Below are 95,626 nucleotides of genomic sequence, written 5' to 3'. Positions count from 1 at the left end.
ATCTGCTGGGGGATGTCGGGACGGGTGGTCGGGGGGACGGCGGGCCACATCTCGGCGGACGAGCCGGGGCGGCGGACGCCGGAGGCGAGGCCGCGCTTGCCCGAGCCGGCCGGGGCCGGGGGGACCTCCAGCTGGGGGGTGGCCGGGGGGCGTTCGAACTCGTCGGGGCGCCGTTCGAGTTGGACGTCGTCCTCGTGGGAGATGTCGCGGACGGTGCGGCGCCACGGTTTCGGCGCGGGGGCCTCGGGGACCGGGGCCGGGACGTCGTACTGCGCGGCGTAGTCGGCCAGGGAGACGGGCGCCTCCGCGACGGCGGGGCCGGGGAGCATGGCCGCGGGGACGGCGGCGGCGGGGGCGGGTTCGGCGGCGGCCTTGCGGGCGCGGCGGCGGGACTTGACCGCGGCGCGTTCGGGCGCGGCGACCGGGGCGGGGGCCTCGGCGCGGCGCCAGACGCGGGCGACGACGACGACCTCGCGGGGCTCGCGGATCGGGGTGAGGCGGCACCAGGTGCGGGGCTCGGCGAGGTAGCGGCTCTGGGAGAGCAGCAGTTCGGTGAGCCGCTTGCCCTCGATGACGGGACGGGTCGCCAGCCAGGTCAGTACGCCCGGCGGGACGACGTACAGCACGTGCCAGGGGGACTTGAACGGGATTCCGGCGAACCGCAGCAGCAGGATCCACGGCACGAACACGCCGAGGAACACACCGATCTGGACCAGCGGCAACGGCATCGGAAGCCGCAGGTCGTACAGCTTGTACAGCCGCTTCTCGATGCGCCATATGTTCGTGTACGTGGGTAGATCCACGCCCCTACTCCCCTAACTGCGCGAGCACAGTGCCGCCTGCCGACCTCCGCGTGGGTCAGGTGATGTCCACTCCGAGGGCCTTGGCGATCGCCTTGGCCGTCGTCTCGATGATGTTCGGCACGTAGAAGACCACTCCGATTCCGATCGCCAGCACGATGAACTGCACGAAGCGCGTGATCTCACGGGTGAACAGGAAGAAGATCGCGACAATGGAGACGATGACGAGGAAGAGCGGGCCGAAGATGTTGCGCAGCCAGTCGGCGAGCTGGTCGGTCCGCAGTTCGTCGTTCTGCTGCGGCGCCGCCCAGACCTCGTGCGGAATCGACGCCATGATGTGGTTCAGCATCGACTGATCACCCTCTCTGGGACGGCGGTTGTCATGGGGATGGAGGTCATGATGCGTTCGGCTCCGTGGTGCCACGGATGTCTCTGACGTACCAGTTCGTCCCCTTCTTCACCACGGTGAGCCGGTAGGACTGGTCGAGCTCGCCGCCCCCGCCGGCGCCCGCCCCGCCGGGCATCTGCCAGCCGACGGTCGCAGTGACGGTGCGCTCGTCGGCGGCTCCCTTGGCCGCGACGACCTCCTTGACCTGCACGAAGCTGACGGAGCCGGCCAGGCCCGCGATCGGCGTCCCGTCCGAGAAGTGCGAGAGCGTGGCCTGGTCACCGGACCCGTACGCCTGGAAGAACGTACCGAGGACGCCCTGGAGGGTGTTCTCCAGGGCGGTGTCGCGGTCCTGGACGCCGCCTTGCGGGAGCGCGGCCTTGGTGGGCGGCGGGAGCAGCGCGGGGCGGCCGGAGATGACGAGGGCGCCGCCGTCGGCGGCGTAGACCGGGACCGACAGCCGGAGCCATTTGTCGACGCTGCGGGCGAGCACCGTGACGGTGCCGTCGTGCGCGTCGCGGGCGTCGACTCCGGCGACCTGGACGGACTGGACCTGCAATGTGCCGACGCCGTTCCAGCCGAATTGGGCGTCGGCGCCCTCGGGCAGGAAGGTGCGCAATTGGGCCTCGCGCGCGGCGGCGTTCTTCTGGTCGTAGTTGAGGTAGACGTTGGCGAACTGCAGCGCGAACGCGCCGGCGGCGCTGGCCGGGAAACCCGTGCCCTTTCCGGGTTTGGCGGGTGCGCCGTTGTCGGCGGAGCCGCCGTCCTTGGCGGTGAACCGCTCGAACGGCGCGCGGATCCCGTTGACGAGGATGACGAGGATGAGGGCCCAGAGCACGGCGCGCCCGACCCACACCCACCAGCGGCCGCCGGAGCCGCCCCAGCGGCCGCCGCCGCGCGGGCCGCCGCCGGATCCGCCGGAGCGGCCGGAGCGGCCGCGGCGCCGTTCGGGCGCGGGCGCGTCCCACGGGTCGGCGGACGCGGCGAGCGCCGCGGGCGCCGCCGTCTCCTCGACCACGGCCGTGTCACGGCCGCGTCCTACGGCCGACCTGCGAGCCATCCTGCCTCCGCTCGCGCCTCGCCCCCGGTCGGCGCGGTCTGTTGCCTGGGTCCTGTGCGGGTGGCCCTTTCTGAACCCCACCCCGGGCCCAGCGTAACCACGAGCGTCAATTGTTCCAGCGCATCGCGGCGAAGCACACCCCCGGCGCGCGGTTGCGGATAATGCAATCCAGCTCAACAGGAACGGGGAAGATTGCCAAACGGTGACGATCCCGTATCCAAGGCTCCGAACGGTGCGCCTGACCAGGTTTCCGGCAAGCGGCGCGACTCGGCGGTTGCTTGGTTACCGGGTGACCGTTCCGACCGCAATCTGTTCCCGAGGGAATCCGGCACAGTGTCGCCTTCGGGACATATCGCCACAGAACACCCGAGGTGTCCGGGGCGTGGCACCACATGCAACACCTGTATCGCAAATCACACAAGCCCCACGACGCGCGGCAGGCCCCACCGGACGGGCGGGGCCTGCGCGCCGGGCCGGGACGCGGCGGCGGCTCAGACGTTGAAGCGGAACTCGACCACGTCGCCGTCCTGCATGACGTAGTCCTTGCCCTCCATCCGGACCTTGCCGGCGGTGCGGGCGGCGGCCATCGAGCCGGCCTCGGTGAGGTCGTCGTAGGAGACGATCTCGGCCTTGATGAAGCCGCGCTGGAAGTCGGTGTGGATGACGCCGGCGGCCTCGGGCGCGGTCGCGCCCTTGCGGATCGTCCAGGCCCGCGACTCCTTGGGGCCGGCCGTCAGGTAGGTCTGCAGGCCGAGGGTCGCGAACCCGATCCGGACGAGCTGCGACAGGCCCGACTCCTCCTGGCCCATGCCCTGCAACAGCTCGAGGGCCTCGTCGTCGGGCAGCTCGATCAGCTCCGCCTCGATCTTGGCGTCCAGGAAGATCGCCTCGGCGGGCGCGACCAGGTCGCGCAGCCGGCCGCGCAGCGCCTCGTCGGTGAGCTCGCCCTCGTCGAGGTTGAACACGTACAGGAACGGCTTGGCGGTGAGCAGGTGCAGCTCGCGCAGCAGCGCCAGGTCGATGCCGGCCTTCTCGGCACCCGCGAACAGCGTGATGCCGTCGTCCAGCAGCTTCTGCGCGGCGTTGACGGCGTCGACGACCGCGAGCTTGTCCTTGTCCTTCCTGGTCCGCGCCTCCTTGTCGAGCCGCGGCAGCGCCTTCTCGATCGTCTGCAGGTCGGCCAGGATCAGCTCGGTGTTGATCGTCTCGATGTCGCGGGACGGCGCGACGTCGCCGTCCACGTGCGTGACGTCGGGGTCCTCGAACGCGCGGATGACCTGGCAGATCGCGTTGGTCTCGCGGATGTTGGCGAGGAACTTGTTGCCGAGGCCCTGCCCCTCGGAAGCGCCCTTGACGATGCCGGCGATGTCGACGAACTCCATCGTCGCCGGGACGACCTTCTGCGAGGCGAACATCCCGGCCAGCACGCCGAGCCGCGGGTCGGGCACCCCGACGACGCCGACGTTGGGCTCGATCGTCGCGAACGGGTAGTTGGCGGCGAGCGCGTCGTTCTTGGTCAGCGCGTTGAAGAGGGTGGACTTGCCGACGTTGGGCAGCCCGACGATTCCGATGGAGAGGCTCACGGCCGTCAAGTTTACGGACCCCGCGGACCCCGCGGGGCGGCCCGGCCGGACCGCCCGTCCCGGTGCCGTTGGGGAGCAGTGGGTCGATTGTCCGTTCCGGCGGGCATTCCGGCGCGTCGCGGTCGCGCTTCGCGAGTCCGCTGTCACGATGAAGTAATGGACCTCGCGCTGTTCGCCGGACTGCTCGTCGGCGCCGTCTTCGGCGCCGTCGCCGGGTACGCCCTGGCGACGGGCCGGCAGGGGTCGCTGATCGCGCGGGCCAAGGCCGCCGAGGAGAAGCTCGCCTACGCCGAGGAGCGGATGGCCGAGCACTTCGAGAACCTGTCGGCGAAGGCGCTGGACGCCAGCAACCAGCGGTTCCTGGAGCTGGCGGACGCCCGGCTGAAGGCGGCGGGCGTCGAGGCGGCGGGCGAGCTGCAGCGCCGCGAGCAGGCCGTCGAGCATCTGGTCGCGCCGCTGAAGGAGACCCTCGCGAAGGTGGAGGAGCAGCTCCGCGAGGTGGAGACGGGCCGCCGCGAGTCGCACGCGATGCTCGCCAAGCAGGTCGACTTCGTCCGGCAGAGCTCCGACCAGCTGCGCCGGGAGACGCAGGGCCTCGTGCGGGCGCTGCAGCGGCCCGAGGCGCGCGGCCGGTGGGGCGAGCTGCAGCTGCGGCGCGTCGTGGAGCTGGCGGGCATGACGCACCACTGCGACTTCGACGAGCAGGCCAGCGCGGCCACCGTGAACGGAACGGTCCGGCCCGACATGGTGGTGCGGCTGGCCGGCGGCAAGAACATCGTCGTCGACTCGAAGGTGTCGCTGGCCGCGTACCTGCAGGCCGCCGAGACCGGCGATCCCGTCCGGCTGGACGCGCACGCCCGCCACCTGCGCGACCACGTCGACCGGCTCGGCGCCAAGTCGTACTGGCAGGCCTTCAGCCCGGCGCCGGAGTTCGTCGTGCTGTTCATCCCCGGCGAGGCGTTCCTCGCGCCCGCGCTGGACCGCGACCCCGGCCTGCTGGAGTACGCGATGCGGCGCCGGGTGCACATCGCCACGCCCACCACGTTGATCACCATGCTGCGGACGGCGTCCTACGCGTGGCAGCAGGCCGCCCTGTCGCGCAACGCCCGCGCCGTGTTCGAGCTCGGCAAGGAGCTGTACGAGCGGCTCGGCACGATGGGCCGGCACGTGGACGACCTGGGCCGCGCGCTCACCGGCGCCATCAAGTCCTACAACCGGACGGTCGGCTCCCTGGAGACGCGCGTGCTGGTCAGCGCGCGGAAGCTGAACGAGCTGGGCGTCGTCGACGCCCCCCTCGACGGTCCGCAGCCGGTGGAGGAGAGCCCGCGTCCCCCGTCCGCCGCCGAACTCACCGCCCACGAGGACCGTCCCACCGAGGGGGACGTCTCCGGTCGCGGTGCTCTGGGCGGCGGCGAACCTCAGCGTGGTCCGGCCTCGGAACCGGTAGGTTTCGGCGGACGGGCCGTCCCCGACCAGAGTGATCGTCGAGAGAGGTGGCCATGAGCTCATCGACGGCACGCGACGCGCCGGGCGGCGCCTCGCCGGCACCAGGGGGTCCAGTGGGACGTCAGCGCGGCGGTTCCGCGCCGCGGTCGCACTCGGCCGCCGGGGCGGGGCCGGTCACCCTCACCGGGCGCGGCGGCGTCGTGGTGATGTTCGGCGCAGGCCTGGTCTGCGGGCTGCTGTCGCGGTGGCTCGGCGTGCCGCTGCTGGCCGGCGCGGGCTTCGCGATCGGCTGCGCGCTCGCCGCGTTCGCCACCCGCCCGGCCGACCTGCTGACGGTCGCGGTGAGCCCGCCGCTGGTGTTCTTCCTCGCGACGGTCATCGCCGAGACCGCGACGACGCTCGGCCACGGCTCGCTGCTGCGCGGCCTCACGGTCGGGCTGCTGACGTCGCTGGCGTCGACGGCGCCGTGGCTGTTCTTCGGCACGCTGCTGGTGCTGGTGATCACGATGGTCCGCGGGCTGCCGGCGAACGTCCGGGAGCTGCGCGGCAAGCTGGTCGGGGTCCGGTTGTTCGAGAAGGAGGACAACGAGAACCCCGTCCGCTGGGACGAGTCGCCCACCACGACCGCCGAGCGCCGCCTGCACCACGGCGACGTCGACTAGCGGTCGGTCGCTCTCGCCGGGCCCCGCGACGGCTAGACGGGCGTGATGCGCAGGTCCTTGCGGAGCTCCTTGGGCAGGGAGAAGCGCATCTTCTCCTGGACGGACTCGATCTCCTCCGCCTCGCCGAAGCCACGCTCGGCCAGCCACGCCAGCACGCCCTGGACCAGCTCGTCCGGGACGGAGGCGCCGCTGGTGACGCCGACGACGTCGACCCCCTCCAGCCAGGCCGGGTCGATCTGCTCGGCGTAGTCGACCAGGTAGGCGTCGTCGGCGCCGTGCTCCTTGGCGACCTCGACCAGCCGGACGGAGTTGGAGGAGTTCGTGGAGCCGACCACGATGACGAGCTGGGACTGCGCGGCCATCTCCTTGACGGCGGTCTGCCGGTTCTGGGTGGCGTAGCAGATGTCGTCGGACGGCGGGTCCATCAGCTTGGGGAACCGCTCGCGGAGCTTCTCGACGGTGGCGATCGTCTCGTCCACCGACAGGGTCGTCTGCGACAGCCAGGCGACCTTCTCGGGGTCGCGGACGGTGATGTTGCCGACGTCGTCGGGGCCGTCGACGAGGTGGATGTGGTCGGGCGCCTCGCCGGTGGTGCCGATGACCTCCTCGTGCCCCTCGTGCCCGATGAGCAGGATGTCGTAGTCCTGCGCGGCGAACCGGACGGCCTCCTTGTGGACCTTGGTCACCAGCGGGCACGTGGCGTCGATGGTGCGCAGGTCCAGGCCCCGGGCCTCCTCGTGCACGACGGGGGCGACGCCGTGCGCGGAGAACACCACGATGGCGCCCTCGGGGACCTCATCGGTCTCGTCCACGAAGATCGCGCCGCGCTCCTCCAGCGTCCGGACGACGTGGACGTTGTGCACGATCTGCTTGCGGACGTAGATCGGCGCCCCGTACTTCTCCAGGGCGATCTCGACCGTCTGGACGGCGCGGTCGACGCCCGCGCAGTAACCACGCGGCTTGGCGAGCAGGACACGGCGCTGGCTGTTGGCGGTCATGCCCCCATCGTACGAGCCGTGCCGCCCGTGCCGTGCAGCACCGGACGCCGCGCGGCGGACTGGCGCGGCCCTTTGCGGGAAGGGGACGAAGCTCTGGTGAAGCCCGCTGTGTGACCCACTGCACGCGGCTTTTGGACAGAAATCCATTAACCCGGGGTGACCGTGCTCGCACCCATGGGGCAGAGTGAGACACGAGCAGACGATTGCCGCATGACCCTGATCAGGACGGCAGGAAGAGGAATGACCATGACGAGATCGCCGCGCCGCCTCAAGCAGCAGGTCCAGGACGCGGTGGGCGAGCAGGTCCGCGACCTCCCGCTGCACGCCGTCCGGCTGGCCATGTTCGGTGTCGGCCGGGCGCTGCTGCTCGGCGACCGGGTGAGCCGCGACTACAAGGAGATCACCGAGGGCGACGGCGTCGGCCCGGTGATCGGGCGGCTGCGCCACGACGTCAGGCACACCGCCGGGAAGGTCGTCGGGAAGGTCGTGGAGACGGTCCGCGGCGGCGAGGACGAGCCCGAGCCGGAGGCCAGGCCCCGGACGCGCACCCGGCCGGCCAGGCCGGCGGCCGAGCGCGGGACGGTCCGGGCGGCGCAGCGGCGGGCCGCCGACGGGGAGATCTCCGTCGGCAAGCCGGCCGCGAAGCCCGCTCCGAAGCCCGTCCGGGACGACGCCCCGGTGGCCAAGCCGGCGCCGGAGCCGAAGCCCGCCGAGCCGCGTCCGGAGCCGGAGGCGCAGGCGAAGCCGGCTCCGAACCCCGTCCCGGAGGCCGACCCGACGCCCGCGCCGAAGCCGGACAAGCCCGCGGCGAAGCCGGACAAGCCCGCGGCGCAGGAGGGCCCGTTCGAGCCGAAGCCCGAGCTCAGGCCCGCCGCGCCGGCCGAGGCCCGGCGGGCCGCGGAGGGCCTGCCGGTGCCGAACTACGACGAGGCCACGCTGCCGCAGCTGCGCGCCCGGCTGCGCGGCCTGTCGGCGGACCAGGTGAAGCTGCTGCGCGAGTACGAGCGCAAGCACGCCGCCCGCCCCGAAGTGATCAAGATGTACGAGAACCGCATCGCGAAACTGAACGGCCTGAACTGACCCGGAGCTTCTCCGGGTCACCGGCCATGCCCCCTTCGGAGGGCACTCGGGCGGCGGGCGGTCGACGCGAACCACGCGCCGACCGCCCGCCGTCCGACGTCCGCTAGACCACCTCACCCGCCGACCACGGCCCCGGTGACGGCCTGCGTCTCCCGCCCGGCGACGGAGAGCGGGTGGTCAGCCGGCGGCCGGGCTGAAGCGGACCGGGAGGGCCGCCAGGCGGCGCACCCAGAACGACGGGAGCCACAGGAGCTCGTCCGGCTTGACCGCGAGCTCGATGTCGGGCAGCCGGTCCAGCAGCACCTCGACCGCCGTCCTGGCGATGATCTCGGCGAGCTCCGGGGCGGGGAAGGGGCAGCCGTGGTCGCCGTGCCCGAACGACAGGTGGGCCCGGTTCCCGGCGCCGGCGCCGTGCGCGGGCGGCTGCACCTGCGGGTCGGCGTTCGCCGCGGCCCATCCGAGGATCAGCATGTCGCCGGGGCGGATCCTGCGCCCGGCCAGCTCGCAGGAGTGCACGGCGAAGCGGCCGATGTTGTTCTGCGACGGCGTGTCCTCCCACAGCACCTGGTTGAGGGCCTGGGAGACGCTGCCGCGGCCGCCCTGGAGCGTCACGGCGAACCGCTCGTCGACCAGCATCAGCCGCAGCGTGTTGCCGATCCAGTGGCCGGTGGGCAGGTGGCCGGCGCTCATCATCGGGATGAGGTCGCTGACCAGCTCGTCGACGGTGAGGCCCGCCGGATGCTGAAGCATGCGGGACGTGACGTCCGGGCCGGGACGCGCCCGGCGCGCCTCGGCCAGCCTGCGCATGGTCTCCTGGAGTCGCTGGTAGGCCGGGACGGCGTCCTCGTCGGAACCCGCCACGGCCATGACGTCCCGGATCATGTCGGGCGCCTCGGCCGCGGGCACCCCGAAGAGCCCGGCGACCACCAGCGGCGGGAGCCGGTCGGCGAACCGGCTGATCAGGTCCACCTCGCCGTCCCCGGCGAACTCGTCGATCAGCCGGTCGGCGATCCGCTCGCAGTCGCCGGCCAGCTCGGTGCGGTCGACGGCGTCCAGCGCGTCGCTGATCGCCGTGCTGCGCCGGTGGTGCTCCTCCCCCTCGGCGAGCATCACCGAGGGGTTCCAGCCGACGAACGGCAGCAGCGACCAGTTCTCCGGCACGGCGTCCCAGGCGTTCCAGCGGCGGGTGTCGCGCGCGAACAGCCCGGGGTTGCCGGTGACGTGGTTGACCTCCCGGTACCCGATCACGTACCAGGCGGGGACGTCGCCTTCGAGTAGGACGGGCACGACCGGGCCGTGCTCGCGGCGCATCCGCTCGAAGAAGTCCGCCGGCCGCTGGTCGAACTCCTCCCCGTACAGGCGGACGGCGCCGTCGGCGTGCGGCGCGGCGGTCTCGCCGGTCTCGCCGGTCTCGTCGGTCACTGCGCGGCCTCCTGGAGTGCGGCGGGGTCGTGGAGTGCGGTGAGGTGCCGGACGAGCGTGATCAGCACGTTCTTGGTGGAGTCGCGGAGCCGGGCGTCGCAGTCGACCAGCGGGACGCCCCCGGGGAGCGACAGCGCGTCGCGCACCCGCTCCAGGGACGGCCGCGGGCCGGGCGCGTCGAACCGATTGACCGCCACCACGAACGGCATCCGGTGGTGCTCGAGCCGGTCGAGCGGGTAGAAGGAGTCCTCCAAGCGGCGGGTGTCCACCAGCACCACCGCGCCCAGGCTGCCGGAGAACAGCTGGTCCCAGACGAACCAGAACCGCTTCTGGCCGGGGGCGCCGAACAGGTAGAGCACGCGGTGGGCGTCCAGGGAGATCCGGCCGAAGTCGAACGCGACCGTGGTGGTGCGCTTGGCGGCGACGCGGCTGGGGTCGTCGATGCCGACGCCGGCCTCCGTCATGACCTCCTCGGTGCTGAGCGGGCGTATCTCCGAGACCGAGCCGACCATGGTGGTCTTCCCGACCCCGAACCCGCCCACGATCACGATCTTCAGTGCGTCCCGCGCGGTGCGGAGCAGCGGCACGTCGCCCGCGGCCCCGGCCGGCGCGCCGCCGGCTCCGGGGTCCGCAGGCCGGTCAGAGGTCTTGGAGTCCAACGAGCACCTGCTTCAGCGTTTCCAGGTCGGCCGGCCGGTTCGTCGCGGCGGCCGAGGTCGGATGGCGGACGGTGATGTGGCCGGTGTCGCGCAGGTCGAGCAGCAGGATCTTCACCACGCTCACCGGCAGCCTCAGATGGGAGGACAGCTCGACCACCGCCATCGGCTCGCGGCGGCACAGCCGCAGGATCGCGACGTGCTCGGACTGCATGCCGGGCACCGGGTCGTTCTCGGCGCTGACCAGCGTGACGAGGTCGAGGGCGTCGTCGCCCGCGCGGCTGCGGCCCCCGGTGACGGTGTAGAGCCGGTCGGGGTCGCCGAGGTCGAGGGGCTGGGGGGTCATCTCGGCGCGGGGGTGCGCGGTGCCGCGGTCAGGTAGCCGCCGATCTGCTCCACCAGCTCGTTCATGCTGTGCCCGACGAGGCCGACGTCGGCGTCCTCGCGGGCCACGACGGCCAGGTGCGCCCCGGCGCCCGCCGGGATGATCAGCAGCAGCCCGCCGGCGAACTCCATCATCGACTGGCCGGCGCCGACGCCGGTGCCGAACTCGTGGGAGGCGGTCAGGGACAGGCTCTGGATGCCCGAGGCGATGGCCGCCAGCTGGTCGGCCCTGTCCTCGTCCAGTCCGGGGGTGTGGCAGATCTTCAGACCGTCCCGGGACAGCACCAGCACGTGCTGGATGCCCGGGGTCCGGTCCGCAAGGGACGTCAGAAGCCAATCGAGTCGACGCTCATCGCTGCTCATCAAGATCACGGAACGGACGACGCCGCGGCGCCCGCGGCGGATCGCGTCCCTGCCTCCTATCTGTGGATCCTGCGGTCCGGACGAGGGTGCCGGGACCGGCCGTCCCGGTGGCCCGTCCGCCGAACGGGCCGCGGGCCATGAGCCCTACTGATCGGGTTCCCGGGCGGGTGCGGTGCCGTCGTGCCCGGTGTCGTCGTGCCCGGTGTCATCGTGCCCGGTGTCATCGTGCGCTGTGCCTTCGTGCGCGGTGCCGTCCGCGGGCTCGGACGTGCTGCGGGTCGTGGCGTCGTCGGCAGTCCGGTGCCGTCCCGAGGCGGACTCGCGGAAGGCGGCGAACCGCGCCCCCGGGTCGCGGGGCCTGGGCGGCGGGGCCGCGGGCTGCTCGACGGTCCCGGTGAGCGTGGCGCCGCGGCGGCGTTTGGGCAGGTACTCCCCGTCGGCGGCGCCGGCGTCGGGTGCCTCGGCCAAGGCCACGGCCGTCGCGGCGGCGGGTTCGCGGGCCGGTGCGGAGGCGCCTCTGCGCACGGTCCGCACGGGATCGGCGGCGAAGGCCGCGCCGGACGCGCCGGCGGGGTGGCTGATGAGCCGGCGCGGGATCAGCACGATCACGCCGATGCCGCCGCGGGAGGACGGCCGGAAGCTGATCCGCAGCCCGTGCTTGCCCGCCAGCCGCCCGACCACCGCCAGCCCCAGCCGGGTCCCGGGCAGCGAGGTCAGGTCGGCGGTCTCCGACACCAGCCGCTCGGCGCGCTCCCGCTCGCGCTGGCGCATGCCCAGGCCGCTGTCCTCGATGGTGACGACGACGCCGGCGTCCTCCTCCTCGGCGTAGACGTGCACGGCGGTGCCGTGCGGGGAGAAGTTGGCGGCGTTGTCCATCAGCTCGGCCAGCGCGTGCATGACGCCCTCGGCGGCGAACCCGGCGACGGCGGCGGTGGTGGTCGAGTGGTACTGGACGCGCTGGTAGGAGGCGATCCGGCCCATCGCGCCGCGGATGATGCTCTCCAGGACGATGGGCTTGGTCCAGCGCCGTCCCGAGCGGCCGCCGCTGAGCAGCGCGATGCTGTCGGCCAGGCGTCCCATCTGGGAGACGTGGTGGTCGAGGTCGAGGAGCTCGCCGAAGACCTCGTCCTCGTTGTACCGGTCCTCCAGCTCGCGCAGCTGGGCGAGCATGCGGGTGGTCTGCGCCTGGATCCGCGCCGCGGCGCTCGCGCAGGACGCCATGGCGGCCGCCCGGGTGCGCTCGCCCGCGGCGAGGGTCTCGGCGACGTCGTTCAGGAGCCGGTCCAGTGCGGCGTGGGAGGGCGCCGGGAGCTCGGCGAGCACGGACGCCGCCGAGGCGCGGTCGCCGCGGATCCGGTCGATCAGCGCGGGCAGCGTCGCGTCGGCCACCTGCCCGACCTCGTGCTCCAGGGCGGCCAGTTCGGCCCTGGCCTGGACCGCGCCGCGCTCGCTCGCGGCGACGCCTTCCGCCACCACGCGCACCAGCCGTCCGAGCAGGTGGTTCGGGACGGCCCGCAGCTCGGCCAGGATCTCCTCCGGCGCCGCACCGGCGTGCAGGCGCCCGATCAGCGCGGGCAGGGGCCCGTCGACCAGCTCCTGGAGCCTGCGCTCCAGCAGGCCGCTCTCGCTCTCCACCTGCGCCAGCCGGTCACGGACCTTCCGCGCGTACGCGGCGTAATAGGCCGCGGCTCCGCAGGCGACGCTGAGGGCGAGCGCGGCGGCGCCGCCGCCCGCCGCGACCAGCGTGCGGGCTCCCTGGTCAACGGCCAGCAGCGCCCCCAGCCAGGCGGCGCCGGCGACGACCGCGACGACCAGCCCGACCCAGACCGCGCGTTCCAGCGCCGCGCGCTCGATGCGTGCTCGACCGGCTTGAGATGCCATCCATCGTGTCCTTGTGAGCGTTGGTGACTGGCGCGCAGGAATCCTCGGCCCGTCGCACGGGCGGCCATAACGGAATAAGGCGCGATAAGGATGCACCATAACGCTCGCGTGCGCAGGTATTTACCAGAACTGCTAGATATCGGACGCGGCGGCCGGCGCACCCGAGACGGGGCGCGCCGGCCGTGCATGCCGGTCGTCCGGCCCGGCGGACGAACCGCGCGGGCCGCGGTGACGGGTCAGGACCGGACGGCGCCCAAGGTGACCGGCAGCGAGAGCGGGCCGACCGTGAAGAACGACGGGGAATAGGGGATGTCGCCCGGATCGACGGCCAGCGTGAGCTCCGGCAGGCGCCGGTACAGCGTCGCGAGCACCAGCCGGCCCTCCAGCCGGGCCAGGGACGCGCCGATGCAGTACCGCGGCCCGTGGCCGAAGGTGAGGCGCCCGTTCTGCTCCCGGGTGATGTCGAACCGGTCCGCGTCCTCGCCGTACTCCTCCGGATCGAGGCCGCTCGCCTGGTAGACGACGCCGACCGCCCGGCCCTTGGGAATGGGCACCCCGGCGACGGTCACGTCCTCCGCGGTGAAACGGAAGCTCGTCATCATCACCGAGTGGCGGTAGCGCAGGGTTTCCTCCACCACGTCGGCCCAGCGGTCGCCCGCCTTGGCGAGTTCGAGCTGGCCGGGGTTCTGGGCCAGCGCCACGATCGCGTGGCCGAGCATGTGGACGGTGGTCTCGTGGCCGGCCACGAGCATCAGCCAGAGCACGCCGACCAGCTCGTCGGTGGTGAGCCTGTCGCCCTCGTCGCGGGCCTGGACCAGGCTGGAGGTGAGGTCGTCGCCGGGCGCCTCCCGCCTGCGCTCCACCAGCCCGTGCAGGTAGGACTGGAGGGCCCGCTGCGTCGCGAACGCCTCGTCCGGCGGGGTCGTGTGCGCCAGCAGCGCGGCGGTCCAGTTGCGCATCCGGGGCCGGTCCTCGGGCGGGACGCCGAACAGCTCGCAGATCACCCACATCGGCAGCGCCTCGGTGAAGGCGGGGACCAGGTCCACGCCGTCGCCCGCGGCGATGACGTCGTCGAGCAGGCCGTCCACGATCCGCTGGACGCGCGGCTCCAGCGCCTGCACCCGCGCGGGCGTGAACGCCTTGCCGACCAGGCCGCGCAGGCGGCGGTGGTCGGCGCCGTCCTTGGTGGACAGGTGGCCGCCCTCGACGATGGCGCGCAGCGGCCAGTCCTCGGGGATCGACCCGTCGTGCAGGGCGGGCCAGTGCCGCGGCTCCCGCAGGAAGGTCCTGTTGTCGCCGGCGAGGATCTGCCGCACGGCGTCGTGGGTCAGCGCGAGGTAGGCGGGGACGCCGCCGGGGAACTCCACTTCGACCACGGGAGCGATATCCCGCAGCCTCATACAGGTGTCGAGCGGCGCTTCGTCCGCGGCGGGGAAGGACGGCAGGCTGATTGTCATCGGTCCCATTGAGAGGTGAGGAAGGCGGTGCGTACGGACGGGTACATCACTATCTCCTTGGATCACCCGTGACAAGTTATTCGGGAAAAACAAGGAAATATGACCATTGCCTCGCATTCGCCACCCAGCTCGACGACCTGCGCGAACTCGGCGCACTGCCCCACGACGCCGGCCGGGCCCCCTTCGGCCCGGCCGTTGTCGGCGGATTCGCCGCTCCTGCCGTATCGCAGGAAGAACGACGGAAATGGCAGTGGAAATGTTCGCCGCCCTGAACGGCGCCCTCTCTTTCCGGACCGTCCGCCCCCGCGGAGCGGCCGGGCCGGAGCCGAGGGACGCCGAGAGGGTCCCTATGCCTTGGCCGCGACCGGAGCGTCCTGGAAGGCGTGGTCGATGTCGACCCGCTCCAGCGGCGCCATGTGGCGGCGGCGCGTCACCAGGACGCCGATCGCGACGGCGCAGCAGGCCGCGCCGACGACGTACGGCAGATGCGGGTCGACCTCCTCGGCCAGCTTGGTGGCGAAGTAGGGCGCGAGGGCCCCGCCCATCCAGCGGACGAAGTTGTACCCGGCGGACGCGACGGGCCGCGGGTTGTCCGAGACCTCCATCGCGGCCTCGGTGAACGCGGTGTTGTTCAGCCCGATCGGGATGCCGGACAGGATCGTGCAGACGATGATCCCGTCGTGCTCGAGGAAGGCCAGGCCGAGCTGGAACAGCACCAGCAGGGCCAGCCCGAGGTACATGACCCGGACCGTTCCAATGCGGCGCTGCAGCGCGGGCGCGCCGAACACCGAGGCCAGCGCGACCATCACGCCCCAGCCGAAGAACACCAGGCCGATGCCGTGCGCGCTCATCCCGAGCACGAACGGGGTGTAGGCGAGGACGGTGAAGAACGCGTAGTTGTAGAACAGCGCGGTGAACGCGGTGGTGGACAGCCCGCCGTGCCCGAGCGCGCGGATCGGCGCGCTCAGCCGGGTCTTCTGCGCGGGCTTCGGCGGCGCCTTGAGCAGCGTGGCGATCAGCAGGAAGCCGACGGCCATCAGGATCGCGGTGCCGAAGAACGGGAACCGCCAGTTCATGTCGCCCAGTAGCGCGCCGACGAGCGGGCCGAGCGAGATGCCGAGGCCGAGCGCGGCCTCGTAGAGCACGATGGCCTTCTCGGCGCCGCCGGACGCCGCGCCGACGATGACCGCGAGCGCGGTGGCGACGAACAGCGCGTTGCCGAGGCCCCAGCCGGCCCGGAAGCCGACGAGCTGCCCGACGGTGTCGGACGTCCCGGCGAGCCCGGCGAACACCACGACGAGGGTGAGCCCGATCATCAGCGTCCTCTTGCCGCCGATCCGGCTGGACACCCAGCCGGTGACCAGCATGGCCACCGCGGTGATCAGGAAGTAGCTGGTGAACAGCAGCGACACCTGGCTCGGCGTCGCCGACAGGTTCTTGGCGATCGCGGGCAGGATGGGGTCGACGAGCCCGATGCCCATGAAGGCGACGACGGCGGCGAAGGCGGTGGCCCACACCGACATCGGCTGCCTGAGGATGCCGCCGCCCTTCGTGCTCGACGAGGGCCGATCGGTGCCTGACGAGGGCCGATCCGTGCTCGACGAGGGCCGATTCGTTATCGGCGAGGACCGATTCGTTATCGGCGAGGGCCGAGCGTGCATGGAGACCTCCCTTGGGGACCGTACGTGTCGAGGGGCCCCGCGCCTCCCGGCCCGGCCTCGCCGGGATCAGGACGCGGCGAAGAGCTTGTCCAGGGCGGGCAGCGCCGCGGCGACCGCCGCGCGCTCCTCGTCCGTCAGCGCCGCGAACCGTTCGGCCAGGAAGCCGATCCGCTGCGCGCGCCCGGCGGCCAGCCGCTCGCGTCCCGCCGCGGTGAGGGCCGCGGTGACGACGCGGGCGTCCGAGCCGTCCCGGCCGCGCTCCACCAGGCCGTCGCGCTCCAGCCGGTTGATCTGCGCGGTCATGGTCGGCAGCCGGACGCCGTGCTCGGCGGCCAGCTCGGTCATCCGGCGCGGCCCGTGCTCGAGCGAGCCGAGCACCGACAGCTGCTGGCTGGTGATCGCCTGGTCGGCGGTGGCGCGGCGCAGCATCAGCACGATGTGCCGCAGGCTGCGGTTGAGCTGCTCGGCCAGCGCGCGCTCGGGAACGGTCACGGTTGCTCTCCTCGAAATTACTTAGTCAGTCTAAGTTAGTTGGGCTAAGCACTGAAGCCGTCCGGCCTGTCGTCTCCGTCACACGCCGCGGGGATCGCGGCGCCCGTAGAGTGCGGGCATGGCGATGGAGACCACGGCCGAGTCCCCCGTGCCGGTGCGGACCGTCCTGCAGGCGGTGGGCGGCTGGATCGGCCGCCTCGGCCGGATCTGGGTCGAGGGCCAGATCACCGACCTCAACGCCCGCGGCGGGACGGTCTACCTGACGCTGCGCGACCCCGTCGCGAACATGTCGGTCCGGGTCGTCGGGCCGCGCGGGGTGGTCGAGGCCGCCGGGCCCGCCGTCACCGACGGCGCCCGCGTCGTGGTGCACGCCAAGCCCGACTTCTGGATCAACCGCGGGACGTTCTCGCTCAGCGCCCTGGAGATCCGCCCGGTCGGCGTCGGCGAGCTGCTGGCCCGGCTGGAGCGGCTCAAGCAGGTCCTCGCGTCCGAGGGGCTGTTCCGTCCCGAGCGCAAGCGGCCGCTGCCGTTCCTGCCCGGCAAGGTCGGCCTGATCTGCGGCCGCGACTCCGACGCCGAGCACGACGTCCTGCAGAACGCGCGGCGCCGCTGGCCCGCCGTGGCGTTCCGGGTGGAGAACACCGCCGTCCAGGGCTCCTACGCCGTCGGCGAGGTCATGGAGGCGCTGCGCAAGCTCGACGCCGATCCCGAGATCGAGGTCATCGTCATCGCGCGCGGCGGCGGCGCCATGGAGGACCTGCTGCCGTTCTCCGACGAGGCGCTGGTCCGCGCGGTCGCCGCCGCCCGCACCCCGGTCGTCAGCGCGATCGGGCACGAGCAGGACAGCCCGATCCTCGACCTCGTCGCCGACGTCCGCGCCTCCACCCCGACCGACGCGGCGAAGAAGGCCGTCCCGGACGTGCGCGAGCAGCTCCAGCTCGTCCGGCAGCTGCGCGACCGGGGCCGGCGCTGCCTGGGGGGCGCGGTGGAGCGCGAGCTGCACTGGCTGAAGTCGGTCCGCTCGCGGCCCGCGCTCGCCGACCCCGTGCGGGAGATCGAACGGCAGTCCGAGCAGGTGCTGGCCCTGCGCGACCGGACCCGCCGGTGCCTGTCGGCGGCGCTGGACCGGGCCGGCGACGAGCTGTCGCACACCCGCGCCCGGCTGCTGGCCCTCTCCCCCGCCGCCACCCTCGACCGCGGCTACGCGATCGTCCAGCGCGAGGACGGGTCGGTCGTGCGCGAGCCGTCGGACGTCGGGGACGGCGAGCGCATTCACCTCCGCCTGTCCGGCGGCCGCCTCACCGCCGCCGTCTCCGCCCGCGAAGAGCCCTAGAGTTGGGCGAGTGGCAGAAGAGAACGCGACCGAGCGCAAGCCGTCGTACGAGCAGGCCCGGGACGAGCTGGCCGACGTCGTCAAGCGGCTGGAGGCCGGCGGGCTGACGCTGGAGGAGTCCCTCGCCCTGTGGGAGCGCGGCGAGAAGCTCGCCGAGGTCTGCGAGGAGTGGCTGGAGGGCGCGCGCGCGAGGCTCGCCGCCGCCATGCAGGGACCGGAGGACGGCGACGCCCCGGCCCCGTTCTGACCGTAAGGGAACACTCACCTGGGGGTGAGCCCGCGGGCCCGGTCAGGACCCCGGGGTGGCCGGCGCCGACGGCGCCGGGCCCCCGCCCTGTCTGGGCTGCGGCTTCAGCGACGCGGCCAGCACCGCCAGCTCCTCGTAGGACGCGGTGCCGGTCACCACGATGCTCATGCCCCCGGGGCCGGGCCGCTCCAGCGAGTTCGCCTTCTTGTCGTTGCGGTGGTACTTCGCCCACGACTCGCCGCCGACCTGCATCGTGCCGATCGGCTTGCTGCTGTTGGTCATCCGCGGGACGTAGGCGGCGGCCTTCTCGTTGCTCTGCTCCAGCGCCGCGTACTCGCCCTTCGGCGTGACGAACCCGAGGTGCCACGCGACCGGCTGCTTGCCGCCGGTGTCCAGGCCGTGCAGCCGCGAGCTGGTCGGACGCCAGCGCGCCGGCAGCCCCTCCGGCGCGTACACGGTGAACGGCGCGTCGCTGCGCAGCGCCCACAGCTGCGAGGAGTAGTCGACGGTCGGCAGCACTTCCTTGTTGTCGCGCGGCGTGATCACGAAGATCGCCAGCACGAGCAGCAGGCACGCGCCCATCGCCAGCGTGAACCCGCCGAGCCCGGTGGTCAGCCGCTTGTACACCGCCGGGCTGACCTTGACCACACCGCGCTCGCCGGCGTCCGCCGCGGCGCCCTCGCCGTCCTGCACGCGCGACGCGGCGGCCTCCTCGGCGCGTGCGGCGCCGTCGCGCGGCGGCTCCGGCGCGGCGGACGGCCGCCGCTCGGCGGGCTGCTCACCGGGCTGCCCCATGGGCTGCTCGGCGGCGGGCTGCTCGGGCCCGGAGGCGGTGTCGGCGGCCTCCGGAGCGGGTGCGGGGCTCTTGTCGGTCACCCCTCCAGGATCCCGCACGGTCAGCGCTGCTCGGTACCGGGGTTCCTGATCGTGCCGACGATGTTCATGATCTTGCTCGCCAGGGTGCGGGCGGCGCCCTCGTCGTCCATCAGCGAGATCTCCGACACCGCGCCCGCCATCGCGCCCGTCAGCACCACGACCAGCGCCTCGTCCACGCCCCCGTCGGCGGTGTGGAAGAGCGCGGCGTTGCGGCGCGCCCACTTGTTCAGGCGCTGGCGCATCACCCGGTCGAACCCGGGCGGGCCGTCGCCGGAGATGAACAGCCGCGCGACGTCCCGCTCCCGCAGGCAGCCGTCCAGGTAGGCGCCCGCGCCCGCGACGAACTGCCGCATCGGGTCGCCCTCGCCCGCGTCCCGCACCGCGTTGATCGCCTTGCGGGTGCGCTCCTGCTGGCGGCCCTGGAACTCCTCGAACAGCGTCAGGTACAGGTCGGCCTTGCCGTTGAAGTGGTGGTACAGGCTGCCGACGCTGGCGCCCGCCTTGGCGACGATGTCGGTCACCGCGGCCTGCGCGAAGCCCGCCTCGCAGAAGACGTCCCGGGCGGCCGACAGCAGGGCGCTGCGCGTGGCGGCCCCCCGGTCGGAGGTCCGCGCGGGCGCCGGCGCGGCCCCGGCGGCCCCGTCCTGGGCCGTCCCGTCGGACGAGACGTCGATGTCGCTGCTCATGAGCCCAGAGATTACGCCCTCTTCCCACGGGGAAACGATCCCTTGCCCGCGCGACGGTCAAATCGGCCCGCGCGCGGGCCGGGACTCCCCGGCGGCGCCGGGCTGGTCTGGTCCAATTTGTGGCCCGCCGTCCGGTCCCCGGAGAATCCGAGTCACCACCGAACGAAGGGGCCGCCCCGCCATGTCCGAAGAGACCACCGTTTCCTCCCCGCTGACCACCGAGCCGTCCGCGCCGGACCGCAACCTGGCGATGGAGCTGGTCCGGGTCACCGAGGCCGCCGCCATGGCCGCGGCGCGCTGGGTCGGCCGCGGGGACAAGAACGGCGCCGACGGGGCCGCCGTCAACGCGATGCGCCAGCTGATCAACACGGTGTCGATGCGCGGCGTGGTCGTGATCGGCGAGGGCGAGAAGGACAACGCCCCGATGCTCTACAACGGCGAGGAGGTCGGCGACGGCTCCGGCGCCGAGTGCGACGTCGCCGTCGACCCGGTGGACGGCACCCGGCTGACCGCCCTCGGCATGAGCAACGCGATCGCCGTGCTGTCGGTGGCGCCGCGCGGCTCGATGTTCGACCCGTCGGCGGTCTTCTACATGGAGAAGCTCGTCACCGGTCCCGAGGCCGCCGACGTCGTCGACATCGAACGCCCCATCGCCGACAACATCCGCGCCATCGCCCGCGCCAAGGGCTCCTCCACCAACGATGTCACCGTCTGCATCCTCGACCGCCCCCGGCACGAGGGCATCGTCAAGGAGGTCCGCGAGACGGGCGCCCGCATCAAGTTCATCCTGGACGGCGACGTCGCCGGCGCGATCATGGCGTCCCGTCCCGGCACCGGCGTCGACCTGCTGCTCGGCATCGGCGGCACCCCCGAGGGCATCATCGCGGCCTGCGCGATCAAGGCGCTCGGCGGCGTCATCCAGGGCCGCCTGTGGCCGCAGGACGACGCCGAGCGGCAGAAGGCGATCGACGCCGGCCACGACCTCGGCCGCGTCCTCACCACCGACGACCTGGTCACCTCCGACGACGTCTTCTTCGCCGCGACCGGCATCACCGACGGCGAGCTCGTCGACGGCGTCCGCTACAGCAAGGGCACCGCGGTCACCCACTCCCTGGTCATGCGCTCGCGCAGCGGCACGATCCGCACCATCTCCAGCGAGCACCAGCTCAGCAAGCTCCGCGCCTACAGCGCCATCAACTTCGACAGCGCGGTGTGAGTCGGTAGATCGCTTCCGGGGTCCGCCTCCGGCGCGGTCAGCGGCGGAGGCGGCCCTTGACGCGCTGGCGCAGCGTGCGCCTGGGGGCTCTGGCCCTCACCGAGCCGAGGACGAGGGTGCCGGCGATCTCGATGGTCGGGCCCTCGGCGGCAGGGCGGGTGCGCAGTTCGCGGATGCTGAGGATGGTGCGGCCCGTCACGTCGACGCGGACGCCCTCGGGGACGAGGAGGCGGACCCGGCCGGCGAGGACCATCGCGTCCAGGACGATGTGGCGGCGTTGCAGGACGGCCTCGCGCAGGTCGAGCTCGACGGTGCCGAAGAGGGCGAGCAGCGGCAGCTTGACCGGGACGACCCAGCGGCCGTCGCGGCGGACGCGGCCGAAGAGGACCGAGACCGGCCGGTCGTCCACGAGGATGGGCTGGGCCTCCTCGGGGCTGAGGTCGACGGTGAGTCCGGTGAGCTCGCCGAGGGTGCGGGCGGCGAAGACGCGGGCGGTGCGGTCGGCGTGCTCCTGCATGGTCAGCCGGCCGTCCGCGAGGGCCTCGCCGAGCACCGCCGCGACGCGGTCCCGGTCGGCGTCGGAGGCGCGCAGGTCGCGCACGCGGGCGGCCTGTCCGGAGCGGCGGGGGATGTCCACCTACACGAGGGTAGCGGGCGCCCGGCGGGCGGCCGGGGGAAAAATCGGTGGGGTTCTGTCGGCCCCGGTACCTAGGGTGACGGCATGACGGTGCAACGTGCGCGGCCCGTGGCCGGGGAGGGGGAGGCCGGGGCGGCGGCGATCAGCATGCGGGGGGTGGTCAAGCGCTTCGGGGCCTTCACCGCCGTCGACGGGCTGGACCTGGACGTCCCCGCCGGGAGCTGCCTCGGCCTGCTCGGCCCGAACGGGGCCGGCAAGTCGACGACGATGCGGATGCTGACCGCGCAGGCGATCCCGGACGAGGGGAGCATCCGGGTGCTGGGGTTCGAGGTGCCCGCGCAATCCAAGCGGGCGCGGGCGGCGATGGGGGTCGTCCCGCAGCAGGACAACCTCGACGAGGAGCTGACGGCGCGCGAGAACCTGGAGGTGTTCGCGCACCTGTACCGGGTGCCGCGGCGCGAGCGGGCGAGGGCGGTCGACGAGGCGCTGGCGATCGCGCACCTGACCGGGCGGCAGGGCACGAAGGTGGACGACCTGTCGGGCGGGATGCGGCGGCGGCTGCTGATCGCGCGGGGGCTGGTGCACCGTCCGGCGCTGGTGCTGCTGGACGAGCCGACGGTGGGCCTCGACCCGCAGGTGCGGGCGGAGCTGTGGGGGCTGATCGACGGGCTGCGCTCGCGCGGGACGACGGTGCTGATGTCGACGCACTACATCGAGGAGGCCGAGCGGCTGGCCGACGCGTGCGCGCTGATGTCGCACGGCAGGGTGATCGCGCGCGGGGCGCCGGCGGAGCTCGTCGCCGAGTACGCGGGCGAGCTGGTGGTGGAGCACCACGGGCCGCCGGACCGGCTGACCGAGGTGGAGCGGGCCGCGCGGGGCGCGGGCCTCCCGACCCGCCGGACGGGCCCGTCGGTGTCGGTGCTGAAGGCCGAGACGATCCCGCCGTCGCTGGAGGACGAGCTGGGCCCGGACGGGGTGCGGCGGGCGTCGAGCCTGGAGGACGTGTTCGTGGTGCTGACCGGGGAGCGGGTGGAATGACCGTCCAGGCGGGACGCGTGCCGCGGCTGCGGCGGTTCGAGGCCGCGCCGCTGAAGGGGATCTGGCGGCACGAGCTGGCGCTGTACAAGCGGTACTGGATGACGCAGTCGTTCGCCTCGATGGTGGAGCCGACGTTCTACCTGCTGGCGTTCGGCTACGGGTTCGGGTCGATGGTCGCGATGGTGGGGCACTACCGCTACCTGGACTTCGTGGCCACCGGCGTGGTGGGGACGGCGGCGCTGTTCACGTCGGTGTTCCCGGGGATGTTCAACTCCTACATCCGGCGGGCTTTCCAGCACACCTACGACGCGATCCTGGCGGCGCCGGTGGACGTGCACGAGCTGGTGACGGCGGAGGCGCTGTGGATCGCGGCGAAGTCGTCGGTGTACTCGTGCACGCCGATCGTGGTGGCGCTGTTCTTCGGGCTGGACCCGTCGTTCGGGATGCTGCTGGTGCCGTTCATGGTGTTCTTCCTGGCGCTCGGGTTCGGGCTGTTCGGGATGTGGACGTCGTCGGTGGTGCCGTCGATCAACTCGTTCGACTACGTGATCACCGGCGTGGTGACGCCGCTGTTCCTGGTGGCCGGTACGTTCTTCCCGATCGACGCGCTGCCGGGCTGGGCGCGGTACGCGGCGCGGCTCAACCCGCTGTACCACTGCGTGCAGCTGGTGCGGGACGCGGTGTTCGGGCTGCGGCCGCTCGCCGACCTCGGGCATCTGGGGGCGCTGGTGCTGTTCGCGGGGCTGATGTGGATACTGGCCGTCCGGGGCATGCGCAGGCGGCTGATCGACTGAACCCGGCGGCCGGCAGGTCATTGACCTGGCGCGTCCCCTGTCTCTACGCTGACGCGAATCTTCTTCACGTTCGCCGCCAGAGAGGTCGGGCCGCATGAGCGAGCGCATCACCGAGCGGGACCGCCGCGCGCGGATCTCCGCCTATGCCGCTTTCGCCGTCCAGGGACTGTGCTTCGCCTCGCTGGTGACGCAGGTCCCGAAGATGCAGAAGACCCACCACCTCAGCGACGGGACGCTCTCCCTGGTCCTGCTGATGGTGCCGCTGATCGCCGGCGTCGGCAGCGTCGTGTCGGGCGCGCTGTTCAAGCGGTTCGGCAGCGGCCCCGTCCTGCGGGTCGCGCAGCCCGCCGTCGCCGTCACCATCGTGCTGATCGGCGCCACCGGCGACAACGACATCGCCCTGTACGGGGCCGTCGCGCTGTTCGGCCTGTTCGTCGGCGCCGTGGACGCCTCGATGAACGCGCAGGCCATCGCGGTCGAGCGCCGGTACGGGATGAGCCTGATCACCGGCTTCTACGCGGTGTGGAGCGTCGCCGGCATCCTCGGCGGCCTGTGGGCGTCGGCGAGCAACAAGCTGGACCTCTCGCTCCTCACCGGCTTCGGCATCGCCGCCGCCGTCGGCATCGCGGGCTCCCTCGCCACCGGGCCGCGGCTGTACCGGCGCGACGAGGAGGGCGACGGGCCGACCGCCGAGGAGCTGAAGGCCGCCGGGCGCAGCGTCCCGTGGCGGCCGATCCTGGTCGTCGGCGCCGCGATGGCCGTCGCCTACCTGGCCGACTCGGCGATCTCCAGCTACGGCGCCAAGTACCTGGACGACGAGCTTTCGGCGAGCGACTGGGTCGCGCCGCTCGGCTACGTCGCCTACCAGATCACCATGGTGGCCAGCCGCGCGGTCGCCGACCTCGCCGTCCGCCGCTCCGGCGCCGTCCAGGTGGTGCGGATCGGCGGGCTGGTCGGCATCGTCGGCATGGCGGGCGTGGTGGCGGCGCCGAACGCGGCCGTCGCGATCGCGGCGTTCGCGCTCGCCGGGCTCGGCCTCAGCGTGATCGCGCCGGTGTCGTTCTCCGCCGCCGGACGCGTCGACCCGACCGGCCTCGGCGTCGCCGTGGCCCGGGTGAACATCTTCAACTACGTCGGCTTCGTGCTCGGCGCCGCCGTCGTCGGCGCGATCGCGCCGGTCAGCCACACCCACGGCCTGCGCCTGGCGTTCATCGTCCCGACCGTGCTGATCCTGGTCGTCTTCGTCACCGCCAAGGGCTTCGCCCCTCAGCCGGTCGAAGGCGCCGACCCCAACGCCCCCGCCATGGAACGCCCGATGGCTTGATCTTCCCCGGGGGGCGACCCCCTGGAACCCCCGTCACGACGGTGGAGGCGTTTCGCGCTCCGCTGGCGCTCCGCGCGAAACGCCTCCACCGTCGGCGGGCACGCCCGCTGCGCTCGCTGGCGCTCGCTCCGCGTGCCTGCCCGTGGCGGTGACCGAGGTCCACGCCTCGGGGCATGGCTCGAACCGGGACCGTCGGGTGTTTGCCCGCGTGCGGTCGAGGCTCAGGTCGTCGGGGGCGGGGTTATACGGGTTCTTCCAGGGCCGTTACGGCGCGTTCGCCTTCGGCTTGGGCCTCTTCCGGTGTCATGTCCTTGAGCGCCTGGCTCAACGCCACCTCGGCGGCGTCGGCGGCGGCGCGCAGGGTGACGGCGTGCTCCTGGGCGCGCTCAATGTTGCCCAGGCCCACGCAGTCGAAGGCCACCTGCGCGTCGTGACCGGCCATCTTCAGCTGCCGCGCGGCCTCTTCCAGACTCATCCATACCTCCTACACCGGGGATGTTGGTCCTACCCTTCCGTCCCCTCGGTAACCGCTTTGCCGAGCAGCTCCGCCGCCTTGACCAGGTGATTTTCGGCAAGGCGGGCATATCCCAGGACGAGGGCGGGGGGCGCGTCGGCGGCCCGGCCCGGCGACCACATCTCGCGGGCGCCGGCGGCCGACACCCCGGACGCCGCCGCGCGGGCCAGCACGGCGTCCTCGTCGCATCCGGACGGAAGTTCCACGTAGAGGTGGATGCCCGCTGAGACGCCGCGAACCGCGGCGCGGGGAAGAAATGCGGCCAGCGCCTCGGCGAGGGCGTCGCGGCGGGCCCGGTAACGGCGGCGCATGGTGCGCAGATGCCGGTCGTAACCGCCGCTCCGGAGGAATTCGGCGAGCGCGTACTGCTCGATGACGGGCGCGCCGAGGTCGGTGTGCCCGCGGTGCTCGCGCAGCCGCGTCGCGAGGGCCGGCGGCGCGACGGCCCAGCCGAGGCGCAGCGCGGGCGCGAGGGACTTGCTGACCGAGCCGAGCAGCACCACGCGGTCGGGGTCGACGCCCTGGAGGCAGCCGACGGGCTCGCGGTCGTAGCGGAACTCGGCGTCGTAGTCGTCCTCGAGGATCAGGCCGTCGACGTCCCGCGCCCAGGCGATCAGTTCGGCGCGGCGGGCCGGGGAGAGCACGACGCCGGTCGGGTACTGGTGCGCGGGCGTGACGAGGACGGCGCGGGCACCGGTGCGGGCGAGCGCGGCCACGTCCAGGCCGTCGCGGTCCACCGGGACGGGGGCCAGCCGGATGCCGGCCGCCTCCAGCATCGGCACCTGCCGGACGCTGGTGGGGTCCTCGACGGCGAGGACGCGGTGGCCGTCGGCGAGCAGCAGCCGGACCAGCGCGGACAGCCCGTGCGCCACCCCGTTCATGATCACGACGCGGCCGGGTTCGGCGACGGCGGCGCGGACCCGGCCGAGGTAGCCGGCGAGCTCGGTGCGCAGCGGCCGGACGCCGCCGGGGTCGGGGTAGGTCAGCTCCTCGCTGGGCAGGGTGCGCAGCGCGGCGCGGGTGGCGGCGATCCACCGCTCCCGGGGGAAGGCGGACAGGTCGGGCTGGGACGGCCACAGGTCGTAGGGCACGCCCGGGTCGGGCGGGATGTCGCACGACGGCAGCGCGGCGGGGGCCGGGTCGGCGGCCGGGGGTTCGGGCGCGGTGTCGTCGGGACGGGCGAGCGGGGCGATCCGGGTGCCGTCGCCGCGCCGGGCGATGAAAAAGCCCTCGGCGGTCAGCTGCTCGTAGGCGGCCACGACGACGCCGCGGGAGACCTGGAGGTCGCGGGCGAGGTCGCGGCTGGACGGGAGCCGGGTGCCGGCGGTCAGCCGGCCGCTCCGCACCGCCGCGCGGAAGCCCGCCGCGATCTGCGCGGCGAGCCGGCCCGCGCCGCGGTCCAGTGGGAGATGGAGGTCGGTCACATGACTCTCAGCGTCAACCGGGCGTTCATCCGTCACTTGCCAATGAATGGACCAAGATCCAGCGAGGCCATTGGCTCTGTTTCGCGGTCCAGGGGGCTTCTAGCGTTCCGGACATGAACCTTCCCTCGCTTCCGCCCGGCGCCGGCGGGCGCGGCACCGCCGCCGCCGGCGCCGCGATGTTCCTCGTCGGCACGCTGACCGCGGTGTCGGCGACGATCTCGCACTACCCGGTCTTCGGCGGCCAGGCCGTCCGGTACGCGGTGGCCGCGCTGATCCTGCTGGGCGTCGCGCGGCTCCGGGGCGGCCCGGCGCGGCGTCCGACGGCGCGGGAGTGGGCGCTGCTGGCGGCGCTCGCGGGAACGGGGCTGGTCGCGTTCAACGTCTGCATCGTCGCGGCGACCCGCGACACCAGCCCCGCCACGATCGGGACGGTGATCGGCGCCGTGCCGGTCGCGCTGGCGATCGCCGGGCCGCTGATGGAGGGCCGCCGTCCGGCGCCGGCGCTGATCGCGTCGGCGTGCGTCGTGGCGGCGGGCGCCGCGCTGGCCAGCGGGTTCGGCGGCGGCAGCCTGCGGGGGCTGCTGCTGTCGCTGGGCGCGCTCGGCGGGGAGATGTGCTTCTCGCTGCTGGCCGTCCCGCTGCTGCCCGCGCTCGGCCCGGTGCGGGTGTCGGCGTACTCCGCCGTGCTGGCCGCGCCGATGCTGCTGGTGATCGGCCTGGTCACCGAGGGGTCGTCGGTGCTGCGGGCGCCGACCCGCGCCGAGTTCGCCGGGCTGGCGTACCTGTCGGTGGTCGTCACCGTGGTCGCGTTCCTGCTCTGGTACGGGGCGCTCGGCCGGCTCGGCGCCGACCGGGCGGGGCTGTTCGCCGGGATGATCCCGGTCAGCGCGGTGGTCACGACGGTGGTGCTCGGGCTCGGCCGGCCGGGCCCGGCCGACATCGCCGGGGCGGTGCTGGTGGCGGCGGGGGTCGTCCTCGGGCTGCGGCGCCGGGTCGTACCCTGTGAGGCGGCCCCCATCGGAATCGCGCGAGGATCTGCCTGAGATGCCTGAGTTCTCCTACACCGACCTGCTGCCCCTCGGCCCGGACGAGACCGACTACCGCCTCCTGACCTCCGACGGGGTCTCCACTTTCGAGGCGAACGGGCGCACGTTCCTGCAGGTCGAGCCGGAGGCACTCCGGCTGCTCACCGAGACCGCGATGCGCGACGTCGCGCACCTGCTGCGGCCCGCGCACCTGGCGCAGCTGCGCCGGATCCTCGACGACCCGGAGGCCTCCCCCAACGACCGGTTCGTGGCGCTGGACCTGCTGAAGAACGCGGGCATCGCGTCCGGGGGCGTGCTGCCGATGTGCCAGGACACCGGCACCGCGATCGTCATGGGCAAGCGGGGCCAGCACGTCCTGACCGACGGCCGGGACGAGGAGCACATCTCGCGCGGCGTGTACGACGCGTACACGAAGCTGAACCTGCGCTACTCGCAGATGGCGCCGCTGTCGATGTGGGACGAGAAGAACACCGGCAGCAACCTGCCCGCGCAGGTCGAGCTGTACGCGGCGCCGGGCGACGCCTACAAGTTCCTGTTCATGGCCAAGGGCGGCGGCAGCGCGAACAAGTCGTTCCTGTACCAGGAGACCAAGGCCGTCCTGAACCCCAAGCGGATGATGTCCTTCCTGGAGGAGAAGATCCGCTCGCTGGGCACCGCCGCGTGCCCGCCGTACCACCTGGCGATCGTCGTGGGCGGGACGTCCGCGGAGTACGCGCTGAAGACCGCCAAGTACGCCTCGGCGCACTACCTGGACACGATGCCGACGGAGGGCTCGCCGCTCGGCAACGGCTTCCGCGACCTGGAGCTGGAGCTGCAGGTGTTCGAGCTGACGCAGAAGCTCGGCATCGGCGCGCAGTTCGGCGGCAAGTACTTCTGCCACGACGTGCGGGTGATCCGGCTGCCGCGGCACGGCGCCTCCTGCCCGGTGGCGATCGCGGTGTCGTGCAGCGCGGACCGGCAGGCCCTCGCCAAGATCACCGCGGAGGGCGTGTTCCTGGAGCGGCTGGAGACCGACCCGGCGCAGTACCTGCCCGACACCACCGACGAGCACCTCGACGACACGGTCGTGAAGATCGACCTCAACCGCCCGATGGACGAGATCCGCGCCGAGCTGACCAAGTACCCGGTCAAGACCCGGCTGTCGCTGACCGGCCCGCTGGTCGTGGCGCGCGACATCGCGCACGCCAAGATCAAGGAGCGGCTGGACGCGGGCGAGCCGATGCCGCGGTACCTGCGCGACCACGCCGTCTACTACGCGGGCCCGGCCAAGACGCCCGAGGGCTACGCGTCCGGGTCGTTCGGCCCGACGACGGCCGGCCGCATGGACTCCTACGTCGAGCAGTTCCAGGCGGCGGGCGGCTCCCTGGTGATGCTGGCCAAGGGCAACCGGTCCAAGCAGGTCACCGACGCCTGCAAGGAGCACGGCGGGTTCTACCTCGGCTCGATCGGCGGCCCGGCGGCGCGGCTCGCCCAGGACTGCATCAAGAAGGTCGAGGTCCTGGAGTACCCGGAGCTCGGCATGGAGGCCGTCTGGAAGATCGAGGTCGAGGACTTCCCGGCCTTCATCGTGGTGGACGACAAGGGCGGCGACTTCTTCGCCGACACCACCGGCCCGGTCCTCACCATCGGCCGCCGCTAGGGCGCGGCCGGGGGTCCCACGACGGCGCGCGGCGCCCCGGAATCGGTGTCTCCGCGGCCCGTTCCGGGGGCGCTTCTGGGCGACAGGTCACATATTGGCCCTAAATCCAACTCGGTGCCGACGTCTCCCCGGTGACCGCGCGGCCACTCCGGTATCTTTTCCGCCATGTCTCAGTCAGAGCGCCTCGTGCTAGCGACGCGCTACCGGCTGGTCTCGGAAATAGGTCAGGGCGCCAACGGCACCGTCTGGCGGGGCCATGACGAGCTCCTCGATCGCGCGGTGGCGATCAAGGAGCTGCGGCTCCCCGAGGACCTTTCCCAGGACGACCGGGTGGTCTTCTTCCGCCGTACCCTGCGCGAGGCGCGCGCGCCCGCGCAGCTGCGCACCCACTCGATCGTCGAGGTCTACGACGTCGTCACCGAGCAGGGGCGGCCGTGGATCGTGATGGAGCTGATCGAGGCGCCCAACCTCGAGCAGCTCATCGAGCGCGACGGCCCGCTGCCGCCCGAGCGCGTCGCGCACATCGGGCGGCGGCTGCTGGACGCCCTCAACACCGCGCACAAGGCCGGCATCGTGCACCGCGACCTCAAGCCGAGCAACGTGCTGCTGGACGGCGACCGGGTCGTGCTCACCGACTTCGGGCTGGCGTTCTCGTCCGGGTCGGCGAGCCTGACCAAGACCGGGCACTTCATGGGCTCCCCCGCCTACGTCGCGCCCGAGGTCGCCGCCGGCGAGAAGGCCACCCCGCGCTCGGACCTGTGGTCGCTCGGCGCGACGCTGTACGCCGCGCTGGAGGGGCACCCGCCGTTCGAGCGCGAGAACGTGATGGCGACGCTGTCGGCGCTGGCGAACGAGTCGACGCCGGCGCCGCAAAACGCCGGCGCGCTCGCCCCGGTGATCACCGGGCTGCTGGAGAAGAACCCGACCCGCCGGCTCAGCCACGCCCGCGCGGTCGACCGGCTGGAGCGGGCCATGGCCGGCCCGCGGGCCGGCCGCCGCCAGGCGACGCCCCGCTACCGGCTGATGGCGGTGATCGCGCTGATCGGCGCGACCGTGGCGTCCTGCGGGATCGGCGCGACCGCGCTGATCGTCGGGATGATGCGGGAGAGCCCGGGGCCGTCCCCCACCGCTCACGCGTCGACCTCTCCCGGCGGGCAGGTGCAGGCGTCACCGCCGCCGGGCGTCGGCCACAGCACGCTGGTCGTGCGGGCCCGCACCGGCTCCTGCAGGATCTTCGTGTCGGTGCCCGGCACCGCGATGAAGGTGCTCACCGACGGCGTGCTCCCCCAGGGCGAGGCGCGCCAGTACGGCGAGTCCCGCATCAACGCGGTGATCTACGACGCGTCCGCCTGCGAGGTGTGGGTGAACGGCCGGCAGAAGCCGCTCGGCAAGCCCGGCGAGCGCGTCAGCTACACGCTGACGAAGGGCGCCGGAGGCTGATCGCGGGGCCCTCCCGTGCGGGAATTCACGGCCCTCCCGTGCCGCTGCCATAAAGGACGGCGGTGACGATTGCGCGGGGAGTCCCTGGGGACGTCCCCGTCGGGAGGTGTCTTCATGACCGAGCAGGAATTCCGGGTCGAGCACGACTCCATGGGCGAGGTCCGGGTGCCGGCGTCGGCGAAGTGGCGGGCGCAGACGCAGCGGGCGGTCGAGAACTTCCCGATCTCGGGACGGGGCCTGGAGCCGGCCCACATCGCCGCCCTCGGCCAGATCAAGGCCGCCGCCGCCGCGGTCAACGCCGAGCTGGGCGTGCTCGACAAGGAATTGGCGGAGGCGATCGCCGAGGCCGCCCGCGAGGTCGCGGACGGCAGGTGGAACGACCAGTTCCCGATCGACGTGTTCCAGACGGGGTCCGGGACGTCGTCGAACATGAACGCCAACGAGGTCGTCGCGACGCTGGCGCAGGAGCGGCTCGGCAAGCCCGTCCACCCCAACGACCATGTGAACGCCTCCCAGTCGTCCAACGACGTGTTCCCGTCGTCCATCCACATCGCGGCGACCGGCGCGGTCGTGCACGAGCTGATCCCCGCGCTGCGCCACCTGCACGGCGCGCTGGCCCGCAAGGCCGGCGAGTTCGCCACCGTGGTGAAGTCGGGCCGCACGCACCTGATGGACGCGACGCCGGTCACGCTCGGGCAGGAGTTCGGCGGGTACGCCGCGCAGGTCGGGCACGGCGTGGAGCGGCTGGAGGCCGTGCTGCCGCGGCTGGCGGAGCTGCCGCTCGGCGGCACTGCGGTCGGCACCGGGATCAACACGCCGGAGGGGTTCGCCGCGCGCGTCATCGCGGAGATAGCGCGGGCCACCGGGCTGCCGCTGACCGAGGCGCGCGACCACTTCGAGGCGCAGGGCGCGCGGGACGGCCTCGTCGAGGCCAGCGGCGCGCTGCGCACGGTCGCGGTGAGCCTCAACAAGATCGCCAACGATCTGCGCTGGATGGGCTCGGGGCCGCGCGCCGGCCTGGCCGAGATCCGGCTGCCGGACCTGCAGCCCGGCTCGTCGATCATGCCGGGGAAGGTGAACCCGGTGATCCCCGAGGCGGTGACGCAGGTGGCGGCGCAGGTCATCGGGAACGACGCGGCGATCGCGTTCGGCGGCGCGGCGGGCAGCTTCGAGCTGAACGTGATGCTGCCGATGCTGGCCCGCAACGTGCTGGAGTCGATCACCCTGCTGGCGAACGCGTCCCGGCTGCTCGCCGACCGCTGCGTGGACGGCATCGAGGCCGACGTCGACCGGCTGCGCGAGTACGCCGAGTCGTCGCCGTCCATCGTGACGCCGCTGAACCGCTACATCGGCTACGAGGAGGCCGCGAAGGTCGCCAAGCAGGCCCTTGCGGAGCGCAAGACGATCCGGGAGGTCGTGATCGAGCGCGGCCATGTCGCCGATGGGAAGCTCACCGAGGAGCAGCTGGACGCGGCGCTGGACGTCCTCGGCATGACCAACGCGTCCCGCACCTGAGCGTTCAGCGCCCTCTGGAGCGCCTCCCTCGGTCCGCGCGCAACGGGGCCGGGGTTCGGCGCGCAGAGGCCGCTGTGGCGGCGCTCAGGGCGCTCGAACGGAAAAGAAAGGGGCGGACCTGGCGGTCCGCCCCTCTTTCATGCCGTCTGCTTAGTACCAGCCACTGGACTCCGAGTGGGCCCACGCGCCGCAGGGGGTGCTGTAGCGGTCCTTGATGTAGCCGAGGCCCCACTTGATCTGGGTCGTGGCGTTGTTCTGCCAGTCGGGCCCGGCGCTCGCCATCTTGGAACCGGGCAGCGCTTGCGGGATCCCGTACGCGCCCGAGGGGTTGGCCGCGTGGGTGTTCCAGTGGCTTTCCTTGTTCCACAGGTTCACCAGGCAGCCGAACTGGCCGGAGCCGCCCATCCCGTAGCTCGGCAGGAGCCGCTTGGCGATCGCCTGCGCCTCGCCCGCGGGCACCGGGTCGCCGGAGGGGGCGCCGCTCCCGCTGCCGGAGCCGGAGTCCTTGGACTTCGTCGGGGTCGGCTTGGGGATCGGGTGGCCCTTGGCGCGCAGCTTCAGTCCGTTGGCCGGGTCCTCGCGGGTCGCGCGGGAGGCGCGCTCGTAGGCCTCCTTGCGGCGCATCTGCTCCATGACCATCGGGTCGACCTTGGGCGCGGCGGCGGCGTCGGCCAGCTTCGGCTGGACGGTCTTCGCGCCGTCGTCGCCGGACCCGCCGGACATCGCGAACGCGGCGCCACCGCCGCCGACCACGACCAGCGCGCCCGCGACCACCGCGGCGATCTTCAGGCCGTTGCGGCCGCCGCCGGGCTTCGGGCCGGAGGAGCGGCGCGAGGAGCGGGAACCGCCGAGCCGGCGGGGGCCGGCGGAGCGGCGGCCGGGCTCGGAGCCGGCGCCGAAGGCGACCTCGTCGCGGTGCTCGCCCGGCGCGTCCAGGACCTCGGTGCCGAGGCCGGGGGCGCCCATGCCCAGGGAGGCCATGGCGCCGGTGCCGGTCGCGGACTCGCCCGGGACGGGCTGGAGGCCGAGGGTGTCGCCGGCGGGGACCGCGGCGGCCGCGTGCTGCGCTCCGGCGACCTTGACGTCGTCACCGGACGGGGCGGCCTGGCCGGGCACGCCGGGGAAGGGCTCGCTGGAGAAGGGCTCGCCGGGGAAGGGCTCGGCCGGCGGGAAGGGCTCGGCGTGCCGGAGGGTCTCGGCGGCGGGGGCCGCGTACGACCACGGCTCCTCGGAGGCAAAGCTCTGTCGTTCGTCTCGCCTAGGGGACCCGGGACGGTCTCCGGACAAGGCGGTCCTTCCGACGGTCGCACGCGCATGGGCACGCGGGCGAACTGTTTCCACCCCGGCCCGGCGGCCCGTCCTGACTGCGGAGGGCTCCGGGCCCCGAGCGGTCCGCGCCCGCGCGCTTTACAGGGGGATGCGCGGCGGACGGCACCGTTCTGGGGGTGCTTACGAGGAGACACAATGCCCGAGCCCGCGCCCTGCTCCGCAACCGAAACGAGACAAATGCTGCTCGTGGTGCGGTTGTCAACTCCCCGTCCGCGCCCCGGAAAACACCCGGGACCTGCGGATCCGCGGCACCGCCGAGGTTGGTGTGACCTTCATCACAACTCCACCGTACGGCGTTTAGTGATCACTATCCGTAGAGCAATCCACAGGGTTGTCCACAGCCCAACGCCCCGCCGGCTCCCGTCCACGCGGAGGGGCCGGCGGGGCGCCGGGCAGGTTTCCGTTCCGGGCCGTCAGACCCCGACGTCGCCGAGCATGTCGGTCACCAGCGCCGCGATCGGCGACCGCTCCGACCGCGTCAGCGTCACGTGCGCGAACAGCGGGTGGCCCTTCAGCTTCTCCACCACGGCCGCGACCCCGTCGTGCCGGCCGACCCGCAGGTTGTCGCGCTGCGCCACGTCGTGCGTCAGCACCACCCGCGAGCCCGCGCCGATCCGCGACAGCACGGTCAGCAGCACGCCGCGCTCCAGCGACTGCGCCTCGTCCACGATCACGAACGAGTCGTGCAGGGAGCGGCCCCGGATGTGGGTGAGCGGCAGGACCTCCAACATGTCACGGTCCACCACCTCCTCGATGACCTCCGGGGTGGTCACCGCCGACAGCGTGTCGTAGACGGCCTGCGCCCACGGCGACATCTTGTCGTTCTCCGAGCCGGGCAGGTAGCCGAGCTCCTGCCCGCCGACCGCGTACAGCGGGCGGAAGACCACGACCTTGCGGTGCCGCCGCCGCTCCATCACAGCCTCCAGGCCCGCGCACAGCGCCAGCGCCGACTTGCCCGTGCCGGCCCGGCCGCCGAGCGAGACGATCCCGACGTCCTCGTCCATCAGCAGGTCGAGGGCGATGCGCTGCTCGGCGGACCGGCCGCGCAGCCCGAACGCCTCCCGGTCGCCGCGCACCAGCTTCACCGACTTGTCGGGCAGCGTCCGGCCGAGCGCCGAGCCGCGCTCCGACAGCAGCCGCAGGCCCGTGTGGCAGGGCAGGTCCCGCGCCTCCTCCAGGTCGGCGCCGCCCGACTCGTACAGCTCCTCCAGGGCGGCGGACGGCACCTCCAGCTCGCGCATCCCGGTCCAGCCGGACTCCACGACGGCGAGCTCCGCCCGGTACTCCTCGGCGGTGAGCCCGACCGCGGACGCCTTCACCCGCATCGGCAGGTCCTTGGAGACCAGCACCACGTCGCGTCCCTCGCGGGACAGCCACGCGGCCACCGACAGGATGCGGGTGTCGTTGTCGCCGAGCCGGAAGCCGTCCGGCAGCACGCTGGCGTCGGAGTGGTTCAGCTCGACGCGCAGCGTCCCGCCCTGGTCCCCGTTCGGGCCCTGCACCGAGACGGCCTCGTCCAGCCGGCCGTGCTCCAGCCGCAGGTCGTCCAGGGTGCGCAGCGCCTGCCGGGCGAAGTAGCCGAGCTCCGGGTGGTGACGCTTGGCCTCGAGCTCGGAGATGACGACGATGGGGAGCACGACCTCGTGCTCGGCGAACCGGGTCATCGCCCCCGGGTCGGCGAGCAGGACACTGGTGTCGAGGACGTACGTGCGCCGGACCGGAACGGGCGTTCCGGCGGGGATCCCGGAGTCGGGACGGCGCGGGGAGGTTGTGGCCACTCGATCTCCCTGTTCATGGGGGATGTACCGGTGGCGCGACAGTCCGCCCCCGTACGGCCGGCGACCCCGGTGGGGGGACGGCCTGGGGCGGTGGTCCCTGCGATGGAGGCGGCAGGAGGACCGTCAGGTACCGTAGCGCCGGTGCCGCGCGGCGTAGGAACGCATCGCCCGCAGGAAGTCGACCTTGCGGAAGTCCGGCCAGTGGACCTCGCAGAAGTAGAATTCCGAGTGGGCGCTCTGCCAGAGCATGAAGCCGGACAGGCGCTGCTCCCCCGAGGTGCGGATGACCAGGTCCGGGTCCGGCTGGCCGCGCGTGTAGAGATGCTCGGCGATGTGCTCCACCTCGAGGACCTCGGCGAGTTCCTCGATGCTGGTGCCACGGCTCGCCTGCTCGACGAGCAGTGAGCGCACCGCATCAGCGATCTCACGCCTACCTCCATACCCAACGGCGACGTTCACAATCAGCCCGGGAGCGCCGGATGTCGCCTCACCCGCGTCTTTCAGGACACGGGCGGTCTTGTCGGGCAGGAGGTCGAGGGCGCCGACGGGCTTGACGTGCCAGCCCTCGTCGGCGAGGTTCCGGACGGTGTTCTCGATGATCTCCAGCAGCGGCTCGAGCTCGTTCGCGGGACGGTTCAGGTTGTCGGTGGACAGCAGCCAGAGCGTGACGTGCTCGACCCCGGCCTCGGTGCTCCACTGCAGCAGCTCGGAGATCTTGTCGGCGCCGCGCTGGTGCCCGTGGTTGACGTCGGCCAGCCCCATCGACCTGGCCCAGCGCCGGTTCCCGTCGAGGATGACGCCGACGTGGCGGGGGGTGACGTCGGTCGGCAGGGACGCCTCGACGCGGTGCTCGTACATGCGGTAGACGGCGTCGCGGACGGCCGCGTACGGCCCGCTGCGGCGGATCGCGGAGGTCAGCCGGCTCCCGGCGGAGGGGCCGCGGCGCGCACCGCCGCCCCGGGCCGCGCCGCCCTCGGCGTCGCCCTTCGCGGCCTCGTCGCGCCGTGACATCCCAGTACGCCGAACCCCCATGTGGGCATCCCTTCGAGCGATCCTCCCTGATGGGAACGGACGCTCAATTATGGCCCGACGGCGACACTTTTCCCGCCGTTCCGGTGATGTCAGGCTAGCGCGCAGGTCGGAGGGCCCGGCCCCGCCGCGCCCCCGGTGCCCCGGCGCGGTCGGCGCGGTCGGCGTCGGCGAGCACGGCGGCCAGGAACCGGGCGAGGTCGGCCGAGGTGAGCACGGCGCGCACGCCCCGCCCGCCGGCGCCCCACGCCTCGATGACGGCCCGGCGCGCGACCCGCCACCGTCCGGCGGCGGACTGCTGGCGGCCGACCCAGATGGAGGAGGTGCGCAGCGTGCAGCGCAGCTCGCCGGTGCTGATCACGTCGCCGCGGTCGCGGTAGCGGAAGGCGAACAGCTCGGGTTCGCGGGCGCCGCCGCCCGCGGGCGGGTCGGGGAAGCGGTCGTCGGGGTCGGGCCAGCGGGCGGCCTGCGGCGAGCCGTCGGCGCGGGCGGCGGCGACCCGGCGGGCGAGGTCGGCCAGGAAGTAGCCGCACCGCTCGCCCACGGCGCCGAAGGCGGCGCCGTCGCGGCGCAGCTCCAGGGTCACCTCGAACGGGGTGCCGCCGCGGTCCAGCGAGGGGACGGGCACGACGTCCAGGAACGAGCCGTCCAGGCAGCGCAGCGTCCGCACCCCCGTGCCTCCCCCCGGCGTCGCGGCGCGGCCGATCCGCGCTTTCCCCGCACATTAGGCCAGGTCGGCACCATGATCACACCCAGCGGACGTCGCGATCGCGTAATGATCGTCCGAGGGTCAGGGCTGCGGGCCGGCGGCGCGGGCGCGCTCCACGTGCTCGAGGGCGCTGCGCAGTTCGCCGAGCCACTCGTCGGTGTTCTTGCCGACGAGCCGGACGCACCAGGCGAGCGCGTCGCTGCGGCTGCGGGCGACGCCGGCCTCGACGAGGGTGTCCAGGACGCGGCGCTCGGGCTGGCGGAGCCGGGTCATGACCGGCACCGACAGGGTCGTGAACATCTCCCGGTGGCCGCCGCACTCGGCGCCCCAGGAGACCTTGCGGCCGAAGGCGTGCTCGGCCTCGCGCGCGATGGCGATGCGCTGGTCGCGGGTGTCCGCGCGGAACCGCTGGACGTGCCCGGCGAGCAGCGCGTCGCGCTCGGCGTCGGCGACGTCGCGCGCGGCCTCCGGCTCGGGCAGCCGGCCGACCACGCTGACCTCCTCGCGGTCGACGACGACCTCGGGCGCGCCCTCGAACCAGCCGTCGGGCAGCCGCCCGGCGAACCAGCCGCGCAGCCGGTCCGCCGCTTCACTCGTATTCATGTAATCAAAATTACAGCGCCACTCCTCGCATCACCAGGCCCCAGCTCGATTGACATGGACCATCTTTTGGGAGTTACTCTCATTTCATATCGACTTGTATTTGGAGGTGGCGGTCATGAGAGTGGGGCACGAACGGCGGTGGTGGGGGCTCGGCGCCCTCGCGCTGTGCATGCTGGCGCTCGGCTTCGACATGACGATCCTGAACGTGGCGCTGACCACGATCTCGGAGAAGCTGCACGCGAGCACCAGCGAGCTCCAGTGGATCGTCGACTCCTACCTGCTGGTCTTCGCCGCGCTGCTGCTCCCCGCCGGGCTGCTCGGCGACCGCCTCGGCCGCAAGCGGACGCTGCTGGCCGGGCTCGCGATCTTCGGCGCCGCCTCGCTCGGCGGCGCCCTGGCCGGCGGCACCGGCGGGGTCATCGCGGCCCGCGCCTTCATGGGCCTCGGCGCCGCGATCGTCACGCCGCTGTCGATGTCGATGCTCCCGGCGGTCTTCCCGGCGCACGAGCGCACCCGGGCCGTCGCGATCTGGTCGTCGGCGACCGCGCTCGGGCTCCCGCTCGGCCCGCTGCTCGGCGGCTGGCTGCTGGAGCACTTCTGGTGGGGCTCGATCTTCCTGCTCAACGTGCCGATCGTGGTGGTCGGCTGCGTCGCGCTCGCGTTCACCATGCCCGAGACCCGGGACCCGGCGGCGCCCCGCGCGGACGGCCCCGGCTCGCTGCTGTCGATGGGCGGCCTCGCCGCCCTGGTCTACGGGATCATCGAGGCCCCCGTGCGCGGCTGGGGCGACCCGTCCGTGGTCGCCGTGCTCGCCCTCGCGGCGGTCCTGCTGACCGCGTTCGTGCTGTGGGAGCGGCGCGCCGCCCACCCGATGATGGACGTGCGGCTGTTCCGCGACGGCCGCTTCTCCTGGGCGATGGTCGCCGCCATCGCCGCGAACCTGCTCATGGGCGGGCTGCTGTTCGTGTTCCCGCAGTACCTGCAGGCCGTCCTCGGCAACGACGCCTTCGGCACCGGGCTGCGGCTCATCCCCATGCTGCTCGGGCTGATGGCCGGCGGGCTCACCACCGACCGGATCGTCCCGCGCACCGGCCACAAGCCGGTCATCGTCACCGGGCTCGCCGTGCTCGCGGCGGGCCTCGGCTGGGGCGCGTTCACCGACGCCGGCGACTCCTACGGCTCCATAGTGCCGTGGCTGCTGCTGATCGGGCTCGGCTGCGGCCTGTCGCTCATCCCCGCGATGGACTCGCTGATGTCCGCGCTCCCCGCCGACCAGGCCGGGCGCGGGTCCGGGCTCGTCCAGACCCTCCGCCAGACCGGCGGCACCCTCGGTGTCGCGGGGCTCGGCAGCCTGCTGTCGGCCGTCTACCGCGACCGCGTCGCGACCGGAGGGCTGCCCGGCGAGGCGGCGGACGCGGCGCACGACTCGGTCGGCGGCGCCGTCGCGGTCGCCGGAAGGCTCCACGACGCCGGGCTGCTGGCCTCCGCCCGCGACGCCTACGTGCACGGGATGGACGCGGTGCTCGCCTCCTGCTCCGCCGGGGCACTGGCCGTCGCCGTCCTCCTCCTGCTCTTCCAACCGGGGCGCAAGAGTGCGGACGCCACCGCCGATGAACCAGAATCGACGCATGAGCACGTCGCACCCTGAGCACGCCCTCGACCGCCTGGAGGACCGGCTCGCCCGGCTGCCGCTCAGGGAGCGCAAGAAGCTGAGGACCCGCAGGGCGATCCAGGACCACGCCCTGCGGCTCTTCACCGAGCAGGGCTACGACGCGACCACCGTGGAGCAGATCGCCGCGGCCGCGGAGATCTCACCGAGCACGTTCTTCCGCTACTTCCCCACCAAGGAGGACGTGGTCGTCACCGACGAGTACGACCCGATCATGGCGGAGATCTTCCGCGACCAGCCGGCGGAGTCGTCGCTCATCGAGGCACTGCGCGCCACGCTCCGCGAGATCCTGCCGCAGATGTACGCCACCGACCTGGACGTCATCAGGACCCGGATGCGGCTGACCGCCGAGGTCCCGGCGCTGCGCAGCCGCACCTTCGAGTCGATGCGCGAGGGCACCTCCGCGATGCTGAGCGAGGCCGTCGGCGCCCGCGTGGGCCGCCCGCCCGCCGACCGGGAGGTGCAGGCGTTCACCTGGGCGGTCATCGGCGTGATGCAGGCCGCGCTCTACCAGTGGATGGACGGCCGCGCCACCCTCGAAGACCTCCCCGCCCTGATCGACCAGAACCTGGACTTCCTGGCCCGCGGCTGCCCGCTGTGATTCCCAGGTGGGCGACCCCCTGGGTTAGCCGGCCAGACGGGCGGCGAGTTTGGGGCTTACTCGGACGGCGCCCTTGAGGTTGCGGGTGTAGACGTTCTGGATCATGACGTCGAGGCCGGTGCGGGGCGCGACGACCATCTTGCCGTCGCCGATGTACAGGGCGATGTGCGAGATGTAGCCGGGCGCGGTCGGGTCGTTGGCCCAGATCAGCATGTCGCCGGGGACGGCCTTGCTGTAGGGGATGACCCAGCCGACGCGGGCCTGGTCGGCGGCGACGCGCGGCAGGCGGATGCCGGCCCGCGCGAACGCGAACTGCATCAGCCCGGAGCAGTCGTAGCCGCCCTCGGCCTCCGACTCGCCGCCCCACACGTACGGCCAGCCGATCCGCGTGTAGGCGGCCTTGATCACCGTCTGCACCTGGGTTGCGGTCATCACCTGGCCGTGCGAGGTCGGCGCGTTGCCGGACCCGGCCTTCGGGAAGTCGAGCTGCGGGTTCACCGCGACGGCCCTGGCGTGCTTGGGCAGCACCTTCTTCAGCTTCTTGACGAAGGCGGCCGGCTTGGTCTTCGGGACGCTGATCAGCATCGCGTTGCCGGTCGGCATGCCGAGGGCCTGCGCGGTGGCGTGCGAGACGACCGCGTCGACGTCGCTGACGCCCATCGTCGCGTACGCGCCGACGCGCAGGTTCGACTGGTGCTGCTTGCCGCCGACCGGCACCTGGCTGCCGAGCTTGACGCCGCCGTCGCTGCCCATCGTGAAGGAGATGGCGACGTCGCCGGAGGCCACGTTGCGCCACAGGGCGTCGGACTGGGCGGTCGGCTTCGGGGTGTAGTTGCGGAACGTGGACGGGTCGACGCCCATCAGGCCGACGCGCTTGCCGGCGACCATGCCCTGCACCGCGTCGACGACCTCGACGCCCTTCACGCCCTTGGCGTGGCGGATCTTCTCCACCGTCGCGGCGGGCAGCGCGGACGGCGCGGCGACCAGCACGTGCGGGGTGAGGCGCTTGCCGAGCGGGGCGACCACGCCGGGCGACAGGCTGGTGCTGCCGGACGCGGCGACGTAGCGCGCGTCCTTCTCCTGAGGGGACGGCGCGGGATCGCCGTCGTGGCCGCGGGCGATGAGCACCGCGGTATTGGCGGCGAGTGTGGTCAGGACCGAAACGCCGATGATCGTCGGTAGGATCCGGCGGTTCGGCTTCCGCACTGCCACGCTCCTTTTAGGTCGGCCTGCCCGGCTCCCATGACTATGACCCAGCGGAGCGGCAACCGTCCAGATACCCGGCGCACCGGCGGGCACCCCGGCCCGCCGTGCCCCATCGGGTCGGCCCCGTCTCCGCTACCCATTGGTAACACCAGGGCGGAACGAGAGCAAGGTCACGTTGCCACAAAATGGACGGCTAATCCAATTGCCCACGTAGTTCGCGGGTCAGCTCGGCCGGCGTCGTCACCGGCAGGCGGCAGGCGAACATCCGGCAGACGTAGGCGGCGGGCGCGCCGTCAACCGGCTCGCGGCCCTCCAGCAGCGGGACGCCCTCCGCGCCGGGCTCGCCGACGCTCACCACCGCGCCCGGCGCGGGCGACATCAGCGCGGTCTGGTGCAGCGCCCTGGTCCGCTCGTCGTCGCGCCCGCCGATGATCGCGATCTCCACCGGCCCGGCCGCGTGCGCCTCGGCGACCGCGAGCCCCCACCCGGCGAACCGGGCGTGCTCGGCCGCGAGCGGGGCGACCGGGCCGAGCGCCGCCCCGGCCGCCTGCCGGTGCCAGTCCGAGCCGGTCAGCGCCGCGAACGACAGCAGCGCGCCCGCCGCCGCGAACTGCCCGGACGGGGTCGCGTTGTCGGTCGGGTCCTGCGGGCGCCGGAACAGCCGCTCGGCGTCGTCGGCGGTGTCGTAGAAGCCGCCCGCCCCGTCCGCGAACCGTTCGAGGACGGTGTTCAGCAGCTCGCCCGCCAGCCGCATGTGCGCGGGGTCGCCGGTCACGGCGTGCAGCGCGAGCAGGCCCTCCGCCACGTCCGCGTAGTCCTCCAGGACGCCGGCGTTCGCGCCCGCGGCGCCGTCCCGCGAGGTGCGGGCGAGCCGCCCGCCGCTCTCGTGCACGTCGATGATCAGCCGCGCGACGTCCTCGGCGGCGGTGACCAGGTCGGGGCGGTCGAACAGCGCCCCGCACTCGGCCAGCGCCGCGACGGCCAGCCCGTTCCAGGCCGCGACGACCTTGTCGTCGCGCGCCGGCGGCACCCGGTGGGAGCGGGCCTCCAGCAGCAGCGTCCGGATACGCTCGTACCGCTCGGGATCGTCCGGATCGGCGAGCAGCTGCAGCACCGACGTGCCGTGCTCGAACGTGCCCGTGACCTCGAACAGCCGCTCGGCGTACGCGCCGTCGTCCTCGCCGAGCACCTCCCGCAGCTGCTCGGGCGTCCAGACGTAGTACTTGCCCTCGACGCCCTCGCTTTCGGCGTCCAGCGCCGACGCCAGGCCGCCCTCGGCGGTCCGCAGGTCGCGCAGCATCCAGTCGCACGTCTCCAGCGCGACGCGCCGCGCGAACGGCGAACCGGTCAACCGCCACCAGTGCGCGTACACCCGCGCCAGCAGCGCGTTGTCGTACAGCATCTTCTCGAAGTGCGGGACGACCCACTGCGCGTCCACCGAGTAGCGCGCGAACCCGCCGCCCAGCTGGTCGTACATCCCGCCCCGGGCCATCGCCTCCAGCGTGTGGCCCGCCATCGCGAGGGCCTCCGCGTCGCCCGTGCGCGCGTGGTGCCGCAGCAGGAACTCCAGCGCCATCGACGGCGGGAACTTCGGTGCCCCGCCGAACCCGCCGCGCGCCGCGTCGTAGGACTGCGCCAGCACCTTCACCGCGTGCGCGAGCAGCTCCTCGCCCGGCACCTCGGAACCGGCGAGCCCGCCGCCCCGCGACGTCAGCGCCGCGACGACCTGCTGCCCCTGCGCGGCCACCTCGTCGCGCTGCTCCGTCCACGCCTTGTGGACGGCCTGCAGGAGCGCCTGGAACTGGGGGCGGGGGAAGTACGTTCCGCAGTAGAAGGGGTGCCCGTCCGGCGTCATGAACACGGTCATCGGCCACCCGCCCTGACCGGTCATCGCCTGCGTGGCCTCCATGTAGACCGCGTCGATGTCGGGGCGTTCCTCCCGGTCCACCTTGACGCTCACGAACATCTCGTTCATGAGCCGCGCGGTCTCCCCGTCCTCGAAGGACTGGTGGGCCATCACATGGCACCAGTGGCAAGCGGCGTATCCGACGGAAAGGAGTACCGGGACGTCCCGCCTGCGCGCCTCGGCGAAGGCCTCGTCGCTCCACTCCCACCAGTCGACCGGGTTCGCGGCGTGCTGCAGCAGGTACGGGCTGGTCGCGTCCTTGAGCCGGTTCATGCCCCGATCCTGCCCGATCCGGCGGCCGGTTCACGGACCCGGACGGCCCCGTTTCGGCGAGTTGCCCACCGGCGGGCCGCCCCTATGATGACGGCCGTTGACCGGTCCGTTCCCCCCGCGGACCCTGACCGCGCCGATCCGCACACCTCGCGCCCCCGCTCCCCGCGCACGATGATGTTGGAGCATCACACATGATCGAATCCCGGCCCTCGCTCCCCGCTTCCCTCGACGACGTCGACGGCTGGTTCCCCAAGGTCGACCAGCGGCTGTTCACCTGGTTCCTGGAGCGCCAGGAACGCCTCGAACAGGCAGGCGACCTGGTGGAACTCGGTTCCTACCTGGGCAAGAGCGCCATCCTCGTCGGCCGCCACCTGCGCGACGGCGAGACGTTCACCGTGTGCGACCTGTTCGACTCGCAGGCGCCCGACGACTCCAACCAGGCCGAGATGGAGGGGTCCTACGCCACGCTGACCCGGACCGCGTTCGAGGCCAACTACCGCGCCTTCCACGAGGACCTCCCGCGGATCGTCCAGGCCCCCACCTCGGTGATCCTCGACCACGTCCAGCCGGAGAGCTGCCGGTTCGTGCACGTGGACGCCTCCCACCTGTACGAGCACGTGCGCGGCGACATCCAGGCCGCGCACGTCATGCTGCCCGTCGAGGGCGTCCTCGTCTGCGACGACTACCGCTCCGAGCACACCCCGGGCGTCTCCGCCGCCGTCTGGGAGGCGGTGGCCGCCGACGGCCTGCGCGCGGTCTGCGTCACCCCGCAGAAGTTCTACGGGACGTGGGGCGACCCGAAGCCCGTCCAGGACGACCTGCTGGAGTGGCTCGGCGAGCAGGACGACCTGTGGCACGAGACGCAGGAGGTCGCCGGGCGGCGGCTCGTGCGCGTCAAGGCCAAGCCCGCCCCGAAGCCGAAGAAGAACCAGGTGCGCGAGCTCAAGGAGCGCCTGGCCCGCATCGAGGACCAGCGGGCCCGCGCGGAGCGCGAGCTCGACTCGGTCCGCAACTCGGTCAGCTTCAAGGTCGGCCGGGCCGCCACCGCGCTGCCCCGGGCGATGCGCCGCAAGCGCCCCTCCGGGCGCTAGCCTTCCGGCGCCAGTCGTCGAGCGCGGCCGTCCGGCGCTAGCCGTCGAGCGCGGCGAGGGCGGACTCGATCGTGCGGTGGAAGGTCGGATAGGCGTAGATCATCTCGCGGAGGGCGGCGGTGGGGGCCTCGGTGTGCACGGCGACGGCGAGCGCGCCGAGGATCTCCCCTCCGGCCGGGCCCACCGCGGTGGCGCCGACCAGGATCCCCCACTCGGTGCTCTCCACCAGCTTGACGAACCCGTCGTTGCCCGTCTTGTGGATCCAGCCGCGCGTCGACTCGGGGATCTGGGCGGTCCCGGTGCGGACCGGCAGGTTCTGGTCGCGGGCCTGCGCCTCGGTGAGGCCCACCGCGGCGATCTCCGGGTCGGTGAACGTCACGCGCGGGACGGCCCGGTAGGCGGCCTGCGGGCCCTCCTCGCCGAGGATGTCGCGGACGGCGACGGACGCCTGGTACATCGACACGTGCGTGAACGCGCCCTTGCCGGTGATGTCGCCGATCGCCCAGACGCCGTCGGCGGCGCGCATGCGGCCGTCCACGTCGAGGTGCCGCGCGTCCTCGTCCAGGCCGACGGCGTCCAGGCCGAGGCCCTTGAGGTTGGGGCGGCGGCCGGCCGCGACGAGCAGCCGGTCGGCGGTCAGGGTCTCCTCGCCGAGGTGGAGGTGGAACTCGCCGCCGGCATAGGACGCGCCGGTGACCTTCGCGCCCGTCCGCACGCCGATGCCCTCGCGCTCGAAGACCGTGCGCAGCAGCTCGCTCGCCTCCGGCTCCTCGTTCAGCAGCAGCCGGTCGGACGCCTCCACGACCGTCACCCGGCTGTCGAAGCGGGAGAAGACCTGCGCCATCTCCACGCCGACGACGCCGCCGCCCAGCACCAGCAACGATTCCGGCACCTCGGTGGCCTGCACGGCCTCCCGGTTCGTCCAGAACGGGACGTCGGCGAGGCCGTCGATCGGCGGGGCGGTTGGCGAGGTGCCGGTGTTGATCAGGATGCCGCGGCGGGCCTGGAACACCCGGTCCCCGACGGTCACCTCGCGCGGCGCGGTGATACGTCCCTCGCCGCGCACGAGCTGCGCGCCCCTTCCGGTGAGCCGGTCGGCGGCGGCCGCGTCGTTCCACGAGTCGGTCGCCTCGTCGCAGATCCGGGCGGCGACCGGGGCCCAGTCCGGCCGGATGATCGAGTCGCCGGCCATCCCGGGTATGCGGGTGCCGTCGGCGAGCAGGCCCGCGGCGCGCACCATCATCTTCGTCGGGACGCACGCGTAGTACGGGCACTCCCCGCCCACCAGCCGGGATTCCACGGCCGCCACGGACAGGCCCGCCTCGGCCAGCCTGCCCGCCGCGTCCTCCCCGCCGGGCCCGAGACCGATCACGACGACATCGACTTCTTCAGCCATGTCCGGTGTTCTGCCCCGTTGCGGCGCCGTGTCACTGTGGCGGACGAGGTTTCGCGGACCGCCGGGACGGCAGCGGGATCCGGTCCAGATCGTGGACCAGCGAGACCCCGCCGCCGAACACCGCGGCGGCCTCGTCGCGGAAGCGGTGCTCGTCCTCGACGCGGTACCGCTCGGAGAAGTGCGTCAGGACCAGGTGCCGCACGCCGCCCTCCTTCGCGACCCGGCCCGCCTGCCCCGCCGTGAGGTGCCCGTACTCGGCGGCCAGCGCGGCGTCCTGGTCCAGGAACGTCGACTCGATGACCAGCATGTCGACGCCGTCCGCCAGTTCCCCGACGCCGTCGCAGAGCCGGGTGTCCATCACGAACGCGACCTTCTGCCCCGGACGCGGCATGCTGCACTCCTCCAGCGTCACCGTGCGGCCGCCGGGCGCCGTCACGCGGCCGCGCTCCTGCAGTTCGCGCACCAGCGGGCCGCGCACGCCCCGCTCGGCGAGACGGTCGGGCAGCATCGTCACCCCGTCCGGCTCCTCCAGCCGGTACCCGTACGCCTCCACCGGATGCGACAACCGCCGCGCGACCAGCGAGAACGGCGCCTCGCCGGTGTCGAGGGCCGCCCGCTCCCCCGCCACCGGGCGTTCGCGGATGACCTCGGTGTCCCGGAACGCCGACGCGTGCCGCAGCCGCTCCCAGTACGGCAGGCCGCTGGCCGGGAACACCGCGTCGACCGGGTGCTCCACCCCGTCGCGCGCGATCCGCTGCACGATCCCGGGGACGCCGAGGCAGTGGTCGCCGTGGAAGTGCGTCACGCAGATCCACGTCACGTCGTTCGCGGAGACCCCGGCGCGCGCCATCTGCCGCTGCGTCCCCTCACCGGGGTCGAACAGCAGCCCGTGGCCGTCCCAGCGCAGCAGATAGCCGTTGTGGTTGCGGGCCTTGGTGGGCACCGCGCTGGCGGAGCCGAGGACGATCAGATCGCGGACCGACATCCCTCCATGGTGCCGGGTGAAGAGCGTTGCAAGCGCTTGGTTATTCTGGCCGCGTCCTGGACCGATGCGAGCAGAGGAGAGCCGCGTGGCCGCAAGCAAGCGCGACAGGATCAAGATGACCCCGGACGAGGTCGACGCCTACCTCGCCGCCAACTTCAAGGTCCAGGTCGCCACCGTCGGCAAGGACGGCGAGCCCCACCTGGTCACCATGTTCTACGCGCTCCTCGACGGCAAGATCGCGTTCACCACGTACCACTCGTCGCAGAAGGTCGTGAACCTGCGCCGCAACCCCACGATGACCTGCCTCGTCGAGGACGGCGTCGAGTACAACGAACTGCGCGGCGTCGCCCTCTACGGCCGCGGCCTCGTCATCGAGGACCGCGACGAACTGCACAAGGTCGGCTACGTCGTCGGCTCCCGGATGGCGGGCCTGCCCGTCCCGAAGATCGGCGAACCCATCGACCCCGGCATGGCCGCCGGCATCGAACAGGCGATGTCCAAGCGCGTCCTCATCGTCATGGACCCCGACACCATCGTCAGCTGGGACCACAGGAAGTCTTAGGCACCGCCCCTGGCGGTTGGGTGGGTCAGGGGTTGAGGTTGTTGCGGCGGTGCTCTAGTTGGTCGGCTTTGCGGGTGGGGACCTCTTGGTAGAGGGCGATCGCGCGGTCCAGGGCGGCGCTCTCGGCTGCGGTGTCTCCGCGCTGATGGGCTGCGTCGGCTATGTGCACGAAGGCGTCGCCCTCCTGCTCCGCGGACTCCTCCCCCCGGACGATCTCCAGCGCCTGCCCGAAGAAGTTGGTCGCGGCGACCGGACGGCCCGCCCGCAGGTACGCCTCGCCGAGAGTGGTCAGGGCGCGGGCCCGGTCGTGGTCGTCGGAGAGCGCGGCGAACTCGTCGGGAAGCGGGCCCAGCAGTTCGATGGCGCGGTCGAGAGCGCCGGTCTCCACCAGCGCGCGGGCCAGGTTGTGGCGGGCCAGCAGGACCGTGCGGCGGTCACCGTTCCGCTCGGCCAGCCGCAGCCCCTCCTCGAGCGCCTCGGCGGCCTCCGTCCAGCGTTCGCGGTGCAGCAGCGCCAGGCCCTCAACCTCAAGGTCGGCCTCGCCGGAGGCGGCGCCAGCGAGGTAGTGGTCCAGGACGCGGTGCAACGCGGCCTCCCGCTCCTGCTCGGTCTCCTCCCGGACGGCCAGTTCGCGCGCGTAGTCGCCGACGGCGCCGGGCAGCCGGTACCGGCCGCCGCCCGCGTCGGCGACCAGGCCGTGCTCGGCGAGCGTCCCGAGCAGTTCGCGGGCGGCGCCCTCCGGGATCTCGGCGAGGACGGCCGCCGCGGCGGGACCGAAGTCGTCACCGGGCTGCAGGCCCAGCAGCCGGAGCAGCCGGGCGGCGTCCGGCGGGAGCGCCCGGTAGGAGTCCTCGAATTTCGCGCGCACGCCGGGGTCCTTCCCGGCGCGCGGCACCGCAACCGGCGGGCTCAGCGCTCGGCCAGCGGCTCCTGCGGCTCCGCCTCGCGGAGCGGAGCGGACGGCATCGCGGGGACTCCGAGGTCGCGGTGGCTCAGCCGGTAGGCGCGCACGTCCCACAGCGCCAGCGCGGCCACCACGACCGTCGCGCAGATGTGCAGCGTCAGCGGGGTCAGCGCGAAGGAGATCGCGGCCAGCCCGGCGAGGGCGAGCAGCACCGTGAGGCGGGCCCGGGTGAACTCGCCGAACACGGCCCGCTTGAACAGCGCGTGCCCGAAGACGAACAGGGCCGGGCCGCCGGCCGCGACGGCGGCGAAACCGGCCGTCATGTGGCCGCCGGGGTGCGCCATCACCAGTTCGTCGGCGACGGCGCCGACGATGATGCCCGCGACCATCACGATGTGGATGAAGGTGTAGGCGGACCGGCCGAGCCGCCCCGGGTCGGCGGACGAGGCGATCCGCTCGGCGGCCTTCTCGGCGGTGTGGTCGAAGTAGATCCACCACAGCGCGACCGCGCCGGCGAAGGCCGACACGAACCCGGCCGCGACCCCGGCCGTCGGCGTGTGCCCGCCCAGCGTCGCGCCCGTGACCAGCACCGACTCGCCCAGCGCGATGATGATGAACAGCTGGCAGCGCTCGGCCATGTGGCCGCCGTCGATCGTCCATTCGGCGGTGCTGGACCGGCCGAGCAGCGGCGTCGCGTACCCGTGCCACGGGGCCAGGTACTCCAGCGCGACGGCCAGCAGCCACAGCCCGGCGCGGGCGCCCGGGTCGTCCACCAGCGCGCCGCCGATCCACAGGGCGGCCGCCACCACCAGCCAGAACAGCACCCGCTGGAAGTTGCGGCCGAGCTCGTGGTTCCAGGTCGCGGCGACGACGAAGACCGTCCGGCCGACCTGGATGACCACGTAGGCGGCGGCGAACCACATCCCGTTGTGCCCGAACGCGCCGGGCAGCATCGCCGCCATGAACAGCCCGGCGATCATCACCCCGACCAGCATCAGCCGGATCGCCGGATGGTCGGGGTCGAACCAGTTGGTCGTCCAGCAGGTGTACATCCACGCCCACCAGACCGCCAGCAGGAGCAGCAGCGTCTCGGCTGCGCCGCGGGCGGTGAGGTGCTCCAGCAGCCGGTGCGACAGCTGGGTGACCGCGAAGACGAAGACCAGGTCGAAGAACAGCTCGAAGAAGGTGACCCGCGCCGCCCCGCCGCGCGGCCGCAGCAGGGCGGTGACCCTGGACGGCCGCGCGGCGGGGGCGGCGTGCTCGGGCTGCGCGTCGCTCATGGGGGGATGCCGGCCGGGCCCGGGCGCCGGGCTCAGGCCGAGCCGGAGGGCTCGTCGCCCGCCTTCTCGGCGGCCGCGGCGGCCCTGGCGGCCTGCGCCCGCTCCCACTCCTGCTGCTTCAGGTCGGCCTCCCGGGGCGCCTGGATCTTCTTCATCTGCTTGTTCATCGAGCGGACGAGGAACACCAGCGCGACCAGCAGCGCCAGGAAGACCCCGAAGCCGAGCAGGCCGGGGCTGACCGTGTCGTTGTTGAGCGGGATGGCCTTGTTCATCACGGCGGCGAGCGGAAGCACTAGAGACACACCTTCTCCCGGATGCCGGCGAACAGGTCGCCCTCCGGCACCTCGGTGTCGACCAGGGACCTGGCCAAATGGTAGTCCTCGGTCGGCCATGCCTCGCGCTGGACGTCCAGCGGGACGCGGAACCAGAACCCGTTCGGGTCGATCTGGGTCGCGTGCGCCAGCAGGGCGCGGTCGCGGGTCTCGAAGTACTCCGCGCACGGGACCCGCGTGGTGACCTCCCACTTCGCGCGCCTGTCCCGCTCCTCCTCGAACCGCTCGATCCACTCGTGGTACGGCGACTCGAGGCCCGCCTTCTCCATCGCGGTGTGCAGCGCGAGGATGCGGTCCTTGCTGAAGGTCATGTGGTAGTAGAGCTTGAGCGGCTGCCACGGCTCGCCCGCGTCCGGGTAGCGCTCGGGGTCTCCGGCGGCCTCGAACGCCTCCACCGACACCTCGTGGCACTTGACGTGGTCGGGGTGGGGGTAGCCGCCCTTCTCGTCGTAGGTCAGCATCACGTGCGGGCGGAACTCGCGGACGGCGCGCACCAGCGGCTCGCTCGCGGTCTCCAGCGGCTCCAGCGCGAAGCAGCCCTCGGGCAGCGGCGGCAGCGGGTCGCCCTCGGGGAAGCCGGAGTCGACGAAGCCGAGCCAGTGCTGGCGGACGCCGAGGATCTCGCGGGCCCGGGCCATCTCCGCCTCGCGCACCTTGCCGATGTCGGCCTTGACCTCCGGGCGGTCCATCGCCGGGTTCAGGATGTCGCCGCGCTCGCCGCCGGTGCAGGTGACGACCAGCACCTCCACGCCCTCGGCGACGTACCGGGCCATCGTGGCCGCGCCCTTGCTGGACTCGTCGTCGGGGTGGGCGTGCACCGCCATCAGGCGCAGCGGCCGCGCGCCCCCGTCCGGTCCGGCGCATGTCGTATCGTCGATGACCTCGGACACCTGGGGATCTCCCTCTCAGCAACGGATGCGTGGCGGCAGGGGGCACCCCGGTTCGAGGCGCCCGCGCCCACAGACGAGAATTGTCCCTGACAACGTCCCCACCCCGCACGGAGATTCCCCGCCATGACAACGAGCGTGTCGGAAGCAGCGGCGCCCCCCGGGCCACGGCGCGGCAGGCTCGGCCTGGTGGTCATCGGGATCGTGTGCGCGGTCGCCGCGGGCGGCTTCGGGTTCATCGCCGCGCACGTCGGGCAGACTCCCGGCATCGACGCGCAGCTGATCACCTACGACGCGGGGCCGGCCTCCATCGAGGTGAACTTCTCGATCGCCAAGCCGAAGGGGGACGTGGTGCACTGCACGTTGACGGCCTTCGACGAGAACATGGCCGCGATCGCGAAGAAGGACGTGACCGCGCCGGCCGGGACGTCGAGGGCGGCCCTGTCGGAGACGCTGCCGACGCCGGGCCGGGCGACCAGCGCCGACCTGCGGGACTGCCGCAAGGTCTGAGGGCCGTCCGGGGGGTAGACGCCCGGATCGTCCGTTCGGCGGGTGAAACCCGATTGGCCGGTTGCACACGCCGAGTTCAGGGAACCTTTACCCGCACACACCGGATAGGCTTGAGGTTTCACCCGGCCGCACTTCATGTCGATGTGGCGCCCGCCCGGGAGGGCCGGCGAGGATCGCAACATGTGGATGAGGAGTACCCGTGACCGAGACCCGCGCTGACAACGTCACCTGGCTGACCCAGGAGGCGTACGACCGGCTCAAGTCCGAGCTGGACCACCTGTCGGGCCCGGGCCGCATCGAGATCGCTCAGAAGATCGAGGCGGCGCGGGAGGAAGGGGACCTGCGCGAGAACGGCGGCTACCACGCGGCCAAGGAGGAGCAGGGCAAGATCGAGGGCCGGATCCTCCAGCTTCAGGGCATCCTGGAGAACGCGCGCGTGGGCGAGGCGCCGCGCACCGAGGGCGTCGTCGGTCCCGGCATGACCGTCACGGTCACCTTCGAGGGCGACGACGAGGAGGTCACGTTCCTGCTCGCCTCCCGCGAGGAGGTCGGCGCCCCCATAGACGTCTACTCGCCGAAGTCGCCGCTCGGCGCTGCGATCAACGGCAAGAAGGTCGGCGAGAAGGCCACCTACTCGCTGCCCAACGGGCGCAGCATGACCGTCGAGATCCTCGACGCGACCCCCTACGGCGGCTGAAAGTATTCATTGCATTGCCCTCGGCGGTCGGGCCCTGGGGGCCTCGCTGCGCGATCGCAACGCTGAGGCAGTCGTCCGGCCGGGTTCAAGAATCGCGTTGCCCTAGGTGTTCTCGGGAGCCGGATCGCGCTCCCGAGGACACCTTTCGCACGAGGGGGAGGGTGCGGTAGGGGATCTGGGTGGCGAGGGAGATCACCGAGGAGGCGCGCTCGACGCCCGCCACGTCCACGAGCACGTCGATGACGCGCTGCAGGTCGGCGTTGCTGCGCGCGACGATGCGGCAGAGCATGTCGCCGGCGCCGGTGATGGTGTGCGCCTCGATCACCTCGGGCACCTGGGCCAGGCGGCGGGCGACGGGGTCGTGCCCGCCGGCCTGCCGCAGCTGCAGCGTGACGAACGCGGTGACGCCGTAGCCGAGCGCGGCCGGGTCGATCTCGGGGCCGAAGCCGGCGATGACGCCGTCGCGCGACAGCCGGTCCAGGCGGGCCTGGACGGTGCCGCGGGCGACGCCGAGGCGGCGGGACGCCTCCAGCACCCCGACGCGGGGCTCGGCGGTGAACATCTCGATCAGCCGGCCGTCCAGCTCGTCGATGGGCACGGGTCCTCCGTGTGGTCCTGGTCACGCTGTACAGAGCGACCGGTCGTCCGCTGCGAATACTGTACAGATTGTGCAGTGATTTCGACGACTCTTGCGCACCTTGTAGCCGCATGTCCAGATTAGTGGGCATGGATGAGTTTCCGGTCAAGGGCATGGACGCCGTCGTCTTCGCCGTCGGCAACGCCAAGCAGGCGGCGCACTACTACTCGACCGCCTTCGGGATGCGCCGGGTCGCCTACCGCGGCCCGGAGAACGGCAGCCCGGACGAGGCGGTGCACGTGCTGGAGTCGGGCGGCGCCCGGTTCGTGTTCCGCGGCCCGGTGAAGGCGGGCACCGCGATCGGCCGGCACATCGCCGAGCACGGCGACGGGGTCGTGGACCTGGCGATCGAGGTGCCGGACGTCGAGCACGCCTACCGGCACGCGCTCGCCAGGGGCGCGACGGGCGTCGAGGAGCCGCACGTCCTGGAGGACGAGCACGGCAAGGTGACGATCGCGGCGATCGCCACCTACGGCGAGACGCGGCACTCGCTGGTCGACCGCTCCAACTACAGCGGCCCGTACCTGCCGGGCTTCGAGGCCGCCGACCCGATCGTCGAGCCGCAGGACAAGCGGTTCTTCCAGGCGATCGACCACTGCGTCGGCAACGTCGAGCGCATGGACGAGTGGGCCGAGTTCTACCACCGCGTCATGGGCTTCACCGACATGGCCGAGTTCGTCGGCGACGACATCGCGACGGAGTACTCGGCGCTGATGTCGAAGGTCGTCGCGGACGGCACCCGGAAGGTGAAGTTCCCGCTGAACGAGCCGGCCGAGAGCAGGCGCAAGTCGCAGATCGACGAGTACCTGGAGTTCTACGGCGGGCCGGGCGTGCAGCACATCGCGCTGGCCACCAACGACATCCTGGCCTCGGTGGACCGGATGCGCGCGGCCGGCGTGGAGTTCCTGGACAGCCCCGACTCCTACTACGAGGACGCCGAGCTGCGCGAGCGCATCGGGCAGGTGCGGGTGCCGATCGAGGAGCTGCAGAAGCGCCGCATCCTGGTCGACCGGGACGAGGACGGCTACCTGCTGCAGATCTTCACCAAGCCGGTGCAGGACCGTCCGACGGTGTTCTTCGAGCTGATCGAGCGGCACGGGTCGCTCGGTTTCGGCAAGGGCAACTTCAAGGCGCTGTTCGAGGCGATCGAGCGCGAGCAGGAGCGCCGCGGCAACCTGTGACGCTCCGCCGCGCCGCGCGGCTTGACCGGCCCGGGGACGGCGGTGTCCAGGGCCGGTCAGGGTCCGGGCGGGCGGACGGCGGCGCGGGCGGGCACACTGTGGCCCCATGACCGAACCGCCGCAGAACGCCGAGCCGCCCGAGGAACCCGGGGCGGCGCCGAGCCCGGAGCCGTCCGACCGGGGCTGGGCCTCGCCCGACGCGGCGTCCCCGCCGCCCGCGAAGGCGGCGGAGGGCGCCCGGCCGGACGTCCCCGCACCGGCGGAGCCGGCCGACGACCGGCCGCCGCCGTACCAGGGGGCGTACGGCGCGCCCGCCGGAGCGCGGCGGCCCGTGTTCGCGCCCCCGCCCGGCGCCACTCCCGCCCCCGGATACGGCCCGCCGCCCGGATCCGGCCAGGCCGGATATGGCCAGGCTCCCTACGGGCCGCAGGCGCCGTACGGGCAGGCTCCGCCCGCGCAAACACCGCCCGGCTACGGCCCCTACGGGCAGGGCGGTTACGCGCAGGGCGGTTACGGTCCTCCGCCTTTCGGTCCCGGGGAGGCGGACGCCCCGGCAGGCCGCGGGCTGCGGTTCGTGGCCGGGCTCCTCGACAACCTCATCGTCGGGATCTTCGGGCTGCCGGTCCTGCTGTTCTCCATCCGCTGGGACCGGCTGCGGGAGGCGGCCGACAGCGGGCGGCCGCTCGAGAACCCGCTGGACGCCTACAACCTCCACCGCTTGTTCGCAGGCTACGTCGTCGTGGTCCTGCTCGGCTTCGCCTACTACACGGTGCAGCACGCCAGATGGGGGCAGACGCTCGGCAAGCGCGCGGTCGGGATCCGGGTGGTGCGGGCCGGCGACCACACGGCCGCGGGCTGGGGGCAGATCGTCGTCCGGCAGGCGTTCATCTACCTCGGCGCGATCCTCACGACGGTGCTGAACCTCCTGGTGCCGTTCGGCGGCCTGTTCGGGCTCATCGTGATGCTCGACGACGCGTGGATCCTGTGGGACCGCGACCGGCAGGCCGTCCACGACATGGTGGCGGGGACGGTCGTGGTGCGGGCACCGGCGTGGGCGCCCGATCCGTACGCCCGTACCTGATTCCGGCGTCCGGAGCAACCCTCGATCATCCTCGCGGTAAACAATCCGGCGCCCGCGGCGGCGGCGAGGTTTGGACGGACGCGGCGCGGCGAACCTCTCAGGCATGACGCAACCGCCCAATGACCCCCCGTCCGGGGACCAGCCGGAGAACCGGCCCCACGGCCAGCAGCCCGGACCCTATGGCGGTCCGCCGTACGGCGGGCAGCAACCGTACGGCGAGCAGCCGGGACAAGGCCAACCCGGATACGGCCAACCCGGTTACGGTCAGTCCGGTTACGACCAGCCCGGCTACGGCGAGCAGCAGCAGTACGGACAGCAATACGGGCAGCAGTACGGCGAGCAGCCGGGGTACGGCCAGCAGCCCGGCTACGGCGACCCCGCGGGAGGGCTGCCCAGGTACCAGGGCGGCCAGGGCGATTACGCCGACCCGGCCGCCGGGCTGGCGAGCCGCTGGGCGCGCCTCGGCGCCGCCATCATCGACGGCATCCTCATCGGGATCGTCGTCGCGCTGATCTCGCTGCCGTTCGTCAACTGGGGCAACGTGTTCCACAACAACGGCTCCATGTACGACGGCGCCCGCGTCGGCACCAACGCGATCAGCGTGGTGCTGAGCTTCGTCTACTTCTGGCTGATGACGGCCAAGTGGGGCCAGACGCTCGGCAAGAAGCTGCTGAAGATCCGGGTCGTCCGGCAGGAGGACGGCCTGGCGGTCACGACCGGGCAGGCGGCGGGCCGGGCGGCGTTCTACACCGTCCTCGGCGGCATCTGCGGCTGCATCGGGCTCATCGACGTGCTGTGGATCCTGTGGGACCCGCGCAAGCAGGCGCTGCACGACAAGGTCGCGCGGACGGTCGTCGTCCAGGCGGCCCCGCACCTGCCCGACCCGTACACCCACCGCTGAGGACGTACCGCAGGACGTACCGCGGGACGTACCGGAGTTGCCCGGCACGGCCCGGCACGGGCAGGCTGGGCGGCGTGCATATGGCCGGATACTCCCCCAGTCCCCGCCGCGGGCCGGGCCGCGCGCTCCGCGGCGCCGCCGGGCTGGCCGCGCTCGCCGTCGCGGGCTCGCTGACCGCCTGCCACGTCACGATCGGCGGCGACGACGGCTCGGAGTCCGGGCAGTCGCCGGCCGGGTCCGCCGCCGCGGGCCCGGCCGGGCCGACGACCGCCGGCGACCCGTACGTCCCCGGCGACGGGAACGGCGGCTACGACGTGCAGAACTACCACCTGAAGCTGAACATCACCCCGGACGCCTCCACCCAGCTGGACGCCACGGCGACGATCACCGCGACGGCCGGGGAGCAGCTCGGCCGCTTCAACCTGGACCTGACCGGGCTGACCGTGTCGTCCATCACCGTGAACGGCAAGCCCGCGCGGCAGCAGCGGGCCGGCAGCGAGCTCGAGGTCACTCCGGCCAAGGAGCTGCCCAAGGGCGCGAAGTTCACCACGGTCGTCAAGTACTCCGGGACGCCGCACACCATCTCCGACCCGATCCTCGGCACCTACGGGTGGGTCCGCACGTCCGACGGGGTGTTCGTCGCCTGCGAGCCGAGCGGCGCGCACACCTGGTTCCCGGCCAACGACCATCCGAGCGACAAGGCCACGTTCGACTTCGAGGTCACGGTGCCGCAGGGGCTGACGGCGATCGCCAACGGCGAGCCGACGACGCCCGTCACGGGCTCGGAGGGCGGCGGCGCCCCCGGCCTGCCCGGCCTGCCCGGCGGGCCCGGCGGGGGCCCGCCCGGCGGCGGAGCGCCGAACGGCGGCGGCCCGTCGGTCGTCCCGGCCGCCGACCACCGCGCGGCGACCACCACGACCTGGCACGTCAAGGAGCCGATGGCGACCTACCTCGCGACGGTCGACGTCGGCCGGTTCGCGGTCCGGACGGGCAAGACCGCGAACGGCGTCCCGGTCATCACCGCGGTCGACCCGAGCGTGCCGGGCGTGAACGTGGACGCGTTCGCCAAGCTGAACGCCGACGTCATCGACCAGTGGTCCAAGCTGTTCGGCCCGTACCCGTTCGACTCGGCCGGCGGGCTGATCGACAACGCGCAGGTCGACTTCGCGCTGGAGACCCAGACCCGCCCGGTGTACGGGGCGTTCGGGCTCCAGCCGACGGTCGTGGCGCACGAGCTGTCGCACCAGTGGTTCGGCGACAGCGTGAGCGTCGGCCGCTGGCAGGACATCTGGCTGAACGAGGGCTTCGCGACGTACGCGGAGTGGCTGTGGGGCGAGAAGTCCGGCGGGCCGAGCGTCAAGGAGCAGTTCGAGGAGCGGTACCGCGACGCGTCGGCCGGCGAGCTGTGGAACGTCCCGCCGGGCAACCCGGGCCGCCGCCAGATGTTCGGGCGCTCGGTGTACGACCGGGGCGGCATGACGCTGGTCGCGCTGCGCGACCGGATCGGCGAGGACGCCTTCTACCGGCTGCTCCAGACCTGGACCAAGGACCGCAAGTACTCCACCGGGACGACGAAGCAGTTCATCGCGACGGCCGACCGGGTCTCCGGCAAGAGCCTGGACGCCTTCTTCGACGCCTGGCTGTACAAGAAGGGCCGCCCGGCACGGTGAAGGAACGGTAAGGGTCTCGGAAAGACCGGCCGGTCCTCCCGCCCGGCCGGGCGCCCGTACGGCACCGTCCAGCAGTGAACGGACCTTCCGGACCGCCCGCCGTACGGGCGGTCCGGGGCCGGGTCGTCGCGCCGGAGCGGCGGGCGGCGGCGCCTTGTCCACAGCCCGCTCCGCCGGCCCCCGTTCCGGTTCCGCCGCGAAATCCGTGCCCGGGCGACGAATTCGAGATGGAAACGCGCTTGAACACCGCCGCGGCACAGGAAATTCTTGATCCACTTGTGTCGTCTCACTCGAGGACGAGGTCGATGAGCAGATCCCCCAGAGCTCTGGCGGCCGTGGCGCTCGGCGCCGCGGCGGGCCTCCTGGTGTCGGTGGCGGCCCCCGCCGGCGCGGACGCCGTACGGTTCACCCCGGGCTCTCCCGGCGCGGGCGACCCCTATTTCCCGGACATGGGCAACGGCGGCTACGACGTCGCCCACTACGACATCGCGCTGCGCTACGACCCGAAGTCGAAGGCGATCCAGGCCGTCACCACGGTCACCGCGCGGGCCACGCAGGACCTGTCGCGGTTCGACCTGGACTTCCAGGGCCCGTTGAAGATCTCGTCGCTGACCGTGGACGGGCACCCGGCGTCCTATAAGCGGACCGGGACGCAGGAGCTGGTGATCACGCCGCGGAAGGGGCTGCGCGAGCACCGCCGCTTCCAGGTCCGGGCCGTGTACTCCGGCGTCCCGCAGACGATCAACGACCCGGCGCTGGGCGTCTCCGGGTGGATCCCGACGGCCGACGGCGGGATCATGCTGAACCAGCCGATCGGCGCCGCCACCGTCTACCCGGTGAACGACCACCCGACCGACAAGGCGACGTACTCCTTCACCCTCACCGCGCCGAAGGACCTCACCACGCTGGCCAACGGCGACCTGACCCGCAGGCGCACCACCGGCGGGCTCACCACCACCCGCTGGGAGGTGCGCGACCCGATGGCCAGCGAGCTGGCCATGGTCGCGTTCGGCAAGTACGACGTGGTCAACGGGCGCACCAAGGGCGGCGTCCCCAACCTGACCGCGACCGACCGTGCGATGGGCATCTCCGCTGCGGACGCCAAGAAGTTCAACCAGCAGACCGCGCAGGTCGTGGACTTCGAGTCCGGGATCTACGGCCGCTACCCGTTCACCTCCACCGGCGGCATCACGGTGAAGGCGGGCGTCGGGTACGCGCTGGAGACCCAGGGCCGCCCGGTGTACGACCTCGGCCGCCACCCGGGCGCGATCCCGAGCGGCGACCTGCTCGCGCACGAGCTCGGCCACCAGTGGTTCGGCGACGCGGTGTCGCCCAAGCGCTGGGCCGACATCTGGCTCAACGAGGGCTTCGCGACGTACTCCGAGTGGCTGTACTACGAGAAGTTCACCGGCAAGCCCGTCCAGGAGAGCTTCAACGCCGACTACGCCACGCCCGCGAGCGACGACCTGTGGAAGGGCAAGGTCGCCGACCCGGGCCGCGACCACATCTTCGACGGCCTGGTCTACGACCGCGGCGCGATGGCCATCCACGTCCTGCGCAAGACGATCGGCGACAAGGCGTTCTACAAGCTGCTGAAGGCGTGGCCCACCAGCCACCGCTACGGCAACGCCTCGACGAAGGAGTTCGTCGCGTTCGCCGAGAAGATCTCGCACAAGAACCTGGACGACTGGGCCGCCAAGTGGCTCTACTCCGAAGGCAAGCCCGCCCTCTGACGAGCGCAGCGGCGAGGGAGCGAAGCTCCCTCGCCGCAAGCCCGAACGACCACCCACGACATGGGCGTTGCGATCGCGAGCGAAGCCAGGTTCGAGCGGAGCGAGAACCTGATCGCGCAGCGAGCGCTAGCGAGTCGGAGCGATGCAGCGATCGCCGCATCGCCCGTTGAAGGAAGGCGCTCCAGCGCCTGACGCCGAGGGCGATGCAATCAACTCAGCGTCAGGGTGTAGCCCTTTTCGCGGAGGCGGCCGATGACGTCCTCGGAGTGGTCGGCGCCGCGGGTCTCCAGGTGCATCAGCACCTCGGCCTCCTCGACGTGCAGGCGGGCGGCGACGCGCTCGTGCATGACGTCCAGCACGTTGACGCCCAGCTCGGCGAGCTCGCTCAGCAGCGTGACGAGCGCGCCGGGGCGGTCCTTGAGGCGGCACCGGACGACCAGGTACCGGCCGGCGCCCGCCAGGCCGTGCCGCAGCACCTTCGACAGCAGCAGCGGGTCGATGTTGCCGCCCGACAGCAGCACGACGACCGGCGGTTTCACCGCGTAGGAGTGCTCCAGCAGCGCCGCGACCCCGGCGGCGCCCGCCGGTTCGACGACCTGCTTGGCGCGCTCCAGGCACAGCAGCAGCGCCTGCGAGATCGACTCCTCGGTGACCGTGACGACGGCGTCGACGAGGTCGGTGACCAGGGCGTAGGTGAGGTCGCCTGGGCAGCCGACCGCGATGCCGTCCGCCATGGTCGGCTGGAGCTCGATGCGGGTGGGGCGGCCCGCCGCCAGCGAGGGCGGGAACGCCGCGGCCCGCTTGGCCTGCGCGCCGATGACCTTGATGCCGGTGTCGCGGCCGAGCTCCTTCGCGGCGCCCTTGAGCGCCGCGGCGATGCCGGACATCAGCCCGCCGCCGCCGACCGCGCCGACGACGGTCGCGACGTCCGGGCACTGCTCCAGGATCTCCAGCCCGATCGTGGCCTGCCCGGCGACCACGTCCGGGTGGTCGAACGGGTGGATGAAGACCGCGCCGGTCTCCTCCGCGTGCTTCTGCGCGGCGACCAGGCAGTCGTCGACGGTCGGGCCGGGGAACAGCACCCGCGCGCCGTACCCCTTGGTCGCCTCGATCTTCGGCAGCGGCGCGCCGACCGGCATGAACACCGTCGACGCGCAGCCGAGCATGGACGCGGCGAGCGCGACGCCCTGCGCGTGGTTGCCGGCGCTGGCCGCCACGACGCCGCGGGCGCGCTCCGCGTCGCTCAGCCGCGCGATCCGCACGTACGCGCCGCGGATCTTGAACGAGCCGGTGCGCTGCAGGTTCTCGCACTTGAGCAGCACCGGCCCGCCGAGCAGCTCCGACAGGACCCGGGACGGGATCAGCGGGGTGGGCACCGCCACCTCGCGGAGCAGGTCGCGCGCGGCGCGGATGTCGTCGACGGAGACGGTGCTCATCCCACGATCTTCGCACGGCCGGGTCAGCCGCCGCTCCAGTAACGATCTTGCGCGTAGACCAGCGCGGCGGCGCCGATCAGCCCGGCGGTCTGCCCCAGGGCGGCGGGGACGATCTGCGTCTTGCGCGCGAAATCCATCCGGGCGTGCGCCCGGAACGCCTCCTCCAGCGGGTCGAACAGCAGCGCGCCCGCCTGCGAGACACCGCCGCCGATCGCGACGACCTCCAGGTCGCACAGGTGGGTCGCCGACGCGATCGCGACGCCGATGGCATGGCCCGCGCGGCGCATCGCGGCGACCGCGACCGGGTGGCCGCGGCGCGCGTCGGAGGCCAGCTCGACGCCGGTGACGTCCTGGCCGCCGGGCCGCCAGCCCTGGCCGCGCGCCCACGCGACCAGGCCGGGGCCGCGGGCGATCGCCTCCAGGCAGCCGCGCCCGCCGCACTCGCACGGCGGCCCGTCCGGCTCGACGACCACGTGGCCGATGTGCCCGGCGTTGCCGCTCGCGCCGTCCACCAGCCGGCCGCCGAGGATCAGGCCGCCGCCGACGCCGGTGGACACCACCATCCCCAGCACGTTGGCGCGCCCGCGCCCGGCGCCGCGCCAGTGCTCGCCGATCGCGACGCAGATGGCGTCGTTGTGGACGCGGACGGGCAGGTCCGGGTGCCGGGCCTGCAGCCGTTCGCGCAGCGGGAACCCCCGCCACGCCGGGATGTTGAGCGGCGACACCTCGGCGGCGGGCCAGGTCATCGGACCGCCGCAGCCGACGCCGACCCCGGCGAGCGGCGGCGACCCGGCGTCGGCGTGCACCTTGTCGAGCAGCCCGGTCAGCGTCCGCCACAGGCCCTCGGCGTCCAGGCCCTGCCCGTTCGGGGTCGCGACCCGGTCGTAGGCGGCGATCCGCCCGCCGGGCTCGACGACCGCCGCGGCCAGCTTCGTGCCGCCGATGTCCACCGCCAGCACGTCGCTCATTCGCGGTGCCCCGCGCCTTCGCGGTCCTCCCCGCGGCCGAAGGCGAGGATGGACGCGGTGAACCCGTGCACGTGGTTGCGCCCGGCGACCGGGCCGATCTCGCCGGCCGCGAAGAACCCGCCGACCCCGGCCGGCCCGAACGCCCGGTCGAGCACCTTGGCGTCGTGGTCGGAGTCGGGGAACATCGCCTGCCCCCGGCCGTTGCAGGAGATCAGCAGCGCGCCCTCGACGGGCGCGAGGTCGAACCGGTCGAGCAGCGCGGCCAGCTCCTCCTCGGCGGCGCCCGCGTCGCGGACCTGGAACCGGACGGTCCGCCCGACGTCGACCACGTCGCCGATGGCGATGGCGCCGCTGTCGGTGTCGGCGCCGACCACGCCGCGGACGAGGAAGTCGCCGCGCTCGTGCTCGTCGGCGTACTCGTCCATCGCCACGCCGATCAGCAGCCCGCGCCCGGCGAGCTCCTGCTCCTCCTCGGGCAGCTCCAGGACGATCTGCTCCAGCTTCTCCAGCGCCGGCACGCCGGCCAGCTCGTACAGCACGTTCTCGTCGGCCTTCGTCACGACCATGTCGGGGCCGATCGGGCGGGCGCCCTGGCTGACGACGGTCGCCGCGCTGACGGCGCCGCCGATCACCACGCCGACCGCGCCGTCCTCGTGCACGTCGCCGTCCACGAACAGCCGCGCCTCGCCGTGCTCGCCGGCCTCGGCGAGCCCGCCGACCAGCGCGAGGCCGGGCAGCGCGTCGTCGGAGCGCTCGACGAACGCGTCCACCGGGAAGCTGTAGGGGTCGGCCAGCAGCAGCCCGACCACGTCGTCGTCCTGCCCCTCGGGCATGCCGACCACGATCAGCTTGTCCTCGGCCTTGAGCGTCTCCAGCCGGAACGGCTCGAGCCGCGCGCCGGGCAGCACCGCCGCCCACGCGCTGACCGCGCCGGCGTCCTCCACGCCGCGGCCCCCGCCGATCACCCCGGACGCGCTGCAGCCGATCATCAGCGCGGGCGCCGCGGACAGCGCCGCGCGCCGCGCCGCGGCCGCGATCTCCTCCGGGTCGTCCCCGGAGATGAAGACGCAGACCAGGTCGGGCGCCGCGGACAGCGGCGCGAGCGCCTGCTCGACCGCGGACACGGCGGCACTGGACAGGTCGGGGCCGAGGGCCAGGCCGTCACCGAATCGCGCCATCGGCGCCGCCTCCCTCACTCCGTTCACCGGGTCGCATCACATCTCCCAGTCTCCCCCTCCGGAGGCATCTGACCCAACCTCGCGGTCTCGCTCCGATCTCGGCCCGCCCGGCCGCGGGGGCCGAGGAATCCGCGGCGGACGGGTGCGATCGCGCGCATCGGCGACGTAGTGTCGATCGCGTGCGTTCATCCACACCACGCGAGACCACACTGGGCGAGCTGCGCACCAGCGGCCACGTCCAGCGATCGGTGAAGGCCGAGATCCGCCACAACCTGCTCGCCCGGCTGAGATCCGGCGAGCCGCGCTTCCCGGGCATCCTCGGCTTCGACGACACCGTCATCCCCCACCTGGAGCGGGCGCTGCTCGCCGGGCACGACCTCGTCCTGCTGGGCGAGCGCGGGCAGGGCAAGACGCGGCTGATCCGCACCCTGGGCGGGCTGCTGGACGAGTGGACCCCGGTGGTGGCCGGCTGCGAGATCAACGACCATCCCTACGACCCGGTGTGCGTTCGCTGCCGCCGGCTCGCCGCCGAGAAGGGCGACGAGCTGCCGGTCGAGTGGCGGCACCGCGACGACCGCTACGGCGAGAAGCTCGCCACCCCCGACACGAGCGTCGGCGACCTCATCGGTGACGTCGACCCGATCAAGGTGGCCGAGGGCCGCACCCTCGGCGACCCGGAGACCGTGCACTTCGGCCTCGTCCCGCGCACCAACCGCGGGATCTTCTCCATCAACGAGCTGCCCGACCTGGCCGAGCGGATCCAGGTGGCGCTGCTGAACGTGCTGGAGGAGCGGGACGTGCAGATCCGCGGCTACGCGCTGCGGCTGCCGCTGGACGTGCTGCTCGTCGCGTCCGCCAACCCCGAGGACTACACCAACCGCGGCCGGATCATCACCCCGCTGAAGGACCGCTTCGGCGCGGAGATCCGCACCCACTACCCCCTCGAGCTGGACGCCGAGCTGGCGCTGATCCGGCAGGAGTCCGACTTCGCCGGCCTGGCGGGGCTGCCCGCCGAGGTGCCCGACCACCTGATCGAGATCATCGCCCGGTTCACCCGGCTCGTCCGGGAGTCGACCGCGGTGGACGCGCGGTCGGGCGTGTCGGCGCGGTTCGCGCTGGCGGGCGCCGAGACGGTCGCCGCGGGCGCGGTGCGGCGCGCGGCGCTGACCGGCGAGGAGCGCGCCGTCGCGCGGGTCTGCGACCTGCCGGCGGTGGTGCCGTCGCTGATGGGCAAGGTGGAGTTCGAGGTCAGCGAGGAGGGCCGCGAGCAGGAGGTGCTGGAGCACCTGCTGCGCCGCGCGGTCGCCGAGACCTACCGGCGCACGCTCGGCCCCGCCGACCTGTCCGGGCTGCTGGACAAGTTCGACTCCGGCGACACCGTCGAGTCGGGCGAGCTGGTGCCCTCCACCGAGCTGCTGCGGCGGATCGGGCAGGTGCCCGGACTCGCCAAGATCATGGAGCGGCTCGGCATGTCCGGGGAGTCCCCCGAGCAGGCCGCGGCCGCGCTGGAGTTCGCCCTGGAGGGGCTGTTCCTGACCCGGCGGCTGTCCAAGGACGTGCAGGGCGGCCGGGCCGACGGGACGGCGACGTACCGGACCTGAGCGGGTCCTGGAGCGCCAAGTCCGAGGAGGTTCGATGAGCCGGTACAGGTACGGCGCGTACGAGGACGGGCCCGACCCGCTCGCCCCGCCCTACGACGTCCGCGACGCGCTCGACGCGATGGGCGACTCGGTGCTGGACGGCACCCGTCCCGACGAGGCGCTGCGCGACCTGCTGCGCCGCGGGCTGCCGAACGCGCAGGGCCGCCGCGGCCTGGACGACCTGCTGCGGGAGGTCCGCGAGCGGCGGCGCGCGCTGCGCGAGCGCGGCCGCCTCGACGGCACGCTGGAGGAGGCGCGGGCTCTGCTGGACACCGCGATCGGGCAGGAGCGGGCCGAGCTGTTCCCCGACCCGTCCGACGACGCGCGGCTGCGGGAGTCGGAGCTGGACGCGCTGCCGTCCGACACCGCGCAGGCGATCCGGCGGCTGTCGGACTACCAGTGGCGGTCCGACGCGGCGCGGCAGACGTTCGAGCAGTTGAAGGACCTGCTGCGGCGGGAGGTGCTGGACTCGCAGTTCCAGGGCATGAAGCAGGCCCTGCAGAACCAGGATCCGGCGGCGATGCAGCGCGTCAAGGACATGATGGCGTCGCTGAACGAGATGCTGGAGAAGGACGCGCGGGGCGAGCACACCCAGGCCGACTTCGACCGGTTCATGGACGAGTACGGCGACATGTTCCCCGAGCGTCCGGAGAACCTGGAGGAGCTGGTCGACCAGCTCGCCCGCCGCGCCGCCGCGATGGACCGGCTGCTCGCCTCGCTCAGCCCGGAGCAGCGCGCCGAGCTGGCGGGGCTGATGGAGCAGGCCATGCAGGACGCGGGCCTGGCGATGGAGATGACGCGGCTCGGCGACGCGCTGCGCGCCCGCCGTCCCGACCTCGGCTGGGGGCAGCCCGAGCAGATGGACGGCGAGAACCCGCTCGGCATGGGCGACGCGACGACCGCGCTGGCGGAACTCGCCGACCTGTCGGAGCTGGAGGCGGCGCTCGGCCAGGACTATCCAGGCGCGCGGCTCGACGACGTCGACGAGGACGCGGTGCGGCGGGCGCTCGGCCGGCAGGCCGTCGACGACCTCGACGCGCTGCGCCGCATCGAGAAGGAGCTGGAGAAGCAGGGCTACCTGCGGCGCAACCGCGGCAAGCTGGAGCTGACGCCGAAGGCGGTGCGGCGGCTCGGCGAGACGGCGCTGCGCCGGGTGTTCTCGCAGCTGACGTCCGGCCGGCAGGGCGACCACGACCAGCGCGACGCCGGCCAGGCGGGCGAGCTGACCGGGTCCAGCCGGGAGTGGCGCTTCGGCGACGAGCAGCCCCTCGACGTCGTCCGGACGGTGAGCAACGCGATCCGCCGGAGCGCGATGGAGGGCCCTGTGCTCGACGATGCGGCCGGGCTGGTCGCCGCCCCGGCCGCGTCGCCCGAGGGGCTGGCGGCGGCCGAGGTGCTGGAGCCGGTCGGTGCGAACGTGGTGGAGCTGCGGCGCCCGGCGCGTCCGGCGAAGGTGCGGCTCGGCGTCGACGACTTCGAGGTGCACGAGACCGAGCGGCGCACCGGCGCGGCCGTCTGCCTGCTGGTCGACCTGTCGTACTCGATGGTGCTGCGCGGGACGTGGGCGGCGGCCAAGCAGACCACCCTCGCGCTGCACACGCTCGTCACCAGCAAGTTCCCGCAGGACGCGATCCAGATCATCGGGTTCTCCAACTACGCGCGCACGCTGCACCCCGAGGAGATGGCCGGGCTCGACTGGGACATGGTGCAGGGCACCAACCTGCACCACGCGCTGATGATCGCGGGCCGGCACCTGGACCGGCACCCCGACTTCGAGCCGATCGTCCTGGTCGTCACCGACGGCGAGCCGACCGCGCACCTGCGCCCGGACGGCCGCTCGCTGTTCGACTACCCGCCGTCCACCGACACGCTGGTGCTGACGCTCGCCGAGGTCGACAAGATGACCCGGCGCGGCGCCACCATGAACTTCTTCATGCTGGCCGACGACCGGCGGCTGGTGTCGTTCGTGGAGGAGGTCGCGCGCCGCAACGGCGGCCGGGTGTTCGCGCCCGCCGCCGACCGGCTCGGCGAGTACGTCGTCAGCGACTACCTGAGGGTCCGCCGGGGCCGCCGGTAGCGCACCGCGACCGGGGCGCCGGGGAATAGGGTCGGCACCATGTCGAGCTCCGACCGCATCCTGCTCATCCTGCACATCGGCTTCGCGATCTTCACGCTGGGCCCGCTGACGGCCGCGACGATGTCCACGCCGCGCTACATCCGCCACCGCAACGCCGCGGTGGTGCGGTACCTCAACCGCACCACGCAGATCTACGGCGTCGGCACGCTGCTGATCTTCCTGTTCGGGCTGTGGCTGGCCGAGGGGCACTTCGCGCAGGCGTGGCTGTCGGTGTCGATGACGCTGTTCATCGTCGCGCTGGTCCTGCTGCTGATCGTGGAGCGGGACCAGCGGAAGGCCGCGAAGCTGCTGGACGAGGCGGGCCCGGCGCCCGCGCCCTCGCCCTCGCCCTCGCCCGCCGCCACGGGGCCGTCCACGCCGTCCGGCACGCCGTCCGCGGAGGACGGCGAGCCCGCCGCCGAGACCGGCAAGACCGCCGGCACCACCGGCACCACCGCCGGGGAGGCGCCGGTGGCCGGCCGGGCCGCCGCGGCGACCGGCGAGGTCGCGCAGGTCGAGCGGGGCCGGATCGCCGCCCTCTCCGGCGTCATCGCGCTGATCTGGCTGGTGATCCTCATCCTGATGGTGTGGAACGGCTGAGGCCGCCCGGGGGCGCGCCCCGAAGCGTCAGGGGCGCGCCTTCGTGTGCGCCTTGATCCACCTGAGGATCTCGGGCGTGACGCCGGGCACGTTCAGCATGTCCGAAGCGTGCAGGTCGCCCCTGACCGTCTGCACCCTCACCTGGACGCCGGCGGCGCGCAGCGCGCTCGCCAGGCCCTGGCTCTGCGTCACCGGCACGAAGTCGCCGGTGGCGTGCATCAGCAGCATCGGCGCGTCGCCGGCGGACGCGTGGGTCGTGCTGTCGGCGTCCTCGACGCGCTTCCAGCAGCCCGCGGCCGCCGGGGTCGCGTCCACCGAGCCGGGCGCGCAGTGCACGAGGCCGACGACGGCGCGGCGCAGCTTGCGCTGCCGGGCCGACGCGTCGGCCGCCGCGCCGTCCTTGTAGGCCAGGAACGGGTTGTTCGGCGGCGACAGCGCCACCACGCCGCGCACCAGGTCGGTGCCGGTGCCGTGGGTGCCGATCTGCGTCGCGAGCTGCCCGCCGGACGACGAGCCGAGCACCACGATGCGGTCGGGGTCGAGGTTCCACGTCGCGGCGTGCTTCTTCATGAACGTGAGCGCGGCCAGCGCGTCGTTGCGCTGCGCGGGCCACTGCGCCTTGGGCGCGAGCCGGTAGTTCGCCGCCAGCACCACGTAGCCGGCGTCGCTCAGCTTCCGCGCGAAGTACTTCCAGCTGTCCTTGCTGCCGCTCAGCCAGTAGCCGCCGTGGACGATCAGCACGCCGGGCCGCGTCGCGCCCTGGGCCCGCGCCGTACGGCCGGTCTTGGCGTTCCCGGCCGCGGACGGCCGCCAGTAGGCGTCGACGCGCTGGCTCGCGGACGGCCCGTAGGCGTACGTCGCGGACCGCGGGAGCCGGGGGGTCACCATGACGGCCTTCGCCCGGACGACGCCGTCGGTGGTCACGCCGCCGGCCTGCGGCTCCCCGTCCGCGGCGCCCGTCGAGGGCGTGCCGGACGGCGAACCCGTGCCGGGCGTCTGCGACCCGGGAGAGCCGGACCCGGGCGAGCCCGTCGTCGGCGCGTCCGTCCCCGGCGTGCCCGTCGGCGCCGATACCGAGGGCGTCGGGCTCGGGCCGGGAGTGGTGGCCTGGGCGGCCATCGGCACGGCTACGGCGGAGACACACGTCGCGGCGAACGCCGCCCCACTGACCAGTACTTTGCGCACCCCGGGCCCTTTCGTGAACGAACCTGGCGGGCCGAGTATAGATGTTTGATCACGTCCGCCGCGGGAAGCGCGCCCGGTTCGCCCTCCCGCGGCCCGCGCGGACGGCCGGCCGCCCACGCGGGTCAGGGCGTCTCCGCAGGTCGGCAGGCTGTTTCGCGCGGAGCGCCGGCGGAGCGCCGGCGGAGCGCGAAACAGCCTGCCGACCGCAACGGGGGTTCCAGGGGCGCCCCCTGGGTCAGCCGAGGGCGAGTTCGAGGTCGCGCAGCAGGTCGTCGGCGTCCTCGATGCCGACCGACAGCCGGACCAGGTCCGGCGGGACCTCCAGCGGCGACCCGGCGGCGGAGGCGTGCGTCATCCGGCCCGGGTGCTCGATCAGCGACTCGACGCCGCCGAGCGACTCGCCGAGCGTGAACAGCTTCGTCCGCTCGCACACCCGGACGGCGGCCTCCTCCGACTCCATCCGGAACGACACCATGCCGCCGAACCCCCGCATCTGCTTGGCGGCGATCTCGTGGCCGGGGTGGTCGGGCAGCCCCGGGTACAGCACCTGCCGGACGGCGTCGTGCCGGGTCAGCATGGCGGCGACCTTCTCGGCGTTGGCGCAGTGCCGGTCCATCCGCACGCCCAGCGTCCTGATGCCGCGCAGCGTCAGCCAGGCGTCGAACGGGCCCGCGACGGCGCCCATCGCGTTCTGGTGGAACGCCAGCCGCTCCCCCAGCTCGGCGTCCGCGACGACGAGCGCGCCGCCGATGACGTCGGAGTGCCCGCCCATGTACTTGGTGGTGGAGTGCACCACGACGTCCGCGCCGAGATCCAGCGGCCGCTGCAGGTACGGGGACGCGAAGGTGTTGTCGACGGCCAGCAGCGCGCCCGCGTCGTGCGCGACGCCCGCCAGCGCCGCGATGTCGGCGAGGGCGAGCAGCGGATTCGTCGGCGTCTCCGCCCAGACCAGCTTCGTCTCCGGGCGCATCACCGCGCGCACCGCCGCCACGTCCCCGAGCGGCGCCGGGTCGAACGTCACGCCCCACGGCTCGGCGACCTTCGCGAACAGCCGGTAGGTGCCGCCGTAGGCGTCGTTCGGGATGATCACATGGTCGCCCGGCCGGCACACGGTGCGGATGAGCGCGTCCTCGGCGGCGAGCCCGGACGCGAACGCCAGCCCCCGCGCGCCCGCCTCGATCTCGGCGAGGCATACCTCCAGCGCGGTACGCGTCGGATTGGCCGATCGGGAGTACTCGTAGCCGCCGCGCAGCCCCCCGATGCCGTCCTGCTTGTACGTGGAGACCTGGTAGATCGGCGGGACGACCGCCCCCGTGGCGGGGTCGGGCTCCTGCCCCGCGTGGATGGCCAGGGTCTCGAACCCCCGGTGAACCTCGTTGTCCATGGGTACGAGGCTATCCACCCGCCGACCCTCCTCTGGGAGGAGGCGCTCCCCCGCAGGTATCAGCCCCCATTTCAGCACGCGGGTTGACCCCAAGAGCGCGAGCGATCTCTACCGTTTAACGAGTATCCCGACTTGACCCTTCATTTAAGGAATACGCATGTTCGCACGGCTCGCGCGCTTCGTCGTGAGACACCCATGGTGGACGATCCTGGCATGGGTGGTCGCGGCGGCTGTGGTCGTCGTGTTCTCCCCCAGCCTGCAGACCAAGTCCGACCAGGGCGACTTCCTGCCCTCCAAGTACGAGTCGATCCAGGCCGCCAAGCTCTCGGAGAAGGCGTTCCCGCAGCAGGCGGACGTCACGGCGTTCATCGTCGTCAAGCGCGCCGACGGCGGGAAGATCACTCCTGCGGACAGCGCGAAGATCGCCAAGGTCGCCAAGGACCTGACGGCCAAGAGGTACCCGACGGTCGAGGGCTTCCTCGCCGGGCCGCAGACCGTGGCGCCGAACAAGGCCGTGCAGGTCATCAGCGTGCCCATGAAGGGCATGGACCAGGACGCCTCCAAACAGCAGACCAAGGCCGTCAAGGAGATGCGCAAGGTCCTGCCGGCCGAACTCGGCGGCGGGCTGAGCGCCAAGGTCGGCGGCGACCCCGCCTCCTCCGCCGACAACGAGAAGTCGTTCTCCCAGTCCCTCGCGCTGGTCTCGATCGGCACCTTCGTGCTGATCATCGGACTGATCCTGCTGATCTTCCGGGCCCCGATCGCCGCGATCCTGCCGATCCTGGTGATCCTCGCCACCGAGACGGTCTCGATGAAGCTGATCGGCGCCGCGTCCCGGCTGCTGAACTTCTCCGGCGACGACAGCCTGTCGATCATCCTGACCATCGTCCTGTTCGGCATCGGCGCCGACTACTACCTGTTCCTGCTGTTCCGCTTCCGGGAACGGCTGCGGGCCGGCGACGACAAGAAGACCGCCATGATCACCACGGTGGAGCGGGTCGGCGAGGTCATCACCTCCGCCGCCGCCGCGATCGCGGTGACGTTCCTGGCGCTGATGCTCGCCTCGTTCGGGATTTTCTCCGCCTGGGGCCCCTCGCTCGCCATCGCCGTGCTGGTCATGGGCGTCACCGCGCTCACCCTGTTCCCGGCGATCATCTCGCTGCTCGGCACCGCGGTCTTCTGGCCGTCCAAGGCGTGGAAGAAGCAGCCGAAGTCGGCCCTGTCCACCAAGCTCGGCGGCGCCGTCGGCCGGCGTCCCGCGCTGGTCGCGCTCGGCACCGGCGCGCTGCTGATCGTGCTGTCCATCGGGGCGTTCAGCTTCAAGTCCGACTACGACTTCCAGTCGAGCTTCCCGCAGGACACCGAGTCGGCCCAGGCCACCAAGGACATGCAGACCGGCTTCCCGCCCGGCCTGAGCACGCCCGTCCAGGTCTACCTGCAGTCGCAGGACGGGAAGGCGATCTCCAAGGCGACGTTGAAGTCGTTCACCGACAAGGCCGGCTCCCTGCCCGGCGTCGGCCGCGTCCAGGACCCCGAGCCCGCGCCGGGCGGCAAGGTCGTCCGGGTCGACCTGCTGCTGAAGAAGAACCCCAACAGCAACGAGTCGATCTCCCTGGTCAAGAACGACCTGCGGCCGGCGGTGCACCAGATAGCGCCCTCCGGCACGAAGGTCCTGGTGGGCGGCGCGACGGCGGTCTACGGCGACATCAACAAGGTCGTGAACCGGGACCTGTCGGTGATCCTCCCGGTCGCCGGCGTGCTGATCGCGCTGATCCTGCTCGTCCTGCTGAGGTCGGTGGTCGCGCCGCTGTACCTGGTGCCGATCGTCCTGCTCGGCTTCGCCGCGACGCTGGGCTCGTCGGTGTTCGTCTTCCAGGGCCTGCGCGGCGAACCCGGGGAGATCTTCCACCTGCCGATCATGCTGTACCTGTTCGTGCTGGCGATCGGCACCGACTACAACATCCTGATGACCGCGCGGTTGCGCGAGGAGGCCAAGGAGGGCCACGAACCGCGCAAGGCGGCGGCGCTGGCCGTCCAGCACGGCGGGCCGACCGTCGCGGCGGCGGGCCTGATCCTCGCGGCGACCTTCTCGGTCATGCTGCTGGCGAAGGTCTCGATGCTCCAGCAGATGGGCTTCTCCATCGCGATGGGCATCGCGCTGGCCGCCTTCGTGATGTCGGTGTTCCTCGTCCCGGGCGTCACGGCGCTGCTCGGCCACCGGGCCTGGTGGCCCGGCCACGCCGACCGGCCCAAGCCCCGCAAGGGCCCGGACCCGCTGGAGGACCAGTTCGCCCCGACCCGGGTCGGCTCCTAGCCGCCCCCCGGAACGTCGGGTCGCGGGACCCGGTCGGAAATGCCGCCCACGAACCGGGCCCCGCGACCCGACCCCCGCAAGACGAAGCGCCGGAGACCGCGACGGTCTCCGGCGCTTCGCCGTTCGGGCGTCAGGAGTTCGGCTCGGCCAGGTAGGCGAGGAGGTCCTGGCGGGTGATCAGGCCCTTCGGCTTGCCGTCCACGAGGACGACGGCCGCGCCCGACTTCTCCAGCACGCTGACGGCCTTGCTCACCGGCTCGCCCGACCCGATCGTCGGCAGCGGCGGCGACATGTGCGACTCCACCGCGTCCAGCAGGCCGGAGCGCTCCTTGACCAGGACGTCGAGCAGTTCGCTCTCGACGACCGAGCCGATCACCTCGGCCGCCATCACCGGCGGCTCCTCCTTCATGACCGGCAGCTGCGACACCTCGTACTCGCGCATGATCGAGATCGCGGTCTGCACGCTCTCGTACGGGTGGACGTGCACGAACTCCGGCAGCGACCCGCCCTTGCGGGTCAGCACCTCGTCCACGCGGGCCTCTTCGGTGGAGGAGGGCAGGAACCCGTAGTCCTCCATCCAGCTGTCGTTGAAGATCTTGCTGAGGTAGCCGCGGCCGCCGTCGGGCAGCAGCACGACCACCACCGCGTCCGGGCCGGCCTTGGCGGCGACGCGGAGGGCGGCGACGACGGCCATCCCGCAGGAGCCGCCGACCAGGAGGGCCTCCTCGCGGGCGAGGCGGCGGGTCATCAGGAAGGAGTCCTTGTCGGAGACCGCGATGACGTCGTCGCAGATGTCGCGGTCGTAGGTCTCCGGCCAGATGTCCTCGCCGACGCCCTCGGTCAGGTAGGGGCGTCCCGAGCCGCCGGAGTAGACCGAGCCCTCCGGGTCGGCGCCGATGATCTGGACGCGGCCGCCGGAGACCTCCTTGAGGTAGCGGCCGGTGCCGCTGATGGTGCCGCCGGTGCCGATGCCCGCGACGAAGTGGGTGATGCGGCCCTCGGTCTGCTCCCACAGCTCCGGGCCCGTCGTCTCGTAGTGCGACTGGGGGTTCTGCGGGTTGGTGTACTGGTTCGGCTTCCAGGCACCCGGGATCTCGGCGGCCAGCCGGTCGGAGACCGAGTAGTAGGAGTCGGGGTGCTCCGGCGAGACGGCCGTCGGGCAGACGACGACCTCCGCGCCGTAGGCGCGCAGCACGTCCACCTTGTCCTTGGCGACCTTGTCGGGGCAGACGAAGACGCACTTGTAGCCGCGCTCCTGGGCGACGATCGCCAGCCCGACACCGGTGTTGCCGGACGTCGGCTCGACGATCGTGCCGCCCGGCCGCAGCGCTCCGGACGCCTCGGCGGCGTCGATCATCCGGACCGCGATGCGGTCCTTCACCGAGCCGCCGGGATTGAAGTACTCCACCTTGGCCAGCACCTGCGGGCCGTGCCCGTTCGGCGAGCCGCCGGTCACCTTGCGCAGCCGAACGAGAGGGGTGTTGCCCATCAGTTCGACGAGCGAGTCGTGTACGTGCACCGCGACGTCCTTGTTCAGTGGTTCGGAATTCAACGGGTCGCGCCCCTGTTCCACCAGCGGGTACCGCGGGGAACGGACGCGTCGTCGGGAGGATCCCCCAGCACCGACGGTAGCCGAGATCGGCCGCCCCGGGCATCAACCGCCGTCCGCGAGGGTACAACTCAATCACGGAGGGTCAACGGCACATGCTGAGAGCGTTCACGGCGCGCCGGATCGCGGCGGCCGCGGCCTACGGAGGCGGGGGCATCACCGCCCTCGGAGGAATCACGTTCGGGCTGGTGGTGGCGGAGGCCAAGCTCGCCCGCCGGATCATCCAGGCGACGCCGAACGGCGACCCGCCGGTCGCGGACGGCCTCTACGGCGGGACGCTCCCCGGTCCCCCGCTGTCCCTGGTGATGCTGGGCGACTCGACGGCGGCAGGGCTCGGCGTGCACACCCCGGAGGAGACGCCGGCGGCGGGGCTGGCCGCCGGGCTGGCGGCGATCGCGGGGCGGCCGGTCCGGCTGACGAACGTGGCCCGCTCGGGCGCGCAGTCCGCGGCGCTGGACGGGCAGACCGGCCGGGCCCTGCAGGTCCGCCCGGACATCGCCGTCGTCATGATCGGCGCGAACGACGTGACCGGCCGGGTGCCGCCCGGGACGTCGGTGCGGTACCTGGCGGACGCCGTGGCGCGGCTGCGCGCGGCGGGCTGCCAGGTCGTCGTCGGCACCTGCCCGGACCTCGGCACGATCAAGCCGCTGATGCAGCCGCTGCGGTGGATCGCGCGGCGGGCGAGCCGGCAGCTGGCGGCCGCGCAGACGATCGCGGTGGTCGAGCAGGGCGGGCGGTCGGTGTCGCTCGGCGACCTGCTGGGCCGCGAGTTCGCCGCCGACCCGATCTCGATGTTCAGCGAGGACCGCTACCACCCGTCCGCGCGGGGGTACGCGGCCGCGGCGGCGGCCGTGCTGCCGTCGATGGCGCACGCGCTCGGCCTGGAGCCGGGCCTGGACGCGCTGCCCGGGGCGCGGCTCGGGGACGGGGTGCTGCCGGTCTACCTGGCGGCGGCCGAGGCCGCGGAGATCTCCGGCACCGAGGTGTCGGGGGCGTCCGTCGCGGGCCGCGAGCGGGGCCCCCGGGGCCGGTGGGCCACGCTGCTGCGGCGCCGGTCCGCGCCGTCCGCCGACACGCCGCCGCCGTCCACGGCGGTGGCCCCGGACATCGCCTGAGGGGCCGCGGACATCGCCTGACGGGCCCTGGACATCGCCTGACGGGCCGCGGCGCGGGCGGGAGTCTTCGCGCAGGTGAGTAAGCGCGCACTTATTGGACTCACCGTCAACACAGCCGGGGGGCCGGATTGTACGCGGGTGCGAGGCGGGAGCTAGATTGCTGGTGACCGGCGAGTAACACCGTCCGCCCGCGACGGTCGCGCCGGGGTCCGGAGACGGCCGCTGAGACAGGAGACCCGCACATGCCCGAGGCAGTCATCGTCGCCACCGCGCGCTCGCCGATCGGCCGCGCCTTCAAGGGGTCGCTGAAGGACATCCGGCCCGACGACCTCACCGCCCAGATGATCACCGCCGCGATGGCGAAGGTCCCGCAGCTGGACCCGTCGCAGATCGACGACCTGCTGCTCGGCTGCGGGCTGCCCGGCGGCGAGCAGGGCTACAACATGGCCCGCGTGGTGTCGGTGCTGCTCGGCTGGGACAACGTGCCCGGCGCGACCGTCACCCGGTACTGCTCGTCCTCGCTGCAGACCACCCGGATGGCGCTGCACGCGATCAAGGCCGGCGAGGCGGACGTGATCGTGTCGGCCGGCGTCGAGACCGTCAGCCGGTTCGCCAAGGGCAGCAGCGACGGGCTGCCCGACACCCAGAACCCGGTCTTCGCCGACGCGCAGGCCCGCACCGCCAAGACCGCCGAGGGCGGCGCCGGCGTCTGGCACGACCCGCGCCAGGACGACCAGGTCCCCGACATCTACATCGCGATGGGCCAGACCGCCGAGAACGTCGCCGGCATCCGCGGCGTCAGCCGGCAGGCGCAGGACGAGTTCGGCGTCCGCTCGCAGAACCTGGCGGAGAAGGCGCTCGCCAACGGTTTCTGGGAGAAGGACATCACCCCGGTCACGCTGCCCGACGGCAGCGTGGTGGCCAAGGACGACGGCCCGCGGCCCGGCACCACCTACGAGAAGGTGTCGCAGCTGCAGCCGGTGTTCCGCCCGGACGGGACGGTCACCGCGGGCAACTGCTGCCCGCTGAACGACGGCGCCGCCGCGGTCGTCATCATGAGCGACACCAAGGCCGCCGAGCTCGGCCTGACGCCGCTGGCCCGGATCGTGTCGACCGGCGTCACCGGCCTGTCCCCCGAGATCATGGGCCTCGGCCCGGTGGAGGCCTCCCGCAAGGCCCTCGCCAAGGCGGGCATGACGATCGACGACATCGACCTCGTCGAGATCAACGAGGCGTTCGCCGCGCAGGTGCTGCCGTCCGCCGAGGACCTCGGCATCGACATCGACAAGCTGAACGTCAACGGCGGTGCGATCGCGGTCGGCCACCCGTTCGGCATGACCGGCGCCCGGATCACCTCCACGCTGGTGAACAGCCTGAAGTTCCACGACAAGCAGTTCGGGCTGGAGACCATGTGCGTGGGCGGCGGCCAGGGCATGGCGATGGTGCTGGAGCGGCTTTCCTAGAGCGCGGGCCCCGGTGGCCCGCACCGGCGCGGTCCTCGCGCCCGGTGCGGGCCACCTGCGCTTTTTCCGGGGGACATCCCCGTTACGAATGATCTACGTAACGTAATAGATAGGTCCCCGTTAGGGGGTTGTCACATACGGGCCGGTGTTGCAGAGTGCCAGGAAGAGCCCCGCGACCTGGAGGTGCCAATTGTCACTGAACCACTCGCCGGAGACGCACAGCAAGCTGCTAGCCCGCATCCCGTTGGTCACAGGACGTGACCTCCCCGAGTGGTTCTCCACGATCGAGAACGGTCCGTCGTTCACCCGCTGCGAGGAACGGAGCACCTGGCTGGCCGAGGAGCACAACCTCTCCCACGGCTACGCCGCGGCTCTCGTCCGCGAGCACGAGCGGGCGCGCCGCGAGCGCCACTACTGAAGCGCGCCGCGAACCGCCCGACAACCGCATACTGACGGACGTCGTCCCGACGTGCCCCGCGCACGGACGTGATCGACGCACTGGACCAGGTGGGATCCCGCCAACGGACGCCCCCGCCGTCGTGCCGCTGCGCCCGAGCAGCCGCCACGACCCTGGCGCCGAGATCCCACGCAGATCAGCCCCTCGCCGGCCGCCGGCGGGGGGCTGATCGACGCCCGGCGCCGGCCGGAGCGCGGCGCGGAAGGGCGGCGGCGCGCGAGGGCCGCGGGGTGGGGAGAGCAGGGTGCCCCTGGTCGGACTCGAACCGACACAATGGCTCTTTTAGGGAGCCCGCCTCTGCCATTGGGCTACAGGGGCGGCGTCATCATATCGGGACGGCGGCCCCGGGCACCGTGCTCTAGCCGGTCTCCGTCGTCCTGCCCGCCGCCAGCTCGAACTCCTGGCGCGGCCACTCCAGCTCGCCGAGCGAGACGATCTCGCGCCGGAAGAACAGCGCGAGCGTCCAGTCCGCGGTGATCCGGAACTTGCGGTTGAGGGTCGGCATCCGCGACAGGTGGTAGGTGCGGTGCATGACCCAGGCGGGCAGCCCGCGCAGCTTGAGGCCGTAGACGTTCGCCACGCCCTTGTGCAGGCCGAGGCTGGCGACGGACCCGACGTACTTGTGCTCGTACCGCTTGCGGGGCTTGCCGTGCAGGTCCGCCGCGATGTTGTCGCCGAGCCGCTTGGCCTGCCGCACCGCGTGCTGGGCGTTGGGCGCGGTGAACTCGGCGAAGCCGGACCGGTCCGGGACGGCCGCGTTGTCGCCGGCCGCGTAGACGCCGTCGAGGCCCTCGACGGTCAGCTCGTCGGTCGTCCTGATCCGGCTCTTGTCGTCCAGCGGCAGGTCGCTGTCCCTGACGACGGGGTGCGGCTTCACGCCGGCCGTCCAGACGAGGGTGCCCGCGTCGAACTCCTCGCCGTCGCTCAGCACGATGTGCCGCTTCTCGGCGGACTTCAGCAGCGTGTTCAGCTTCACCTCGATGCCGCGGCGGCGCAGCGCCTCGGTCGTCCAGCGCCCCATCTCGGGGCCGACCTCCGGCAGGATCCGCTCCGTCGCCTCGACCATCATCCACCGCATGTCGGACGGGTCGATGTCCGGGTAGAACCGGCAGGCGTCGCGGGCCAGGTCCTCCAGCTCGGCGAGCGCCTCGATGCCCGCGAACCCGGCGCCGACGAACACGAACGTCAGGGCCCGCCTGCGGACCTCCTCGTCGTCGGGGTTGGAGGCGGCGATGTCGAGCTGGTGCAGCACGTGGTTGCGCAGGTAGATGGCCTCCTCGACGGTCTTGAAGCCGATCCCGCACTCGGCGAGGCCGGGGATGGGCAGCGTGCGGGAGATCGAGCCGAGGGCCACCACGAGCCGGTCGTAGCCGATCGACCGCTCCGGCACCCCGGCGGTCTGCGCGCCCGCCGGGCGGACGGTCAGGCTGCGCGAGGCGTGGTCGATCCTCGTGACGTAGCCGTTGACGATCCGGCAGCGCGGCAGGACGCGGCGCAGCGGCGCCACGACGTGCCGCGGCTCCAGGTTCCCGGCCGCGGCCTCCGGCAGGAACGGCTGGTAGGTCATGTAGGACTGGGGGTCGATGACGGTGACGGCGACCTCGCCGCGCCGCAGCTCGCCGCGCAGCCGCTTCTGCAGCCGCAGTGCCGTGTACATGCCGACGTAGCCGCCGCCGACGATCACGATGTGCTTGCGCTCGGAAGGCATAACGGGACCGATACCCCCCATACGCCATCGCATCACGCCAAGCGCGTCACACCGGAAAGATCACCGGAGTCCGCGAACTTCTCCGTGAGCCGCGCCATCTCACCGTGTGTACCGACCAGAGAGAGGACGGACCGGGACAGGGCCGGACGGGGGCGCCAAGCGACCTCGCGCGATGACCGGAACAGGGGCCGGCCATCGCCCCTCAGGGCCCCGCTTGGCCAAGGCCCTGCCCCACCGTCGACGACTCCCACCACGAAGGGGATGCGCGAACATGTCACGAATCGTCTGGGGAACGCTGGCCGCCGCCGCACTGGCGGCCGCCCTCACCGGATGCGACGCCAGCTTCAGCGCCAGCCCCAGCTCCTCCACCCAGAACGGCGGATCGTCACAGACTAGCGCACCCGCCGGGGGAAGCGGTACCTCCACCACGTCCGGAACCGGCACCGGGACGCGCCACAACGGCGCCTCCGGGACGCGCCACTGCACCACCTCCGACCTGCACGCGTCCGCGTACTCCAACGGGGACCCGGGGGCCGGGCAGCGGTACGGCACGCTCCAGCTGACCAACAACTCCGGGACGTCCTGCACGACCGGCGGCTGGTCCGGACTCGGCCTCGCCGGCGCCGACGGCGCGCTCCCGACGAAGGTCGTCCGCGAGGGCACCGCCCGCACGATCACGATCCCGGCCGGGGCCTCCGCCTACGAGCAGCTGCACTGGGGCGTCGTCCCGGGCGAGGGCGACGACCAGGGCGGCCAGTGCCAGCCCACCGCCAGGGCACTGCACGTCATCCCGCCGAACCAGACGACGTACCTCAGCGTCGGCTGGATCGGCGGCCCGGTATGCCAGCAGGGCCAGATCCGGCTCACGCCGATCAAGCTCGGCAAGATGTGACCCGCCACCGCGCGGACGCGGCGCGCTAGGCGAAGTCGCGGGCGCGGACGAAGACGGCGTCCAGCATGTCCTCGGTGACCCGTCCGGTGAAGGTGTTCTGCTGGCTCGGGTGGTAGCAGCCCAGCAGCAGCACCGGATCCCGGCGGGCCGCCGGGGGCGGCGGCGCCAGCTCGACCTCCGCGGCGTGCCCGAACTTCGGGCGCGGCCGCGGCACCTCGTACCCGGCCTGCTTCAGCGCGGGCCACACGCCCTGCCAGGCGAAACCGCCCAGGCACACGATGCACCGCACGCTCGCGGCGACGTCCTCGACCTCGCGCGCGAGCCACGGCAGGCACGTCGTGCGCTCCAGCGGCGTCGGCTTGTTGTCGGGCGGCGCGCACCGCACCGTCGCGGCCATCCGGGCCCCGGTCAGCCGCTGCCCGTCGCCCGCGCGCACGCTCGTCGCCTGGGACGCCAGCCCCACCCGGTGCAGCGAGGCGAACAGCCAGTCGCCCGACCGGTCGCCGGTGAAGATCCGGCCGGTGCGGTTGCCGCCGTGCGCCGCGGGCGCCAGCCCGACGATGAGGATGCGCGGCTCCGGGTCGCCCCATCCGGGGACCGGCCGCCCCCAGTACTCCTCGGTCGCGAACGCGCGGCGCCGCTGCACCGCGACCTTCTCCCGCCACTCCACGAGGCGGTCGCACGCGCGGCACACCGACTGCCGCGCGCACAGCTCGTCCAGGTCCGGCGCCCCGGCGGCCAGCTCGATCACCTCGCCGGCGCCGTGCGCGACGGGCGTGTCCGGCGCGGCGGGGTCCTCGGGCCATCCCGTCCCAGGTGGCACGTAAGGAGAGCGGGCATCCGTCATGCCCACGATCCTCGCACGCACCGCGGGCACCCTCGGTACGATGCGGTTCCGCCGGTCGGGGACGCGGGGCGTCCGGCGTGCGCCAATGCCGAGCGGAGGCATGCCTTGTCGCAACCGGGCTGGTATCCCGACCCGTACGGAACCGGCAGCCTGCGCTGGTGGGACGGCCGGGCCTGGACCGAGAGCCTCAACCCCGAACCCGTCCGCCCGCCGCGTCCGCGCACGTCGGAGCAGGGGTACGGGCAGGGGTACGGGCAGGCCGCCGGCGCCGGGTGGCAGCCCTCGTGGAGCGGGCCGCCCGCCGTCCAGCCCGTGGCCGCCACCGTGCACGGCCTGCGCCTGCACGCCGACGAGCAGGGCGTCGCGTACGGGCAGGCGGCGCTGGCGTGGCCGCACGTCGAGTGGGTCGCCTACTGGGCGGCGCAGCTCCCGGCCGGATCCGGCCACGCCCCCGGCACCCGGTGGATCTTCCAGGTCGGCCGGCACCCGTTCCACGGCGGGCCGCGCGTCGAGGTCGTCATCGAGGCCGACGGCGTCGCCGAGCCGGAGACGGTCTGGGGCCGGCTGATCCGGCTCTGCCAGGCGTGCGCCGAGCCGCGGCTGGTCGCCGAGCTGGCCGCGCACGTGCGGGCGGGCGAGTCGGTGGACGTCGCGCAGGGCCTGACCGTGCACTCCGGCGGCGTGCGGGGCCACCGGGTGTCGCTGAGCTGGGCGTCGATCTCCGGCGCCGTCGTGGACACCGGGCGGGTCTGGATCCGGCAGTCCGGCGGCAGCTCGCCCGTGCTGTACGTCCCGCAGCAGAACCCGAACGCGGTGCTGATCCCGGCGCTGCTGTCGGTCCTCAAGGGCTGACCGGCGCCCGGGCCCGGGTCAGACCAGCGACCAGGCGATCCCGTCGAGGATGTCGCGCTCGCTGACGACGACCGCGCCGAACCCGTACTCGCGCATGATCCGGTCCAGGATCAGCGCGCCCGCGCCGATCACGTCGACCCGGCCCGGGTGCATGACGCCGATCCGCGCCCGCTCGGCGCGCGTGGCGTGCAGCAGCCGCCGCGTCACCTCGTGCACCTGCGTCGCGGTGATCCGGGACAGGTGGATGCGGTCCGAGTCGTACTCCGGCAGGTCCATCGCGATCCCGGAGACGGTGGTGACCGACCCGGCGAGCCCGACCAGCGTGCGCGCCTCGTCCACCGGCACCGTCCGGCGCACCTCGGCGAGCGCGGCGTCGATGTCGGCGACCGCGTTGGAGATCTGCTCCGGGGACGGCGGGTCGCCGTCGCGCAGGTGCCGCTCGGTCATCCGGACGCAGCCGATGTCGATCGACCGGGCCGCCTGCACCGCCGAGCTGCCGAGCACGAACTCGGTGGACCCGCCGCCGATGTCGACCACCAGGTAGGGGCGGGCGGGACGCAGCTCGGCGAGCTCCCGGGTGGCGCCGGTGAACGACAGCTCCGCCTCCTCGTCCCCGCTGATCACCTCGGGGACGACGCCGAAGATGTCGACGACGCCGCTGACGAAGTCGCCGCGGTTGCCGGCGTCGCGGGTGGCGCTGGTCGCGACCACCCGGGTCTTGATCGGGCCCTCACCGGTCTCGGAGCCGTGCCGCTCGATCAGCTCGGCGTACCCGCGCATCGCGGTGAACGTCCGCTCGAGCGCGGCGGGCGACAGCCGGCCCGTCTCGTCGACGCCCTCGCCCAGCCGGACGATCTCCATCCGGCGCTCGACGTCGGTCAGCGTGCCGCCGTCGGGTCCGGGGACGATGTCGGCGATCAGCAGGCGGACCGAGTTGGTCCCGCAGTCGATGGCGGCGACGCGCGTCACTTGGCCTCCTCGGCGTCGGGGGCGTCCTGGGCGGCGGGGTGGGGGCCGGCGCCGGCGTCCGCGCAGGCGCACGGCCCGGACCGCCACCATTCGGGCAGCGCCGCCAGGGCCTCGCGGCCGAACGGGTTCGCGCCCGGCACCGCCAGCTCGTGCGCGACCAGGGCGTGCAGGCACTTGACCCGCTCGGGCATCCCGCCGGCGCTCTGCATGCCGTCCGGCAGCGGCTCGAGGCCGTCCGCGCGGGCCGCCTCGGCGCGGCGGCGCAGGTAGTCCTCGTGGGCGGCGGTGTACTCGGCGCCGAGCGCCGGGTCGTCGGCGAGCCGCGCCTGCATCTCCCGCATGACACCGCTGCCCTCCAGCGTGCCGATCGCCGACGCCGCCTTGGGGCAGGTCAGGTAGAACAGCGTCGGGAACGGGGTGCCGTCGGGCAGCCGCGGCGCCGTCTCCAGCACGGCCGGCAGCCCGCACGGGCAGCGGTAGGCCACGGCGCGGACGCCGCGCGGCTCCCGGCCGAGCTGCGCCGCCACCGCCGCGAGGTCCCGGCCGGACGCCGGCTCCCTCGTGGCGGCCGCCGCCCCGGTCGTCCCGGTCGTCGCGGCCGCTCCGGTCGCCGTCGCGGCCGCTCCGGCCGTCCCGGTCCGGGGAGGCGCTCCCCCGGATCCCCCTGTGCAACGTTCGTCGATCATTCGTCCCCACCCGCGACCATGGATCCGTCCGCGCCGCGCCGGTCCGCCCGCGCCCGGCCCCACCCGCCGGTCGCGGCCGTCCGTCCCGCCGTGCCGCGGGACGCGGTCAGCGCGGCCTGTCGGCGGCCTCCACCGACCGCCACAACGTCTCATACCACGGAGGCGTGCTCGCCGGGCCGCCCTTGCGGGCCGTGCGCCCGTCGTCCCCGCCGCCGTCCAGGACGATGTAGCACGTCACGTCCGGGCGGCAGTAGTGGAGCCTCCGCGTGGCCTCCCGCTCAATGTACGACTTGTCCCCCAGTTGGCGCTTGCGTTGGGCGAGTTCGTCGACCTTCTTGCGGGCGGCGGCCTGCTTGCGCTGGAGATCGGAGATCTCCTTGCGCTGCGCGATGTACTCGCGCACAGGGTAGGCGAGGCTCAGCGCGATCGCGCACATCACCACCGCCAGGATCGCGGCGCGGCTGGTCAGCGCCGGGCTGGCGCGGCGCGCGCCCGCCCCCGGGGAGTCCTGTCCCCGGGGGTCGTCCCGCTCGTCCCGGGACACGGGGCCGTCAGGCGCCCTGCGCGTCGAAGCGCGGGAACGCGGCGGCGCCGGCGTAGCGGGCCGCGTCGTCCAGCAGCTCCTCGATGCGCAGCAGCTGGTTGTACTTGGCGACGCGGTCGCTGCGGGCCGGGGCGCCGGTCTTGATCTGGCCGCAGTTGGTCGCGACGGCGAGGTCGGCGATCGTGGTGTCCTCGGTCTCGCCGGACCGGTGGCTCATCATGCAGCGGTAGCCGCTGGTCTGCGCGAGCGAGACCGCGTCGAGGGTCTCGCTGAGCGTGCCGATCTGGTTGACCTTCACCAGCAGCGCGTTGGCGGCGCCGGCCCCGATGCCGCGGCCGAGGCGCTCGGGGTTGGTGACGAACAGGTCGTCGCCGACGAGCTGGACGCGCTCGCCGACGGCGGCGGTGAGCCCCTCCCAGCCGGTCCAGTCCTCCTCGTCGAGGGGGTCCTCGATGGAGACGAGCGGGTAGTTGCCGAGCAGCTCGCCGTAGTAGGCGGCCATGTCGTCGGACGAGCGCTTGGTGCCCTCGAAGGCGTACTGGCCGTCGGCGTGGAACTCGCTGGCCGCCACGTCGAGGGCGAGCGCGATGTCGCGGCCGGGGGTGAAGCCGGCCTTGCCGATCGCCTCGACGATCAGGTCGAGGGCGTCGCGGTTGCTCGGCAGGTCGGGCGCGAAGCCGCCCTCGTCGCCGAGCCCGGTGCTCAGCCCGCGGGACTTCAGCACCGACTTGAGCGCGTGGTAGGTCTCGGCGCCCCAGCGCAGCGCCTCGGCGAAGGTCGCCGCGCCGATCGGCGCGATCATGAACTCCTGGACGTCGACGTTGCTGTCGGCGTGCGCGCCGCCGTTCAGGATGTTCATCATCGGGACGGGCAGCAGGTGCGCGTTCGGCCCGCCGACGTAGCGGAACAGCGGCAGCCCGGCGGAGTCGGCGGCGGCCTTGGCGACGGCGAGGCTGACGCCGAGGATCGCGTTGGCGCCGAGCTCGGACTTGGCCGGCGTGCCGTCGAGGTCGATCAGCAGCTGGTCGATCAGCCGCTGGTCGGAGGCGGGGTAGCCGACGAGCTTCTCGTCGATGGTCTCGTTGACGGCCTTCACGGCGTTGCGCACGCCCTTGCCGCCGTACCGCTCGCCGCCGTCGCGCAGCTCGACCGCCTCGAACTGCCCGGTGGACGCGCCGCTCGGGACGGCGGCGCGGGCCTCGGTCCCGTCGGCGAGCAGCACCTCGACCTCGACGGTCGGATTGCCGCGGGAGTCGAGGATCTCCCGGGCGAGTACGGCCTCGATGGACGACACGGGCAACCCCCTGGTGGTACGGGACGGATCGGTGCGGTCACCGAGCCTATCCCGCGCGCCCCCCGCCCCGCCCCACTGGCTCGCCGTTCCGGCCGCGCCCGCCGGAGCGGCCGCTACCGGACGGTGCCGCGCAAGCGACTTGACGAAATCATTGCCGACCTTATCTACTAAGCACGTCAAACACACTGGATAAGTAGGGATTACTGACAATGCAGCGCAGACTCCGGTGGCGCGCGGTCGCCGCGGCCCTGATCGTCCTTTCCGGCGCGGGGACGCTCGGCGCCTGCGGCGACGACGGCGACGGCGGCGGGTCCGGGGCGAGCGCCCAGCTGCGGCTCGGCTACTTCCCGAACGTCACGCACGCCACCGCGCTCGTCGGCGTGGAGAAGGGCATCTTCGCCAAGCACCTCGGCAAGGCGCCGAAGACCGCCACGTTCAACGCCGGGCCCGCCGCGGTCGAGGCGCTGTTCTCCGGCGCGATCGACGCGACCTTCGTCGGCCCGAACCCGTCCATCAACGCCTGGGCGCAGTCCCACGGCAAGGCGGTGCACATCGTCTCCGGCGCGGCCTCCGGCGGCGTCGCGCTGATCGTCAAGCCGGGGATCAAGAGCGCGCAGGACCTCAAGGGCAAGAAGATCGCCACCCCGCAGCTCGGCAACACCCAGGACGTCGCCGCCCGCTACTGGCTCAAGCAGCAGGGGCTCACCGCCAACAAGGACGGCAGCGGCGACGTCAAGATCGTCCCGCAGGAGAACGCGCAGACGCTGCAGACCTTCCAGCAGGGCACCATCGACGGCGCCTGGGTCCCCGAGCCGTACGCCTCCCGGCTGATCCTGGAGGACAAGGGCGTCAAGCTGCTGGACGAGGCGTCGCTGTGGCCCGGCGGCAAGTTCGTCATCACCAACCTGCTGGTCAGCCAGGAGTTCGAGAAGAAGCACCCGGACGAGGTGAAGAAGCTCCTGGAGGGCGTGGTCGAGGCCACCGACTACATCAACCAGAACAAGGCCGACGCCGAGAAGGTCACCAACGACGCGCTCACCAAGCTGAGCGGCAAGCCGCTCAAGCCGGACGTCCTGAACTCGGCGTTCAAGTCGATCACCTTCACCGTCGACCCGGTCGCCTCCTCGCTGACCGCGGGCGCGCAGCACGCCGAGCAGATCGGCCTGCTGGAGAAGACCGACCTGGGCGGGATCTACAGCCTCGGCCCCCTCAACGACGTGCTCAAGGCGAGCGGGAAGGCACAGGTCAGCGACAAATGACAGAGGCCGTCACGGCCGCCCCGAGCCGGACCGCGGAGGCGGTCCGGCTCCGTGGCGTCTCCAAGGCGTTCGGTTCCGGCAAGACCCGGCTGCTCGCGCTCGACCAGGTGTCGCTGGACGTCGCGCCGGGCGAGTTCGTCTGCCTGCTCGGCGCGTCCGGTTGCGGCAAGAGCACGCTGCTCAACCTGGTCGCCGGGCTCGACGGGCTCAGCGCCGGGACGATCGACACCGGCGGCGCGCGGGTCGCGCTGATGTTCCAGGAGCCCGCGCTGTTCCCGTGGCTGACCGTCACGGCGAACATCGAGCTGGCGCTGAAGATGCGCGGCGTCCCGCGTCCCGACCGCCGGCCCCGCGCCGCCGAGCTGCTCGACTCGGTGCACCTGGGCGGGTTCGCCAAGAAGCGCCCGCACCAGCTGTCCGGCGGGATGCGCCAGCGCGTCGCCCTCGCCCGCGCGCTCGCGCTGACCGTGGACGACGACACCGACGGCGGCCAGGGCACCGTCCTGCTGATGGACGAGCCGTTCGGCGCCCTGGACGCGATGACCCGCGACCTGCTGCACGACGAGATCGAGCGGATCTGGCGCGAGCGCGCCCTGACGGTGCTGTTCGTCACGCACAACGTCCGGGAGGCGGTGCGGCTCGGCGACCGGGTGGTGCTGCTCAGCAGCCGCCCGGGCCGGGTCGTGCAGGAGTTCCCCGTCCCGATGGAGCGGCCGCGCCGCATCGACTCGACCGAGGTCGCGACGCTCGCCGCGACCATCACCGACCGGTTGCGCGAGGAGGTCGGCCGCCATGGCGCATGACACGACCAGCAGGCACGACGCACCGCCGGAGACCGCGCCCGCGCCCGGCGACCGGCTGAACCGGGAGCTCGCCGGCCTCGACGCGCTGGAGCTCGGCGGCGGCGGCACCGGCCGGCGGCTGCTGCAGCGGACCTGGTCCGCCGCCTGGCCGATGCTCGCGGCCGTCGTCATCGCGCTCCTCGCCTGGCAGGTGGTGGTCTGGAGCGGCTGGAAGAAGCCGTGGGTGCTGCCCGGCCCGCTCGACACCTTCCCCGTGCTGTGGGACCAGGTCACCTCGTCGCGGTTCTGGAAGGCCGTGGCGCTGACGATGCAGCGCGCGATCATCGGGTTCGCGGTCTCGATCGCGGTCGGCGTCCTGGTCGGCGCGCTGGTGTCGCAGTTCCGGGTGCTGCGCCGCGCGTTCGGCTCGCTGATCACCGGGCTGCAGACGATGCCGTCGATCGCCTGGTTCCCGCTGGCGATCCTGCTGTTCAAGCTGAGCGAGAGCGCGATCCTGTTCGTGGTGGTGCTCGGCGCGGCGCCGTCCATCGCCAACGGGCTGATCGCCGGCGTCGACTACACCCCGCCGATCCTGCTGCGCGCCGGGAAGGTGATGGGGCTGCGCGGGCTGAACCTGTACCGGCACCTGGTGCTGCCGGCCTCGCTGCCGTCGTTCGTCGCGGGGCTGAAGCAGGGCTGGGCGTTCGCCTGGCGCAGCCTGATGGCCGGCGAGCTGCTGGTGATCATCGGCAGCACCACCTCGCTCGGCGTGCTGCTGTCGCAGGCCCGCGAGCTCAACAACACCGCCGACATGATCTCCTACATGATCGTCATCCTGGTGATCGGGATCGTGATCGACCAGCTGTTCGGGGTGGTGGACCGGGCCATCCGCAGCCGCTGGGGGCTGGACGACTGACGGGGCGGCCCCGCCGGGCCGGCCCGGCGGGGCAACCGATCTTTTACCCGCCGCCCACGGTCGCGTTTGCCCTGCTCAGGCAAGAAACACCGGGTATCGGCTCCATACCCGGGAGGTCGTCATCGGTGTCCGGTCCCGCCGTGTCCCAGCGGTCCTGACCCGCTGGGTGTGGCGGGTCGCGCTGCACGGCCCCCGGATCCGGACGCGGGTGACGGCGATGGCGGCGGCGGTCGCGCTGCTGCTGACCACCCTCGCCTACGTGGCCTGCCTGTGGCTGATCAGGCGGGACGTCAAGACCGACACCACCGACGACCTGTCCCGCGAGGGCCGCCGCATCGCGACGCTGATCCACGCGAACGTGCTGCCGTCGCCGCACGTCTACACGGCCACCGACCGCAGCCTCGCGCAGGTGCTGAACGACCGGCACCGCGTCATCGCGGCCAGCCCCGGGATGGAGGGCCGGCCGCCGCTGGCCTTCCCCCGCCCCCCGCCCGGCGACGACCGCCGCGAAGGCATCAGCTGCACCGTCGACGCGCCCGGCGGCCCCTGCTTCCAGGTCGTCGAGTACCGGGTGGGCCTGCCGGGACCGGCCCAGGACTTCGTCCTCACCCTCGCGCCCGAGCCGGGCCTGTTCCCGCGTCCGCTGCTCGCGGCGCTGCTCGCGCTCGCCATCCCCGTGGTCACCGGGATGGTCGGCTACGGGACGTGGCTGTCGGCGGGCCAGACGCTGCGCTCGGTGGAGGCGATCCGCCGGGAGCTGGACGAGATCACCGCGACCGACATCCAGCGCCGCGTCCCGGTCCCGCACCGCCGCGACGAGATCGCCGTGCTCGCCAACAGCATCAACGCCACCCTCGACCGGCTGGAGGAGGCGGTGGCGCGGCAGCGCGCGTTCGTCGTCGACGTCTCGCACGAGCTGCGCAGCCCCCTCGCCGGCCTGCGGATGGAGCTGGAGCTGGCGCTCGCCGACCCGGACGCCACCGACCTGCCCGACACGCTGCGCGCCCTGCTCAGCAACACCGACCGGGTCGGCGCCGTCGTGGACGACCTGCTCGCCCTCGCCCGGCTGGAGGCCGACCGCAACTTCCCCCGCGAGACCGTGGACCTGACCGAGCTGGCCGACCAGGAGGTGCTCCGCCGCCCCCGCCGCGCCCGCGTCACCGTGCTCTCCGAGGGCCCGGTCACGGTGACCGGCGGACGCTCCGAGCTGGCCCGCCTGCTCACCAACCTGATCGACAACGCCGACCGGCACGCCAGGTCCGCCGTCACCGTGATCGTCGGCACCGAGGAGCCCGCCACCGCCGTGGTCGAGGTGATCGACGACGGCGGCGGCATCGACCCCGAGGACCGCGAACGGGTCTTCGAACGCTTCACCCGCCTCAACGAGGGCCGGCACCGCGACGCCGGCGGCACCGGCCTCGGCCTCGCCATCTCCCGCGACATCGCCGCCGCCCACGGCGGCTCCCTCATCCTCGCCGACCGACAGGAGGAGGACGAGGGGGCACGCTTCGTGTTGCGTCTGCCCCGGGGGGGCGACCCCCCTGGAACCCCCCGTCACGGTTGACGGGCGCTGGGGTCAGGCCAGGTCGGCGGCTGTCAGGGAGACGTCGACCTTTTCGGCTGGGCCCACGCCCATTGCCCTGGCGAGGTTGCGGTAGGTGCGGGCCTCGTCGGGGCGGCTGCGGCGTTCGAGGGTGCGGGCCAGCGCCTCGTGGGCCCAGCCGTTGCCGGGGTCCAGGTCGACGAGGCGGCGGAACGCCTCCTCCGCGCGGGAGAGCTGGGCGCTGTGGAAGTAGGCGCGGGCCAGCAGCTCCAGCGCGGCACGGTTGCCCGGCTCCTCGGCGGCGATGGGGGCCAGCAGGCGGGCGGCGCCCGCGTAGTCCTTGGCGTCGAAGAACAGGGCGGCGCGCTGGAAGTCCTCGTAGGTGGTCACGTGGCCCCCTTTCCGGGTTGCTTGACGCAACTCGAAACCGGGCGGCGGGGCCGTTTGTTCCCGCGGGTCAGGACGTCCCGAGCTCGTCGCGGAGCTGCTGGCGCTCGTTCTCCAGGGCCTCGATCTGGCCCGCGAGCTCCTCGCGGGCGGCGAGGTTCTGACCGGCGTCGACGAAGTCGGCGGCGTCGCCGTTCGGCGGGGGCAGCTCGGCGCGCAGCCGGGAGATGTTCGCGTCCAGGTCGCGGAGCCGGGCGCGCTTCTCGTCGTCGTTCATGGGGCCCTCCTTGTCGGGGTTCGGCAGTGCCTGCATGCCCGCTCGGCCGCCGCGATCACCTAGATCCTGATCACGGTCTTGCCGCGTGCGCCGCCGGCGCGGTTGTCGGCGAGCGCGTCGCCCGCCGCCTCCAGGGGGACCTCGCGCTCGACCATCACCCGCAGCTCGCCCGCGTCGATCAGGTCGGACAGCCGGTCCAGCAGCTCGGCGGACGGCTCGCCCGTGTGGTTGACCCCGCGCAGGCCCTGGGCCTGCATGGCGTCGGGGTTCACCGACCAGGTGGTGCTGAGGTAGACGCCGCCGGGGCGCAGGAGCTGCGCGAGGCGCTCGGTGCCCCGGGTGTCGCTGACCACGTCGAGGACGGCGTCGATGCCGTCGTTGTGGACGCGGAGCACCTGGTCGTTCAGGTCGCCCATGGAGTGGTCGACGGTCTCGTCGGCGCCGAGGCGGCGGATCGTGCCGGCCATGTCGTCGCGGGCAGTGGCGATGACCTTGGCGCCGGTGCGGGCGGCGAGCTGGACGAGCGCCTGCCCGACGCCGCCGGTGGCGCCGACCACGAGGGCGGTCTGGCCGGTGTCGAGGTTCGCCTCGTCCACCATCGCCAGGGCGGTCGCGCACGCGGTCGGCACCGCGGCGGCCTGCGTGTAGATCATGCCCTCGGGCATCCGGGCGACCGGGCCGTCCTCGGCGGCCAGCGCGTACTCGGCATAGCTGCCGATGCCCCGCCCGACGTCGCGGAACACGCCGTAGACCTGCTCGCCGTGCCGCAGCCGGGTGACGCCCTCGCCGGCGGCCTCGACGACGCCGGCGCCGTCCTGGCCGAGGACGAGCGGGAACCGGGCCTCGACCGAATCCTTGAGCATCCCGTCCGCGATCTTCCAGTCGACCGGGTTGAGGCCCGCCGCGATCATCTTGACCAGGATCTCGCCGGGGCCGGGCTCCGGGCGCGGCAGGTGCGTGGGCGCCGGTGTGGCGCCGTATTCGGACACGGCGATGGCTCGCATGACGTCCCCCCGATGGACTGCGTGATGGGATCCCCGCCCGATGATCTACCCCGGCGGCCGACGATCACACAGGTGCGCAGGTCAGCCGGGTATTCCGCGGCGGTGCCCGCCCGCCTCGTCGCGGTGCTTCTGCTTGCCGCCGCTGGGGCGGAGCGTGACCGTGCCGCCGGGCCGGGGAGACGACGGGGAGACCTCGGCGACCGTCCCCTTCGGGTAGTCGGACTTGACCGCGCCGCCGATCCGCACCTTGAACCCGGCGGCGCGCAGCTTGGCGGCGGCGTCGCCGACCTTCAGCCCGCGCACGTCCGGCAGCTTGGCGCGCTCCTCGCCCGAGCCCTTGCTGAAGAAGCGCGCGGACGGCCGGACGAACGGCGACCCGGGCGTGCCCTCCAGAGCGCCCATCATGCTCTGGTGCCAGATCGGCGCGGGGATCGTCGCGCCGTAGACGGGGCCGTAGCAGCGGCCGTCCATGCACAGGTCGGTCATCGGGTGCTCGTAGCCGCCGCGCGGGTCGCCGACCCAGACGGCGGAGGCCAGGTCGGGGGTGTAGCCGGCGAACCAGGCGGCGGAGAAGTTGTCGACGGTCCCGGTCTTGCCCGCGGCGGGACGTCCGATCCCCTGCCCGGCGGCGGTGCCCTTGGTCAGCACGCCGCGCAGCACGTAGTTGACGGCGTCGGCCGTCTCCTTGCTGACGGCCTGCTCGCAGTGCGCGCTCGGCACCTTGAGGCGGTGCCCGGCGGCATTGGTGATCTGCGTGATCGCGACCGGCGAGCAGTACTTGCCGCGCGCGCCGAACGCGGCGTAGGCGGCGGCGAGCCGGACCGGCGACACCTGGTTGATGCCGAGCGTGAACGACGGGTACTGCTGCAGCGGCTTGCCGGTGGCCTGCTTCATGCCGAGCTTCTCGGCCATCTTCACGGTCGGGCACAGCCCGACCTTCTTCTCCAGCGCGAGGAAGAAGGTGTTCACCGAGTGCTGTGTGCCGGTGACGATGCTGAACGGCTTGCCGCCCTCGCCGTCGCCGGCGTTGTGCAGCGAGGTGCCCGCGTCGCCGACGCGGTCGCCCTTGCAGTTGCGGTAGCCGACCGGCGTGAACTCCCGGGGCGCCATCAGCCGGGTGCCGAACGGCATGTCCTCGTCGAGCGCGGCGGCCAGCGTGAACACCTTGAACGTCGACCCGGCCTGCATGCCGATGCTGGAGCCGTGGTCGGCGTCGGCGGCGAAGTTGATCCAGGTCTTGCCGCGCACCCTGTCCGAGCCGAGCCTGCGGTCGACGACCATCGCCCTGATCCGGCCGGTGCCGGGCTCCACCATCGCCTCGGCGGCGGCCTTGTGCGCGGAGTTCTTCGCCGGGACGTGCTGGTCGACGGCGCGCTGCGCGGCCTTCTGCGCCCGCCGGTCCAGCGTGGTGCGGATGGTGAGCCCGCCGCGTTTCAGCAGCTTCTCCCGGTCGGCGGCCGTCTTGCCGAACACCGGGTTCGCGAGGATGTCGCGCTGGACGTAGTCGCAGAAGAACGGCGCCCTGCTGGTGACGCAGCCGCTCTTGACCTCCTGCACATGCAGCCTGACCGGCTGCCGTTCGGTCGTCCTGGCGGTGGACGGGCTGATGTAGCCGAGGTCGGCCATCCGCTGCAGGACGGTGTCGCGCCGCTTGCGGGCCGCCTCGGGATGCCGGGTCGGGTCGTAGGCGAACGGGTACCGGACGATCCCGGCCAGCAGCGCCGACTCGGCGAGGTTCAGCTGCGAGGCGTGCTTGGAGAAGTAGCGGCGCGACGCCGCCTCGATGCCGTAGGCGCCCGCGCCGTAGTAGGCGATGTTGAGGTAGCGGCGCAGGATCTCGTCCTTGGAGTAGCGCTTCTCCAGCGCCACCGCGTACCGCAGCTCGCGGATCTTGCGGGCCGCGGAGATCTCCTTGGCGGCCCTGCGCTCGGCGACCGAGTCGGCCTGGGTGAGCAGCAGGTTCTTCACGTACTGCTGGGTGATGCCGGAGCCGCCCTGGGTGACCTCGCCGCTGCCGAGGTCGCTGACCAGCGCCCGCAGCGTGCCCTGCGCGTCGATGGCGCCGTGCTCGTAGAAGCGGCTGTCCTCGATCGCCACGACCGCCTTGCGGACCATCGGCGCGATCCCGCCGAGCTGGACGTCCACCCGGTTCTGGTAGAAGAACGTCGCGACGGTGGTGCCGTCGGCGGCGAGGATCCGGGACCGCTGCGGCACCCCGGAGGTGTCCAGGTCGGCGGGGGCGCTGTCGAACCAGCGGGCCGAGTCGCGGGCGTTGACCCCGGCCGTGCAGGCGGTCGGCAGCACGATCAGCGCGACCAGCACCCCGGCGAGCCCGCCGAGGGCGCCCAGGCCGCGCAGCGCGCGGAGCTTCTCGGCGGGGGTCGTGGAGGCGGTCAGCAGCCGGCGCGGACGGCGCACCGGTGCCCGGTTCCCGTCCTCACCGCCGCCAGCGGCCCCGTTCGGCACGCGATCACTGTAGACGCGCCGTCCCGGACGGACCACCCCATCGGCGATGTTCCGGTCACTCCCCCACGGACCACCGCCGCCCCCGGGGGCGGCGGCCCGGCCCCCCGGGGCCTTCGCCCGGGGACCGGCCTCAGTCGTGCGCCTGCCCTCGTTCCCACGCTCTGACACGATCGCGGAATACCCGGGAAACGGCCCGCAACTCCGCCTCCGGGTCGAGTCCGCGATCAACGGCCTCCCGGACCAGGGCGAATAGGCGTATTCCCAGGTCGTCGGCGGTGCCGGCGTCCCGCGCGGAGGCCGGCGCGAGATCGTCCGGGGCCCCGATCCGGCCGGCGCGGCGGTGCAGCTTCGCCGCCAGCGACAGCGACGGCTGGCCCATCGCGACGCCGTCCAGCGCCGACGCCCCGGCGCCGCTCTTCGCCGCCCGCTCGGCCGCCTTGATCTGCTCCCAGTTCGCGTTGACCTCGTCGGCGCCCGACACCGCCACGTCCCCGAACACGTGCGGATGCCGCCGGACGAGCTTGTCGACGATCCCGGCGGCGACGTCGTCGACGGTGAACGCGTCCTCGCCGGTGCGCTCCGCGGCCACCGCCGAGTGGAACGCCACCTGCATCAGCACGTCGCCGAGCTCCTCGCGCAGCGCGCCGTAGTCGCCGTTCTCGATCGTGTCGAGGACCTCGTAGGCCTCCTCGAGCAGGTACGGGACGAGCGTCTCGTGCGTCTGCTCGCGGTCCCACGGGCAGTCGCGGCGCAGCGTGTCCATCACCGCGACGAGGTCGAGCAGCCGCGCGCCCGGCAGGTCGTAGGAGCCGTGCAGCACCTCCACGTCCAGCGGGTCGCTCACGACGAGGGCGCCGACTTCGCGCATCAGGTCCTCGTCGCCCTCCGGCGCCGCGACCCACACCACGTCCCCGTCCCGCGCGGCGGCGACCAGCGCGGCCGGGTCCGGGACGGCCGTCTCCTCGGCCGCGACCCCGGCGTCGCGCAGGTACGGCAGCAGCGGATGGCCGGGCCGGACGAGCACCCGCCCCGCCGACCGGAGCACGTCCCACGCCTTCCACGACAGCAGCCCGGGCGCGACCCGATGCGTCGTCGCGAGCAAGGTCAAGCTCATTGGTCGGTGGTGCCCGTTTCGGCCGACGACAGCTCGTACGCGACCGGGCCGATGTCCACCTTGGCCGGGTCGTACCGGCCGAACCGCGGGTTGATCTTGATGTGCATGCCGTCCGCGGTCTGCTGGAACAGCCGCCCCCACTGCTGCGCGGCCCGCTGCGTCAGCGGGCTCTGCGCGTTGTTCATGTCGGCGCCGAACCTCTGCATCACCGCGGTCTGGGTGGCGATGAAGCGCGCCAGGTCGCGGGTGCGCGAGCGCGGCAGCCCGCTGGCCAGGGTGATCGACCCGGCGCCGCCCCGCCGGTCCATGAGCGCCGCGGTCTGGTCGGCCAGCCCGTCGGGCACCGACACGCCCGCCCGCCGCGCGACCCGGTCGGCGACGCGGAAGTTCACCAGCAGGCTCAGCGCGCCCTGCATGTCGGTCTCGGAGTCCTGGCCGCCGAGGTTCGGCGCCAGGCCCCCGGCGTTCGCCCGGATCTGGTTGGCGACCGGGTCGTCCTTGAACTGGCCGCGCCAGTCCCGGACGGTCTGGTCGAGGGAGGTGACGGTGATGCGGTCGCCGCCCACGAGGGCGGCGGTGCCGGCGCGGGGCTGGCCGCCGCAGCCGGCCAGCGCACCGGCCGCCACGACGGCGGCCGCCACGACCTTCACGGACTTACCGGGCACGGGTTCCTCGTCTCGTCGTTCGTCGCCGTACATCGCCCAGCGCCACCGGGACGGCTGCGTTCCCGATCACTGGGGTCCGGGCAGCCTATCCCCGTCCGGCGGGCGCGGGCGAGGCCTCCAGGAACAGCGCCTCGACCAGGTCGGTCGCCCACTTCAGCAGCTCCTGGTCGCGCAGCGGCCGGCCGCCGAGCGGCGCCGTCTTCGGCGCCGGCACCAGCAGCGTGTCGGTGGCGGGCTTCAGGATGCTCTTGGGGTAGAGCCGCTGCAACCGGACCTGCCGGGAGTCGGGCAGGTGCGCCGGCGTGAACTTGATGAAGTTGCCCTGGACGGTGACGTCGCTGAGCCCCGCCCGCCGCGCCTTGGCCCGGAACCGGGCGACCTCCAGCAGGTTCAGCACCGGGACGGGCAGCGGCCCGAACCGGTCCTTCAGCTCCTCGTGCACGGCGCCGATCTCGTCCTCGGACGTGATCGCCGCGATCCGCCGGTAGGCGTCCAGCCGCAGCCGCTCGCCCGGCACGTACTCGTGCGGCAGGTGCGCGTCCACCGGCAGCTCGACCTTGGTCTCGACGGCCTCCGGCGCGGCGCCGCCCTCCTTCAGGTCCCGGACGGCCTCGCCGACCATCCGGACGTACAGGTCGAACCCGACGCCGGCGACGTGCCCGGACTGCTCCGCGCCGAGGATGTTGCCCGCGCCGCGGATCTCCAGGTCCTTCATCGCGACGTACATGCCGGCGCCGATCTCGGTGTGCTGCGCCAGCGTCGCGAGCCGCTCGTGCGCGGTCTCGGTCAGCGGCTGCTCCGGCTGGTAGAGGAAGTAGGCGTACGCGCGCTCCCGGCCGCGCCCGACGCGCCCGCGCAGCTGGTGCATCTGCGACAGCCCGTACATGTCGGCGCGGTCGACGATCAGCGTGTTGGCGTTCGGCACGTCCAGCCCCGACTCCACG

At 73.0% G+C, this 95,626-nt stretch carries 88 protein-coding genes and 1 tRNA gene (1 of these 89 only partly in view); 37 read left to right on the top strand and 52 right to left on the bottom strand.

What is annotated here, in order from left to right:
* The 4 genes from QP089_RS16030 to ychF all read right to left on the bottom strand — a co-directional run.
* Positions 1–803, bottom strand: an 803-nt coding sequence (locus QP089_RS16030) for a conjugal transfer protein (protein ID WP_285912387.1), incomplete at its 3' end; no start/stop codon positions are given.
* A 55-nt stretch (positions 804–858) separates the two neighbouring features.
* Positions 859–1,134 (bottom strand): hypothetical protein, encoded by a 276-nt coding sequence (locus QP089_RS16025; RefSeq protein WP_446474033.1) that lies wholly within the window; start codon positions 1,132–1,134, stop codon positions 859–861.
* Between the two features lie 61 nt (positions 1,135–1,195).
* Positions 1,196–2,248, bottom strand: a complete 1,053-nt coding sequence (locus QP089_RS16020) for a conjugal transfer protein (protein ID WP_285912385.1) — start codon at positions 2,246–2,248, stop codon at positions 1,196–1,198.
* Positions 2,249–2,739: 491 nt separating this feature from the next.
* Positions 2,740–3,831, bottom strand: coding sequence for a redox-regulated ATPase YchF (gene ychF, locus QP089_RS16015; protein WP_285912384.1), 1,092 nt, complete (start codon positions 3,829–3,831; stop codon positions 2,740–2,742).
* A 156-nt stretch (positions 3,832–3,987) separates the two neighbouring features.
* Here ychF and QP089_RS16010 point away from each other — a divergent pair, with 156 nt between their 5' ends.
* Positions 3,988–5,334, top strand: a complete 1,347-nt coding sequence (locus QP089_RS16010; RefSeq protein WP_285912383.1) for a DNA recombination protein RmuC — start codon at positions 3,988–3,990, stop codon at positions 5,332–5,334.
* 56 nt (positions 5,335–5,390) lie between these two features.
* Complete coding sequence (locus tag QP089_RS16005) at positions 5,391–5,939, top strand: DUF6542 domain-containing protein (protein WP_285912382.1); 549 nt, start codon at positions 5,391–5,393, stop codon at positions 5,937–5,939.
* 32 nt (positions 5,940–5,971) lie between these two features.
* Here the strand turns inward: QP089_RS16005 and QP089_RS16000 are convergent, their stop codons facing one another.
* Positions 5,972–6,937 carry a 4-hydroxy-3-methylbut-2-enyl diphosphate reductase gene (locus QP089_RS16000; RefSeq protein WP_285912381.1) on the bottom strand — a complete coding sequence of 322 codons (966 nt, stop codon included), beginning with the start codon at positions 6,935–6,937 and terminating at the stop codon, positions 5,972–5,974.
* A gap of 246 nt (positions 6,938–7,183) precedes the next feature.
* Here QP089_RS16000 and QP089_RS15995 point away from each other — a divergent pair, with 246 nt between their 5' ends.
* A complete protein-coding gene (locus QP089_RS15995; RefSeq protein ID WP_285912380.1) occupies positions 7,184–8,017 on the top strand; it encodes a DUF8129 domain-containing protein in 834 nt (277 codons plus the stop codon).
* Positions 8,018–8,194: 177 nt separating this feature from the next.
* Here QP089_RS15995 and QP089_RS15990 read toward each other — a convergent pair whose 3' ends face one another.
* The 8 genes from QP089_RS15990 to QP089_RS15955 form a co-directional block, all read right to left on the bottom strand.
* A complete protein-coding gene (locus tag QP089_RS15990; protein WP_285912379.1) occupies positions 8,195–9,439 on the bottom strand; it encodes a cytochrome P450 in 1,245 nt (414 codons plus the stop codon).
* Positions 9,436–10,098: a GTP-binding protein gene (locus QP089_RS15985; RefSeq protein ID WP_446474031.1), complete on the bottom strand. Its 663-nt coding sequence runs from the start codon at positions 10,096–10,098 to the stop codon at positions 9,436–9,438. The genes QP089_RS15990 and QP089_RS15985 overlap by 4 nt, the downstream gene beginning before the upstream one ends.
* On the bottom strand, positions 10,079–10,441 hold the full coding sequence (locus QP089_RS15980; RefSeq protein ID WP_285912378.1) for a DUF742 domain-containing protein: 363 nt from the start codon (positions 10,439–10,441) through the stop codon (positions 10,079–10,081). The genes QP089_RS15985 and QP089_RS15980 overlap by 20 nt, the downstream gene beginning before the upstream one ends.
* Positions 10,438–10,842, bottom strand: a complete 405-nt coding sequence (locus tag QP089_RS15975; RefSeq protein ID WP_285912377.1) for a roadblock/LC7 domain-containing protein — start codon at positions 10,840–10,842, stop codon at positions 10,438–10,440. The genes QP089_RS15980 and QP089_RS15975 overlap by 4 nt, the downstream gene beginning before the upstream one ends.
* 144 nt (positions 10,843–10,986) lie before the next feature.
* Complete coding sequence (locus tag QP089_RS15970) at positions 10,987–12,723, bottom strand: sensor histidine kinase (protein WP_285912376.1); 1,737 nt, start codon at positions 12,721–12,723, stop codon at positions 10,987–10,989.
* Positions 12,724–12,959: 236 nt separating this feature from the next.
* A complete protein-coding gene (locus QP089_RS15965; protein ID WP_285912375.1) occupies positions 12,960–14,180 on the bottom strand; it encodes a cytochrome P450 family protein in 1,221 nt (406 codons plus the stop codon).
* A 347-nt stretch (positions 14,181–14,527) separates the two neighbouring features.
* Entirely contained in the window at positions 14,528–15,703 is a 1,176-nt protein-coding gene (locus QP089_RS15960; RefSeq protein WP_285912374.1) for an MFS transporter, read from the bottom strand.
* A gap of 204 nt (positions 15,704–15,907) precedes the next feature.
* Complete coding sequence (locus QP089_RS15955) at positions 15,908–16,333, bottom strand: MarR family winged helix-turn-helix transcriptional regulator (RefSeq protein ID WP_353070590.1); 426 nt, start codon at positions 16,331–16,333, stop codon at positions 15,908–15,910.
* Positions 16,334–16,451: 118 nt separating this feature from the next.
* Between QP089_RS15955 and xseA the strand changes: the two genes are divergently transcribed.
* Positions 16,452–17,666: an exodeoxyribonuclease VII large subunit gene (xseA, locus tag QP089_RS15950; RefSeq protein WP_285912373.1), complete on the top strand. Its 1,215-nt coding sequence runs from the start codon at positions 16,452–16,454 to the stop codon at positions 17,664–17,666.
* A gap of 10 nt (positions 17,667–17,676) precedes the next feature.
* Entirely contained in the window at positions 17,677–17,913 is a 237-nt protein-coding gene (locus tag QP089_RS15945) for an exodeoxyribonuclease VII small subunit (RefSeq protein WP_285912372.1), read from the top strand.
* A gap of 42 nt (positions 17,914–17,955) precedes the next feature.
* Here the strand turns inward: QP089_RS15945 and QP089_RS15940 are convergent, their stop codons facing one another.
* The gene (locus tag QP089_RS15940; RefSeq protein ID WP_285912371.1) at positions 17,956–18,789 is read right to left on the bottom strand and encodes a DUF4245 domain-containing protein; all 834 of its coding nucleotides are present in this window, start codon (positions 18,787–18,789) and stop codon (positions 17,956–17,958) included.
* Positions 18,790–18,809: 20 nt separating this feature from the next.
* Positions 18,810–19,475 carry a TetR/AcrR family transcriptional regulator gene (locus tag QP089_RS15935; protein WP_285912370.1) on the bottom strand — a complete coding sequence of 222 codons (666 nt, stop codon included), beginning with the start codon at positions 19,473–19,475 and terminating at the stop codon, positions 18,810–18,812.
* 181 nt (positions 19,476–19,656) lie between these two features.
* Here QP089_RS15935 and glpX point away from each other — a divergent pair, with 181 nt between their 5' ends.
* The gene (glpX, locus tag QP089_RS15930) at positions 19,657–20,691 is read left to right on the top strand and encodes a class II fructose-bisphosphatase (protein ID WP_285912369.1); all 1,035 of its coding nucleotides are present in this window, start codon (positions 19,657–19,659) and stop codon (positions 20,689–20,691) included.
* 37 nt (positions 20,692–20,728) lie between these two features.
* Here the strand turns inward: glpX and QP089_RS15925 are convergent, their stop codons facing one another.
* A complete protein-coding gene (locus QP089_RS15925; protein WP_285912368.1) occupies positions 20,729–21,328 on the bottom strand; it encodes a DUF1707 SHOCT-like domain-containing protein in 600 nt (199 codons plus the stop codon).
* Positions 21,329–21,412: 84 nt separating this feature from the next.
* Between QP089_RS15925 and QP089_RS15920 the strand changes: the two genes are divergently transcribed.
* From QP089_RS15920 to QP089_RS15910, 3 genes are all read left to right on the top strand, one after another.
* The gene (locus QP089_RS15920; protein WP_285912367.1) at positions 21,413–22,366 is read left to right on the top strand and encodes an ABC transporter ATP-binding protein; all 954 of its coding nucleotides are present in this window, start codon (positions 21,413–21,415) and stop codon (positions 22,364–22,366) included.
* The gene (locus tag QP089_RS15915; RefSeq protein WP_285912366.1) at positions 22,363–23,160 is read left to right on the top strand and encodes an ABC transporter permease; all 798 of its coding nucleotides are present in this window, start codon (positions 22,363–22,365) and stop codon (positions 23,158–23,160) included. The genes QP089_RS15920 and QP089_RS15915 overlap by 4 nt, the downstream gene beginning before the upstream one ends.
* Positions 23,161–23,254: 94 nt before the next feature.
* Positions 23,255–24,484, top strand: coding sequence for an MFS transporter (locus tag QP089_RS15910; RefSeq protein WP_285912365.1), 1,230 nt, complete (start codon positions 23,255–23,257; stop codon positions 24,482–24,484).
* Positions 24,485–24,725: 241 nt separating this feature from the next.
* Here QP089_RS15910 and QP089_RS15905 read toward each other — a convergent pair whose 3' ends face one another.
* Both QP089_RS15905 and pdxR read right to left on the bottom strand, forming a co-directional pair.
* The gene (locus QP089_RS15905; protein WP_285912364.1) at positions 24,726–24,959 is read right to left on the bottom strand and encodes a hypothetical protein; all 234 of its coding nucleotides are present in this window, start codon (positions 24,957–24,959) and stop codon (positions 24,726–24,728) included.
* Positions 24,960–24,988: 29 nt separating this feature from the next.
* Entirely contained in the window at positions 24,989–26,422 is a 1,434-nt protein-coding gene (gene pdxR, locus QP089_RS15900) for a MocR-like pyridoxine biosynthesis transcription factor PdxR (RefSeq protein ID WP_285912363.1), read from the bottom strand.
* Between the two features lie 113 nt (positions 26,423–26,535).
* Here pdxR and QP089_RS15895 point away from each other — a divergent pair, with 113 nt between their 5' ends.
* The 4 genes from QP089_RS15895 to QP089_RS15880 all read left to right on the top strand — a co-directional run bounded on the left by QP089_RS15895 (position 26,536) and on the right by QP089_RS15880 (position 32,062).
* Positions 26,536–27,465: a DMT family transporter gene (locus QP089_RS15895; RefSeq protein ID WP_285912362.1), complete on the top strand. Its 930-nt coding sequence runs from the start codon at positions 26,536–26,538 to the stop codon at positions 27,463–27,465.
* Position 27,466: 1 nt separating this feature from the next.
* On the top strand, positions 27,467–29,107 hold the full coding sequence (locus tag QP089_RS15890) for a fumarate hydratase (protein ID WP_285912361.1): 1,641 nt from the start codon (positions 27,467–27,469) through the stop codon (positions 29,105–29,107).
* Positions 29,108–29,272: 165 nt separating this feature from the next.
* Positions 29,273–30,547 (top strand): serine/threonine-protein kinase, encoded by a 1,275-nt coding sequence (locus QP089_RS15885; RefSeq protein ID WP_285912360.1) that lies wholly within the window; start codon positions 29,273–29,275, stop codon positions 30,545–30,547.
* Positions 30,548–30,661: 114 nt separating this feature from the next.
* Positions 30,662–32,062 (top strand): class II fumarate hydratase, encoded by a 1,401-nt coding sequence (locus QP089_RS15880; RefSeq protein ID WP_285912359.1) that lies wholly within the window; start codon positions 30,662–30,664, stop codon positions 32,060–32,062.
* 150 nt (positions 32,063–32,212) lie between these two features.
* Here QP089_RS15880 and QP089_RS15875 read toward each other — a convergent pair whose 3' ends face one another.
* The 5 genes from QP089_RS15875 to abmR all read right to left on the bottom strand — a co-directional run bounded on the left by QP089_RS15875 (position 32,213) and on the right by abmR (position 37,510).
* The gene (locus QP089_RS15875; RefSeq protein WP_285912358.1) at positions 32,213–33,349 is read right to left on the bottom strand and encodes an aggregation-promoting factor C-terminal-like domain-containing protein; all 1,137 of its coding nucleotides are present in this window, start codon (positions 33,347–33,349) and stop codon (positions 32,213–32,215) included.
* A 455-nt stretch (positions 33,350–33,804) separates the two neighbouring features.
* Positions 33,805–35,133, bottom strand: a complete 1,329-nt coding sequence (phoH2, locus tag QP089_RS15870; protein WP_285912403.1) for an RNA 5'-3' helicase PhoH2 — start codon at positions 35,131–35,133, stop codon at positions 33,805–33,807.
* Positions 35,134–35,292: 159 nt separating this feature from the next.
* Positions 35,293–36,180 carry an isoprenyl transferase gene (locus QP089_RS15865; RefSeq protein WP_285912357.1) on the bottom strand — a complete coding sequence of 296 codons (888 nt, stop codon included), beginning with the start codon at positions 36,178–36,180 and terminating at the stop codon, positions 35,293–35,295.
* A gap of 115 nt (positions 36,181–36,295) precedes the next feature.
* The gene (locus QP089_RS15860) at positions 36,296–36,868 is read right to left on the bottom strand and encodes a hypothetical protein (protein ID WP_285912356.1); all 573 of its coding nucleotides are present in this window, start codon (positions 36,866–36,868) and stop codon (positions 36,296–36,298) included.
* Between the two features lie 120 nt (positions 36,869–36,988).
* A complete protein-coding gene (abmR, locus tag QP089_RS15855; RefSeq protein ID WP_285912355.1) occupies positions 36,989–37,510 on the bottom strand; it encodes an ATP-binding transcription factor AbmR in 522 nt (173 codons plus the stop codon).
* Between the two features lie 115 nt (positions 37,511–37,625).
* Between abmR and QP089_RS15850 the strand changes: the two genes are divergently transcribed.
* Positions 37,626–39,158 (top strand): MFS transporter, encoded by a 1,533-nt coding sequence (locus QP089_RS15850; RefSeq protein ID WP_285912354.1) that lies wholly within the window; start codon positions 37,626–37,628, stop codon positions 39,156–39,158.
* Positions 39,139–39,780 carry an acyl-CoA-like ligand-binding transcription factor gene (locus QP089_RS15845; RefSeq protein WP_285912353.1) on the top strand — a complete coding sequence of 214 codons (642 nt, stop codon included), beginning with the start codon at positions 39,139–39,141 and terminating at the stop codon, positions 39,778–39,780. The genes QP089_RS15850 and QP089_RS15845 overlap by 20 nt, the downstream gene beginning before the upstream one ends.
* Positions 39,781–39,804: 24 nt before the next feature.
* Here the strand turns inward: QP089_RS15845 and QP089_RS15840 are convergent, their stop codons facing one another.
* Positions 39,805–40,986 (bottom strand): C40 family peptidase, encoded by a 1,182-nt coding sequence (locus QP089_RS15840; protein ID WP_285912352.1) that lies wholly within the window; start codon positions 40,984–40,986, stop codon positions 39,805–39,807.
* Between the two features lie 193 nt (positions 40,987–41,179).
* Positions 41,180–43,165, bottom strand: coding sequence for a thioredoxin domain-containing protein (locus QP089_RS15835; protein ID WP_285912351.1), 1,986 nt, complete (start codon positions 43,163–43,165; stop codon positions 41,180–41,182).
* 191 nt (positions 43,166–43,356) lie between these two features.
* Between QP089_RS15835 and QP089_RS15830 the strand changes: the two genes are divergently transcribed.
* A complete protein-coding gene (locus QP089_RS15830) occupies positions 43,357–44,256 on the top strand; it encodes a class I SAM-dependent methyltransferase (protein WP_285912350.1) in 900 nt (299 codons plus the stop codon).
* 37 nt (positions 44,257–44,293) lie between these two features.
* On the opposite strand, the gene QP089_RS15825 is transcribed toward QP089_RS15830, so the two are convergent.
* Positions 44,294–45,652, bottom strand: coding sequence for a dihydrolipoyl dehydrogenase family protein (locus tag QP089_RS15825; protein WP_285912349.1), 1,359 nt, complete (start codon positions 45,650–45,652; stop codon positions 44,294–44,296).
* 31 nt (positions 45,653–45,683) lie between these two features.
* Entirely contained in the window at positions 45,684–46,637 is a 954-nt protein-coding gene (locus tag QP089_RS15820) for a ribonuclease Z (protein ID WP_285912348.1), read from the bottom strand.
* A gap of 85 nt (positions 46,638–46,722) precedes the next feature.
* On the opposite strand from QP089_RS15820, the gene QP089_RS15815 reads away from it, so the two are divergent.
* Positions 46,723–47,199, top strand: a complete 477-nt coding sequence (locus tag QP089_RS15815) for a pyridoxamine 5'-phosphate oxidase family protein (RefSeq protein ID WP_285912346.1) — start codon at positions 46,723–46,725, stop codon at positions 47,197–47,199.
* 25 nt (positions 47,200–47,224) lie between these two features.
* Here QP089_RS15815 and QP089_RS15810 read toward each other — a convergent pair whose 3' ends face one another.
* The 4 genes from QP089_RS15810 to mca are packed head-to-tail and all read right to left on the bottom strand — an operon-like array spanning position 47,225 to position 50,539.
* Positions 47,225–48,067, bottom strand: coding sequence for a tetratricopeptide repeat protein (locus QP089_RS15810; RefSeq protein ID WP_285912345.1), 843 nt, complete (start codon positions 48,065–48,067; stop codon positions 47,225–47,227).
* A gap of 41 nt (positions 48,068–48,108) precedes the next feature.
* Positions 48,109–49,383 carry a low temperature requirement protein A gene (locus tag QP089_RS15805; protein ID WP_285912344.1) on the bottom strand — a complete coding sequence of 425 codons (1,275 nt, stop codon included), beginning with the start codon at positions 49,381–49,383 and terminating at the stop codon, positions 48,109–48,111.
* Between the two features lie 32 nt (positions 49,384–49,415).
* On the bottom strand, positions 49,416–49,685 hold the full coding sequence (locus QP089_RS15800) for a hypothetical protein (protein ID WP_285912343.1): 270 nt from the start codon (positions 49,683–49,685) through the stop codon (positions 49,416–49,418).
* Positions 49,676–50,539, bottom strand: a complete 864-nt coding sequence (mca, locus tag QP089_RS15795; protein WP_285912402.1) for a mycothiol conjugate amidase Mca — start codon at positions 50,537–50,539, stop codon at positions 49,676–49,678. Before mca ends, QP089_RS15800 begins: the two co-directional genes overlap by 10 nt.
* Before the next feature lie 189 nt (positions 50,540–50,728).
* Between mca and QP089_RS15790 the strand changes: the two genes are divergently transcribed.
* Together QP089_RS15790 and greA are read left to right on the top strand one after the other, a co-directional pair.
* On the top strand, positions 50,729–51,112 hold the full coding sequence (locus QP089_RS15790; protein ID WP_285912342.1) for a DUF4307 domain-containing protein: 384 nt from the start codon (positions 50,729–50,731) through the stop codon (positions 51,110–51,112).
* A 199-nt stretch (positions 51,113–51,311) separates the two neighbouring features.
* Complete coding sequence (greA, locus tag QP089_RS15785) at positions 51,312–51,809, top strand: transcription elongation factor GreA (protein WP_285912341.1); 498 nt, start codon at positions 51,312–51,314, stop codon at positions 51,807–51,809.
* A gap of 85 nt (positions 51,810–51,894) precedes the next feature.
* Here the strand turns inward: greA and QP089_RS15780 are convergent, their stop codons facing one another.
* Positions 51,895–52,407, bottom strand: coding sequence for an Lrp/AsnC family transcriptional regulator (locus tag QP089_RS15780; RefSeq protein ID WP_285912340.1), 513 nt, complete (start codon positions 52,405–52,407; stop codon positions 51,895–51,897).
* Between the two features lie 128 nt (positions 52,408–52,535).
* On the opposite strand from QP089_RS15780, the gene hppD reads away from it, so the two are divergent.
* The 5 genes from hppD to QP089_RS15755 all read left to right on the top strand — a co-directional run bounded on the left by hppD (position 52,536) and on the right by QP089_RS15755 (position 59,012).
* The gene (gene hppD / locus QP089_RS15775; RefSeq protein WP_285912339.1) at positions 52,536–53,627 is read left to right on the top strand and encodes a 4-hydroxyphenylpyruvate dioxygenase; all 1,092 of its coding nucleotides are present in this window, start codon (positions 52,536–52,538) and stop codon (positions 53,625–53,627) included.
* Between the two features lie 106 nt (positions 53,628–53,733).
* Positions 53,734–54,708: an RDD family protein gene (locus QP089_RS15770; protein WP_285912338.1), complete on the top strand. Its 975-nt coding sequence runs from the start codon at positions 53,734–53,736 to the stop codon at positions 54,706–54,708.
* A 103-nt stretch (positions 54,709–54,811) separates the two neighbouring features.
* Positions 54,812–55,609: an RDD family protein gene (locus QP089_RS15765; RefSeq protein WP_285912337.1), complete on the top strand. Its 798-nt coding sequence runs from the start codon at positions 54,812–54,814 to the stop codon at positions 55,607–55,609.
* An 80-nt stretch (positions 55,610–55,689) separates the two neighbouring features.
* Complete coding sequence (locus tag QP089_RS15760) at positions 55,690–57,279, top strand: M1 family metallopeptidase (RefSeq protein WP_285912401.1); 1,590 nt, start codon at positions 55,690–55,692, stop codon at positions 57,277–57,279.
* Positions 57,280–57,584: 305 nt separating this feature from the next.
* Positions 57,585–59,012, top strand: coding sequence for a M1 family metallopeptidase (locus QP089_RS15755; protein ID WP_285912336.1), 1,428 nt, complete (start codon positions 57,585–57,587; stop codon positions 59,010–59,012).
* A 209-nt stretch (positions 59,013–59,221) separates the two neighbouring features.
* Here QP089_RS15755 and ilvA read toward each other — a convergent pair whose 3' ends face one another.
* The 3 genes from ilvA to QP089_RS15740 are packed head-to-tail and all read right to left on the bottom strand — an operon-like array spanning position 59,222 to position 62,594.
* Complete coding sequence (gene ilvA / locus QP089_RS15750) at positions 59,222–60,448, bottom strand: threonine ammonia-lyase (RefSeq protein WP_285912335.1); 1,227 nt, start codon at positions 60,446–60,448, stop codon at positions 59,222–59,224.
* 23 nt (positions 60,449–60,471) lie between these two features.
* Positions 60,472–61,416 carry an ROK family protein gene (locus QP089_RS15745; RefSeq protein ID WP_285912334.1) on the bottom strand — a complete coding sequence of 315 codons (945 nt, stop codon included), beginning with the start codon at positions 61,414–61,416 and terminating at the stop codon, positions 60,472–60,474.
* A complete protein-coding gene (locus tag QP089_RS15740) occupies positions 61,413–62,594 on the bottom strand; it encodes an FIST signal transduction protein (RefSeq protein ID WP_285912333.1) in 1,182 nt (393 codons plus the stop codon). The genes QP089_RS15745 and QP089_RS15740 overlap by 4 nt, the downstream gene beginning before the upstream one ends.
* A 179-nt stretch (positions 62,595–62,773) precedes the next feature.
* On the opposite strand from QP089_RS15740, the gene QP089_RS15735 reads away from it, so the two are divergent.
* From QP089_RS15735 to QP089_RS15725, 3 genes are read left to right on the top strand one after another with little or no spacing between them, the layout of a single operon-like run.
* A complete protein-coding gene (locus QP089_RS15735) occupies positions 62,774–64,195 on the top strand; it encodes a sigma 54-interacting transcriptional regulator (RefSeq protein WP_285912332.1) in 1,422 nt (473 codons plus the stop codon).
* A 34-nt stretch (positions 64,196–64,229) separates the two neighbouring features.
* The gene (locus QP089_RS15730) at positions 64,230–66,311 is read left to right on the top strand and encodes a vWA domain-containing protein (protein ID WP_285912330.1); all 2,082 of its coding nucleotides are present in this window, start codon (positions 64,230–64,232) and stop codon (positions 66,309–66,311) included.
* 39 nt (positions 66,312–66,350) lie between these two features.
* The gene (locus QP089_RS15725; RefSeq protein WP_285912329.1) at positions 66,351–66,950 is read left to right on the top strand and encodes a DUF2269 family protein; all 600 of its coding nucleotides are present in this window, start codon (positions 66,351–66,353) and stop codon (positions 66,948–66,950) included.
* A gap of 27 nt (positions 66,951–66,977) precedes the next feature.
* Here QP089_RS15725 and QP089_RS15720 read toward each other — a convergent pair whose 3' ends face one another.
* Together QP089_RS15720 and QP089_RS15715 are read right to left on the bottom strand one after the other, a co-directional pair.
* The gene (locus QP089_RS15720) at positions 66,978–68,135 is read right to left on the bottom strand and encodes an alpha/beta hydrolase (protein ID WP_285912328.1); all 1,158 of its coding nucleotides are present in this window, start codon (positions 68,133–68,135) and stop codon (positions 66,978–66,980) included.
* A gap of 235 nt (positions 68,136–68,370) precedes the next feature.
* Positions 68,371–69,519: a cystathionine gamma-synthase gene (locus QP089_RS15715; RefSeq protein WP_285912327.1), complete on the bottom strand. Its 1,149-nt coding sequence runs from the start codon at positions 69,517–69,519 to the stop codon at positions 68,371–68,373.
* 157 nt (positions 69,520–69,676) lie between these two features.
* Between QP089_RS15715 and QP089_RS15710 the strand changes: the two genes are divergently transcribed.
* Complete coding sequence (locus QP089_RS15710) at positions 69,677–71,833, top strand: MMPL family transporter (protein ID WP_285912326.1); 2,157 nt, start codon at positions 69,677–69,679, stop codon at positions 71,831–71,833.
* A 130-nt stretch (positions 71,834–71,963) separates the two neighbouring features.
* On the opposite strand, the gene QP089_RS15705 is transcribed toward QP089_RS15710, so the two are convergent.
* On the bottom strand, positions 71,964–73,352 hold the full coding sequence (locus QP089_RS15705; protein ID WP_285912400.1) for a cystathionine beta-synthase: 1,389 nt from the start codon (positions 73,350–73,352) through the stop codon (positions 71,964–71,966).
* Between the two features lie 185 nt (positions 73,353–73,537).
* Here QP089_RS15705 and QP089_RS15700 point away from each other — a divergent pair, with 185 nt between their 5' ends.
* From QP089_RS15700 to QP089_RS15690, 3 genes are all read left to right on the top strand, one after another.
* A complete protein-coding gene (locus QP089_RS15700; protein ID WP_285912325.1) occupies positions 73,538–74,557 on the top strand; it encodes an SGNH/GDSL hydrolase family protein in 1,020 nt (339 codons plus the stop codon).
* A 242-nt stretch (positions 74,558–74,799) separates the two neighbouring features.
* Positions 74,800–76,020 (top strand): acetyl-CoA C-acetyltransferase, encoded by a 1,221-nt coding sequence (locus QP089_RS15695; RefSeq protein WP_285912324.1) that lies wholly within the window; start codon positions 74,800–74,802, stop codon positions 76,018–76,020.
* A 190-nt stretch (positions 76,021–76,210) separates the two neighbouring features.
* Positions 76,211–76,438, top strand: a complete 228-nt coding sequence (locus QP089_RS15690; RefSeq protein WP_285912323.1) for a DUF4287 domain-containing protein — start codon at positions 76,211–76,213, stop codon at positions 76,436–76,438.
* A 284-nt stretch (positions 76,439–76,722) separates the two neighbouring features.
* Here QP089_RS15690 and QP089_RS15685 read toward each other — a convergent pair.
* Together QP089_RS15685 and QP089_RS15680 are read right to left on the bottom strand one after the other, a co-directional pair.
* Positions 76,723–76,795 (bottom strand) — tRNA-Leu (locus QP089_RS15685).
* A 40-nt stretch (positions 76,796–76,835) separates the two neighbouring features.
* A complete protein-coding gene (locus QP089_RS15680; protein ID WP_285912322.1) occupies positions 76,836–78,185 on the bottom strand; it encodes an NAD(P)/FAD-dependent oxidoreductase in 1,350 nt (449 codons plus the stop codon).
* 271 nt (positions 78,186–78,456) lie between these two features.
* On the opposite strand from QP089_RS15680, the gene QP089_RS15675 reads away from it, so the two are divergent.
* Complete coding sequence (locus tag QP089_RS15675; protein ID WP_285912321.1) at positions 78,457–79,077, top strand: DUF4232 domain-containing protein; 621 nt, start codon at positions 78,457–78,459, stop codon at positions 79,075–79,077.
* Positions 79,078–79,102: 25 nt separating this feature from the next.
* Here the strand turns inward: QP089_RS15675 and QP089_RS15670 are convergent, their stop codons facing one another.
* Positions 79,103–79,924, bottom strand: coding sequence for a uracil-DNA glycosylase (locus QP089_RS15670; protein WP_285912320.1), 822 nt, complete (start codon positions 79,922–79,924; stop codon positions 79,103–79,105).
* A gap of 105 nt (positions 79,925–80,029) precedes the next feature.
* Between QP089_RS15670 and QP089_RS15665 the strand changes: the two genes are divergently transcribed.
* Positions 80,030–80,776 (top strand): DUF2510 domain-containing protein, encoded by a 747-nt coding sequence (locus QP089_RS15665; protein ID WP_285912319.1) that lies wholly within the window; start codon positions 80,030–80,032, stop codon positions 80,774–80,776.
* 18 nt (positions 80,777–80,794) lie between these two features.
* Here the strand turns inward: QP089_RS15665 and QP089_RS15660 are convergent, their stop codons facing one another.
* The 4 genes from QP089_RS15660 to eno all read right to left on the bottom strand — a co-directional run bounded on the left by QP089_RS15660 (position 80,795) and on the right by eno (position 84,269).
* Entirely contained in the window at positions 80,795–81,745 is a 951-nt protein-coding gene (locus QP089_RS15660; protein ID WP_285912318.1) for a Ppx/GppA phosphatase family protein, read from the bottom strand.
* Entirely contained in the window at positions 81,742–82,272 is a 531-nt protein-coding gene (locus QP089_RS15655) for a DUF501 domain-containing protein (RefSeq protein ID WP_285912399.1), read from the bottom strand. Before QP089_RS15655 ends, QP089_RS15660 begins: the two co-directional genes overlap by 4 nt.
* Positions 82,273–82,537: 265 nt before the next feature.
* Entirely contained in the window at positions 82,538–82,975 is a 438-nt protein-coding gene (locus QP089_RS15650; RefSeq protein ID WP_285912317.1) for an FtsB family cell division protein, read from the bottom strand.
* Positions 82,976–82,982: 7 nt separating this feature from the next.
* The gene (eno, locus tag QP089_RS15645) at positions 82,983–84,269 is read right to left on the bottom strand and encodes a phosphopyruvate hydratase (RefSeq protein ID WP_285912316.1); all 1,287 of its coding nucleotides are present in this window, start codon (positions 84,267–84,269) and stop codon (positions 82,983–82,985) included.
* A 209-nt stretch (positions 84,270–84,478) separates the two neighbouring features.
* On the opposite strand from eno, the gene QP089_RS15640 reads away from it, so the two are divergent.
* The 4 genes from QP089_RS15640 to QP089_RS15625 all read left to right on the top strand — a co-directional run bounded on the left by QP089_RS15640 (position 84,479) and on the right by QP089_RS15625 (position 88,790).
* Positions 84,479–85,528, top strand: coding sequence for an ABC transporter substrate-binding protein (locus tag QP089_RS15640; protein WP_285912315.1), 1,050 nt, complete (start codon positions 84,479–84,481; stop codon positions 85,526–85,528).
* Positions 85,525–86,331 carry an ABC transporter ATP-binding protein gene (locus QP089_RS15635; RefSeq protein ID WP_285912314.1) on the top strand — a complete coding sequence of 269 codons (807 nt, stop codon included), beginning with the start codon at positions 85,525–85,527 and terminating at the stop codon, positions 86,329–86,331. The genes QP089_RS15640 and QP089_RS15635 overlap by 4 nt, the downstream gene beginning before the upstream one ends.
* Entirely contained in the window at positions 86,321–87,226 is a 906-nt protein-coding gene (locus tag QP089_RS15630; protein ID WP_285912313.1) for an ABC transporter permease, read from the top strand. The genes QP089_RS15635 and QP089_RS15630 overlap by 11 nt, the downstream gene beginning before the upstream one ends.
* A 166-nt stretch (positions 87,227–87,392) precedes the next feature.
* Positions 87,393–88,790, top strand: coding sequence for a sensor histidine kinase (locus QP089_RS15625; RefSeq protein WP_285912312.1), 1,398 nt, complete (start codon positions 87,393–87,395; stop codon positions 88,788–88,790).
* A gap of 12 nt (positions 88,791–88,802) precedes the next feature.
* Here the strand turns inward: QP089_RS15625 and QP089_RS15620 are convergent, their stop codons facing one another.
* The 7 genes from QP089_RS15620 to mfd all read right to left on the bottom strand — a co-directional run.
* Entirely contained in the window at positions 88,803–89,159 is a 357-nt protein-coding gene (locus QP089_RS15620; protein WP_285912311.1) for a tetratricopeptide repeat protein, read from the bottom strand.
* Positions 89,160–89,226: 67 nt separating this feature from the next.
* On the bottom strand, positions 89,227–89,433 hold the full coding sequence (locus QP089_RS15615) for a hypothetical protein (RefSeq protein ID WP_285912310.1): 207 nt from the start codon (positions 89,431–89,433) through the stop codon (positions 89,227–89,229).
* Between the two features lie 59 nt (positions 89,434–89,492).
* On the bottom strand, positions 89,493–90,437 hold the full coding sequence (locus QP089_RS15610) for an NADP-dependent oxidoreductase (protein WP_285912309.1): 945 nt from the start codon (positions 90,435–90,437) through the stop codon (positions 89,493–89,495).
* Positions 90,438–90,518: 81 nt separating this feature from the next.
* Complete coding sequence (locus QP089_RS15605) at positions 90,519–92,903, bottom strand: penicillin-binding protein (RefSeq protein ID WP_285912308.1); 2,385 nt, start codon at positions 92,901–92,903, stop codon at positions 90,519–90,521.
* Between the two features lie 130 nt (positions 92,904–93,033).
* A complete protein-coding gene (locus QP089_RS15600) occupies positions 93,034–94,017 on the bottom strand; it encodes a nucleoside triphosphate pyrophosphohydrolase (protein WP_285912307.1) in 984 nt (327 codons plus the stop codon).
* Positions 94,014–94,682 carry a hypothetical protein gene (locus QP089_RS15595; RefSeq protein ID WP_285912306.1) on the bottom strand — a complete coding sequence of 223 codons (669 nt, stop codon included), beginning with the start codon at positions 94,680–94,682 and terminating at the stop codon, positions 94,014–94,016. The genes QP089_RS15600 and QP089_RS15595 overlap by 4 nt, the downstream gene beginning before the upstream one ends.
* An 85-nt stretch (positions 94,683–94,767) precedes the next feature.
* On the bottom strand, positions 94,768–95,626 hold the final stretch of the coding sequence (mfd, locus tag QP089_RS15590; RefSeq protein ID WP_285912305.1) for a transcription-repair coupling factor. 2,768 nt of this gene lie beyond the right edge of the window; 859 of the gene's 3,627 nt are visible here — the last part of the coding sequence; its start codon lies off the right edge, out of view; the stop codon is at positions 94,768–94,770.

The sequence above is a fragment of the Actinomadura opuntiae genome, assembly GCF_030283205.1.
Classification (GTDB): Bacteria; Actinomycetota; Actinomycetes; order Streptosporangiales; family Streptosporangiaceae; genus Spirillospora.
This window is presented reverse-complemented; position numbering and strand designations above follow the sequence as displayed.

Bases quoted from the DNA above. Each gene is read 5' to 3' on its own strand.
- QP089_RS16025 (WP_446474033.1), bottom strand. From the start codon at position 1,134: ATGGCGTCGATTCCGCACGAGGTCTGGGCGGCGCCGCAGCAGAACGAC.
- QP089_RS16020 (WP_285912385.1), bottom strand. From the start codon at position 2,248: ATGGCTCGCAGGTCGGCCGTAGGACGCGGCCGTGACACGGCCGTGGTC.
- QP089_RS16010 (WP_285912383.1), top strand. From the start codon at position 3,988: ATGGACCTCGCGCTGTTCGCCGGACTGCTCGTCGGCGCCGTCTTCGGC.
- QP089_RS16000 (WP_285912381.1), bottom strand. From the start codon at position 6,937: ATGACCGCCAACAGCCAGCGCCGTGTCCTGCTCGCCAAGCCGCGTGGT.
- QP089_RS15995 (WP_285912380.1), top strand. From the start codon at position 7,184: ATGACGAGATCGCCGCGCCGCCTCAAGCAGCAGGTCCAGGACGCGGTG.
- QP089_RS15980 (WP_285912378.1), bottom strand. From the start codon at position 10,441: ATGACCCCCCAGCCCCTCGACCTCGGCGACCCCGACCGGCTCTACACC.
- QP089_RS15975 (WP_285912377.1), bottom strand. From the start codon at position 10,842: ATGAGCAGCGATGAGCGTCGACTCGATTGGCTTCTGACGTCCCTTGCG.
- QP089_RS15970 (WP_285912376.1), bottom strand. From the start codon at position 12,723: ATGGCATCTCAAGCCGGTCGAGCACGCATCGAGCGCGCGGCGCTGGAA.
- QP089_RS15965 (WP_285912375.1), bottom strand. From the start codon at position 14,180: ATGACAATCAGCCTGCCGTCCTTCCCCGCCGCGGACGAAGCGCCGCTC.
- QP089_RS15960 (WP_285912374.1), bottom strand. From the start codon at position 15,703: ATGTCGGTGTGGGCCACCGCCTTCGCCGCCGTCGTCGCCTTCATGGGC.
- xseA (WP_285912373.1), top strand. From the start codon at position 16,452: ATGGCGATGGAGACCACGGCCGAGTCCCCCGTGCCGGTGCGGACCGTC.
- QP089_RS15935 (WP_285912370.1), bottom strand. From the start codon at position 19,475: ATGAGCAGCGACATCGACGTCTCGTCCGACGGGACGGCCCAGGACGGG.
- glpX (WP_285912369.1), top strand. From the start codon at position 19,657: ATGTCCGAAGAGACCACCGTTTCCTCCCCGCTGACCACCGAGCCGTCC.
- QP089_RS15920 (WP_285912367.1), top strand. From the start codon at position 21,413: ATGACGGTGCAACGTGCGCGGCCCGTGGCCGGGGAGGGGGAGGCCGGG.
- QP089_RS15915 (WP_285912366.1), top strand. From the start codon at position 22,363: ATGACCGTCCAGGCGGGACGCGTGCCGCGGCTGCGGCGGTTCGAGGCC.
- QP089_RS15910 (WP_285912365.1), top strand. From the start codon at position 23,255: ATGAGCGAGCGCATCACCGAGCGGGACCGCCGCGCGCGGATCTCCGCC.
- QP089_RS15905 (WP_285912364.1), bottom strand. From the start codon at position 24,959: ATGAGTCTGGAAGAGGCCGCGCGGCAGCTGAAGATGGCCGGTCACGAC.
- QP089_RS15895 (WP_285912362.1), top strand. From the start codon at position 26,536: ATGAACCTTCCCTCGCTTCCGCCCGGCGCCGGCGGGCGCGGCACCGCC.
- QP089_RS15890 (WP_285912361.1), top strand. From the start codon at position 27,467: ATGCCTGAGTTCTCCTACACCGACCTGCTGCCCCTCGGCCCGGACGAG.
- QP089_RS15885 (WP_285912360.1), top strand. From the start codon at position 29,273: ATGTCTCAGTCAGAGCGCCTCGTGCTAGCGACGCGCTACCGGCTGGTC.
- QP089_RS15880 (WP_285912359.1), top strand. From the start codon at position 30,662: ATGACCGAGCAGGAATTCCGGGTCGAGCACGACTCCATGGGCGAGGTC.
- QP089_RS15865 (WP_285912357.1), bottom strand. From the start codon at position 36,180: ATGTCACGGCGCGACGAGGCCGCGAAGGGCGACGCCGAGGGCGGCGCG.
- abmR (WP_285912355.1), bottom strand. From the start codon at position 37,510: ATGAATACGAGTGAAGCGGCGGACCGGCTGCGCGGCTGGTTCGCCGGG.
- QP089_RS15850 (WP_285912354.1), top strand. From the start codon at position 37,626: ATGAGAGTGGGGCACGAACGGCGGTGGTGGGGGCTCGGCGCCCTCGCG.
- QP089_RS15845 (WP_285912353.1), top strand. From the start codon at position 39,139: ATGAGCACGTCGCACCCTGAGCACGCCCTCGACCGCCTGGAGGACCGG.
- QP089_RS15835 (WP_285912351.1), bottom strand. From the start codon at position 43,165: ATGAACCGGCTCAAGGACGCGACCAGCCCGTACCTGCTGCAGCACGCC.
- QP089_RS15830 (WP_285912350.1), top strand. From the start codon at position 43,357: ATGATCGAATCCCGGCCCTCGCTCCCCGCTTCCCTCGACGACGTCGAC.
- QP089_RS15825 (WP_285912349.1), bottom strand. From the start codon at position 45,652: ATGGCTGAAGAAGTCGATGTCGTCGTGATCGGTCTCGGGCCCGGCGGG.
- QP089_RS15820 (WP_285912348.1), bottom strand. From the start codon at position 46,637: ATGTCGGTCCGCGATCTGATCGTCCTCGGCTCCGCCAGCGCGGTGCCC.
- QP089_RS15805 (WP_285912344.1), bottom strand. From the start codon at position 49,383: ATGAGCGACGCGCAGCCCGAGCACGCCGCCCCCGCCGCGCGGCCGTCC.
- mca (WP_285912402.1), bottom strand. From the start codon at position 50,539: ATGGCGGTGCACGCCCACCCCGACGACGAGTCCAGCAAGGGCGCGGCC.
- QP089_RS15790 (WP_285912342.1), top strand. From the start codon at position 50,729: ATGACAACGAGCGTGTCGGAAGCAGCGGCGCCCCCCGGGCCACGGCGC.
- hppD (WP_285912339.1), top strand. From the start codon at position 52,536: ATGGATGAGTTTCCGGTCAAGGGCATGGACGCCGTCGTCTTCGCCGTC.
- QP089_RS15770 (WP_285912338.1), top strand. From the start codon at position 53,734: ATGACCGAACCGCCGCAGAACGCCGAGCCGCCCGAGGAACCCGGGGCG.
- QP089_RS15765 (WP_285912337.1), top strand. From the start codon at position 54,812: ATGACGCAACCGCCCAATGACCCCCCGTCCGGGGACCAGCCGGAGAAC.
- QP089_RS15760 (WP_285912401.1), top strand. From the start codon at position 55,690: ATGGCCGGATACTCCCCCAGTCCCCGCCGCGGGCCGGGCCGCGCGCTC.
- QP089_RS15755 (WP_285912336.1), top strand. From the start codon at position 57,585: ATGAGCAGATCCCCCAGAGCTCTGGCGGCCGTGGCGCTCGGCGCCGCG.
- ilvA (WP_285912335.1), bottom strand. From the start codon at position 60,448: ATGAGCACCGTCTCCGTCGACGACATCCGCGCCGCGCGCGACCTGCTC.
- QP089_RS15745 (WP_285912334.1), bottom strand. From the start codon at position 61,416: ATGAGCGACGTGCTGGCGGTGGACATCGGCGGCACGAAGCTGGCCGCG.
- QP089_RS15740 (WP_285912333.1), bottom strand. From the start codon at position 62,594: ATGGCGCGATTCGGTGACGGCCTGGCCCTCGGCCCCGACCTGTCCAGT.
- QP089_RS15730 (WP_285912330.1), top strand. From the start codon at position 64,230: ATGAGCCGGTACAGGTACGGCGCGTACGAGGACGGGCCCGACCCGCTC.
- QP089_RS15725 (WP_285912329.1), top strand. From the start codon at position 66,351: ATGTCGAGCTCCGACCGCATCCTGCTCATCCTGCACATCGGCTTCGCG.
- QP089_RS15715 (WP_285912327.1), bottom strand. From the start codon at position 69,519: ATGGACAACGAGGTTCACCGGGGGTTCGAGACCCTGGCCATCCACGCG.
- QP089_RS15710 (WP_285912326.1), top strand. From the start codon at position 69,677: ATGTTCGCACGGCTCGCGCGCTTCGTCGTGAGACACCCATGGTGGACG.
- QP089_RS15700 (WP_285912325.1), top strand. From the start codon at position 73,538: ATGCTGAGAGCGTTCACGGCGCGCCGGATCGCGGCGGCCGCGGCCTAC.
- QP089_RS15695 (WP_285912324.1), top strand. From the start codon at position 74,800: ATGCCCGAGGCAGTCATCGTCGCCACCGCGCGCTCGCCGATCGGCCGC.
- QP089_RS15680 (WP_285912322.1), bottom strand. From the start codon at position 78,185: ATGCCTTCCGAGCGCAAGCACATCGTGATCGTCGGCGGCGGCTACGTC.
- QP089_RS15675 (WP_285912321.1), top strand. From the start codon at position 78,457: ATGTCACGAATCGTCTGGGGAACGCTGGCCGCCGCCGCACTGGCGGCC.
- QP089_RS15670 (WP_285912320.1), bottom strand. From the start codon at position 79,924: ATGACGGATGCCCGCTCTCCTTACGTGCCACCTGGGACGGGATGGCCC.
- QP089_RS15640 (WP_285912315.1), top strand. From the start codon at position 84,479: ATGCAGCGCAGACTCCGGTGGCGCGCGGTCGCCGCGGCCCTGATCGTC.
- QP089_RS15635 (WP_285912314.1), top strand. From the start codon at position 85,525: ATGACAGAGGCCGTCACGGCCGCCCCGAGCCGGACCGCGGAGGCGGTC.
- QP089_RS15630 (WP_285912313.1), top strand. From the start codon at position 86,321: ATGGCGCATGACACGACCAGCAGGCACGACGCACCGCCGGAGACCGCG.
- QP089_RS15615 (WP_285912310.1), bottom strand. From the start codon at position 89,433: ATGAACGACGACGAGAAGCGCGCCCGGCTCCGCGACCTGGACGCGAAC.
- QP089_RS15610 (WP_285912309.1), bottom strand. From the start codon at position 90,437: ATGCGAGCCATCGCCGTGTCCGAATACGGCGCCACACCGGCGCCCACG.
- QP089_RS15600 (WP_285912307.1), bottom strand. From the start codon at position 94,017: ATGAGCTTGACCTTGCTCGCGACGACGCATCGGGTCGCGCCCGGGCTG.